The sequence below is a fragment of the Vibrio sp. J383 genome, from assembly GCF_023503985.1.
In the GTDB taxonomy this organism is placed as follows: domain Bacteria; phylum Pseudomonadota; class Gammaproteobacteria; order Enterobacterales; family Vibrionaceae; genus Vibrio; species Vibrio splendidus.
The window spans coordinates 284,955-400,297 of sequence record NZ_CP097294.1 but is presented as its reverse complement, the minus strand read 5'-3'; the positions used below and the strand labels follow the sequence as shown (position 1 = coordinate 400,297).

Below are 115,343 nucleotides of genomic sequence, written 5' to 3'. Positions count from 1 at the left end.
TTTAGATTCGCCAGTCTCTTGGTCTAAAACTAGGCTGCACTCTTTTACTGAGCCAAACTCAGAAAATAGAACACGGATGTCTTGCTCAGCAGTAGAGCGTGATAGGTTACGAACTAGAAGTTTCATAATAAACCTTGAATATGAATTTACGCCGAGCATTGTCGCACACTTTCGTGCTCACCCTCACAAATAATTAGCTGAATAGTTCTGTTTAAGCGGAATAGCTCTGTTTACTTGTTCGCAGCTCTCTTTGACCGTTAACCGCGGTTTATCGTGATATCTGATACATATCCATGCTCAGTGCTGGTTAACGCCTGTTGCAGCATTTGAGCAGCCTCTTGCGCGGTCATAAAGCTTGAGGTGTCCATCGTTTTTCCGCTGGTTCCCCAAAATTCAGTTGCCATCCCGCCGGGGTAAACCGCAACGATTTTCATTGGGTGACCTTTTAACTCCAACCTTACCGATTCGATAAAGCCTTTAACGGCCCATTTTGCTGCGCAGTAAGTCGACTCTTCCGCTTTAGCGCCTTGAGCCGCGGTCGACATCACGACAGCAATGGTGACAGGTTGATCTTTGTAACGCTGAACAAGCTCGCGAATCAGAAATATCGAGGACTCGATGTTGTTTTTCAGCATGTCGCTGATGGCGGCGGGATCTTGTTGTTCAATTTTGCCGAAGTACCCACTGCCTGCGCTGTGAATCACCAGCTTTGGTGTTTCTGGCAAGGCATCAAGCAGTTCGCTCACGGAGCGCGGGTCACACAAGTCACAGGCTTGGCTAACGGTATCCGCTGGTAGGCTTTTCGCTAATTCAGCCAAACGCTGTGAGCTGCGGCCAGTGATCATTAAGCGTTGGTTGCTGTTTGATGTGTTCGCATATTGCTTGGCTAAAGCTGCGCCTAAACCGCTGCTTGATCCGGTGATTAAAATCATGGTGACTCGGAATTGTTGAATTGAATTGAGATAGTAAGGCTTTGAATAGCTGTTTTCTGAGATCTAAGACCAAGATGCTGAGGCTCATGATTAAGATTGGTCGATAGAATTGAGGTGTGAGAAAGGTGATGTAAACAGGGAAGGAAAAAAGAAGGAGAGCTAAAAAGTAAAAACGCCGGCACAGGGCCAGCGTTTTCGAAATCAGATTACTCTTCGTCGAACTGTTTGGTCGTGAATGAGTCTTCGATTCTGTTGAGCTCTTCTTGATCTTTCACACGCTGTTCTTCTTGGCGAATGACTTTCGCTTCATTGAAGCGTTTCTTTTCCGACTTAGTCAGGAATTTTACAGCTTTCTTGTTGGTCAGTGCGTAAGCAACTACGTCTTCGCCTTTTTCTCTGCGGTCGTTTACACGTTGTGAGAAACGTTCATTGTCGCGAGCTTTACGCTCCGCTGAGGTCAACTTGCTCATGCTTTAAAGCCTTTTCAATTAATCATGGTAGGGAATCTACACTTAGCGAAACAAATAGGAACTGTTGTGTATGAGTCTAGCCCATTTGCATGCTGGTGGCGCATCTTAACACAGAGACCTAATCTTGCAGATATGCTATTCGAGCGAATAAAAAAAACAGCCCACAATTTTTTGTTGTGGACTGAAATTTTCTTGTGGGATGGAGACGCCCTGTAAAATGAATCGAAAGGTTAGTGAAACAAAGAATAATTAGCCTTGAAGCATCAGCATTGGCTTATTCAAATTTTCTCAATGTATAAAATCACTTCACCAACTTTAAAGCCGAACTTAGACATCTCGGTTTTGTTGAATAAACGTTTTTCGTCCATTAAGAACATCCAATCATCAAGCACGACTTCATAGGTGCTACCGTCTACTTCAATTTCTAAATCGTATTTCCAATACAAAGCCGAGCCTTGAGTCTCCCCATAAGCCGTACCAACCACATCATTGGCTGTGCCGGTGTAGGTGTTGTCACCGGTTTTTATTAGGTTCCAAACGCGAGTTGATCGCTCCCCATCAGCAAAGGAGAACCACTCTTTAATCTCTCCGTTGTTCCCCTCCCAAGTGGCGACAAGCTTAACGTCGAAGCGGCGCAGTAAATCACCTGAACGATCGAGCACCATTCCATAGGCCTTGAGTTCACCATTAAAAAAGGTTTCAAGCTTGAGCTCTGGCGTGGTGCCTGCGTGGTTCTCTAAATTTGCAGAGCCACAACCCGCTAGCCAAGTGAGTGAAAACAGTGCCAAAGCAAATTTTGTTATTGTTGTTTTTGGTTTCATTTGTTCAAACCTAATAGTTGTTTGCGTAGACCTGGCTCAGATGTGTTTTCAGATAACCAAATCGCGAGAAAGGCTTCACCAAATTGCTTGTCTTGGATGGTGCCGATGGGTTGCTCATCGAAATAGAAGCGACTTACGTTGTCTTCAGCAACTCGGATAGTCAGCGTGCTGCCTTCCTCAACGTTGGGCCACATTGCGTACAAAGGCTTCAACCAACGCTGGATATTGTTGTTGGAGTAACCAAGTTTGCTCCACTGGTCTTTGGTTGCGTCTACAAGGTCTTTGCTGTCAATTGCTCGGTAGTACTCAAGTTTCAAAGCACGCTCAGAGTTAGATGGAGTGGTGTAGAACTCTGCAGAATACAAAGTCCAAAATAAGTAACTCATCTCACCTTGGCCACGCTTGTTTAAATCATCGACAGCAGAAGCGTTGGCATTCCCGGTAAAAAGGAGTGCTGCGCAAATGAGGGTTAGGGTGACTAAGCTAAATAGTCGGTTTCTTGATTGCTCGCTTGTTTGAGTGCGAACGCGACTAACATCGCTCTCAGATTTGAACGCTTGCGTAGGGTTGCGTGGAAAAGCCATAAGTCACCTCGTTGTTGCCATTTTGGGTTGTACTAAGTTGGAGTAAGCGGCCACCAGTAAGGGCAACAAAATCCCCCAACTTATTGTAAGGGCAGCTAACACCGATGCGTCTGGCCAAGTAGTCAGAAGGGCGCCTGCTTTGATGCCTCCCCAATAACTACTAGTACCTGCTACGAACCCTATGACAAACAAGATCACTTTCGAGCATTTTAAAAGCCAATTTAGGCTGTGGTTAAAACTGATTAAGAACATGATCCACAGGCAGACTAGCCACACTGGGAACCAAGATTGATTTGCAATTTCAGAGTCGACGGCAAACACGCCGAAGTGAAGTAAGAGGCTATCAAGCAACAGCCCCAATGGTAATAAAATGAGTATTTTCAGATCGCTACTGCGAGTAGGAGAGAGAAGGAAGTGAACGGCCACAATCAGTGGCGCCACGAACGGGGCTTGCGCGGTAAAGAATGCGCTGCAAACCCAGGTCGCTTGAAACAGAACGAGATTAATAATCCAAAACCGTTTCATCTTTTACTCCAAAGTAACGAGGTTTTCTAGCAACTAAGTGATGAGTACTGATCACGCGCTCTTTGAATGCACCTTCACAGTAGCAGAAGTAGAAGATCCACAAGCGCTTAAACTCTTCTGAATAGCCGAGAGACTCTAACTCTTCCCAACTGTTTTCAAAGGCAACATTCCAATCATTAAGCGTTCGAGCGTAGTGCAGGCCAATGTCATCGATTTCTTGTACAACAAGGTCTGTACTGGTCGCGAGGTGTTGGGTCATCACTGAGACCGAAGGTAGGCAACCGCCCGGGAAAATGTACTTCTGAATAAAGTCGACGCCTTTGCGGTATTTGTCATAACGACTGTCGGCGATGGTGATTGCTTGAATCAGCATTTTGCCTGATGGTTTCAACAGTGAAGAACATTTCTCAAAGAAGGTCTGTAGATATTCATGGCCGACCGCCTCAATCATCTCGATAGAGACCAATTTGTCATACTCACCAGTGAGGTTACGATAATCCTCTTTAAGCAAGGTGATTTTGTCGGTTAAGCCAAGCGCTTTGACTCTCTGTTCTGCAAGCGCGTGTTGGGCATCTGAGATTGTGGTAGTGGTGACATGGCATCCGTAGTGTTGCGCCATGAATATCGCTAAGCCACCCCAGCCGGTGCCTATCTCGACCACGTTATCGTTCTCTGACAACTCTAATCGCTCACAGATGGTTTTCATTTTGTTTTGCTGAGCTTTGGATAGTGTTTTTGCTTCTTCGCTGTAGATAGCGGAAGAGTATTGCATCGAGCTGTCTAGGAAGCGCTCGTACAGTTCGTTGCCAATATCGTAGTGAGCAAGAATATTTCGCTTAGAGCCCTGTTCTGTGTTGGTATTCTTACGACGCAGTAATAGGTTTTTGATGCGAGAAATCCATTGTGTTTTATCGTCAAGCTCGTCGAGTTGAGATTGATTTCGAGCCATTATTTGAATCACTTTGGTGAGGTCTGGGCTTGTCCATTTGCCGTCAATGTAGGCTTCGGAAGCTCCAATACTGCCGTCAATCACGACATCTCTAAAAAAGGTTGCATCGTGAATCACGATTCTACCTTTCAAGTCTGCTTCTCGATCGCCGAACACCGAATGCTGGTCGCGCTCAATAATCTCGAGCGTCGCGAATTGCAGGCTTTCTAAAACCTTAAAGATTAAAGCTCGATATTTACAGTTGCTTGAAACAGCAACGGCTTTAGCTTGTTGTTCAATGTTGTTGTTTTGTTTGGCAAGCTGTTCCATGTAAACCTCGCTGATAACTCATTCTAATATTTTGTGCCAACTAAGCTGGGTTGTGCCCCTTGGTTGGAGCCAACCCGAGCTTGGGTCGAGTTCTATTATTTAGTTGCTGTGAAGACACTCAAGATGTTGAGTCTGGATGCCCCACAAACGGTACTTTTTTCAGGAATAATTTGAGAGCCTGATAATAAATTCCTATCACGACTTTAATCGTCATTGCCGGAATCTTGAATACCGTTCGTCTAATGTTTGTCTTGGTTACTGACTGTTTCGTCAAGGCCAGTGTCGCATCGAAAAGCTTGTCGTCTCGGCGGCTTTCAATGTGGACTAACGTGCGTTTCGCTGGTGGCTTAATCTTCCAAAAGTAAGTCATGTTCAAATCCATGAACGGCGAAACGTGAAACTCTTTCTTAACCTTTAATTCTTGGTGCATGTCGATCAGGTAGTAATGTCGTTGGCGCCAAGGCGTGTTACTCACTTCAGCCAACATGTACTTACAATCTCCTGTTTCGTCGTAACAGAAGAAACAGTTGATTGGGCTGAAGTAGATACCTAAACAGCGGCACTGAGCCAGCATCGTCACACGGTTTGAATCAGACCAAACCCCACCAAGTTTTTGCACTTTGGAAGCTATACGTTGTTTAAGTGATTTTGGTTCATCCGTGGTGGCATTTTCTTTTTTTTCAGCGAGATAATCCGATTCGACAAAGCGAATCGGGTTGTACCATCGAGTTCCGAACAGCGCACTACGCGCTGTGGTTTGGGGCAGTTCATCAAGATCCAACCCCATCATATACAGCTGATAGCTGAACTCATGTGTGATGTCGCCAAAGCGGCGGTGTCTGACGTTGCCCCAATAGATACCGCTGAGCTCTTCACTCTTTTCGGATGCGATCTCCATTTCGGATGTCAGGGTTTGACTGTTCATAGCGCTGAACTCGTACTCAAATCTAAACCGAAGCGTTTGGCCACATCGAGTGCACTGTGGACGCCATCTTCATGGAAGCCGTTGTACCAGTATGCGCCGGCGAAGTGAGTCTGGTTTTTGCCACAGATCTGTTCGCGCTTGTGTTGAGCCTCTACTGTGTTCGAGTTAAGTACCGGGTGATGATAAACAAAGCTGCGAATGATTTTTTCTGGGTCGATGGCTTCGCTCTGATTCAAGGTGACACAGAAGGTGTCCTGGCTTTCGATACCTTGCAGAATGTTCATGTTGTATGTCACACAGGCAGGCCGCTGACTGTCGCCATCCAACATGTAGTTCCAACTTGCCCATGCAAGCTTTCTGTCTGGTAACAATCGGGTATCGGTGTGCAGAACCACTTCATTGCGGCTATATGGGATCTCGCCCAGTACCTGTTGCTCTTGTTCTGTTGCATCACCAAGCAGACGTAAGGCTTGGTCTGAGTGACAAGCAAAGATTACTTCGTCGAAACCTTGTGTGCTGCCATCTTCAAATTCAATCGTGATGCCCGTTTCTTGGCGAGTCACTTGTTTAATCGATGTATTCAGTGCAACGGGTTTGTTTAAGCGTGAAAGGATGATTTCAACATAAGAACGCGATCCTTTTGGAATCACATACCACTGAGGACGGTTCGCGATATCGAGCAATCCGTGGTTGTAGAAAAACTGGATGAAAAACTTGAGCTCAAATTCTTCCATCTCTTCCAAGCTTGTCGACCAAATCGCCGCGCCCATCGGTAGGATATAGTGCTGACTGAAAAAGTCGGAAAACTGGTTTTCACGTAGGAAATTGCCAAGGGTTACGTCTGGTGTGAACTCATTACTTTCAAACTGAGCCTTACACAGTTTGTTGAACTTGAGAATGTCAGAGACTAAAGACCAAAATTGAGGTTTGAAAATATTACTTCGTTGAGCAAACAGAGAGTTGATGCTGTGGCCGTTGTACTCAAACTTAGTGGTGGTGTTGTGGACGCTGAAGCTCATCTCAGTCGGTTGCCTTTCGACACCGAGTTGTTCTAGAAGCTGATTGAAATTCGGGTAGGTTCGATCGTTGAATACGATGAAACCTGTATCTATCGAAAACGCCGAGCCTTGATGTTCAATATCAACGGTCGCGGTGTGCCCCCCAACGTAATCGTTCTTTTCGAATACGGTCACGTCGTGGTGCTTATCTAATATGTGCGCGCAAGTGAGTCCAGAGATACCTGACCCAATAATGGCGATTTTCTTCATTGTTATACCATCCTTGAAGCGAGTTTTTGCCAAACTGAAGTTGGAAGCATTCTGAGTAGCTTCATCAACATGATGAATCGTCTTGGAAAATCGATTTCACTCTTTCCTTGAGCAATACCCGTTACGATTCGCTGAGTTGCAGCTTCGCTACTAATAATCATAGGCATAGAGAAAGAGTTTCGCTCGGTAAGTGGCGTCTCAACAAAGCCTGGATGCACAATTGAGACATGAATATTGTGCTCGGCCAGATCAACCGAGAGTGTTCTTCCTAAATACGTGAGTGCCGCCTTTGAAGCGCCATAAGCTTCCGCTCTGGGTAGCGGTAAAAAACTGGCGCTAGAACTTACTAAAACCAAGCGGCCACCGGGCTTAATATTTTTTAACCACGATTTAAGCGCGTAGCCAATTGAAATTAGATTGATGTTGATGACGCGCTCGAAAAGCTCAGCATCAAAATTCACGGGGTCGTTGATGTATTCACAATCACCCGCATTTAAAATCAGCAGATCGAGCGGCTTGTCTTGGTCGAGTTCTGGGAAGTTGTGGTAATCGGTCAGATCGAAACAGAGCGGCGTAATGGATGAATGCGCGATGTCTGTCTCGTGAGAATCAACTAAGGTTTGCAGCTTGTCTGGGTTACGGCCACAAGCAATCACCTGATGCCCTTGTTGAGCGTAATCGATAGCGAGTGATTGGCCGATACCTGAGGTCGCGCCTGTGATCATAATACGCATTATTGGCTCGCTCTCTTTTTGATGGATTTGATGGCGCAGCCCAGAACTGGAATGTGTTCGTACAACATAGAGCCGACATCAAGGTAGTCTCTGTGATAGACCACTTGGCCATCGAGCATCTTGAGGTGGCTGTGCCCTTGCACTTCGATAGGTTTTTGACCGTTCAGCTGCTTATGAGAAAATTGCATCGTCCAATACACCGAAGCTTCGTCGTTCGCTTCGAAAGTGTGTTCGATATGAAAGTAACAGCTCGTTACCTGGGTGTAGAGGTTCTCGAAGTAGTGGGTAAGCGCCGAAATACCGCTGACATGATGCAGCGGATCTTGAAATTCAATATCAGGGTGATAAACCGTCTTAAGCACGTCGAAATTGTCAGTTCCGAGTTCTCGATACATGTTGAGAAAGTTATCAAGCCATAGAGAGTTATCCATAATATTCACTCTAATTATTTGAAGAAGGCTAAGGCTCTCAATCGTGCTTCTTTGTGCTCAACGATGGGTTGCCAGTATTCGCTGTCTATTCCGTTTTTAGCGATAAAGTCATGTGGGAAATGAACATGTTTATCTGGGATGTTTTGCAGCTCTGGTATGTACTTACGAATAAAAATTCCTTTTGGATCAAACTTTTCACTCTGAGTGATTGGATTGAAAATTCGGAAGTAAGGTTGAGCATCACAGCCAGTACTTGAAGCCCACTGCCAACCGCCATTGTTAGCACTGAAATCACCATCGATAAGGTGAGACATAAAGAAGCGTTCGCCCCAACGCCAATCAATGAGTAAGTGTTTGGTCAGGAAACTCGCCACGACCATTCTTAATCTGTTGTGCATCCAACCGGTTTCTACTAATTGACGCATTGCCGCATCAACCAATGGGTAGCCTGTCTTACCCTCACACCAAGTTTTGAAGCTAAGACGATCGTGATACCAATCTAAGCCATTGTATTTCTGTTGAAAGTTAGCACCTTTAACCAGTTTAGGATGGTGGAACATCAAATGCTTATAAAAATCTCGCCAAATCAATTCATTGAGCCAAGAAAAGGCTGGCAGTTGTGTATCAAACAACAAATCGGGCTGTTGTTGAATCAACTGAATTGCTAACCAGCGCGGACTTACCGCACCAATCGTTAAATATGGTGACAGACCAGAGGTTCCTTTAACCGAAGGAATATCTCTAAATCGAGCATAGTCGCCGACTTTATTCTCTAAGAAGTTGGGAATCACGCTCTCTAATACGTTTTGGCTCAGTGGCCAACGGCTTGAATCAACACGCGGAAAGTCAAAATCGTACTCGCCAGAAAAACCACTTAACGATTGTTTCAGTTGTGATGGATTCTGAAGCGAATCCGTTTCAGATGAACCTGCTTGCGCTGATCCTGTTGAATGCACTGGAGCGTGGCTGCAAATGATGCCTTTCGCTTGCACTTCTTTTAACCATGCGTTTTTGAAAGGTGTGAAAACTTTGAACATCTCACCTTGTTTATTCAGCACGCTACCTAATGGCAGAATCGTATCGCAGTCGGTTACCTTCAGTTTTATACCGCTAGCGATTAAGCGTTTGTCTCTTAACTGCTCATCCACTTCCGGCTCTGAATTGGCATACACACATGTCGCATCGACCTGTTTGCATAAGTTGATGAGTTGAGTGGCTTGATCGTTAAAGTCTGTGGCTTTGAGGTGCAGAAGATCGATCCCAAATTCAGCGAGTTGGGATTCAAGTTGCTGCAGGTGACGATAGATTAAATCGGCTTTGATTGGCGCAAGGTGGTGTTGCTGCCATTGCTGTGGCGTTGAAATAAAAACGGCGATAGAGACGCCGTTTTCAACTGCAGAGACGAGCGCTGGGTTATCGTGAATCCTCAGGTCTCGTCTTATCCATAGAATGTCGCTCAATATCCGTATCTCAGCTTAAGTTCTTGTGGGTGCGGGTTTAGGTAAACCTGTGATTCAAGGTACTCGTTTGGGTATTCCATCAAGTAGTGATTGATCAGTGTGAGTGGAACTAACAGAGGAACTAGCCCTTCTCTGAATGATGAAATCTGATTGGTAAGCTCTTGTTTGTGCGCGCTGCTCAATTGTTTCTTAAAGTAACCTTGCAAATGATGAAGAGTATTGGCGTGGCTACCACGGTTCGCGTGGTGAGATAATGCCGTCATCAAGCCTTCAATATATTGTTTTGCCAACTCATCGATTTCAAGATCGTTGCTTGCTAATAATTTCCCAAGTTTCTTATAGCCTTCAATGTGGTGACACATTACCAGGTACTTGTGAGCGCTGTGGAATTGAATCAGCTTGTGTTTGGTGACACCTTCGTCAACAAGGTTGAGCCACTTCTGATAAGTGAAGACACGTGTCATGAAGTTTTCGCGTAAAATAGGGTCATTGAGGCGACCATTCTCTTCAACTGGAAGTAGGGGATTGCCTTGCATAACCTGCTGAGTGAACAAGCCAACGCCTGTCGATTCAGAACCACGTCCATGGTGGTGGTAAATTTTTACTCGCTCCATGCCACAGGTTGGGCTTTTCTGACACACAATAAAGCCAGCGATGTGTTGGTTGTTCTTTGAATAATTTTGACCGAACTCGATCAGTTCATCGGTGACATCGCCAGAACCATCTGGGCGAGAAACATGGATGATGTCGTCTAACATTCTTGTCTGACGGATGGTTGGTCGAGGCGTTGGAAGACCAATGCCCATCTCTGGGCAAACAGGTTCCAACTCTACGTAATCTGCAAGATCGTCGGTGCAGAAGCGCGAACGTTTATGACCTGTATCGAACCGAACTTTATGACCGGCGACACATGCACTAATGCCTATTTTTATTTTTTTATCCATTGGTCAATTCCTTACGCTCATTGCTCGTTGTTATTCTTATATTGTGTGTTTTGTTGCTTATTAAACATTACTTTAGTTCGATTTTTACTTTGCTTACTAGCCAACTCTATGAGTCTTGTGACGTACCCGGTAAATCTTTTCAATCTAATAAATGTATTTACCCAGTGGGTTGAATAACTGGCTCACACCTTTTGTGAAGTAAAGCGCATCACTTGAAACAGTTAAACACACACAACCTTCTTTGGTGGCTGGTTGGTGGGTGTGGTCACCATCTAACCAGATGAAGTCGCCTTTGTTGTAGACGCCCATTTCGTCTTCGAAACTGCCTTCTAAAAGAAGCGTAATCTCAAAGCCTTTGTGGGTGTGGCAAGGCACTTGTCCATCTTTGTCGATGTGCAGCAAGCTGGTGTGGTGTGCTTCGTCATCAAAATCGAGTCTTGCGCGCGAAATTTTGCCTAAGTTCATCCAGTCTTTTCTCGCCACTGAGTTCAACGCGCGAGGAATAGTGAACGTGGTGTCTGCAACCGTAACTTGCTGAACTTCGGGTGTCACTTCGATAGCTTGAGATGAATCAGCAGTGATTTGAGCAATCGCATCAAAATCAAACTCCCCATCATCGGATAGGAACGCATCCATTTCGCTGTCAGACAGTTTTAGCCCTGAGGTATCACTTTCAAAGGCAGATGTATCGCTTTCAAAGACTGAGTCAGCAGCTTGCGCCGTCAACATGCTTACTTGTTGTTGGCAGTGTTCACACAGTTCTACATGGCTAGAGACAATCAAAGATACTGAGTCTGCGAGTGTGCCATCGACAAAATCTTTCAAAATTGCGGCATTTGGGTGATGTTTAATCATGATCTTGTTCCCCCATGTGAACCTTAAGTTTGGCTAAAGCGAGTCTTAGACGTGATTTCACGGTTCCAAGTGGGACGCCAAGTTGTTGAGCGAGTTGCTCTTGTGACAACTCCTGAAAGTACACGCCTTTGACAATCGTTTTCTGAGCCAAAGGCAACTTCTCTATTTGGGTCATTACATGGCGGCTCATCAAGTGATCACCAAACGGTAATTCATCGCTTTGAGATTCCGCGACCATTGCATCTATTGGCCAAATGTCGTCAGCGATGGTTTGTTCTGCTTTTGCTTTCACCTTTCGTAGCATGTCGAAGGCTGCATTTCGCATCACGGTATAGACCCAAGTAGTCCCAGCGCCTTTCTCTTCGTTATAGAGATGCGCTTTCTTCCAAACGTTAGTCATCGTGTCTTGAACTAGCTCGTTTGCAGCAGCTTCGCTGCCCAACTTGCTGATTCCAAAACGCTTGATCTTAGGTGCGAAGAACTTGAACAAACAGGTGAAGGCTTGTTTGTCTCGGTCTGAACCAACCAAAATCAACCAGCTTGAGAGCTCTGTAGGTACCTTAATTTCATTAGGTAGTTTGTTGTCGGGGATAATGACATGCTCCTTGCCGTTCCCTGAACTTCTGCTTTCGACTTGCATAGTACTTAACCATCATGCGAATTTGAGTGGCACTACGTGAAAGGAGAAGGTCGGGATCACTTTAATTTAAATTAATTTCCACTATACAAAATTATAGTGAAGAAAAGTGCTTATTGCCCCGTAATGATTTGATTCAAAAAAGGAACTAAAGAAGGAAAGCTAGCGGGTTCGGTAAATTCTGTTTTCTTTTCCAATGGGATAGGCATCATTTCGAGTAATCGCGCACAGATCCATCGTGGGCTTTCGAAGTCTGGAGTGGGGTAGAGCGTTCTGATTGAATCGTGGTCTCGAAACAGCTGTACTAAGAATGCAGTAAATACGTTCGGTACTTTGCATTCTAGATCTGGCCAATGAGGTAACAACCTGAACTGACTTTTTATCAGGTCATCGTCGTCTCGAAATGGTCCGTGAAGCTGAACCAGCTGTTGGCCTTCGACATCGATTTCCAAAATTTGGTCGTCAGACATGTTGAAATCAACGATGGACACTTTGGTTCCCCAAGAACTGAGATGTTCAGAGTTGTTGCTGTCTTGGGGGGCAATAATGAACCCATCTCCTTGGGCCGCATGTGCAACCATAGCTAGATATTTTGGTTCAAAGATGCGTAGCCTCTGGCGACCTCCGGGCAGAAGGAATATCGGAAGAGGAAATACGGCGAGCTCGAGAGAAGACTCTACGAGTGTCTCTGGTTCGGCGTCTGTCCGTGTGGTCTGGCTCGATGAATTCGGCACATAGCACTCCTTAGTTCAAATGTAATTTGAGAAGATATACGTGGACTCGGTGGTGTTCGATCAATTGATTGTGGTTGTTGTTATTGGGTGATGAGCTACAGACATGAGCCAAAGCAGATGATTTTTTGTTGCACATGCTCATAAATTCATTGTTTTTACCTTCTTTCATACGCGTCATTAGGTAATATATGTACGAATAGTAAGCGGATGGGTAGTCGCCAGACGATGCTTCTATCTAACCTTCTTCTTTACCTGACATCGCATCAAAGGAATGGTCATGATTGTTATATATGGTATCAAAGAGTGCTTGAATCCAATTAAGTTGCAGCTCTCTAATGTGTTGCAACAGTGCTTAAACAGTGAAATGGGTTTACCCGATGACAAGCGAGCGCATCGATTTGTACCATTGGAGCGAGATGATTTCTTTTATCCAGAAGGAAGAACAGAAGCCTATACCGTTATAGAGATCAATATGATGGAAGGTCGAGCGGTCAACACCAAGAAGCGCTTAATTAAGAAGATATTTTCTGAGATAGAGAAGCAGTTAGCTATCTCTCCTATTGATATCGAAATAACCATCAAGGAACAACCTGCACACTGTTGGGGATTTCGAGGCATGACCGGTGATGAAGCCCAAGACCTGAAGTATAAAGTGAAGGTCTAAGGTCTAAGGTCACAGGACTAAGATATATTCCACTTCAAATCTTGGATTTATAGATTACTGAGAGCGGCTTTAGAAAAACACTAAGCCGCTTGTTATTGAAGAAGACCAATAGAGAAGGTTAAACCATTAGCTCTCGTCGTTCTCTTTTAGGTAACGGTGCCAGTTGGCATTGATGACATCAAAGTGCTCCACACAGAACTCTTTCCTATCTTTCAAATAGTCGTTTTCTACTTCATCGAGCAAGTTCTTGTAGGCATCAGGATCGCTGCCATACACCAAGCATAACGTGGAGAAGTAGCGCTGTAGATCAAAACTGTGCTCATCAATGTATTCACCCAAGTCGTAATATTCAGGGCGGTCTTCTGACTCGAAAGCGAACATGTCAGCGGCGCTGATTGCGGCATCACCTCCATGTTCTACATAGTTAAGTAAAAGCACGGTCGCAAGGTTATCAACGGCATCTTCCTCTTTGCCCAGTATGGCAATATTCTGGTCTTCGATATAAGCGTGCCCAGCTTCGTGCAGTAGAGTATGAAGCAAGGTATCGATAGCCCCAGTTTGCGCGGTCTTTCCATACTCTTTTTCGTATTGATTCTTTTCAAAGTAATTAAGCGACTCAGAGTAGAAGCTATACGGGATAAGCACTTGATGGGTTTGTGGATCGTAGAGTGGACCTTCTTCCCCGCCGTATTGAATGGTTAATGGCTTTTCAAACATGAAGATTTGGTTTGACAGGTCAATCACAGTGTCATTGACGCCACTGTTTTGAATTTCACGTTTGAGCTGCTCTTCTTCAGTATTTTGTGGTGAAGAGAACTCAACGATTAGGTTATTTTGGGTTGTTTGTTCACTAGATGCATAAGTTGCGGCAAACACTGAGCTAAGGGCTAGGCTGTAGGCTAGTGTTCGTTTCAATAATGTCATCGGCTATCCTTGTGATTATGCTGCGATTCAGGCTCGGTGTTAAGGTGATCCCCCTAAGTCATGTAACTCAAGTTACGCGATCCAAGTTATGTACCTTACGCTGTTTAAGCCGTTTAAGTTATTTGAGTTAATTGAGTTAATTGAGTTAATTGAGTTAATTAAGTTAATTAAGTTATTTACGGTGGTTAGATTACAAGTTTAGACTGAATTTTGAAGCATCGAGGACCGCAATTTTTGAAGTCGACACTGGCTGATTAATGAGTGACCCGCTTTGAGGTTTGGGTACAAAGAATTGGCGAGCTGAATGACCAGCGTTGATGTGATTCGTTTCTGTTGGTAATTGATAGATAAATTTCGGTTCAAGTGAACCCTTGTGCTATACTCCGCGCCCCAATCCGAATTGGCTTGTTAAATCTTAGGAAATTATTATGAGTGTTAAAAACGAACTTCAACAAATTAACAACCGTCTAGACAAGTGTCGCAACAAGTTAGCGGCTGCTAAAACTCGTAATGATCGTCCTGTTGTTCGTCAATTTGAAGACGAGATTAAGAAGCTAACCAAGAAAATTGCTCAGTTGAAACACAAAGAAAGCTTCGATGTAAATCAAGAGCGTAAGTCTTTGGTTGATATGCCATTTAGCCGTGAGATTACAAAAGCTGAGCAAGCGGATATGGGTAAACTTAAGAAGTCTGTAAAAGGGCTCGTAATTGTTCACCCAATGACGAAGATCGGTAAAGAGCTTCGCATTGAGGTTATGACTGGTTACGCACCGAAAAAATTCTAATTACCAGTGATGGTGATGAAAGAGGAGCTAGTAATAGCTCCTTTTTGCTTTTTTAGGTATTAAAAAAGCAGAGTCAGCGGCAAGGATACTCACGCCGTTATCAACTTTTTGGAGGTGATTGTTGTCACAAATCCTTTTATCTCCTATAAAAGTTAACGTGTCACTAACATGGCACCAAGTGAACGCAGTAATGTGTTCGCTTTTCGAATCTACAATTTCTCTCCAGTTTGTATAAATATAGGTAGAGCAGCACAGATAAAACTAGACTCATTAAGGAAGATGAGAACGTAAAAAAATAGAGGTTATATGAATCAATTAATTTCAATTGGACCACTAGAATCCTTCCTAATCGCGATTAGTGTTTTGTTTCTAGGTCATTTCGTCAATGCAAAGCTTCCGGTTCTCAAAAAGTACAACATCCCAGAGCCCATTGTCGGCGGCTTGATTGTCGCTTTTGCTATTACAGCCCTGCACTTTAACGGCCTTGATCTTGAGTTTTCCTTGCCCTTGCAGAACACGTTTATGTTGATGTTCTTTGCAACGGTCGGCCTTGCGGCTAACTACACGCAGTTGATAAAAGGTGGTGCTAAGGTATTCCTATTCTTAGGGGTGGCTTCGGTTTACATCATTATCCAAAACGGTGTAGGGGTAACACTTGCGACGGCACTAGGCCTTGAACCCTTGATGGGGTTGATTGCTGGATCTATCACGCTTTCGGGTGGTCACGGCACGGGCGCAGCTTGGTCTCAAACTTTTTCAGACACGTTTGGCATTGCCAATACTCTAGAAATCGCGATGGCTTCAGCGACGTTTGGTTTGATCATCGGTGGTATTATCGGTAGTCCAGTAGCCCAAAAGCTGATTGATAAAAACCAGCTTGAATCCGAGTATGGTACTGGCACGCAAACCCACGAGCGCTTTCCTGAACTTGTTACTTACAACGAGTATGAAGAAGACAAAGTGACAGCGAAGAAGGTGATTGAAATTTTGTTCATCCTTCTTATCTGTATCACGGGTGCGAAATACCTAGAGCAGTGGGTAGCAACCTTTGAGATTTCTTGGTTGATGATTCCTGACTTCGTTTACGCGTTGTTTATCGGTGTGTTCATCACTAACGTTTTTGAAGTGACTAAGCTGCATAAAACCGACAGCGAAACGGTCGATATTCTTGGTACGGTGTCATTGTCACTGTTCTTAGCTATGGCGCTAATGAGCCTTAAGCTTTGGAACATCTTTGACCTTGCGATTCCGTTCTTGGTTATCCTTGCGGTTCAGGCTGTGGTGTTGGGTATCTTCTCTTACTTTGTAACCTTCAAAGTAATGGGTTCTAACTACGACGCAGCGGTTATGGCGGGTGGTCACTGTGGTTTCGGCCTAGGTGCAACACCAACAGCGGTAATGAACATGGGTTCTTTGGTGAACCGATTCGGTCCGTCGCCACAAGCCTTCATGGTTGTGCCAATCGTTGGTGCCTTTTTTATCGATATCGTTAACCTGATCATCCTTCAAGGTTACATCTCGTTTATCGGTTAAGGTTCGTTTTTGCTTAAATGCGATGAGCTAATCGCACTAAGATGAATACAAGAAAGCCAGTCTGTTGACTGGCTTTTTTTGTATTAGCGCATGCCGCTTATTTTATTCAACGTATATTATTGAGCCTATGCGGGTGAGCTTGCTTGTAGCTCTTTAAGAAGAGGAAACGCTGCTTTGGTGTGCTCTCCCGTCACAATGAATCCAACCAACTGGTTATCTTTATTGAAGCCTTTAGCGATAAGCCCGTTAGGTTCAAATCGTGTTTCCCAATTCTGGGCTGTGTGAATATCACGACCTGCCAGTTGAATAGGATAACTCGGTGTTTTCACCTTGGTGATCATATGAGGCAAGCTGAGCTTTGCTTCGCCCACTTTGCCCTCTCCTTTATCCATAGTCAGCTGCTTCGCCAACACGTTTGCCGACAAGATTGCTGGCTGTAAATAGGCCATCACACGACCTTCAATTTCAGCGCAATCACCAATCGCATACACATTGTTAGCACTGGTTTTCAGGGTGTCATCGACCACAATGCCTCTGTTTACTTCTATTCCCGCTTGCGTGGCTAACTGTGTGTTTGGTCTTAGCCCTGCTGCGGCAATCACGATATCTGTTCGTATCAATCGAGAAGAGGTGGTTTGCAGCCTCACTCCATCAGACAGGTAAGTCGCTCGACAAATCGCAGAGTCGGTTTCGACGGTAACCCCAGCTTTTATCAGTTCTCTTTCCAATTCAAGCGAAACGAAAGGTGGCACAAGGCTATTCAACAGATAACTTGCGGGTTCGATAATCGTGACATCTTTGCCCGCAGTTTGAAGGTCGAATGCGAGCTCAACTCCAATGAGCCCGCCACCAATAACGGTGATTCGCTTGGCTACATCGATCTGAGCTTTGTGTTTTCCGAACTCTTCTAAGCTATTTAGCGTAATGGTCGCTTCAGGGTTCAAGCCCTCGGCTGGCGGAATGAAAGGTGTAGCACCTGTCGCCAGCACAAGTTTTGAATACGGGATGACATCATCACCGGCGACAACGAATTGTTGCTCGGTATTAACCTCGCTCACCCAAACGTTGGTTTTAATGACAACGTTATATTGCTCAGCTAGTTGTTGAGCAGTATTGACCGCAAGCTGCTGAGGTGTTTGAGCCTGACTAAACACATGCGAAAGATTGGGTTTACTGTACTCTATGCCTGCATCAGCGGTGACCATAGTGATCGCGATATTTTGGTCAGCTTTGCGGAGCATCTTGATGGTTTGTAGGGCAGAAAAACCGCCACCCACAATAACAATATTTTCCATATTACTTCTCCACAAACACTTCTTTACCTAAGTGACACTCTGGACAAAGGAAATCATCAGGCACTTGTGCCCAAGGTGTTCCTGGTTCAACGCCTTGGTAGGGTTCACCCAATTGTGGGTCGTACACCCATTCACAAACAGTACAACGCCAGCAAGTGCAATCTGCACCGTGTACAGGCTTGTCTTGAGCTACTTCAGGCTTCTGCTCTGTCGTGTCTCTGAGTTCTGCCGTCGTGCTTGTTTGTGTTGGTCTTAGTGTTGGTGCTGGTGCGGCTTCAAGCGGTGTAACATTGCGTGATACTTGCTTTGGTGCGCTGACTTCGTCTGGATTTACACGCCAAACCTCAGCCAGTGTCATACCGTAATCAATACATTGGCGAAGTGCGTCTGTATCTGGTTTCCAGTGAATATGCTGAGGTGCGCTCACTTCGAAGTTGGCTTCACGTAAGCGAGCATCGATACGTTTTACTGCGCCACCTGTCCAACCTGAAGAACCAAATGCTGCAGCTCTTTTACCTGCAAAGCGCAGGCCGTGGATCTCTTCTAGTAGTGCAGCGATTTGCGGCATCATCACGTTGTTCATGGTCGATGATCCAACAAGCACGCCCTTTGAGCGGAAGATATTGGCAAGAATGTCGTTCTTATCGTGCTTAGAGATATTAAAGACTTTGATTGCTGTTTCTGGGCTGCCTTTACGGATACCTTTTGCGATTGCGTCAGCCATCATACGAGTGTTATTGGACATGGTGTCGTAGACAATGGTGATACGATCTTCTTTGTACGCTTTAGACCACTCGTAATATTGCTCAACGATTTGAGTCGCGTTGTCACGCCAAATACAGCCATGAGAAGTCGCAATCACATCGATTGGCACGCCTAAACTCAGGACCTCTTCTATCTTCGCTTTCACCAAAGGCGCGAAAGGCGTCAGGATGTTTGAGAAGTAACGCAGACATTGGTCATGCAGCTCTACTTGGTCTAGTTGGTCATTGAATAGGTTCTCGTCGCAGTAGTGTTGGCCGAAAGCATCGTTACTAAACAAGATTTCATCACCGGTTAGGTAAGTCGCCATTGAGTCTGGCCAGTGCAGCATTTTCATCTCTACGAAGATCAGTTGTTTTCCGTTACCGACGTCAAGAGTGTCACCGGTTTTGACGGTTCTGAAGTTCCAATCAGGCTGATGGTGATGGCCAACAATAGAGTTAACGCCAGCTTCTGTGCAGTAGACGGGCGTGTTCGGAATTTTAGCCAGTAGCGCAGAGAGGGCGCCTGAGTGATCTTCTTCTGCATGCTGACAAATGATGTAGTCGATCTCGTTGATGTCGATTTCCATCTCTAGGTTTGCAAGGAATTGTTCAGTAAAGCGATGATCGACAGTATCGACAAGCACTGTCTTCTCTTCACGGATCAGATACGAGTTATAGCTCGTACCTTTGTTCATGTGGTATTCCTTACCGTGGAAGTGCTCGATTTCCCAATCATGGACGCCGACCCAATGAACATTTGATTTAACGTGAATAGTCATAATGATAATACCTTATTTAAATATCTAAGGCTCTCATTGCACTAGTTGTGCCATGTTTTTAAGTAATTGTTTTAGTTGTCTTTGTTGTCTTTGTTTTCTTTTTGAGCTTAGTTCTGAGTCTAAATGACTCATCAATTTTTGTGATTAAAATGAATCATCAGTGTCAATTAGACATTGTGGTACTTACAGTCTCTTACAGTCTCTTACAGTCTGTATCTAAACAGCATGATAGTTTTAGCTTGTTTAAATAATGTCTGAACAGGAAAAGAAATGTTGAAGAAATTACTTACCTTCGCTGCTTTATTGCCAAGCATGGTTTTTGCTGAGTCAACGGTATATCTAGGTGGTGACTTTCTCACGAATGACTCAAAATACGCCTTTCAATATGGCTTCTATTTTCCCGCAAGTGCTGAGCTTGATTTTGGCTACGAGCTTGAATACGCAAAGTACAGTGATGACGTGCATTCGTTTGGTGTGAACATCAAACCACAGTTCCCATATGGCAATTTTTACTTCGCGCCAATTGGTGGTGTTCATTACTTCAATGACGATATTGATACGGCTTTTGTGTATGGAGCAGAGCTTGGTTACACACGAGGCGCGATGACATTTAAGACGGGTTATAAAGAAGCGTCTGAGGACTTTGAGTACAACGATAATGTGTACGTGGGTCTAGCGGTAAATTTTTAGTTGCTGATAGGTTAGGTTGGTCGACTTGAGATGCAAAAAAGGCCAGACGAGCGTCTGGCCAAATAAAGCAGTGCGATTTGTTTCTTTCTGCTATTAAAGCGTAGTAACCACTTCATCAAGCGCTAGACGCGCTTTTGGTTTACCGTGGTTGTAGTCTTCGCCGTCTTTGTGGAAGCCGATAGCCAGTGCTACATCAACAACGTGACCTTCCAGTTCATCAGCAAACTCTTCGCCGATCATAGCGGCATCTACGCCTTCCATCGGTGTTGATGCAATACCAAGACGAGCCAGTGTGTGCATTGTGTTACCTAGTGCGATGTACACTTGAGACTTAGTCCAGTTACCGTTGAAACCCGTTTCGTCTGTGTTCATTTCTGCGAATGCGTAAGCACCTAAGAATTGCTCGTACATTTCAGCAGGTAGGTGACCAGAACTTACTTCTGTATCAGCACGCTTCGCGAATTTCTCTTTAGTATATTTAGGATCGTGAGCAAACAGGATCGTGTGTGACGCTTCTTTCGCATGTGGTTGGTTAAACTGGAACATGTTCTCGAAAGTATTGTGGAAACGTTGTTTTGCTGCGTCGCTCTCAATGATGATGAATTTCCAAGGCTGAGAGTTGATAGAAGAAGCTGATAAACGAAGTGCTTCTTTGATTACTTCCATGTCTTCCGCAGAGATGCGTTTGTCGGCATCGTATTTTTTAGCTGTGTAACGAGTGTTTAGATCAGTAATGATTGGATGAGTCATGTTGAATCCTAATATCTATCAATAATAAATGTTGTAGGGTTTTATGTTCGGTAACGTCAACAATAAACGGACAACGCATTTAGGCAGTATCTCTATCAAAATCGTTGCTAGAACCGTCAATTTCTAAAAGACCTAACGCTTAAATGGCTATCGAACATGCCCCCATAAATCGAGTATCTGCGGTAGCTCAAGTCGATGGGTGTAAGATAATAGAAGAATGGCTTGGGAAAAATAGCGAACACATCAAATCACTATGGTTGGTAATGTCCATAATGATTTAATTAGTGTGATCTGGATGTGTGTTGGTTTTCGACAATCAGCCAGTTAGTACGCTTTTATTCCATATTGGCGTAATAAAGAGGGAAGTACGCTGTCGAGGTTTGGGATATCTTCAGGGTTAAGTTCAATCAAGCTAAAACCGTGCTCTTGGTAAATTTTCTTGGTCGCATTTCGTTTGTCTTCTTCTATAGGGCCTGAATCTGTTCCCCAGAACTGAATGTATACCTTGCCGCTTGGCAGGTAGAAATCGCTCATTACTTCTTTTGATATCGGCAGCGGACGCTCGTACGCATGAACCACTCCTGCCATATAAAGCCAGTTATCGATGATCAGCTCTCCCTTTGAACGAACATAATGCCCATCTAAGCTTCGGTGCTTCGCTTCAAATTTTTGACGAAAACTGGAAAATGACACATCAGTAGAGTGGCTTTCAGCATCATGCCCTAGGAATTCAACAACAGACTGCTTCAAACGTTTATTGCGAACCAGTGAGTCGTGCCATACCACGAATAAGTTTTGAGTCGCTTTATCTTCTCTTTGTTCACCACCGGCTTTTAAGCCTGTAGAGGTGACATGCCAGCCGTCGTCTTCTTTTGTTATCCAGCCAAGCTCATTGAGCAATAAGTTGATTTTCTTTGCGCTGAGTTGAAAGGCACCGCCGAGCTGAGTGGCGGTCAATGTGTTGCCTGAGAATGAATCCAAATCGATAAGCAGTTTCTCTGGCCAGACAATAAAGACACCGAACTTCTTATGTTCGACATATTCCCCACCAAAGCTTTCTCCTCGTTCTGTAAGAACCCAGCGCTCTTGTGAGCGCACGATATAACCCGCTGTTTTTAGATCGCTAAATAAAGTTTTAGCTTCTATGCCTTTTTGTTTAGCGAGTGCGGATGTGGAAATTTTGTCTGACATAGTCTTTTCTCAAATAGCAGAGTGATCCGCTGATGGGTTTTGGAGGGATACATGATGTGATAGCACTGGTAACTACCATATCACATCTACTAATGCTAACTGCAGCTCACTGGTCTATGTTTTTAGTAGAAAGTCATGTCTGGTTTTGATGTTGTGGGAAATGTGGTTCTTTTTGTAATTAAATTACATAATTAGCGATTTTTCTCATCTGGGTGCATATTTTCTATACGTGACACGATGTTCTTTTATACGGTTTATATAGATCTTAGATGCTACATTTTATTAAGTGTGATTTGTATCACTATTTATTTTTAAGTATTACAAAATAAAGTGTGATCTAGATCTTGTGTTAATGATATTTATTCTCATCAATTTGGCTTTGTAATTTAAATTCATGGTGTTTTTGTGATCTAAAGTGCTCTTGTTAACCCTAAAGTGTTTTTTGAGTGTGATGTTTGTCACGAAAGTTGGGCTAAGGTGCATTTTGGAAATGTTGTGATACATTTTAATCGACTTTTGAGTACACACTTTCGGTCATTTGACCAACCAATACATTACGGGGTTCTACCTATGTTATCACCAGAAGCAAAGATTAAGGTTCAAAACTTTGGTCGTTTCTTATCCAATATGGTAATGCCAAACATCGGCGCATTTATTGCGTGGGGTTTCATTACTGCACTATTCATCCCAACCGGTTGGTGGCCTAACGAAACGTTAGCATCAATGGTTGGCCCTATGATTACATACCTACTGCCACTATTGATTGGTTACACCGGTGGTAAAATGGTTGGTGGTGACCGCGGTGCGGTAGTGGGTGCCATCACGACAATGGGTGTTATCGTTGGTACTGATATCCCAATGTTCATGGGTGCAATGATTGTGGGTCCACTAGGTGGTATCGCAATTAAGAAATTCGATGAAGCTGTTCACGGTAAAGTGAAGAGTGGTTTCGAAATGCTAGTGAATAACTTCTCTGCGGGTATCATCGGCATGATCTGTGCGATCATCGCGTTCATCGTGATTGGTCCTGCGGTTAAGATTCTATCTGGCGGACTTGCTGCTGGCGTAAACGCAATGGTAGAAGCAGGTGCATTACCTCTAGCATCTATTTTTGTTGAACCTGCGAAAATTCTATTCCTAAATAACGCAATCAACCACGGTATCTTCTCTCCACTAGGTATCCAGCAATCTGAAGAAATTGGTCGTTCAATCTTCTTCTTAATCGAAGCAAACCCAGGTCCGGGTCTTGGTCTTCTACTTGCTTACATGGTGTTTGGTAAAGGTAGCGCGAAGCAATCTGCTGCTGGTGCATCTATCATTCACTTCCTAGGTGGTATCCACGAAATTTACTTCCCTTACGTTCTAATGAACCCACGTCTAATCCTTGCTGTAATTGCAGGTGGTATGGCGGGTGTATTCACTAACGTAGTGTTCGATTCTGGCCTTATCTCTCCAGCATCACCAGGTTCTATCTTCGCTATCTTGTTGATGACACCTAAAGGCTCTTACATCGGTGTTGTACTTTCTGTAATCGCTGCAACGGCTGTGTCTTTCATCGTAGCTTCAATCCTACTTAAGACTTCAGCTCAAGGTGATGACGAAGACTCACTAGAAAAAGCGTCTGCACAGATGAAAGACATGAAAGCGTCTTCTAAAGGTGCAGCATCAGGAGCTGATGTAAACCTAGCGGATGTTAAAGCTGTTTATGTAGCGTGTGATGCGGGTATGGGTTCAAGTGCAATGGGTGCAGGTCTACTACGTAAGAAAGTAGCAACAGCTGGCCTAGACATTGAAGTGACCAACTACGCAATCAACAACCTACCGGCTGATTCGCAAATCGTTATTACGCATAAAGACCTAACAGACCGTGCTCGTAGCACTGTGCCAGGTGCGATGCATATGTCGCTAAGCAACTTCCTAGACGGCTGCGTATACGACCAACTAGTTGCTGAGCTTGTCGATGCTCAAAGTGGTGAAGCGAAAGTAGAAGCTCCGGCGCCTGCTGCCGCTCCAGCACAAGAAGGCAACAAGCTTGCACTGACAGACGACAGCATCTTCCTTGGCCTAAAAGCGACTCAGAAAGAAGACGCAATCAAGTTTGCTGGCGAACAATTAGTAAAACTTGGCAACGTATCACCGGAATACGTAGACGGCATGTTTGCTCGTGAAGAGCTTGTGTCTACTTACCTAGGTGAGTCTATCGCTGTGCCACACGGCACAATCGAAGCAAAACAATATGTACAAAAAACCGGCATTGTTTTCTGTCAGTACCCTGAAGGTATTCAGTGGGGTGAAGATGAAGATGATATCGCGAAGATGGTTATCGGTATTGCCGCACAAGGCGATGAGCACAACATGGTGCTGATGGCTATTACCAATTCACTCGATGATGAAGAAGCTGTGGAATGCTTACAGAACACAACAAACCCTGCTGATGTTCTACGTATTCTCAACGGAAACTAAAAAGCTCTAGTCAAGCTCCTGAGTGAAGGAGGCCAGTATCCCCCTACTGGCCTCATTTCGGTCTTAATCTTTCTTACAAGATTCAGTCTGAATAGCTTACTGCTTAATGCCTAAGGCACATCGTCAAGGTATGTTGTTGAGCCGTTAGCTATCTAGATTCAAATATTTATAAGGTCAAAATTATGAAAGCGTTACATTTTGGTGCAGGTAATATCGGTCGTGGTTTCATTGGTAAGCTTCTTTCTGATGCAGGTATGAAGGTTACGTTTGCTGACGTAAATGAAACGGTTGTAAATGCGTTAATTGAACGCCAAGAATACCCAGTTAAGATTGTTGGCGAAGAGTGTGTTGTAGAAGTGGTTAAGAACGTGACAGCAGTAAACTCAGCGGCAAGCGCTGTAGTAGATTGCATCGCTGAGTCTGATCTTGTGACGACAGCCGTTGGCCCTACTGTTCTTAAAATTATCTCTAAATCTATCGCTCAAGGCATTGAAAAGCGTGCAGCAGCAAACAACACGGCACCAATGAACATTATCGCGGCAGAGAACATGGTTCGCGGTACTAGCCAATTAAAAGCAGCAGTGTTAGAGCACCTTTCTGAGGAAATGAAAGCGTTCACTGAAGAGCACATTGGCTTTGTTGATTCTGCGGTTGACCGTATTGTTCCACCGGCAGAAGCGGGCGAAACAGATCCTCTAGCCGTAACCGTTGAAACGTTCAGCGAGTGGATCGTAGATCAAACACAATTTAAGGGTGAGATTCCAAACATCCCAGGTATGGAATGCACTGACAACCTAATGGCTTTCGTTGAGCGTAAACTGTTCACGCTAAATACGGGTCACTTGGTAACGGCATACCTTGGTGTACTTACGGGTCATGAGACAATCAAAGACTCTATCGAAGATGACGTAATCCGAGCTGAAGTAACAGCAACGATGGAAGAGAGTGGCGCGGTTCTAATTAAGCGTTACGGTTTTGATCCAGAAGCTCACGCTGCCTACATCCAAAAGATTCTTGGTCGTTTTGCTAACCCGTTCCTACGTGATGAAGTAGACCGTGTTGGCCGTCAGCCAATTCGTAAACTGAGCCCACAAGACCGCCTAGTTAAGCCTCTGAATGGCACATTAGAGTACGGCCTACCGAATGTTCACTTAGTAAAAGCAATCGCAGCTGCGTTCCATTACAAGAATGAAGACGACCCACAAGCGGTTGAACTTCAAGCAATGTTCGCAGAAAAAGGGTTTGCTGAGACATTAGCGCATTATTCTGAGCTGAATAGTGACTCAGAAGTTGTTAAACTAGCGGAAGAAGCTTATCTAGCATTGAAATGATAAACCATCAAAGTGCCACACCAGTGGCACTTTCTTATTGTCGAGCCGTTATGCCAATACAAACTAGCCACGAAACTGAATTACTCGAAGCCCTATCTGAAGCTGAGAGCGCTAGCGCCTGTCTAATGGCGGCTTACGATGCATTGGACGACACGGTAGATGCCGTATTAAAAAACATTTTCAAGAAAGACGACACGGCAATCAAATTTGTTGTTGAACCACTTCTCAACAGTGGCGGGCCGTTAGGCGAGATTATGATCCGCGCTAAGCTGCTATTAGGGCTTGGTGTGATCAGTAAAGAGCTCTACGATGATTTAGAGATTTTCGTTACCTTGAAAGAGTGGGCGAAAATACAAGGTGAAGACACCAGCTTCACAGAAGTCGACGTGATATTTGAGCTCAACAAGGTGCAGGCGATTCAACGCATAATGCCTATCGAATATGACTCGGAGATGGTGGAAACCATGTCGGGCCCAATGCTTCAAATGTTCTTGGGTCGACACAATCAGAAAGTGAAGTCGACGATCGTTTTGGCTATCACTGACATTATCACGACCTTATGCCGAGATAACGCACTGAGTTCTTAGTTCTAGTTTGCAGTCCTGCTTATCTTGTTTCACATCCTACATATCTTGTAGCTGTTCGTTCGTTTCAATCCAAAGCTTAAAATGATGGCGGTTTCTCTCGTTGGAGAAATCGCTTTGTTGTTTTTGTGTCTATCAAAAACTCTCGACACTTTCCCCCGCTTATCAAATACAAAAGTAGCAGGTACAAAAAAAGCCACACTCAGTGGCTTTTTCTATTCAAGACAATCGATTATAGGTCTTGGATGTTCTCAGCTTCTAGCTCTTGGAAGTAGCGTAGAGTCTTAACTTTTAGCTCTTGTTGAGCTGGCTCATCAGCAACGATGATAGCTTTACGGTGCATCTGTAGAGCGGTAACAGTCCACATGTGGTTTACAGAACCTTCGATAGCCATTTGAAGCGCTTGCGCTTTGTTGTGGCCTAGAGAAAGGATCATTACTTCTTCAGAATCTAGAAGAGTAGCAACACCGATAGTTAGTGCGTATTTAGGAACTTGGTTGATGTCGCCATCGAAGAAACGAGAGTTCGCGATACGAGTGTCTTCAGTCAATGTTTTGATACGAGTGCGTGAAGATAGAGAAGAACCTGGCTCATTGAATGCGATGTGACCGTCGATGCCTACGCCGCCCATGAACAGGTTGATTTTGCCGTATGAACGGATTTTCTCTTCGTATGCTGCACAGTGAGCATCGATGTCTTCAGCTTTGCCGTCTAGCAGGTTGATGTTTTCTGCTTGGATATCAACGTGGTTGAAAAAGTTCTCGTGCATGAATGTGCGGTAAGACTCTGGGTGGTTAGGGTCGATACCAACGTACTCATCCATGTTGAATGTTACAACGTGCTTGAAGCTTACTTCGCCAGCTTTGTGTAGCTCAATTAGCGCAGCGTAAGTAGTTAGAGGTGTGCTACCAGTAGGAAGACCTAGTACAAATGGACGCTCAGCAGTAGGAGCGAATTTGTTGATAGAATCTGCGATGTGACGAGCAGCCCATTTACCTACTTTAGCTTTGTTGCTTAATGGAATAAGTCTCATTGATTTTGCCCCTAGAAATAAAATTTTATAGTGTTCTGAAACATTAATTCGCATTATAAAATAAGTTATTAAATTCCGCTATTGTTTTAGGTCAAGTTTTTGCTTTTTTCGTCGTATCTGTGACTAGAACTCTCAAATTTGCACAATTATTGTATGGATATTTGGTAGCGTTAAACAAGATTAATACGTTTGTCATATATCGTCAGGTGGGTTTGATTCAGGGTCTGAAAGATCAACAAGCTTTGTTTAGTGGATGAGTGGTTGGATGGTCAGGAGTGCAATGGAAGTATGATCAAAGAGTGATGCTTATGTGGCACTGCCGTGCAAAAAAGAGGAGAAAAAGTGAGGAAGTATCACCGACAGGCGTGAATGAGCATGGGTATATTTAAGAATAGTGATTATTCAAAGCTATCACTATGAATTTTCTATAAATATTGGTAAAACTGGACAGGTTGGCTAAACTTACGAATTACGAAGAAGATGCGTGTTTGTTTTAAGTCGCCGCTAATATGCTATGAAAAAAAGCCCAAAGTGATTGGGTATCACTTTGAGCAGTTTTACTAATCTTCTAACACTAACTCTCTGTCGTATTCTTCCCTAGGCACTTCACCGCGTTTGCAGCCGTTTAGGGTATGAAAGCGACGGCGTCCACGAGCCAGTTGAATGTACTTCAACCAAACACGGTCTAACTTGGACTTAGCCTTATGAGGGTGAGCCAATACTTTGATGAAATGTCTTTCTTCAGCATTGGTCGGTGTTAGTTCACCAGTCTCAAGTGCAAGCATAGTGTCACCAAACAAGGTTAGGATTTCTTCTTCTGAAAGAGTAAAATCACCTGACTTAGCGAACCCTCGTGGGAATTTAATGGTGTCATAAAAACGTTTTTTTCCGTGTCGGAATTCGGTCTCAGACATATCAGCCTCAGTAATGTGGTTAGATAGAAATTAGTGTTTATTGCTCACGCGAAAATATTGTTAAAAGGCTAAAATAGGAAACAAAACGTTTTTGCCTTTACGATAAACAATCCTAGATCGGCTAGTTAGCAGATTTATTACAGAGATGTATTTTTGATGGATGTGAAAGTATTTAGAACCTTTCTTGAGGTTGCAAGGGTGCGCCACTTTGGGCGCGCAGCTGAAAACTTGTATTTAACACAAGCCGCGGTGAGTGCGCGGATCAAACAGCTTGAAGGCTATTTTGATACTCAGCTCTTCATTCGTGACCGCAATAACATCAAGCTTACCTCTTCCGGTGAGCGTTTGATTGGTTATGCTGAAGTGATGGTATCCACCTTACAACAAGCCAAGTTTGAGCTGTCGTTAGAGAGTGGAAAAGCCTTGCAGTTAACACTAGGTGGCACTCCGAATATTTGGGATGCGTATCTGCAAAACTGTTTAAGCGTAGTGACCGATTCTTTTGGTGGTTATGGCTTTATGGCTGAGGTGATGGGGCGCGAGCAACTGAACCGTAATTTGCTAGAGCGAACCTTAGATATGGCTTTCGCCTTCGATCAAATTAAAGCGGAAGAGCTGAACTGTAAAAAAGTCGCTGATTTGGTTTTGGTGTTGGTATCAACGCGGCAAGATGATCTGGAATCTGTGTTCCAACATAAGTATGTGTATGTCGATTGGGGAACGCGTTTTGGTTCTGAACATGCCGAGCGTCACCCAAAAGTGCCAGCTCCGTATTTACGTACCTCTACGGCTCGTATTGCCCTCGATTTCATTTTAGAGAAAGGTGGCAGTGCGTATTTACCTGTTTCTATGGTTGAACCTTTTATCGACTCAGGTCAGCTGCATAAGGTGAAAGGGGTTGAAGATTGGTATCGCCCAATTTATCTCAGCTACCGCAAAAGCAGCACCTCGGTTGATGCGATCATGCAGGTCGAGAAGTTGGTTAACGAGATTGATCCATCGACCGCTTATACGTTGCAACAAGCCGCTGAACAAGCACCAGAGTAACGGCATTCGCGGTAAGCAACGGCTTTGTTGATTAGCTTCAATAAAAAATGGCTCCTAACTAGTTATATAGTTGGGAGCCATTTTCGTTTTAAACCAGAGATGATCTTCATTGCCAAATCAGAGATAACCCTAACTCGGATAAATCAGTTTAAGCCTGGTATGCGTAACCTTTTTTAAAAGCCCTATCACTTCAAAGCACTATTCTTCGAAAATTCTAGAGATTCATTAGATTCTCAATAGACTCTTCAAGAGAGTGTGACAGGTATGAATGGATTTGATTGCCATCCGTTGCGTCAATCTCAATTTTAGAAATCCCCTTACTCGCTTCGTCTTCAAGAAAGCTGAGAGACTGCTCGACTGATTGACTGGTGAGAACCTGTTGGTTTGATAAAACAATACGACACGTGTGAAGAACCATAGCCTTTTCCTTTTTATATTCGACAGGTCTCTGCATCTTAGTGTGCTAAGTACCTATCGTTGACGTTGTGAGAAGAGTTTCTTCTCAAGGTTAAATTTAGTCGAATTGCGTAAAAATAAAACCCTTTTTTGTGATTTATCTAACCTTCAGTTCCGAAAGTGGCTAGCGACAATGACAGTTCACGGTAAACTTTTAGGTATCGGAGTAAAAGTTATGGCAAATGGGAAGAGCACAGCATGTCGAGAAATATTCATCACAACAGTACGTTAACGAGTGAGCAGTGCCATTTGGCTCGATATGCGCGAGACGCTCGCTTTGATGGGATGTTTTTTACGGCAGTAAAAACCACCGGAATTTTTTGTCGTCCGATTTGCCCAGCAAGCCCGCCCAAAGAAGAAAATGTCGAGTATTTTTCTCATCAAGCTCAAGCCTTGAAGGCTGGGTATCGCCCATGCTTACGTTGCCGGCCAGACAGCGCACCTTTTTCTCCAGCTTGGAAAGGTGTTGAAACGACTTTCTTGCGTGCTTTACAGTTGATTGATCATGGTGCGCTGAACTCAGGGTCAATCGTCGACCTTGCCACTCGATTAGGTATTTCCGATCGTTATTTACGAACCTTATTCGACAATTACATCGGCGTGTCGCCGAAGCAATATAGCCTTTATAGCCAATTGATGTTTGCCAAGCAGTTGCTGCACACCAGTAGCATGAGCATTACCGATGTTGGCTTTGCGAGTGGTTTTAATAGCACGCGTCGTTTCAATGATGCCTTTCTAAAAGAGCTGCAGCTCTCGCCAAGCCAAATCCGACGAACACAGCTAAGTGAAAACCTGAGCAATCATATTCAGCTAGTCTTTCACGGCCCATTAGACTGGAAGCATTTGCTGGGTTTCTATCGACGAAGAATGATTGAAGGTGTAGAAGACGTTGGCGAAGATTATTACAAACGCACAGTGAAAGTTAATGGGTCAAAGGGTTGGTTCAAGGCCACCTTGGCCAAAGAGAACCGCTTAGATATTGAATTTGAGTTGGAAGATATAAGCCAGTTAAGAAGCTTGATTGCTAACATTCGACGCATGTTCGACCTTGATGTTGATATTGCCAAGGTTGAGGCCTTCTTTACAACCATTGACCCCAACTTAGTGGCTAAGAGTGGCATCCGCATTCCTGGCGTGTGGAGTGCTTGGGAAGCCGGAGTAAGAGCGATTCTCGGACAGCAAGTTTCGGTAACCGCGGCGATTGGGCAGCTTAACTTATTGGTGAAAGAGCTTTCTGATGAACATGAGAATGTTTGCTTCCCAACACCGAAACAGATAGCGGAGGCTGATGTCAGCTTCTTAAGAATGCCGGGAAGCCGTAAAGAGACCTTAAAGCGTTTTGCCGAATACATGGTCGACAATGAAGCTGAGCACCCTTCTAAGTGGATTGAGCTAAAGGGCATTGGGCCTTGGACGATTCAATACGCACTGCTTCGTGGGTTAAGCGAACCTAACCACCTGTTGGTTGGTGATTTGGTGGTGAAGAAGTTCATTGAGCATCGACCTGCCATTAATGCAGAGAGTGTTTCGCCTTGGGGAAGTTACGCCACGTTCCATTGTTGGAATCAGTCTTAATAGAAAGAGCACCCACAAACATCTGCAACCCACAAACATATGCAATAGCAGGCTAGGAGATATTATGGCTAACCGATTTACTTATTATGAGAGCCCATTGGGCACCGTGACTTTACAGGCGAACGATGAAGGGCTGCTCGGCCTTTGGTTTGAAACATACACCACCAAGCCAGAACAGTTAGGCGTTCAAGATGATGGCTTTCCGATCTTTGAATTGGTCGCCGACCAGCTCAATCGTTATTTTGCTGGTGAATCAATCCAGTTTTCTGTGCCGATCGCCGCAAAGGGCACGCCATTTCAGCAATCGGTTTGGCAAGCGCTCATGACTATTCCTTATGGAGAAACATGGAGCTATGCACAACTGGCTGATGCGATTGGTAACCCCAAAGCGGTGCGAGCCGTGGGTTTAGCGAATGGAAAAAATCCGGTGTCAGTGATTGTGCCGTGTCACCGTGTGATTGGTAAAAATGGCAAGCTGACCGGGTATGCCGGTGGTGTAGAACGTAAACAGCGCTTATTGGTTATTGAGGGAAGAGAAGAAGATTAAAGAGTCTTTTTCGGAATGTTTTTTGAAAATTGCGTATCAATTATTGGTGAACGTTAAGGGTTCTTAAAGTGTGACTTTGCAATAAAACTGCCGCTTTCTGGAAAATACTTATTTGGTTGCATATCCTTTAACCATGCTCTCTAGGCAAGGATGCCCAAATGAATAGCCATCATTTACTTATACTCTGCTGCAGTAGCGCACTATTGCTGACGGGTTGTTTAACTGATACCAGTCGACCTTTCGAGCTTCCACAGCTTGCTCTGTTCAAAGGTATGTATGAGAACGTAGATAATGACAGTTATCTACTTTTTGAATCCGGGCAAGTGACTTATCAAACAACGGATAAGTCCGTGACTCGAACCTATCGTGTTGATGATGACTTGATCACCATTGAGTTCAATTCTGGAAGCAGTCGAACTGACTCTAGACTAGTGATGCGCATTCAACACGAGGGTGCAGTGTTAACCTGCAACCAGTGTCCAGCGATGCAGTTAAGTAACGTCTGGACACGCGTTGAGAAGCCTCTAGCTGATATGCATTAGAGCGTTTTACTAGAAAAGATCGCCATTCAGCCATAGGTGAGCGGCGATACTGACGGCATAGCCAATCATGATCACTGGCATCCATTTCAGGTGTCCAAAGAAGGTGTATTTTCCATGCGCCGCCCCCATCAACGCCACACCTGCTGCACTGCCTATAGATAACAAGCTACCACCGACACCTGCGGTTAAGGTGATCAGTAGCCAGTTGCCCATCGACATTTGGGGTTCCATGGATAACACGGCAAACATCACCGGAATGTTATCGACAATAGCCGATAAGATCCCCACCATGACGTTGGCCCAAATTGGATCCCATTGGCTATACATCACGCCCGAGGCTAATTCCAAGTATCCAAGTAAACTCAAGCCACCGACACACATTACGACGCCGTAGAAGAACAGCAACGTGTCCCATTCGGCATGCGAAACTCTTCGAAATACATCGAATGGCACAACAGAACCGAGTCGTTTCAGGGCGCCTTCATCGTTATTGGCGATCGCCACCGCTTTTTTCTTCGCGAGTGAGTTGGGTAAAGTCTTACGTAAGTAATAACCAAAGAACTGCAGGTAGGCGAGCCCCATCATCATCCCCATCACAGGAGGGAAGTGGAGTACGGCATGGAAAGCAACCGCGGTCGCTATTGTCATGATGAACAAGAATACGATTCGTCTTGCACCACGTTTTAATTCAACGTGTTGATGAACCGTGTCGGGCTGAGTCGTGGGTACAAAATAAGACATGATCAACGCAGGGACGAGGTAATTCATCACCGAAGGGATAAATAAAGGAATGAACTCACTAAAACTCACATAACCAGCCTGCCATACCATTAGCGTTGTGATGTCACCGAATGGACTGAACGCGCCGCCAGCATTGGCGGCTATCACGATATTCACACAAGCGAGATTAACGAATTTAGGGTTAGAGCCTGCAACCTTGAGAACAACGGCACACATCAATAGAGCTGTCGTAAGGTTGTCGGCAATAGGCGAGATAAAGAAGGCCAGAATACCGGTTATCCAGAACAGAGAGCGGAAATTGAAGCCTTTGCCTACCATCCACGCTTGCAGCGCATCAAACAGTCTTCTCTCTTCCATAGCACTAATGTATGTCATGGCGACGAGCAGAAAGAGTAATAGCTCGGCATATTCCAGCAGGTTGTGTTCGAGCGCTTGTTTCGCTACCTCAGTGAGGTTGTGTTCTTGGTAGGTGAAGCCAATGATGATCCAGATCAGGCCCGCAGCAAGTAAAACCGGCTTGGATTTTCGGAGCTTTAGGTATTCTTCCATCATCACCACGATGTAGGCGACAACGAAAATAGTCAGCGATAGGTAGCCAACAAATGAACTGGTTAGCTTAAGTGGCTCTCCCAACTGAGAAGTGGCAGCGCCTGCTACCGTAGAAAAAAATAATAAAGAGAGAACAGCAGAAAGCTGGATACCTAACATGGATTACGCTCCGAAGTTAATAAGTTATTAACACGGGTAAAAGCGTAGACCTAAATAACCATGTGCAGTGTGATAGATATCTTAATAATTCAATAGATTATATAGAAAACAGTAGATCGGGTGAAAACGTGAGGTCACAGTGAAAGCCGTCGATTATAGGAACACATCGTTTATAGGAAAACGGTCGATCATCGGCAACTCGTCAATCATAGAGAAAATAGAGATTGTAGGGAAAATAGAGATTATAGGGAAAATAGAGATTATAGGGAAAAAGCCCTACCGGGTTTAGTACCGATAGAGCTTATTCGCCATTGCCAATATTATGCAGCATTGAGATCAAACGTCAGTGTTTGTTCTGCGGCACATACTTCAACAGGCCAGCCGTAGGATTGATATTCCAGCGCAAGTTTGTCCGCTACTGCGCGAGATACCGTTGCAGTGATCCACATGCCTTTGCCCATTACTTGATATTTAAGCGTTCTCATTTCCATCATCATCACCACCGTTCGCCTTCGATATTGGCAGCGCGAAGTCTATAGCACCTCTAAGGGCTGAAATTTCGAATTAAGCTCAAATTCTTTATAAAATGGCTCACGGTTTAGCCATGGTTCAAAACTCAACCAATAATAGGTAAACGATTGCATTTTAGAAGCGTAACCACGATTTAAGCCGCTGTATTATAATCGAATTAAAATTGAACAAAAAAAGCATGTAAGAGATCACTTACATCATTATCAGAGATCAGACTAGGTAAAAACCTGTCATTTGAAACCTTATTTGTGTGGTGATTATGTGCGTTTTTGGTTGCGCTGTTGAAGCGAATTTTGTTTAGTTTTGTATGTGAAATATTCTAATTATTTTAGCGTATACCTCTGCTCTTAAATCTAAATCACAGTTTTATATGTTGCTGTGGTTCTTTTGTTCAAACCGATACGCTATTTGATTTTGGTCATTAACCTATTGCTCATTAGTTTGCACTATCTATACGTGTTCTGTTCCACATAAACGAGATGTATAGAGGTCCTTATGACTAATCCAACTAAAACCGATCGTAAAGTCACGATCGGCAGCTATATCGCACTCGCATTCGCGATTGTGTTCTTTTCAGGCTTAATGCAGTCCAATGAATGGTATGGAGTGCTCGATTTTACAACGCTCAACGGTTCATTCGGTAAAGTCGCTTACGATGTCAGTGAGACGGCTGATGGTATCCAAGCGGCAACGACGTCACTGCGTGGTAAAGGCGGTAGTGGTGCTCGCGACGGTTTCATTTTTTCTTTGACACTTATTCCGACCGTGATGTTTGCACTGGGTATGATCAACGTACTTGAGCACTACGGTGCACTGGACGCGGCTCGTAAACTACTGACACCTCTGCTTCGCCCTCTAATGGGTATTCCGGGGAACTCAGGCTTGGCACTGATTGCTTCTTTGCAAAGTACCGATGCGGGAGCAGCAATGACGAGGCAGCTGAAAGATGAAGGGCATTTAACTAAGCGTGAAACCGATGTCTTCACCATGTTCCAGTTTACGGCGGGCGCTGCGATCGTTAACTTTTTCTCTTCAGGTGCGGTTCTGTTCACTCTAACCGCGATGGATGGTTCTTTGGCGGTGACATCATCAATTGGTTTGGCTGTGGCTGTGATGTTCATCTTCAAGTTCGTCGGTGCGAACCTGTTTCGTATTTACCTGAACATTACTGAAGGCAAAGAAGACAAACCAAAATCAGACAAAGAACAAAAACTGGCAGAGGAAGTAGCATAATGAGCGAAGTTAAAGCAAAGAAACCAATGGTTACTGATATTTTCGTTGAAGGTGCTAAGAAAGGCTGGGTTATTGCGACTACCTCTACGGTACCGAATGTTCTGATGGCATTTGTGATTATCAAGGCATTGCAGATCACCGGTGCGCTGGATTTGATGGGCAGTGTATTTGCTCCAATCATGGCGGTATTTGGTTTACCGGGCGAAGCGGCAGCAGTATTGATTGGTGCTTGGATGTCGATGGGTGGCGCAGTGGGTGTGGTTATAACGCTGTTTGACCAAGGCATCCTGAACGGCAACCATATCGCTATCTTGGCGCCAGCTATCTACTTGATGGGCTCTCAGGTGCAATACATGGGTCGTATTATGGGACCAATTGGTACTGAAGGTCGTTATATCCCGGTGATGATCGCGATTTCGGTATTGAATGCCTTTGGTGCAATGTTCTTGATGAACATTATTTTGTAACGTGACTTTTAACGGTTAGCTGCTATTAACGGTTAGCTGCTAACAGCTTTTAGACGTTACAAAAAAAGGAAACCCCGTTTGGCTTTCACCAAACGGGGTCTATTCTTTTCGTAGCCATCCTGCTACTGCGCGTTACTTATCTTTCAATAGGTAACTGGTGCTCCCTGCATCGTTCCTTGACGTGGCTAAATCCTTTAACCTATCCAATTCATCGCCTTCCTAGCGGTGTCCTTGCTAACTCATCATCCTGACAAGCGACTCTATCCTAGAGCAAAACTTCCTTGCTGATAACTCATCCTAAGCCATCAAATCTTCATCCTGAAGATACCTAATCCGTTAGGCTTTTTCCTGTTCCTGCCAACTCCCTGTCGACATGTGTATTAAACACTGCAGAGGCTTTACTCACAATCCACCTCAAGAAATAAATGTACTCACTAGCCGAAAGAAATATGCGTGGATTCATACAAAACAAGGGGTTGGGTTTGTATTTTAGGAATTTTCTGCGAAGCTTGATTGTGATCTCTTACGTTCGGTGTGAGAGATCTCTTACAAGTGCTCGGGCGTGATTATCATTTTATCTTGGCGGTTAATGTCGAAAAGATAGAAAAGAACACTGAGTTAAGACAAAACAATAGGGAAATATGATGGTTACAGCACTTTACGCAGCTCTGCTGACGGTAGTAATGATTTGGTTGGCGGTTGAAGTTATTAAACAAAGACGAATCAATCTTGTTGCTCATGCCGATGGCGGTGTTGAGTCGTTACAGATAGCACGTTCGGCACAAAGTAACGCGATGGATTACATCCCAATCACGGTGATTTTGATGGGGTTGCTAGAGATGAATGGGGCTGGTGTGTGGCTTATTCATGTCATTGGTGTGGCGTTTATTCTGGGGCGAGTGATTCACGCTAAAGGGATCTTAGCGAAGAATTTCAAAGGCAGAAAAGTGGGTATGGTGTTAACGCTTATCTGCATGATCTCCTTGATTGTCCTAAACTTAGCTTACCTACCTTTTGATAAAATGTTCTAGGGAGCATTATGGCATTGCGCCTTCCTCCTGCTTGGGCGATTGTCCTTGCAGGGCTAATACTCAACATCATGGCGATTGTCATGTCGAGCTTGGTGTTGGACAAAATTGAAGCGGAGAAATCGGAATACAACGATCGTAAATACGGCAATGTGTATTCTATACAACTGTCCTGGAATACGATCGAAACCTTAGAGCGTAAGCGTGAAGCGATTCTGATTCACCTTGATAAGCTATCCCCAGAAATCGCTCAACCTGCCACTGTTCTTGATGAAGCGCTTCGCGGACAACTTCGGAGTTGGGTGAGTGACGAGGTGCCGGCCATCTCGTTGGTTAACTTACCTAAGCTTATGATGCTGATAAACAGTGCCCAAGAATCGCAACGAACCCGAATTGATGACTACTATTTGGATAATCTGACCTTGGTTGAGTTAATCCAAAGGCTTGATGAGAAAATGGCTTTCTATAAGAACATCGCCCTGTTTCTTCAGGTGTTTGGTTTAGCGCTTATCTTAGCTCGCGACCTAGCAAGAAGACCTTAGATTATCTAGCACTGTCGCTGCCTGCCTCACTAAGCCTGTATAGTTAACGAGACTCACTTGGCAGGTTGGGGTGCTGCTGGCCTTGGTATTTTGGTAGCTGTTCTTTCAGCCCCTTAAACGTGCTCAGCGCACTGCCTATCGATAACTTATTCATCAACCAATTGGGCAAGATGCCACCTGCGTTCGCATATGCGGTGTAGGTGATGTAAGTATTGCCATTAGTGAGCGGTTGCAGCGTCCAAAGTGCGTCCACATCATAAATTCGAATGTACCCTGACTCTTTTGCCAAATAATTAGACGCATCCTTTATCGACAAGACAAACTGCCCATCCTCGATGCTGTACTTTGAGTAGGTCACCATATCGCGATCTCTAGCAGGCCAAGGCGCTTTGAATTGGGTATAGACGATATTTTCATCCTCAGATATCTGCATCAAGACGCGACTTTCCGATACGTTATCTATCCAGTTTGGCACGTTCTCGCTGTCTTCCAGCAACAGTAAAAAACCGGAGTAAGTGGTGGGCGTTTGCATTTGTGCTCGTATCTCTACCAAGCCTTCACTGTGAGGTCTCTTATCAATGATGATGCCGTCTTCACTTTTTACGAACTGCCATTGGGCAGCGTAAGTCAGTGTTGATAAGGCGCAGAGCCCAAGTGCAAAAATCCTAGGTAATATCATTATTCTTCCATAAAAAGAAAAGCTTATCTTCTAGGAGTATAGAATAGAAATGGGTTTGACTCGTGCTAAAGGCTGACGGGTTTTCCTGATTTGAGCAACGCATCGTCATTTATTGTGGTGATACCAATGGCTGGAGGCTTATTAAGATTTGGAACGTCGAAATGAAAACGGAAGCGTTCGGCCGCTTCCGTTTTTATTAATGGGCAATGGATAAAGGTTAAAGTTACTAGGCTAAAACTTGTAGGTTAAAGCTTATAGACTAAAGCTTATAGGCTTCTACGGTTTTGATGGTTGTCCAGTTGCTGTTGGCGTCTTGGATGAACTCTTGCGTATCTTCCAACCATCGTTTTTGTACTGATTTGTCTAAGTTCAGATACAGCTTTCCATCTTCGACTTTCCATGCGTTAGGGTCGGTCTCAAATTTCTTACCCATAGCCACACCAAAGGCACAATAGCCACCGTATTGAGGCGCATAAGCTTCAGGATTGGTGCGGAACTGATCTCGGTTGTCACTGTTTGCGAACTGATAAATAGCGTTCTTATAAGTAGCAGTGAATTCTGATGAACCTTGAACGGCACCAGCATCAGTAAAGTAAGCCACTGGGTCATAGCCTTTGATCGCGATGTCATTGCTATCAACGCTCATGTCGATGTCTGCTGCCATCAGTGAAAAGCTGGTTCCTAGTAACGCGGCCAATAGAGTGATTTTTTGACTGGTCGATTTCATGTGTGACATATCAAGTTCCTTGTCAGTGTTGGTTATCTTGTTTGAAATAATTTAGCCCACTTGTCCGGTCTATAGAGGGACAAAAGAACTTAAAAGTAAGCGAATCGTTCGGAGGATGCATGGATCTGCTTTCACAACTAATGGAACACTTCTCGATACGTACCGGTGTTTTCTATTCTGGCAATTTGTGCGGAGTGTCGTCATTTAAGCCGCAACAGGGTAAAGAAGGGCATCTTCATGTATTGAGCGCGGGTGAGTTGACCTTGTCTAGCGCGCACACGGAGTACAGGCAACTGTCACAGCCCTGCATTGTTTACCTTCCAAATAGCACACCACATGTGATTGAAGGCGTGGGAGACGGTGCTGAGGTCGTGTGTGCGAATGTCGAATATCGTTCAGGGCAGATGAATCCTTTATTGTCTGCTCTGCCTGACGTGATAGTAATTCCGTTTGCGGATGCACCTAACTTAATGCCAGTGATAGAGGTGCTGTTTCGAGAGTCGGGGCAAGCATCTTCAGGACAACAATCGTCAGGGCAACAATATCTAATGGATAAGTTAAGTGATGCCTTGATGGCTTTGATTTTTCGTCACCTCATTGAACAGCAGCAAATTGATCAAGGGGTATTCTCAGCCCTAGCTCATCCACGATTGGCTTCGGTGGTTACGGCCGTTCACCTACTGCCTGCTCGCCACTTTTCGATTGCGGAAATGGCGTCACTGGCCGCGATGTCTCGAACTCAGTTTATTGAAGCGTTCAAACGAGAAGTCGGTGAGACACCCGGAGATTATGTGCAAAAGTGGCGAGTCTCAGTGGCTCAATCCCTGTTATTGCAAAATAAGCCCATCAACTGGGTCGCTGATGAAGTGGGTTACAGCAGCTATTCGGGATTTTCACGCGCTTTTCAGCATGTTGCTGGGGTGTCACCGCGCCTTTGGCTAAAGCAAAATGTATCGTGAAACGCTCGGCAACCTTACCCAAGATATGGCTATTCGCATCGGGCTGGTCTATGTTTTAGCGGAAATTGTGCAGAGTTTGTTCTTTTCTCAAAAGAGGGTCTAAAAAGGTGGACTTTTTAAGCTTGTCGTAACATCCTGCTCGTCCTATTTTATCTAGACACCAATGAGACGAAGTGCCTGCTGGACATTATTCAGCCTCCCGTATCTCATTAAAGTATTAAGGAGTTCAACTTGAACCTATTTGTAAGAGACCTTACCGTTATCGATTCTTCATACATCTGTGAACACAGAGGGGTCGTAGGAGATAGTTGGATTTTAGATGTCACCATGTCTGGTGAACTTAATGAAATGAGCATGGTTCTGGATTTTAGCAAGGTCAAAAAGCAGATCAAACACCTCGTTGATGAGCACGTTGATCACCGTTTGCTACTGCCAATGCAAAGCGCTGCAATTGTTCTTCAAGCGAGCAAAGCGGGCTACTCTCAGGTTGATGTGTTGCGTGGTGACAAGAGCCTCCACCTACATTGCCCTGACGAAGCATACTGTCTGATTGATGCAGAGGCGATCACCATCGAGAGTGTGACCGCTCATGTTTATCATATTCTGCGTGATAACCTTCCAAGTAACGTCACCGGGTTAGAGATCAACCTACGTCATGAGAACATTAATGGCGCGTTTTACCACTACACCCATGGTTTGAAAAAGCATGATGGCAACTGTCAACGTATTGCGCATGGTCACCGTTCTCCAGTAGAAATCGTGGTTGATGGTCAGCGTGACGAGCAACGCGAACAAGCATTTGCTCAGCGCTGGGAAGACATCTATTTAGGGTCTAAAGAAGATCAAGTTTCAATTTCATCACTTAACCTGAGTGAACACGCGCAAAGCGTTAATGATGAAAGTCACTATGGCTTCCGCTACAGCGCGCCACAAGGCGAATTTGAGCTGGCGATTGCTAAGAGTGAGACGGAAATTTTGCCAACGGATACCACGGTAGAATTACTTGCGGGTTATATTGCCGATCAAGTTGAGCCTAGCCTAGCAGAGAGCCAATCACTACAAATCGTCGCTTATGAAGGTGTTGGCAAGGGCGCAATGGCGTTCCGATAACACTTCAACGAGTGATACAGTCTCGTTACTGACATGATGAAATAAAGGCAAGATAATCCGTTATCTTGCCTTTATTTTTTGTGGTTCTATAAAACTGATTTAGCGGATAGTTATAGATATAAACATTAACGAAGTAGCACGCGTCGCAGTGGTGTTTTCTCGATCCCAGCAATCAACCCGAAGCTCAACAATACGGTGCCAAAAAATACCGTAACGTCTTTTGCCAATTCCGTAATCCCTAAAGCTCCACAGACATTGAACAACACGATAATGATCAGTAAATGGCTTACGTAGATACCCAGCATGCGATTTGAAATGGCACGAACCCAAGCGTAGTTACCCATGTTTGGATTAGCCAAAAGCCACATAAACACGCCCATCCCCCATAGCGCCGTGCCAAACAAGAAATCATTCATGTTGAATCCGACGTCGAACGTGGTGAGCCATGCCGCCTCAGCAAAGTGAATCAACATGCCTAACGCTAATAACCCCAACGCTTTAGTTGATGACACCTTCCATTGATCCTGACGAATAAGGAAACCTAAGGTCACCATTAAAGTGCCAAAGAACGGACCATTACGCGTGAAGAAGGGTGCTTCCAACCCGGTTAGCGTTGCGTAGCTTCCTGCCAAAACACCATAGCCATAGAGTGCAATAGCGATCGGTAATAGCAGTTTGTTGAGTTTCAATTCAATCAATAAAGCGATGCTCAACACTGCGCAAACAAGGGCTGGAATGAACCACAAATGCACCAGACCGCCCTCTAAGAATGAGTTAAGAGGAGTGCTCATTAAGAAACCCCAATAGCCTTCACGTTCACCTAGATAGCCAAACTCTTCTACCTTCGCGAGATTGAATGGCATCACTAAGCAAATGATGCTCCATGCCAACCAAACCTTAAGCAGTGGTTTAGAGTAGTTCAGGACTGTTTCCCATGGCGATGCAGCCAACTTGGGCTGAATAAGGTAACCAGAAATCAGGAAGAACAGAGGTACCGCAAAACGAGCGGCTTGGTTGAGCACATAACCGATCCAAGGCACTTCATCTATTTGCCAATAAGTGAGTGCCATTTGGCCGTGTAAACCAATGATCGCCAAGATAGCAATCACTCGGCCTAACTCGATACTGGCGATGTGTTGTGAAGGCGTATGTTGAACGGAAGACATATCAGATCTCTTAGTAAAATTTTTACGAAATCTAGCAGCCTTTATGCCCAACCAGTTAGTCCTAAATCAAGGCTTATGACCTTTATTTCAGGGCTTGTGTCGGTTTTTTGAAGCCTGTCGCAGCTATATCAAACCCATTGCGGTGAGTGCAAAAATACCTAGTGTGCAAGTGATAAGAGAAACAACGGTCGTGAGCGCGATGATGTTAGCCGCCAGGGTTGAATTCCCTCCCATTGCACGAGCCATAACATAGCTTGCCGCTGCCGTTGGTGCAGCGCTCATCAAGAAGATAAGCCCGAGGTCGAGCCCTTCAAACCCTAAGTACCCAGCAGCCAATGTAATCAGTAAAGGTGAGGCAATTAACTTGTAGCTAGAGGCGAACCACGTCGACAACTTTTCTTGTTTGAGCGAGCTAACATCCAGCGACCCGCCAGTACAGAGTAGGGCCAAAGGCAACGTCATGTTGGCAAAGTATTGCCCAGCGTCAGCCACCATTTTTGGAATAGGGATTGAAAGCGCATAGAAGACGACCGCTAAGAAAATAGCAATGATCAACGGGTTTTTGGTGATGGATTTGACGATTACTTTAATGGCTTTAGCGCCGGTGTCTTTGCCTTTGGGTGTTAGTGCAATCACAGCTTGAATGTTATACAGCACAGTTAGGGATGCGACATAGATAGCCGCCAATGCCACGCCTTGGTTGCCATAGATATTAGCCACATAGGCGAGGCCGATGATCGCGGTATTAGCGCGGAATCCACCTTGGACAATCACACCTTGATCTTTCGAACCTTTGAATACCAACTTGGTTGAGAAAATCGTGAACAAGAAAAAGATAAAATTTGCGATGACGCCAAAGGCAACTAACGCGCTACTGGCTGAAAAGTTGTGATTCGATTGAACAATGCTTAGAAATAGCATCGCGGGTAGAGTGACTTGAAATACGACCTTAGATGCGACATCAATGAAATTATCATTGATCAAGCCGATTCGCTTGAGCATCACACCAAGAAACAGCATTAAACAGATAGGGCCTGTTACTGACGCCGAAAACGCAAACTGTTCCCAAAGTGTGTTCATTGTTTTTCCTTTGTTAGTCGATTTCAATTTCCTTTGAATACTGTCGCATTTTTCCACAATTCTTTGATAATACAAAATGAATACCAAGGGTTAAGTAAAAAACTTGAAAAAAAGTACGAACGTGCTAAAAATAAAGCATCAGATTTATTATTGGTGAATAATGAGCAAAGGAAAGATAACCAAAGAGTATATTTTGAGCCATGCATTTGCACTTGCGAGTGAGAATGGTCTTGAGAGTTTGACGATTGGCGAATTAGCCAAGCAGTGTGGTATGTCTAAGAGTGGATTGTTTGCGCATTTCAACTCTAAAGAGAACCTGCAACTCTCTGTACTCGAATATTCCAACGCCATATTCACTGAAAGAGTCATCATTCCGGCGAGAGAGTTGGGCGACGGTGATATTGAAGCCAAGCTGAAACAACTGCTCGATAACTGGCTTGGCTGGAACCATTCGTTCCAAGGCAGCTGTATGTTTATTGACGCTTGGAAAGATGCAGGCAGCGAAACCTCTGTGATTCAGAAGGCACTGCAGAAAACCATTTCAGTGTGGATTGATTACTTGACGATTCAAGTAGCAAAAGCGGTTGAGAGCAAACAATTCAGAGCCGATTTAGACCCGAAACAGGCAACCTTCGAGTTATACGGTCTCTATTTAAGTGCGAACTTGTTCTACTCATTACGAGGACAACAAGCGAGCCACACTCATTTTTGGAGTGGTGTAGAGCGCTTGGTAGCCAGTTGGAAAGCGGTTTAATACATACAGCAGGTTAACTCGCAAATCATGTGAGTCTTGCTGAAGTAAGGTTTACAACAAAATTTTAGAGAAGTGGTGGTAAGCGATGATAAATCGCAGTAGCGCCATTTTTTATATCAACAAATAGCACGGTCGTTCGATTTTTAGGGCCGAGCTCGATCCGCCAATAATGATGGCGATACAAGGAACGGTCATGAGTGACAAAATCTATTTTAATACATCGAACAAGTTCAGCTTCAAGCGCAGCCTAATTGGCGCTACGACGAATCTGCATTACATCCTAGCACCGAGCCACGCAAAGAAAACGGCACGTAAACTGCTGCTCACTCCGATGCGCACCGAGCAAAAGAATGCCGATCCAAAAGGTTTGATTAAAAGTGAAATCAAAGGCCGTGATGGTGTTTTGAAAACTTACTCTTTGGGTACGGGGCCCGTTTGGGTACTGACCCACGGTTGGTCAGGCACCGCGAGTCAGTTCTTTCCTTTAATGGAACACATCGCTGCTAAAGGCTTTACTGCAATGGCTTACGACCATCCTGCTCATGGTGGCAGTGATGGCGTGCATGGTCATATCCCTGCGTTTGTGAATGGTTTAGAAGCTGTTCTAGATTCGGTGGGTGAAGTGGCAGGTTTGGTTGGTCACAGCATGGGTACCGCTTCTGCGTTGGAATGTAAGCACGTTAAACTAGAAAACAAACCGTTGTTGCTCATTGCACCTGTGTTGGATTATCTAGAAAATCTATTTGGCAGCGTTGCGCGTTCTGGTTACTCAATGAAGTTGTTTGAGGCGGTCGTGGGTGAAGTGGAAGAGCAGTTTAACTACCCAATTCAGTCTGTTGATCCCTATGGAAAGTTGGCGCTTCGTGAGTCTCAGACGATCATTGTTCATGATGAGCAAGACAAGTTTACTAAGTTTGATGTGTCTCAGCGTGCAGCTAATGAAATGGGTCGCGTTACCTTGATTGCGACTCAAGGCCAAGGTCACGGGCGAGTGATGAAGTGCCCACAAGTGTTCGAGAGCTTTGATAACTTGATTGGCTAAGTCTAATACCAATCGTAGTAAATAACTGTTCACCCTAGCTTGTTAAAAATCTCGATAACGTCGTTAGATTTTTTGATTGTAGAATAACTACCCATCGAAAAAATCTGCCTTGTTCTCAAGCTTTTTCCTGCGCTATTTTTGAACACTTGCTTACTGTGATTGGTATAACGAGCGCAAGTCAGTAGGACGCCAGTAAAAAGATCGTAAGATCAAAGCTCAGAAAACATAAATAAAAAGGCCAACCAGACATTATCTGGTTGGCCTTGCTTGTAGGTGTTTAGTCGACGCTTAGTTAGCGTTTAGCTAAGCACTATTTTTAGTTAGCAGCTTGCAGGACCGATCTCTTTCCACACGCCCCACTGGCCTGTCGTTGTTGGATCTTCACCTGTTGTCCACCATTTCGCTTCCCAAACCTTACCGCCTTGAGTGACTTGGTCGCCGCCAGTGTAGACCGCACTTGAATCCCAAGCGTTAGTACACGTACCGCCGCCTGTGGTTTTCTTAAGAACGTTCACTGAAGTAGCCGCTACCGATGTATCAGTGCCATCGCTGACCGTTACAGAGAAGTTCAGCGTTGTATCTTGCGTGTATTCCGCCGCGACAAAGCTCACTGAAGAACCTTGAACCGTTGCATCAATACCAGCAGGTACATCCCATGTGAAGGTTAATGTGTCTTGGTCAGCATCGCTCGAAGCCGAAGCATCAACCACGACTACGTCACCCGCATTAACTTCAGCTGGAGCTGAAACAATCGCAACTGGTGCTGTATTGACTGGACCTGTGTCCTTAGGGGTTACTGTTACAACCACTGTGTCAGTTGCAGTAGCACCTTCGTTATCAGTTACCGTTAGACTGAACGTTAGTACTTCTTGTTGAGCGACTTCAACCACATCGAAGCTTGCAACAGCCGCATTAGCGTTCGCCAGCGTTACTGCCGTGCCGCTTACTTGTGACCAAGCGTAGCTCGCAATTGAGCCGTCGCTGTCTTTTGAAGCGCTACCGTCTAAAGAAACAGAAGCTGGGCCTTCAACCGATTGGTCTGCGCCCGCTGCTGCGGTTGGTTTACGGTTTACAGGATCTGTTGTTCCGCCCGCTAGGCCTTCATGCATTGCGTTGAGGATGTCGCCGTTATCTGCATCAATTTCCCAAGAGAATAGACCCGCAAGGCCAAGGCTACGAACGTACGCGCCTTTTGCTTTTACTGAGCGGTCATCATCAAATGTGATTAGCTTGCCCGAAGTACGGTTCCAAACGTAAGGCGCTTCTGCCATTTCGTCGTAGCCATATTCAAAGCCGTTGATGCCTTGGTTGTTTGCACCAAGCATTTTCGCTTTAATGCCTTTGTAATCGATAACGCCATCTTCCCATACACCCTGAGCAGAGCTGCCGGTTAGCTTGCCATTACCCACTCCCGTCATTGGGTCAGTAGGGTCTGTGAGTGATGAAGGTAATACGCCCTCCCAACCACGACCATACATTGCTGTACCAACCACAAGTTTGTTGGCTGGAACACCTTGCTCAAGTAACAACTGGATGCCGTTGTCTGTGGTGTAAGCTGGGCCGGTGTATTGTTCGCCATTTTCATCAAGTCCTGTGCCATCACATTGGCCAGGGCGCATGAAGTTACCGCAGTTGAGTGCTGTTTGGTGACCTAACACGTTGTTCCAACCGCCGTAGAAGTCGTAAGTCATTGCGAAGATGTAATCCATGTATTGGATAGCATCGCCGTAGTTCACGTCTTCAATCTTGTCGTGACCAACGCCGATCGCTGATGTTAGCTCGTAAGTACGGCCGTTCTCAGCTTCTAGCTCATCCAACATAACGCGCAGCTCTGCCATCAATGCAATGTAAGCAGGGCCGTCATTCACAGGGTCACCAAGATCGGGAGCAGCACCGCCTCCACCTGGGAATTCCCAGTCAATATCGACACCGTCATAGAATTTCCATGTGTTGAGGAATTTCTTAACCGATGCAACGAACGTGTCGCGGTTCGCTTTTGTAGTGAAATCGAAGAACGGGTCAGACAGTGTCCAACCACCAATTGATGGGATGATTTTCAAGTCTGGATTGCGCTGTTTTAGCGCCATCATCATTGCGTAGTTACCCTTGATAGGTGAGCTGTATTCGTGACCAGCTTGCGGGAAACTCTTTTGGAAAGCTGCCCAAGGATCATGAATCACCACTTCGTAATCGTTTACACCCTGACAGGCTGTCATGAGTGCGTTGTAGCTGTTGCCGCCGACCGATTTTACTGATTCATTAGGACCACAAATTGGGATGAAGCCATAAAGGATATGGGTCAAGTTGTCAGCGGGTAGGTTATCAACCGTGTAATCACGACCATAAATACCCCACTCAACAAAGTAAGTGCCTACTACCGTGTTTGGGTCCGTATTGTATGACTTGTTGTTCGGATCAACATTCATTGCAAGTGGCGCTAAGTGTGAACCATCGGTATCTGCAATCGTGATCTGAGCGGGAGCACTCTTGGCGCAGCCTGTTTCGTCACAAGCCTCGATTTCCATCTGAAATAAGCCGCCTTGGCCGTATTCGAATGAAGCTGTAGTTTGGCTACCAGTAATAGGGCCAGTGGCAACTTTAACGCCATCGAAGTAGATGTTGTACGTGTTTCCTGACGTTCCGCTCCATTGGTTGAACTTGACGTCGACCTTTGCTTTGTCGTGATATTTAACCATCTGGTTGTAGCCAGAAGTGGTTTCCATCGCGAGTTCAATTTTAGAAAACTGCAGGTTGTTGGAACCGTACATGTCGATGCTAGGTGCTGTTGGAGCAGCTAATGCTGTACCAGATAGCGCTAGAGCAATGCTTGCCGCACAGGTATTAATACGAATCATACTTTTTCTCTCATTCCTTGAAGGTTACGAGAACCAAATGGCCCCATAAACGGCTCCAGTCAGTTTTGAAGGAGCTTCCCAGTCAGTATTCGAGAGAGTTTTAATTTTATAACTGAAAATAAATCCGTTTTCGATGGACAACTAAAAAATAGTATTTCGTTACAATTCTGTTGCTTAATGAGTGAGAGGCTGAGTCCATGTTTTATAAAATAAAACACCCTTCAGAAGTAAAATCTCATAAGTGAAAATCCACGACATGAAGTTATGCAAAGATGCGACAAACGATAAGAAAGTATCGCAAGTTGAAGTAGTATCACAAAGCGAAATATGTTGGGTGAGCGGCGCAGATCGGTAGGTAAATATGAAAGTAGTGATGCGGAGAATACTTTTTACGGAGAAGACTATTATTTAGATGACTGTTATTTAGATGACTGTTATTTAGACGACTGAAGAAGACTGAGAAGGGGATTATCTTTTGAATTGCTCGGCTAAGGAAGCGCGTCTTTGTTGCATCACACTGTGGGTATCACCAGCTGCAGTATCCTCGTAGCCTTCTTTAATAAATTGCTGAGATGGTACGCTTGGCTCTAGTCGTTTCAAGCGAGGAGAATCGTAAGTACCACTGATGGTGTAGACGGTGGTTCCAGAACCTGTGCTAATCGTGACAATCTTGCCATCAAAATCAAACGAGGTAGCAATGAGGCGATGATTCATCATTACACCATTATCTGAAAGTGTCAGGGTATCAGTATTGTAAGGTGGTGCCGCAATCTCTATCCATGTGCCATAGACATTGCTTGGGCTGACAGATTGTTGGTGGGCTTGGTAAGCAAAATAGCCCGCGGTGAGGGCAATCATAAAGCCAGCTAATAGGAAGCTGTAGAGTAACGAGTTGGCAAATAAATCTCTGCTTTTGACCGACTTTTTTGCCATTATTTCTTCATTTTCCCACTGATATTATTTTAGATTCTATTAACTAAAACCTTAGTTTGCAAAAATTGTTATAAGAGTTAGAAGCAGGATCGAATGTTCCAATAAATTTGGTTGCGTTGGCGATTTTTTGCCTGATTCCTTGGTATTTACGTTATCAATGAAAGCGAATTCAAGAAATTCCTAAGCTATGCGTATTTATTTCTTGTAGGACAGTCTCGAATTGGTTAAAACAATTATCACCTAGATTTACGCATAGGCTCATTCGTTGAGTCCAATAATTGCAATTTTGAGATAACAAGGAAGTACAATGATTAAAGAAAACACATACTTTGAAGGTGGCGTTAAGTCGTTAGCGTTTAACCAAGCAGGCGCTGATGTGAGTGTTGGTGTGATGGCAGCTGGCGAATACACATTCGGTACTGCGGCTCCAGAAAAGATGACCGTTGTTAAAGGTGCTTTAATTGTAAAGCGTGTTGGCGATGATGACTGGACGACATACCAATCTGGTGAGTCCTTTGACGTTGCGGGTGACTCTTCATTCGACTTACAGGTAAAAGAAGCGACAGCTTACCTGTGTGAATATCTGTAACTCGCTCTAAATTCGTTTAATCAGGGCATCGTTTATCTCTGATTAAATAGAAAAAAACCACGCTCTAAGAGCGTGGTTAAATAAGTGATAGTAACCGGCAGTGGATAGTGTCACTTGTTTTTGCAGTCATCAAATGGATGACCAAATCGTTGTTCGTTGCAAAATCTCTTCAATCTTCAATTCAAAGCTCAATTCAAATCTCAAAGACAGAAATTGGTAAATCAGTAAGTCTCAAATACGCCGTTGTTGTAATCCTGAATCGTCTGTTCAATCTCTTCCATTGAATTCATGACGAACGGACCATAGTGCACAACAGGTTCATTAATCGGTTCACCAGAAAAAACCAGTACACCTGAATCTTCTAAGCTGTCTAAAGAAAGCCAGTCAGCTTTGGTGAGAAGGGCAAGCTGACCTTGCTTGATCACTTTGTCGCCGATCTTAATGCTGCCTCGGTACACATAAGTCATGGCATTGTGATTAACATTAGTCCCTAACGTCACTTTTTGCCCAGAATGAGAGCGCCAATCCGCAACGCTTAATGGCACACCTGTTTTCTGCAATGGACCTTGCGCTCGTAAAGCCTCTGAATCATCGTCAGTTTGGTTCTGCAGTTCAAACCCACTGGCTATCACTCTCAATAAACCACGTTGTTCACTTTGGTGTTCTGTAATGCTTTCACTTTGGAAGTCGTGATATTGCGCGGGCAGCATTTTGTGTGACGCAGGCTGATTTATCCAAATCTGAAAGCCATGCAGTGCGCCTTCTTCCATCATTGGCATTTCGCTGTGAATAACACCACGACCTGCGGCCATCCACTGTGCGCCACCGCTGCGTAGCTCTCCAACATTCCCCATGTGGTCTTTGTGTTGAAAGTGACCTTGGAGCATGTAAGTGAGCGTTTCTATCCCACGGTGAGGGTGCGGAGGAAAGCCACCAACATAGTCTTTGCTTTCATCCGACTTAAGTTCATCAATCATCAAAAATGGAGAGAAACGCGTGTTATTGAAACCAGCGAGTCTCTGGATTTTGACGCCATCACCATCGGAGGTGGCATGTGCTGCAATCACATGATCTACTGTTCTTACACTCGTCATTTTGAAATCCTCATAAACTGGAATAGCTGTAGTTTATGTAATTCGATTTAAAAAGAAGATGGCATAGCGTTGAGTGACTTATTCGAAAATTTTGAACAGGTAACAATAATTTTGAACAGGTAACAATATGAAATTATGTCTATACTCAATATAGAGTAGACCGCCAAGGAGGCCGCTATGGCAGTACAGCAAAAACATGGCGAAAGGCAAGGTCGGATGGGCTTTGATAACGACTTTACAACGGAGCAAGGGCAGCGTTTTACCGAGGTTGCGAACAGCGCGGTTAAACGTCGCGTAAAAAAACGTGCGATTGAAGCACCGTTTATTCAGTCGGCTAAGCAAGCTGCTTTTAAAACGGTAGTGAGACCTAGAGGCAATAACCCAAACCGAACACGACAAGTCATATGGATGATTGTGATCGGGTTAGTGAGCCTATGGCTTATGTATATGGCAGGTTAGTGCGTTTAGCAGTCAGCGATATTAATGGTTAACGTTGACGCGTTTTTAACAGCGTAACATTGTTCCCTTCGACTTTTGCTTCAAGACAATCTTCAAGCTCAGATGAATCCGATTCTGAGAAGGTTAGATTCGTCGGTAGTTCTTCTATCAATGTCGATACTGGATTGTCGTGATAATAAGTGTATCGGTTTTTTCCTGAATGCTTGGCAACATACATCGCTTTATCAGCACATCTCGTCAGTTCATGTAGCTCTTGAGCATCTTGCGGATACAAAGACACCCCAACACTGAGCGTCAATTCCTTGATTCTCTCGTTTGTCTGGCAACCACTTTCGAATAACCCACAAATCCTATCTAAAATACCGTCTAGATCTTTACGAGTTGGTACATCGTAGAGCATCAAAACAAACTCGTCGCCAGCAAAGCGCGCAATCGAATAGTCGTATTCATGGCTTTTTCTGTCTCTGGTTCGAATGTTGTTACTCAAGCGATTGGCAAAGTGCTGTAAGACACTGTCTCCTACGTCGTGCCCGTAGCTGTCGTTAATGCCTTTAAAGTCATCAATATCTAAAAAGACCAATGCCGTAAGTGATCGCTCACTATCCACTGTCGCAAGCTTTTCCACCGCCCAGCGCTCAAAGCTCCAACGGTTGGCCAATCCGGTAAGTTGGTCTCTGTAGGCGAGATCTTCAATGCCTTCTTTATAAAGGCGTTGGATATAACTGACGGCTTTTGTGTAGTAATAAGCGGACGTGTGACACACCAAGCTCATGGTAAACAGGCTAAGAATAAACCGATGTGTGCTGTTAAATGGTAGAGAAAAGTTATTGGGCATTGCCGTAATCAAGGTGCTGATAAACAGACAAAATGAGGTGCTAAAGATGATTCCAATTCTGAAGTCATTGATAAAAATCACCGCCGCCAGAATAGGGTAGAGCCAAAGAATTCGGTCAGGAATGGCGTGACTGTACAAAAATAGGATGACCCCTTGAACCAGTAAAACACCGCTCAGGATCAATTCTGAATACTCAGGGTTAATGACTTTTCTTACGTAAAATGCATTGGAGATAGCGATCAGTGCAAAACACAATTCGAAAACCGACAGTGTGTAATGTTGGCCTTGGAAGTAAGCCCAAGTGTAGAAAATGAATAACGCAGCGGCAGTCAGTGAAAAGGAGTGGACAATTTTTTGCTTGCGGGTGGACCGTATGTCCGCCATTTCTTCTAGGTGTCTGCCGACCAGCCTTTTCATGTGATTTGTGCCAAAGATTTTGATAATGAAGTTAATAGTAGATTAGATAATAAGCTACGCGGAGATTTAGAGGGTTATTTAGTGTGATTGTTATCAAGGTTTTATATTAAAACTAATCAACCGATAATAAATAGTGATGTGTATCACTGATGGCGCAAGCTTGTCCGAGAGTGAGATAATCAAGGTTCGAATTGGCAAAAGCGATTTAGTTATTATCTACTTGCTTTCCAATGATTTACTCAACATAGTTTATAGATACCTAAATTTGATAGAGGCTCATTATGTTAATTACTTTTAGTTGCAAGGCTCATGCTAGCGTCACTATGTTTGGTGAAGTCGGTCTTCAGTTCATTAAGATGCTTGGACATAGTGGCGCGATCCCAGGAGCCATTGATGCTCCAGACGTTCCTCAAGCACTAAATAACTTACGTGCTGCGATCGCCGCTGAGCAGAGCAAACCAGTCGAGCAAGAAAGTGCAGATGACGACAATGAAGAAGAGGTTGTTGAAGCGCCTGTTAATATCGGTAGCCGAGCTTTTCCGCTAGTCGAACTATTGAAAGCAGCTATCAAAGATGAATGCGAAGTGATGTGGCAAGACGGCAGCGGTAAACGACTGTAGTACGATTCGCGCAAAACACGTAACAAGCCTATTGAATCTATTTTAATAGGAATGAATGTTGAGCCAGTATTGATCATGTCATGGAGTTTGATGGTGATGAATCGACACTGGCGCTTTTTTTTGGCGAAGTGTTTCACTTGTGTCTGTTCGTTTACAAAGTTCATCAGCCTTGAAATGAGTGACTTTTGTTATCGTAATATCAATACATAACAGACCGTAAACAAAGTGATGCTGTTCACGCTTTCTTGACTCCCAATTCTGAACTAGGAGTTTTTCCTAGTTATTCTAAGACCCTCTCTCATGCGGTCGATTTTTAGACTCCTTATTATTTCACGGTCAACTAACAAAGAATGCATGGTCGCAACTATGCCGTGCAGACCTCATAAATAATAAGAGAGTTCACAATGTTAAAGTTCCTAGATCAGGTTCGAAAACCGACACTGGATCTTCCGGTCGAAACTAGAAGAAAAATGTGGTTTAAACCCTTCCTACAATCTTACCTAGTCGTGTTCATTGGTTATCTAACCATGTATTTGATCCGTAAGAACTTCAATGTCGCGCAAAACGACATGATTTCTACTTATGGGTTATCAATGACGGATCTAGGTCTTATCGGTCTTGGTTTCTCAATTACTTATGGTATTGGTAAAACCGTCGTTTCCTATTACGCCGATGGTAAAAATACCAAACAGTTCCTGCCATTCATGCTTGTCCTTTCTGGTATTGCCATGTTGGGCTTCAGCTTCAGTATGGGTGGCGGCAGCGCTAGCTTATTCATGATGGTTGCCTTCTACGCATTGAGTGGTTTTTTCCAAAGTACGGGTGGCCCTTCAAGTTACTCAACGATCACTAAATGGACGCCTCGTAACAAGCGTGGTTCATATTTAGGTCTTTGGAATATGTCACATAACGTGGGTGGTGCGGGTGCAGCTGGTGTTGCTCTGTTTGGCGCAAACTACCTATTTGATGGCAACGTAATTGGCATGTTTGTTTTCCCATCTATCATCGCGATTGTGGTTGGTTTCATTGGTATGCGCTTTGGTAACGACTCTCCAGAAGCATACGGTCTAGGTACGGTTGAAGAGTTGTTTGATGAAGAAATTAGCGAAGAAGATACTATCGCTGAAGAAAATCAAATGACCAAGAAAGAGATCTTTGTTGAATACATTCTAAAAAACAAAGTGATCTGGTTGCTCTGCTTCGCGAATATCTTTTTATACATTGTTCGTATCGGTATCGATCAATGGTCTACCGTTTACGCGTATCAAGAGCTAGGTCTATCAAAGGAAACTGCGATTTCAGGTTTCACTCTGTTTGAAGTCGGTGCTCTGGTTGGCACATTGATGTGGGGTTATTTATCAGACCTTGCGAACGGACGTCGTGCTTTAGTTGCTTGTGTATCGCTTGGATTGATTATTGTCTCTCTAGAGTTCTACCAAAATGCAACGAGCGAGTTCATGTACCTAGCGTCACTGTTCGTACTTGGCTTCCTAGTGTTCGGTCCTCAACTGTTGATTGGTGTTGCTGCGGTAGGTTTTGTACCTAAGAAAGCAATCAGTGTTGCTGACGGCGTGAAAGGCACATTTGCTTACCTAATTGGTGACAGCTTTGCCAAACTTGGTCTAGGTATGATTGCGGACGGAACGCCAATTTTCGGCTTAACGGGTTGGAAGGGGACATTCGCAGCACTCGATACGTCAGCTGCCATTTGTATCGTGTTATTGCTATTTGTTGCGGTTGCGGAAGAGAAGAAGATTCGTCACGCGAAGAAGATGCACCTAGCGGCTCAAAACGCGTAATTATTATCACGTGCTTTATTTGATTAAAGCACGTGAGATCATACCAATCGCTAGTTCGATTCAGTATCATCTCTATCAATAAACTTAATATTAAATAGCTCCTGTCGGGGCTATTTTTCTTTCTTACTCTTAATTCTGGTTAATATCATGATTAATGTTGCGCTTGTTGATGACCACGTCATTGTTCGTTCGGGCTTTGCTCAATTACTCAGTCTTGAAACTGATATTACGGTCGTGGGTGAATTTAACTCTGCGGCAGAAGCGCGCCTCGGATTGCCAAGTTGTCACCCTGATGTCGTTATCTTGGATATTTCAATGCAGGATGAAAGTGGCTTGAGCTTATTGGAAGAAATTCCATCAGGCATTGCCAGTATCATGCTGAGCGTACATGACTCTCCGGCAATGGTTGAGAAGTCATTAGAGTTAGGAGCTAAAGGCTACCTCAGTAAGCGCTGTAGCCCAGATGAGTTAATCCAAGCCGTACATACGAGCGCAAATGGTGGCTGTTATCTCACGCCCGATATCGCTATAAAGCTTGCGACACCAATGAAGAATAAAGCCTCTTTAAATCAACTCACCCGCAGAGAAAGCGAAGTGTGTCAGTTATTGGCAACGGGGCTCGATGTGAAATCTATCGCCGTTGAGCTAGGAGTTAGTCATAAAACGGTGCATGTACACCGTGCCAATGCGATGGACAAACTCAATGTTAAGAACAACGTTGAGTTAGCTAAATTGTTCACTCAAGATCAGTACTAATGCGCTCCTATCTAGCCACTTCACTATGTGGGGTTTTTATGGCTGGCTGTGCATGGTTTTGTTTATGGGTTATTGCCTTCTATTTTATTAATGACCCTGAGTTAGCCATTCTGCTTTTCCCATTCTCACTTCGATTGGGAATGACGCTGCACACTCGCACTCACTATTGGCCTGCTATCTATATTGCAGAGTGGGGACTTGCGATCGCGTTAGCGTTATTGCTTGATGAACCCCAATGGCTGACCGTACTAGTCGCCAGTGGATTAAGTATTCCTGCCACTCTATTTGCCAAGCGTTATTACTATGGTGATCAAAATCGTCACTTGTTAGTGATGGCGAGCTTAATCATGGTTACCGCATTAATTAACGTTGCCGTGGTGGGTTCTCATGTTCCAGCCGTTTACATGGTGTGGTTAGCGAGTATCACGGGTGGATTGATGCTGGTACCTATGTGTTATCTGGTCTGGAACTATCTATTCCAAAATAAGTGGGCGCCACTGAGCTCTTACTTAATCCATAATGTTGTAGAGTTCAAAATCCGTCACATCGCTTTATACAGTGTGTTGCTGGTGGCCAGTATTTTGATACAAACCAGCTTGCCTGATGAACTAAGGCGCTTCGCCCCATTTTGTATGGCGATCCCTATTATCTTGCTGGCCGTACGTTACGGATGGCAAGGCGCTTTACTGGCGACCCTGTTAAACAGTGTTGCGCTGATTGCTGCTCATAGCGGAACGTCCAAACTCGAAATTACCGACTTACTCTTGTCTCTATCGGCTCAAACTATTACCGGTATATTGCTGGGCCTTGCGGTTCAAAAGCAGAAAGATCTCAACTCCAAATTGCGAAGCGAGCTTTCCAGAAACCAAAACCTTTCACGACAGTTAATAACAGCTGAAGAGTCGGTTCGTCGTGATATTGCGCGTGAGCTGCATGATGAAATTGGCCAAAACATCACGGCAATTCGTACGCAGGCAAGCATTATTAAACGTGTCGATGCGGCTGAGATGAGCGTTCGCTGTGCGGGGACGATTGAGTCATTGTCTTTGAATGTTTATGACACCACCAAACGCCTACTTACAAAACTAAGACCTAAAATGTTGGACGATCTTGACCTAAAAGATTCCGTGGAACAGCTTATTCGAGAGATGGAGTTTTCGGATCACGGCGTTGATATCCAGTTAAATTGGCAAGGTGATTACTCGTGTTTGAGTGACACGCTCAAGGTCACTATCTTCAGGCTGTGCCAAGAATCCTTAAACAACGCCTCTAAATACGCCAACGCGAGCGAAATCAGCATTGAACTGATTTTAGATGATCAGGCTTATCTTCGGATCTCAGACAATGGCGTTGGTTTTACAGCGCAAGACCTTCTCAAAGGAATGGGGGTTCGTGGTATGCAAGAGCGTGTACAGGCGCTCGGTGGCAAGATGACAATCAACGCTAATGGCTCATCTTCGGGTACCAATATCAGCGTTACATTACCTAAAGTGTGAGAACGAATATGTTTGGATTTCTGCGCTCGACAACGTCAAAGAGTGATGCTCTAACTGATGATGAGATCAATCAGAGTTATCGCTACTGGCGCCTCCACATCATGATAGGAATGTATGTCGGCTATGCGGGTTTTTACTTCACTCGTAAAACCTTTAATTATGCCGCGCCAGCCATGATCACCGACCTTGGTTTGGACAAAGGCGATATCGGCTTAATTGGCACGCTCTTTTATCTTTCTTATGGCTTATCGAAATTTATATCAGGCACGATATCGGATCGGTCGAACCCGCGTTACTTTATGGGGCTTGGCCTAATCGCAACAGGCTTGATCAATATCGCGTTTGGCTTTTCTAGTTCGTTAGCGGCTTTCATCTCGCTTTGGGTACTGAATGCATGGTTCCAAGGTTGGGGCTGGCCATCGTGTTCTAAGTTATTGACGACTTGGTATTCTCGCTCCGAAAGAGGCTTTCGCTGGGCTATATGGAATACAGCACACAACGTTGGTGGGGCGCTAATTCCTATTCTCGTGGGTTATCTAACGCTGCAATTCAGTTGGCGAGCAGGGTTTATCTGGCCGGGTGTGATTGGTGTATTTATCGGTCTTATCGTTTGCTGGCGCTTACGTGACAAGCCCACCACCATGGGACTCCCGACGGTAGGGAAGTGGCGCAGTGACCATCTAGAGTTGGCGCAAGAGAACCATGGACAAGGGCTAAGCTATCGAGAAATATTGAAAACCTATGTGTTTAGCAATAAGTACATTTGGTTGCTCGCCTTTAGCTATGTGCTGGTTTACATCGTAAGAACGGCGGTCAACGACTGGGGTAACTTATACCTAACCGAAGAACACAATTACAGTTTGATAAACGCCAACGCTGCCTTGTCTCTGTTTGAGATTGGCGGTTTCGTTGGTTCACTTGTTGCTGGGTGGGGCTCGGATAGACTGTTTGGTGGCAACCGTGGGCCCATGAATATCCTGTTCGCGATTGGTATTTTCCTCTCGGTATCCGCTTTATGGCTTATGCCTTTAACCAACTTTGTGTTTCAAGCGGCTGGGTTGTTTTGCGTAGGCTTTTTTGTTTTTGGCCCTCAAATGCTTATTGGTATGGCGGCGGCCGAATGCTCGCACAAAGACTCTGCCGGGGCGGCGACAGGCTTTGTTGGCTTGTTTGCTTACATGGGTGCAGCACTCTCTGGTTACCCATTAGCGCTCGTTCTAGAAACTTACGGCTGGAGTGGGTTCTTCATTACCATCTCGACTTGTGCGGCTGTTATTGGCTTGCTGCTACTGCCTTTCCTACAAGCTCAATCGCCTCAGAAAAGTGCAGAGGTTCGCTCTGGCTTTTAAGGACTCTTCCTGATAACAAGATAGTCGCTGGTGTTTGTATTGTTGCTTGCTCCGCTATTGTAACCAGTGCGATACAAGCGGCTATCTTATTCTCAGCGCTTTCTACTAGTGATATTCAAATGTGACTCTTTTCACGCTTTTCATCGTTCTCACCCGTTTCTAAGAATTTTTCCTATTGCGTCTAAGACCCCATCTCATGTGGGTTCTAGCTGCTCTCTGTAGTCTTTCTAATTATTTACGTTATTAGAAATCAGCTCTCTGAATTGTGTTCAAAGGGCTCACTACGGAAAACGCCATGTCACTCAGCCACTTCTCAGAACACTCATTTTTCCCAATGGAAAACACCATCCAAAATTATGCATGGGGGAGCATTTCTTCGATACGTGAACTGTTTGGCTTTAAGAATGAGTCACAAGAGCCGCAAGCGGAAGTTTGGATGGGAGCGCATCCGAAAGGTTGTTCAATGGTCAAGCTAGACCAACATTTGGTGCCTCTCTCTGAGCTGATTAACAAGAATAAACCCGCTTATTTATCTACTGATATTGCGCAGGAGTTCGGTGAACTGCCGTTTTTGTTTAAGATCTTGGCAGCAGAAAAAGCGCTATCTGTTCAGGTTCACCCAAACAAGCAGCAAGCAGAGGTTGGCTTTGCAAGAGAAGAGCAAGCAAGAATCCCTCTAACAGCAGGGCATCGTAATTACAAAGACTCAAACCACAAGCCTGAATTGGTTTACGCGATCACTGAATATCAAGCAATGAATGGCTTTCGAGAATTCGATGAAATATTAGGTCTGTTCAAAAAGTTGGATTCGAGCGAACTGGCTGATTTGGTTGAAGAGTTTGGCAACCACCTTGATTCTCTAGGCTTAGAAGCGTTTTTTCGTGATCTGTTAACTCTAGATGACCAACGTAAACACCGAGCATTAGAGCAACTTCTGACTCACGCAGCCGCTCACCAAGATCAAGCTGAGTTTGCCTTGGTTACTGAGCTTAGCCATCAGTACCCGAACGATATCGGTCTGTTTTGTGTTCTGCTACTTAACTTGATTACACTAAAGCCAGGTGAAGCGATGTATTTGAATGCGAACACTCCGCATGCTTACATTAAGGGAACCGGGCTTGAAATTATGGCAAATTCAGACAACGTGTTACGTGCTGGTTTAACGCCAAAACACATTGATGTCGCTGAGTTAGTCGCCTGCACAAAATTTACGCCAATTCCCTTCGAACGCTTGTTGTTAGCACCCTCAAAACTGGGTCAATGTGATAGCTATGATATCCCGGTCAGTGATTTTGATTTCAATATCTTTCATCGCCCTCATCAAGAAGAAGTCATCACAAGCGGCGCTGAAATTTTAATGGCGATAGACGATGATTTAACGTTAATGAGTCAGAAAGGTGAGCATTTAACCCTTACTAAAGGGCAATCGGTATTTATCCCAGCCTATATTGGCCATTACGAATTGAGCAGTAACGGCCGAGTGGCTAGGGCGTTTAATTAAGGGAATAGCTGTCGTCTAACATTAGAAAGCTTTCGGGCTTGGGTATGCGGTAAAGTCGTAGAGATATTAGTAAGAATGAACATTTCATAACAATAAGAGCTCTTCGAATCAGAAAACAAACGTTTTCATAGGTTGACTAATAAATGCAAACTGAAACAATAAGTCGCATTTATAGAAGTGTGTTGATCTAAAGGAAATTTGATGAGCTCTTATTCTCACGTTCGCAGTTACGCCAGTTTATTCAGTGTCTTATCGTTGGCGGTTGCGTCAGCTCCGAGTGCCGCTGATATATCAACAACGCCCGTCATTGGTGGCGTGTTTAGCTCCAGTGAAGTGTTGAAAAATCAGGTGCTTTCAAGCCTAAGTTATTCTGCCAAACTCACTCGTGATGCAGCTCTTTTCACGATTGGTGGCGTTACATTAGATGCGTATATTCTCGCTCTCCCTTTAGATGTCAAAACAAAAGCCAGAGTCGTTGCTCAGTTATCTAACCCGACGTACTCAATTCCTCTGGGTTATTTTCTCTATAGTTATTACGACCGCTATTCAGGCTTGGGCAGTGAAGATGTGTTCAAATCTTACTTGTCGACGGTTTATGATAAGCAGGCGCTAAAGGGCTTTGAACATAGCCTCTATCATGTTGGAGATAAGCCAACCTCAGAGTATCACGAGCCAGATACCTCGACTGAAGCAACGGGACATCATGAAGGTATTCGTATCGATGAACAGTTCATTGCCAACATGGTGGTTATCTACGATGCGTTATTCGAAATTGGTGTTTGGCAGGATATGGACACGCTCCCTGCGAATTACACATACTTAACTAATAGCCCTGAAGATCTAGCGATCATCGCTCAGATTCAACCGATCATCGTTGATTTGATCGGTAAAGCGGCATTGGGAATGGATGACGGCGACATGAAGTCTGCAATGTTGGCGATTGCAGAAGATGGTAAACCAGAAAACGCTGATAAGCCGAATAACAAAGCACAAGCTCTTACCATCACGCTTATTGATTTTGTGCGCTTAAACTTGCTGAAAGCCTACCGACAATTTGTGTTTAAAGAAGAACGTGCAGAAGCGCTCGATGATTGGATGCAGCAAGCGTTCAGTGACCAGCCTGATGCGCTCATTCAGTTCTTAGAATCGCAACAGAACAAACGTTTTGCGGTCCAAGTGACTGTCGATGGTTTACAGCAGGGGTTGATCGAAGGCTTGGTTGATGAAGATTCACCTTTCATTTCGGTTGCTTATCAGAACCATAAAAACCGAGCGCAATACAAACCTAAGCTAGAAACGGTGATTGAGCCTGAGCATCAACAGCAGGTGAGGTTCATGGAGGTTCTGTCTGAACAAACCTACCGTGATCCGAATTATCTTCCGTTCTTCAAAAAACTCTATCAAGAGAATCGAAATAATATAAGCCGAGTGGGTATCTCTTCTACTCCGACGATCAGCGTACGTAATCTACCGATCATTAAAACGGGCGCGAAAGTATCGGGGCAAGGTGGCACGGGTATCCCTAATTTCCACTTTGTTGACCGAGAGATCGACCGAGCGTATTACTTCTTCGGTAATGATGCCCTACAGCTGGATGTGTTGATGGCAAACAACAAGGTTCAGACCATGTTTGATCGCCTTGATTACCTCAAAACGCTGAACTGCAACGCTCAATATGATTGGAATGCTCACACCACTTACGACGGCTTAGTAAACCTAGGTTTGGGTGAGTCACTGCGTGATTATGGTGAGAAACGCTGCGTGAAAGAGCTTCAAGAACGTTCAGAAGTCGAAGTGGTTTTGCAAGAAAAGCGTCAAGCCTTGATTGAAGATATTGAAGCGTATCAGTCTATATCTGGCTTTGATTTTTTCACTAAGTTTTCAAAGAGAGCTCAGGTTAAACAGTCGATCACTCAGTTTGCCGAGTTAGATGGAAAAGGGATGCCAGACTACACCTTGGTGTATAACCCATGGCCAGATCACTTCGCGCACTTTACCGGTCCTTTTAGTGACGAAATTCTGATGCCGACTGGAGAGCTTAACCGACTGGACTATTGGATTCGCCAGATTGAAGCTACTTACCGCAGTGCAGGCGTTTACGATAAAACGCTATGGGGCATGGCAGGGGATCATGGTTTAACGCCAGTGTTCTACGCGCTCAATCCCGAAAAGCAGGTATTTGAAGGCTTACAAGCAGAGCTAGAGTATCCAATTGTGGTTAAGAAGATATCTTCGGACGAGGGGGAAGGGCCTAAGATTACCAATGCTCTAAGCTACCCAAGCTCGAAGGAATTGGATGTGGTGGTCGCCTCGACAGCTGGTGGTAACTTCATGATGGACTTCTTTAATTCGGCTCAAGGGTGGCAGGTTCAGCCTGTTTACCAAGAACTCACGCAGTGGTCTCCGATTGCAGCGCCAGCTGGTCAGAACATAGACATCATCAATCAGATAGCGCAACGCTTGCCTGAGAGTCTTGATTATATGGTCGTAAGAGAAAGCACATGTGATCAACAACGTTGCGCTGTTCGTGTAATTGGTAACCGAGATTTAAAACGAGTCGACGAATTAATTACCCGCGAAGGTGACAAGCTTCTCTATGAGTCATTGGAAGACAACCGAGCGCCGATTTTGCTCAATACGCAAAGGTTAAATCCATACCTAGCATCACCAAGCGAAGCTGATTTTTCACAATATTCTCAATTGGTAGAAAAGTGTATTAACCGAGCGGTTAAAGCGGATGTGACAACGTGGTGTAGCAGTGCTGAGTGGACTTCATTAACGCAACCAACACCTCGACCAGATTCAGTGAATCAACTGGCTAATATCTACCTTGAAGATAGGGCTGGCACGGTTAACTTGTTCCCTAAAGCGGGAATTGGCTACAACACCAAGGTACCGGGGCGTCATGCTGGTGAGGATTACTTAGAGAAAGATGCTTTCATCGGATTCTGGGGAGCGCCAATTGGCGATAACTCTCAGCAACTGAAAATCGAAGCTAACGGATCTTTAGCGCCAACGCTGTTTGAGTATTTGACCGGAGAACCTGTGGTGGCAGGTGAGAACGGTTGGGGTTTCCCGTCGTTAATCGATAAGTTGGGTATCTCTGCAGACCGCTAGTAATTAAGCTCTCTATCTACTCACCGTTTACTTGGTTAGTTAGGTAGAGAGTTAATCCCACAAAATCATCATCATCTTCTTCATCAACAACTCCGTAGCCAAGTGACTGATAAAAGCTAATGGCGCGAGTGTTACTTCTAAAGCTCGACAGAGTGATTTGATTACGTTGTTCTTGAAGCGTTTTTTCATGCATGAGCGACATGACTTTTTTACCGAGAGACTGACCTTGGTATTGTGGGGAGATGATCAACAGGTGAACATGATATGCGTTGTCATAAGGCTTAAAACACACAAGTCCAATCCTCTCTTTTCCTCGGTATACCCAATGAAACCAAGAGGGATGGTAATCGTTTAAAAGTCGTTGGCGTTGGAAGTCGTCATCCCAACCGAAAACACTATCGACGTGTATGAAAAGACTTTGTTTAACACACGTAAACCGTTCTTCGAATTCAGAATTTGAAACGAGCTGGAATTGTATATTCTCTTCTTGTCTTGCCACAGTGTCCGCTTCCTTATCAAACGCCTTTGAATAAGCAAACAGTAACATAATTGAAGGCGCCGAATTAGCTTAGATTTGCGATGTGATGAAACCAAAAAGCCATGCGTAGTGCATGGCTTAAAATAGAGTTTTGGCCTGATTTTTCTATACGATCTTAAGTGCGTGGTGGCGCGTGAGCTGTTTGTGTAGCGAGTCTTTTAGCGCCATGCGTTCAACTTTGAGGTTGTGCATGCTGTCGTCATCGATAGGGCTGCCAGAGATTTCTAGCTGACGGATGTCGTAGTCGAGTTGGTGGTATTTCTGCATGTCTGCTTTGAATTTTTCGTCGTCGTGGTTGAGCTGAACAATGTCTAATTTAAGATCTGGGAAATCTAAGATAAAGGCATGGTTTTCATTGAGCATTGGCACTTCCTCTCTAGTCGGATTATTAACAGTATAGAAGCAATTTATCGAAAGAAATGTGGCTCAAAACACAAAGCGAGAACAGGATCAAAAAAGGGCATTAACGTTCCATTGTGGATTCGCTGATGCCCTTTGTTATTTTCGTAATACTAAAAACTACTTCGCTTTCTTACCAGAGCGTTGCTGCTCTTTGTGTGCTAGCTTCTCTTTCTTACGTTGATCGATAAGGTGAGCGGCTTCGCCACCTACGTGGGTTTCGCCACGAGCATTCGACAGTTGAACTTGCTTTTCACGTTCGCGGAAACGGGCTTTCTGCTCGTCGCTGTGCTTATCAATACACTTAGGGCAGCTTACGCCTTTCTCAAAGTGCTCAGAGGCTTTGTCTTCGTCAGTGATTGGCAAACGACACGCGTTACACACGTCGTAGCCGCTCTTCTCTAGCTGGTGGTTTACTGCAACACGACCATCAAATACGTAGCAGTCGCCTTCCCACATGCTCTCTTCTTCTGGTACTTCTTCTAGGTACTTAAGAATGCCGCCTTCAAGGTGGTAAACCTCATCAAAGCCTTGCTCTTTCATGTAGGCTGTTGATTTTTCACAACGAATACCACCAGTACAGAACATCGCGACTTTTTTGTGTTTCTTAGGATCGAGATTTTCTTCAACGTATTGAGGGAATTCACGGAAGGTTTCTGTGTTTGGGTTTACAGCATTTTTGAATGTACCGATATCGACTTCGTAGTCGTTGCGAGTATCAACCAGAATCACATCAGGATCAGAAATCAGAGCGTTCCATTCGTTTGGTTTCACGTAAGTGCCGACAACGTGGCGTGGGTCGATACCCTCAACGCCCATGGTTACGATCTCTTTCTTAAGCTTAACCTTGGTGCGGTTGAATGGTTGTTCTTCGTTGAACGACTCTTTGTAAACAACATCAGCCAAACGAGAATCTTGTTTGAACCATTTAAGAAGAGCGTCGATAGATTCGCGCTTACCTGCAACGGTGCCGTTGATGCCTTCGCTCGCAAGTAGCAAAGTACCACGGATTTGGTTAGCTTCTAACACGTCAGTGAGTGGCTGGCGAATTTCTTGGTAATCATCAAGTGCTACGAATTTATACAGAGCACATACAACATATTGAGACATGGTTTTTCCTTTCTGCGAGCTGGAACGTAAATCCAGAGCGGTTGCCTTTTATGATACATACTGAATTTGATTTACTCAGGTTTGCCCATATTGGCTTATTAAAATCCGCCGCAGTATAACCAAGCCAAGGAAGGACAAAAACCAACCAAAAGTAGGGCTATTTAGCATTGTTATTAGTGTGGCTTTAGGTGTGTGGAGGTGGTAGCTATTTGATAAACAGTTTTAGCTCAGATAATTAGTGATATCTTGTTGCTTATTGAATATTTGGCTACGAACTTATGTTGTATCTCATTTCAATGAGCTGGTGTTCCCCGACGATTTCTACTTCACGAATGAACTCAAAGCCAAACTTTTCATAGTAATTCTTTAGGTACTGATGGGCGTGGATTTCAATGACTTTAGCACCATGTTCAGAGGCATGTTTTAGAAGTGCCATGACAATTTCAGATGCGATACCTGATCCTCGATAAGGCTGTAGAACAGCAACACGCGCCATAGTTGAGTGTCCTGATTCATCAATGTGCAAGCGTGCAGTCGCGACTAAATTATCTTCATCGGTGATGAGTGCATGATGTGAGACAGGATCGAGCCCATCAAGATCCAATATGTGCGGTATGCCTTGTTCAACAACGAAGACTTGATGACGAATGGATTGTGCTTTCATTATCAATTCAGGGTTGTTACCAATCACCACTTCCATTTATTGCTCCATGCTGTCTAACTAATGCTTTGAAAACACTCTATTTGAGAGGCTGTTCGTTTGTGACTTGCCTTTAAACTAAGGCTTTTGAATAGCTACTTGTCTCTATATCAATGATCTCTACGGTCAGCGAAGCATTGGATAGTGGAAGAGTCAGTAATTGATCCAAAATGGACTTGGAGAGCATCGTTTTAATGCCTTCGTTACGCCCAGACAAAATACGCACAGAGACATGCACGAAGTCTTCTTTTACTTCACCAGTTTGGTAATGCTGGTAGGCAAGGCTGCGTACTTTGATGTCTTCTCCTGTTGGTGAGAACAACTGAGATTCCATCGCGCCGAGAAACACTTTCTGATTGAGTTGCTGACCATCAATAGTGGATGAGTGTTCGATAATACAATGAGGCAAAGTGATGTCCTTTCTGTGTTTTATAGCGACCTAAAATTAAGGCCAATGTGACTCTCTTGTTGAGAATGACATTGGCCCTTAATGCTGATTCGTTGCGGCTTTTTCGGCAACAAGCCGATCAGGTAATCACCAAAGCGGTCAGTATCGTCAGCGATTACGCTTGGTTCAGTACTTCCGCTAAGCGTTTCACCGCTTCTGTTAATTCTTCTGGGTTAGCGTTAGTGAAGTTTAAGCGCAGTGCAGCTTTAGCTTCATCAGCCTTTGGATAGAATACTGGGCTTGGTACTACCGCGACGCCATTCGATAGCAAAGTCTTAGCTAATTCGAAGGTATCGCACTCTGGGATCTCAACCCAAATGAACATCCCGCCATCTACGGCTTTTAACACACAATCTGCAGGCAGTTGTTTTTCTAGTTCTGAGAACAGCACCTCATAACGAGACTTGTACAGTGTGCGAATGTTTTCCATATGTACGTTGAAGTCTTCATGTTTTAGAAGGCCGACAAGCAGCGCTTGCATGGGTACACTTGAGTGCAAGTCAGCGCCTTGCTTCACTTTGATCAGTGGCTCAAGGTAGCTGCGTTTGCCTGTTACCGCGCCAATACGTAGGCCTGGCGATGCAATCTTAGAGAATGAACGAAGAACGATAGAGTTATCAGGGCAGAAAGACGATACCAACGGCAGTTCAGTACCAGTGAAACGTAGCTCACGGTATGGAGCATCTTCAATGAAGGCTACATTGTATTTGATACACAGCTCAGCCACTTTTTGACGAGTTTCTGTTGCCCAGCACACGCCGGTTGGGTTGTGGAAATCAGGCACGGCATAGAACATTTTTGGCGCTTGCTCGGCAAAGCATGTTTCCAGTTCATCTAGGTTCGGGCCAAATTCAGTTTGAGACACGGTAGCGATGTTTGCTTGAACTAGGCCAAACACCTGCATCGCACCTAGGTAGCTTGGCGCTTCCATCACAACTACATCACCCGGGTCAACATACGCACGCGCAATCAAATCCAAACCTTGCTGAGAACCGGTACAGATCATTGCTGTGTGAGTCTCTGGCAATTGGTAGCTTTGCGTAAGGTGATCAAGCAACGGGCCATAACCTGCGGTCGAACCGTATTGGAAAACTTCAGGCATGTTCGCTAGGTTTTCTAGCGTAGGCTTCATTAAATCGATAGGGAATGTTTTCGCATCGGGTAAACCACCGGCCAACGAAATAACATTTGGATCGCTTGCGGCAGCGAGGATCTCTCGAATGTATGAAGATTGAATCTGTTGTAATGACTGTGCGATTTCCATGTGTTGTGTCTCGTCGTTTATCGTTTTTATTCTATCGCTTGATATTACACGGCAATTGTAAAAACTGGCGTGTCCGTTTATGCTCTTAAACATGTCCATTTATGCTATTTGAACGATGTCACGACAACACATATCCCGAATCAATGATGTTTTGTTCCATATTCACCAAGACATCAGTCAGCCTTTGTCGGCAAAAGCGCTCTCTGAGATTGCTGCGTATTCAGAGCAACATTTTCATCGCACGTTCAAAAGTGTGGTTGGGGAGTCGTTGCATCAATACATTCGACGCACTCGAATGGAGTACGCGGCCAATCAATTAATGTTCGATACCAGCTCGTCTGTGGTTGAGATCGCCCATAAATGTGGCTTTAGCTCTGTGTCTTCGTTTAGCCGAGCATTTAAAGCGACTTTTAATATGTCGCCCGGAGAATGGCGTAAGCATGATTTACAGATTGCAGAAAAACCTTACCTGAAAGATCCCGAAGTGGCGGCAGGCTATTTGAATGTGTCGCAGCGGGAGTTGCCGGAACCTAAAATTGTTGAAGTATCAGACCGAATGGCAGCTTATGTTCGACATACTGGCTATAACCGATCCATTCGTAATGCGTGGTTGATATTGAAAGCATGGGCGAACTCTGAACAGCGTGATTTTTCGAGTCAGTTCGGCTTGCATCACTCTAACCCCGCTTGGGTTGAAATGGATCAGTGTCGTTATGTAGCGTGCATCGCGATAGATGAGCCGATCAAGTATCGAAGTGTCGTGAACCAGATGGTGATTCCAGGCGGTTTGCATGCCGTGTTTCGACTTAATGGTCGTTATGGTGAGCTGCTACCACAGATCAGTATGGTATTGGAAAAATGGTTGCCGGCTTCTGGTTTCAAACAGCGTTCGACTCCTGCGTATGTGCATTATCATCGGAACCATTTTCTCAATAGTGATGAAGTGTTTGAGCTTGATTTCTACCTCCCTGTGAGTTTTTACTGAGCCTTTATCAGGCTAACTAATGAATTGGCTCGGTAATTGGTTTTGTTGCTTTTTTTCGAGCGTGGCTTTACTCATTTGTTGTGGCTAATTTGCTCACTCAATGGCTGAAAGGCATCTTATGTTGATGATGTAATGAAGAGAAAGCTTGTTGATAATTTACCTCAGTAATTGATGACAACGTACGGATTAAGCGATAGCATTCCGTTCTAATTGCAAATAGTTCTTAATATCACTCACTGGCCAATATGACCATTACCCACAAAGATTATCTAAAAATAGCTTTCCCCTTCATCATAGCAACGGTGACGCAGCCTCTGCTTGGCGCCGTCGACACGGCTGTTATCGGACAACTTGGTATTGCTGAACTGATTGGTGGCGTAGCTATCGGCACCATCATCATGAATACCATCTATTGGTTGTTTGGCTTTTTCCGTGTGAGTACGACAGGGCAAAGTGCGATGGCACTGGGCAAAGGGAATAGTTCTGATTTAGCGGGCAGTTTGATGCGTCCGTTTGTGCTGTCTGGTTTGGTTGGTTTGATCTTTATCTTGATACAACCGCTAATCTGGCAAGGCGCGATGTGGGTAATAGCACCTGAAGCGAAAGTGGCTGAGCACGCGCATATCTACTTCAGTATTTTGATTTATGGTGCACCTTTTGTACTGCTCAACTACACCATTATTGGTTGGCTAATGGGGCAGGCGAAAGCCAAAGATGTTCTTTACACACAAGTGTTTGGTAACGTGTTGAACATTGTATTGGATGCGGTGTTTGTACTTTATTTCGACTTGGGTGTTGCGGGTGTGGCCTACGCAAGTTTGATTGCACAAGTCACTACTTTCGCTATTGGTATGACACTGGTGATTAAGACCAGCAATATCTCGATCTCTGAGTTCCTACAAGGTTCGAAGATGACCAAGAAAGACCTATCGACAATCATCTCTTCGAACACCGATCTCTTACTTCGTACCATCTGTATTTTAGTTTTCTTCAATATGATGGCGCGTACTGGTTCTAAACTGGGTGCCGATGTTCTGGCTGCTAACGCGATCTTGATGCAGGTGACCTTCATTGTCAGTTACATGTTTGACGGCATTGCCAACGCATCAAGTGTGTTTGCAGGCAAAGCGGTGGGCCAGAAAAATCCTTCAATGCTTGACCGTGTGTTAAGGCTCAATTTCCAATGGACAGCCGGCTTTATTGCTGCACTAACGCTGTTGACCTTGGTATTTAAAGACAATATCGTTTTCTTGTTTACCGATATCCCAACGCTTGTCGCTCTATATCAAGAGATGGCTCCGTGGTTGATTGTGTTCCCGCTGGTGTCTGGCTTTGGCTTAACGGTTTACGGCATCTTTACCGGAACAGGAACCACACGTCCGGTTCGAGACTCTAGCATCGCTACCTTGGCGGTATTCTTGGCTGTACAGGCATTTTCGGTCGATTTATGGGGCAATCATGGTTTGTGGTTGGCGTTTACCTTGTTTTATCTTGGACGTATTGCATTCTTGTATCCGTTCATCGCACAAGTTAAGCAGAAGTGCCTTCCAACAGAAGGCGCATCCGTGGCGTGTCATTAGGTTAGAAACACAATCGTTATTGCCAGTACTTTTGAAAGCGCCTGACAGCATTATGCTAAGGGCGCTTTTTCTATCTAATGACCCAGTAAAAATGGTCAATCAAACAACAAATAAAATGCGATACGGTTAAATGTTCGCTTTTCATCATGTAGGCTTAATGATAGAGTTGTTATGTTATAACATCCATTTATGAGTATCTGCGTGAACGCCCCACTTCTGTCTGTTGACCAATTAACGATCAAAACCTCTTCGAGAACACTTTTTCAAGATATTCATTTCGATGTATATCGAGGTGAGCTGTTGGCGATCATGGGTCCATCAGGCATTGGTAAGTCGATGCTTTCACGCGCGATTGCGGGTTTTCTGCCAGATACGGTTGAGGTTGAAGGCCATATTTCTCTTTCTGGCGATGCCGTGTGTGGCTTGCCTATGTTGCAAAGAACCGCAGTACAGCGCCCCGCAGTTATCTTTCAAGATGCGCTTCAAGCATTAAACCCTCTGGTTTCCATTGAAGGTCAACTCAGTTTGGCATTGACGGGGACGCGCACTAAGCTTAAATCACAAGATAAGATCAAACTCACTGAATTGTTAGTGCAGCTTGGATTTCCTAACCCTGAAACCATATTGCCGTTATATCCGAGCCAAATTTCGGGAGGGCAACGTCAACGGATTTGTATTGCGATTGGCTTGCTGAGTAACGCCGATCTCATCATCGCCGATGAACCAACCAGCGCGTTAGATCCGGTGACAGAGCAAGAGATACTTAAGCTGATTCGAGACAATGTTAAACAGCGACAAATCGGTGGCTTGTTGATTACTCATGACCTGCACAGCGCATTAGCGTGTGACAAGTTGTTGGTCATCGACGATGGTGGAGTGGTGGCTTACGGCGCACCAAAACATGCGCTTGAATCAAGTTCTCACGCTTTCTGTTGTTCATTGAGAGACTTAATTGAATGAGCCTGACCTTACCACTAAATTCAGAAGTCTCGCCGTTAATGCCAGTGATAGATTCAGAAACACAAACACCGATCGAGATTAAGTTCGAGAATGTCGGTGTGCACTATTACTCAGTGCCAAGTTGGCTGGGTGGTAAGGCGTTCAAAGCGCTGCAGAACATCGACCTTAATGTTGAAGACAAAAGCTTAGCCATTGTTGGCCGTTCTGGTGCCGGAAAATCGACACTGATTGAGCTGTTATTTGGCCTAAAATCACCGACTGTTGGCCGAATCAGCCTATTTGGCCATTCGCTGCCGATTCGCAATCGCAAAACGCAGGCAACGGTGTGTCGCTTGATCCAGTTAGTGCCACAAGAACCGCACACAAGCCTCAACCCTTACTATACCGTTCGACAGATCTTAGCCGAACCGCTAAGCAACTTAGACGTTTCTGGTAATCATGAAAGCATTATTGAAGAGACGCTATTGGACGTGGGCTTACCTGCCACTTTGTTATCACTGAAACCGAATCAACTTTCTACAGGCCAAGCTCAACGTGTGGCTATCGCTCGGGCTCTTGTCGTTAGACCCGAAGTGTTGGTGGCCGATGAGCCGACTGCCAGCCTTGATCCTGTGAACCGTCAAAGGTTGCTGGATTTACTTAACTCACTGAAAAATAAGCGCGACATGCGAATCGTTTTGGTGACGCATGATCTCGGTGCGGCAAAGGCGCTTTGTGAAGAAATTCTGGTTCTTGACCATGGCGAGATGGTGGAGCATGGACCGACACCTCAAGTGATGAGCACACCTGCTCACCCTGCGACTCAGTTGCTGATCGAATCTCAGCCACTTTCGAAATCTACTTGTTAACACAACCTTATTTATTACGAAATACTGCTTATTAACACAACACAGCTTACAGAGAAAAATAACTATGCGTTTTAATTCAATCAAACTGGCTTGCGCGCTTGCGTTGGCTCTGCCTTTGACGGGCTGTTTTGACTCTCAACCAGAGTTGAGCGATGCCGCAGTCAAATCTGAAATCCGTGTTGCGATGATGCAACCACCAAGAACGGGTTTGTCGCCACTTTCTGATGATGCTTTTAAGCTATCTCGTTGGAGCACAGCTGAAACGTTAGTGAACTTGAGCCCAACCTCAGAAGCAGAACCAATGCTAGCGACTGATTGGAAACATCTTGATCCACTGACTTGGCAGTTCACTATTCGCCAAGGCGTTAAATTCCACGATGGCTCTACATTAACCGCAGAATCCGTAGTGAACTCTTTGCAGAAAGCGCTAGAGGCGGCACCTAAGCCACGCATTCTAGATGGTGTCGATCTAGAAGTGAAAGCGATGGACAACTACCGCGTAGAGATCAAGACCAGCTTTGATGACCCTCTTTTACCAAGCCGTTTATCAAGCCCTCAATTAGCGATTCTTGCAGCAAGTGCTTACCAAGATGATGGCCGTGTTAGCCCAATGGGTGCAGGTACGGGCCCGTTTGAGTTGACTGAAATTAACGGTACAACCAGCGCGAAGCTAAAACGTTTCGATGGCTACTGGGGTGAAAAAGCGCAAGTTGAATCTGTGATTGCAGAATACGTTCCTAACGGTTTTGCTCGCGCTGCAGCTCTAAGAACAGGCACAGCAGACATCGTTGAAGCAGTGCCCGTTTCACAAATCGCGACCATTGATCCGAACCTACTTTATGAAGTGGCGATGCCTCGTACCAATACGCTTTACCTAAACAACAAGTCAGGCGTATTCAGCGATATTAACTTGCGTAAGGTAGCGGCTGCTGCGGTAGACCGTGAGCAAATCGTGAATACTGTTTATGAAAACCACGCGGATATCGCACAAGGTCTATTAGGCCCTGCTCTTGCTTGGGCTGAACCAATTCGACCTGAAGGTCAGGCAATCGACAAGACTCTAAAAGCAAACGGTGAAAGCATTGTTATCGGTACCTTTACCGACCGTGCTGAGCTTCCAGAAGTGGCAGCGCTACTGAAACAACAACTTGAAGCGGCTGGTTTCAAGGTTGAGCTGGATATTCGTGAATACGCTCAGATCGAGAACGATGCGCTATCTGGTAAGTTCGACGCGTTTATCCTTTCTCGTGCAACGGTTCTAGATTCGGGTGACCCAGTGGCTTACATGATGAGCGACTTTGGTTGTAAGGGTTCATTCAACCTTGGCCAATTCTGTTCTCAAGAGGTAGACCAAGCACTGACTCACGCTGATCTGCAACCACTAGGTGCACTGCGTCAGCAAGCGATCATCGAAGCTGAGCAAAAAATCCTTAACGACTTCGCTGCTATTCCACTGCTTCACGAACGTGTGATTCAAGGTGAAAGCGAGCGCGTGAGCAATGTGGTTCGTGACCCAAGTGAACGTCGCTTGGTTGATCAAACGACACAAGTTAACCCGGCAACACAGGCTAACTAAGCAAATGTTATCTGCTGAGACTCTGCGTCGAACTCTATTTATCTTGACGCCTTGGCTATCAAGAATCGCCTCACTGATTGTGGTGGTGATTCTTGTTGGCTTGATGCCTGACATTGCAGGCATCGACCCAAGTCAATCCATTCTGCGCGCGAGAGCGGGGCAACAACATTTGCTTACGCCAGAAGCTCTAGCAGCGGTACGCGCTGATCTTCAGCTTGACCGTTCGGCAAGCGAGCGCCTGATTGACTGGGTAGGAAGTGCTTTTTCAGGCGACCTAGGTAAGTCATGGATTGATGGCTCTTCGGTTGCACTAGGCATTCAAAAGACAGCGTCGACGTCTCTGTTTTTGATGTCTAGCGCACTTGTGATGACTCTCGTACTGTGTGGTGCAGGCTTGCTTGCCACCTTACGCAGCTGGAAGAAGGGCAAACTGGGGCAGAGCTACAGCAGTTTAAGTACGGTATTAATATCGTTGCCAGAGTACGTAGTGGCTTCGGTATTAATACTGGTGTTCTCTATCTGGTTAGGTTGGCTGCCGCCGTATGGTTGGCAAGGCTGGCAAGATATCTGGTTACCGAGTTTAGCGCTCGCATTGCCCGCCAGTGGCCTATTTAGTCGCCTACTCAGAGACAGTTTACAACGCGTTCTCAATGAACCTTGGGTGATTACTTGGCTCAGTGCCAACGTTCACTCTAACCAAATTATTCGCTTTGCGCTGAAAAGAGCGCTGAGCAGCTTGATCCCACAAATCGCGATGATCGTGATTGGCTTAACAGGTGGCGCGGTCGCGGTTGAGCTTATCTTCTCGATTCCGGGTATCGGGCGCATGATTCTAGGCGCAGCTAAGGCGCAAGATTTACCAATGCTGCAGGGCGGCTTATTGGTATTGCTGCTATTTTCAATTGCTGTGAGCAGCATGAGCTTGTTTGTTCAACAGCTGATTCTGGGTCATAGTCTGAAAAGCGGTAAGCTCATTAGTAGCCACTCTTCGTTTCGTTTTACACAAAGCCGCACCAAGCGTGCTGTTGCTTTTTCAATATTCTCATTCCTGATTGCAATTGTAATTTGGGCTGCATTTCGTGACCCATACACCAGTCAGTTTGCTCGCTTAGCGGATCCTAGTTGGCAAGCGCCATTGGGTGCGGACGGCATTGGCCGAGACTTGTTGGCGAGAATCGGTTCGGGTATGGTTGCGACCTTCCAAGCGGGCATCTTAGCAACGTTTTTGAGTTTGGTGACGGGCATCATAATGGGCTTCAATACTCGCTTTAGCCAAGGCCTTATCGAGATAACTAAGGGTATCCCTTACATCATTGCAGGTCTGCTGGTTGCTGGCTTAACGGGCATGAACCCGAACAGCGCATTAATCGCGATTGTATTGGTGTCTTGGGCACCGCTAGCCGCTCACTGTTCAAGCTTGATCGTGGAAGCCAAGGCTCAACCTTATACGCATCTCGCGCCATTGTGGGGCACCAGTAAGCTCAGAATCTTCCGCTTCTATCTGCTTCCTTACGTGTTGCCACCGTTACTAAGACACGCGATGTTGAGGCTGCCAGTAATCACATTGAGCCTGACCTCGCTAAGCTTCATCGGTTTAGGTGCGAAACCGCCTGCACCGGAATGGGGTTTGATGATTGCTGAGAACTTGCCCTACATTGAACGCGCGCCAATCGCTGTCATGGGACCAATTGTTGGTCTGATCCTGTTAGGTGCTGCAATTAATATGATGTTTGATGATTAACGAAAAAGAACAGGCTGCTTAAGTTTTCGACGTGCTATTCGATTGAGTGTTCGATTTGGCATTTATGTTGTAACCTTGAGCCTGTTTTTTTGAATTGGCTTTCGGATCGGTTGTCGATCGGTTTTTAGCTTAGTTAAGTGTTCAGCGTTAAGGATTCAACATGTATCTCGTTTTGTATTGCCACAATATTGGTATGACCGACTTTTCCTTTTTTGAAACGGAAGACTTTGACAAAGAAGAGGGCTATATCGTGCGAGGTAAATGGCCGAATGAGAAAGCGTTTCGTGATTATTTAACTAAAGAGTTTGGTGACATGAATGAGTTCCAAGTGATCGACTTAATCGCCAAAGGTGCAGAAGCAGAATACTACTCGCCAGAAGAGTTGATACGCCTAGCTCAGTAGCCGTTAGCTCAGCAATATCTAGCTCGGTAATACGTTTTAAATCGAATAAAGAAATGGCAGCCTGATTGGGCTGCCATTTTTCGTTTTAGGTTTAAGCTAATACCTTTTGCATCGTGAATGATGCTACTGCGCCACTTCGTCCACCAAGTACAAGATTGATTGATACGGAATACCACTGTGATGTGACAAACCGATCTCACAGGTTCGGCTGTTGCTGAAGCCACGAGTACAGTTGCTCGGCACTTGCTCTTTGAGTGGGTGTACCGCCGCTTCATTCAGCTCTGGAGTGGTAAAACCTTTATCACCCGCCCAACCACAGCATTGAATATGCTCAGGAACGATGACCTCTTCGGTACACGCTTTAGCAAGGTTCAACATCGCACCTTCCAAACCCATTCGACGAGAACTACAAGTCACATGCAGCATCACGGTTTCTTGCAGCGGGTCAAGTGTCAGGTGCTCAAGCAAGTATTTGTTCACAAACCCTGTTGGCTCTAGCACCTCTAATGGCTTGGTGAATTGTTCAATACTGCGTTTAGCACATGGGCTGGTATCCATTAATACTGGATATTCACCTTGACGACTTGCTTGCCACAACACTTCTTCGAGTTGTTGCGCTTTCGATTGAGCCAAGTCGGTCATTCCTTTGCTGTCGTAAGGCATGCCACAACATTGGTCGTCTAGCTTCTTCGGAAGAATCACCTCAAATCCTGCTTTGTTAAGCAAAGACATGGTCACTTCAGTCAGAGGACGTTGGTCGCCCGCATCACTCTGTTGTCCCATGGTGCGACTGGCACACGAAGGCAGGTAAACCACCTTCTTATGATTGTTTGAGGATTCTGCCGTCACTGGTGAAGAGGTCAGTGTATGACTGTTGGATTGTGGCATCTCAGGCATCCAAACGGGTATCGCACCTTTGGTGATAGAGCGCAAGCCGTTGGTTAGTTTACCGACAGTATTTGTGCCTAATACTTTGCTCGCCACTTGGTTGGTTTTGAGGCCAGCCTTGGTAAGTTTTGTGGTGGTCGAGAAATGATCCGCTGTCCACTTAGCGATTGGCGTAAATTTCTCGTATTTGGCAATACGAAGCTTCTTGATCAAATCGCCGGTGTTGATTCCTACTGGGCAACGCTCGGCACACAGGCCAGTTGCGGCGCAGGTATCAATGCCTTGGTATTCGAAGGTTTTCTCTAGCTCGCTTGCTTCTATTTCTTCACCCGCAGCTCGGCGGCGTTGTAGCTCGCGATATAAAACAATACGTTGGCGTGGTGATAGAGTGAGCGTACGAGACGGACAAACAGGCTCACAGAAGCCACATTCAATACAGCGGTCGACAAGGTCATCGGCAGCAGGCATTGGCTTCAAATTGGTGATGTGTGAATTCGGGTTGTCGTTGATGATAACGCCGGGGTTGAGCAGTCTTTCTGGATCAAACAGCGCTTTGATCTGTTGCATCAAGGCATAGCCGTCTTTGCCCCATTCCAATTCCACATAAGGCGCCATGTTACGACCAGTACCATGCTCTGCTTTTAGAGAACCTTGGTATTTCACCGCAACCAGCTCGGCAACATCGTCCATGAAACCGCCGTAGCGATCGATTTCTGTTTGACTGTCGAAGCCTTGAGTAAATACAAAGTGCAGGTTGCCTTCGAGGGCGTGACCGAAAATGATCGCTTCGCTGTAGTCGTATTTGTCGAACAGCTCTTGCAGCTCTCGAATACCATTAGCGAGGTTTTCGACAGGGAAAGCCACGTCTTCGATGATAACGGTTGTGCCGACTTCACGAACGGCTCCAACCGCAGGGAACATGCCTTTTCGAATGCCCCATAGGGTTGCGACTGTCTTTGGATCGGAGGTGAAAGGGACCGATTCAACAATCGTGTAATCAGCTAATGCGTCCAAAATTGATTTACATTGTAAATCTAAGTCCGGCTGGGAGCTGGCGTGTGATTCCACCAAAATAGCAGCGGCTTCTAAGTCCAAGCTTGGCATAAATGCAGGCATACCCGGTTTATCAGCCACTGAACGCAGCGCTCTGCCATCCATCAATTCCACCGCAGCAACCGGCGTTTTTGATAGCGTAGTAACGGCCTTACTGGCTTGTTCGATGTCGGCAAACACCAACAGAGCTGAGGCTTTGTTTGGGTGTTCGATAACCGTGTTGTACGTGATCTCTGCGATGAAGCCTAGCGTGCCTTCAGAGCCAATCATCAGGTGTTTGATGATCTCAATTGGGTCGTGGTAATCGACCAAGGCATTGAGCGCGTAGCCGGTGGTGTTTTTAAGGCGATACTTATGGCGAATTCTGTCAGCGAGCTCTTGGTTTGAAGCTGTCTGTCTGTGTAAATCAACAATGCCTTCAAACAGCGCTTTGTGTGACTGCTTGAACGCCTCAACGCTGGCGTTATCTGCGGTATCAAGTAGGGAACCATCACTCAATACGATTTTCATGCTCTCGACGGTGCGATAAGAGTTTTGCGCAGTACCACAACACATGCCACTGGCGTTATTCGCCGCGATACCACCGATTTTACAAGTATTGATTGAAGCTGGATCAGGGCCGATTTTCCGTTGGAAAGGGGCGAGGTATTTGTTGGCATCGGCGCCAATCACACCGGGTTGCAGGATGATTTGATTACCGTTATCGACGATCTCGTGGCCACGCCAGTCGTCGGTCAGTGTGATGAGTACCGAGTCTGAAACGGCTTGCCCTGAAAGGCTAGTGCCTGCGGCGCGAAAGGTAAAATGAATACCCAGTTCGCGACAACTTTGAATGGTGAATATGACTTCGTCTAAGTTCTTGAGCCTTAGAACCATTTTCGGCACCAAGCGATAAAAACTCGCATCGGTGCCGTAAGCCAAGCGCTTTGCCTCTTGAGTGACAATGCGTTCTGTTTCAATTTTTTGAGCCAATATCGATTCAAGCTGCTGATAAGCTTGTGCGTCTACTACTCGCTCGTGTGATGTGGTTGTCTCCATCTTTGCTTCCTTGTGCTTCTTATTTGGCACTGATCAGGGCGTGTTGACCTTTCGTGGTTAAATTTTGTTCGAGATAAAAGCGTTTTAATCGCGGCGAGGGGGAAGTAGCCTAGTCACTCTAAGCAAATCCCCCTCAACAAAGAGTAAAACGCTTTTAGCCGAACCCTTCGGGCAGCGTTTGCTGGCCATTTCTACTACGTTATCGGCTTCTCATGTAGGCTAGCTACACATCGACGCCTCTGCCTTGTATAAATACCCAGCAACTCGCTGCAAAAATCAGCTCGAAAGATCAACACGCCCTAGTTTTTATTTTATTTTCCAGTGCTTAAACGGTGTCACAACGGCAGTGGAATTGCTGTGACACCGATTGAACTTCAGTCTAAGTAGACCAAAGCATTAGTCTGAACCTGAATCTGAACCTAAATCAGAATCGTGGCCGCTTAATCTAGCCCTACCAAAGATTCGCGAGTTAAGTCTTTGATTGTCTTAGCGCCTGTTAATGTCATTGCAACGCGCATTTCTTTGTCATATAGGTCGAGTAGGTTCTCAACGCCTGCTTGTCCTTGCGCTGCTAACGCGTAAACGAAAGAGCGACCAAGCAAGGTACAGTCTGCGCCCATCGCCATCATACGAACCACATCTAAGCCAGTACGAATGCCAGAGTCGACCAGAATCTTAGTGTCGCCTTTTACTGCGTCTGCAATTGCAGGCAGTGCCTTAGCACTCGATAGAACACCATCCAGCTGACGACCGCCGTGGTTTGAAACTACGATACCGTCTGCACCAAATCTTACGGCGTCTTTTGCATCTTCTTCATCAAGAATGCCTTTGATGACCATCGGGCCGTCCCAGAAATCACGGATCCACTCTAGGTCTTTCCATGAGATCGATGGGTCGAAGTTGTCACCCAACCAACCGATGTAGTCTTCCAGTTTGGTTGGAGAACCTCGGTAAGTAGAGATATTGCCAAGGTCGTGCGGTTTACCAAGTAGGCCAACATCAACCGCCCAGCTAGGATGACGCATAGATTGGAATACACGACGTATTGCTGCATTTGGGCCACTCATTCCTGAGTGCATATCACGGTAGCGAGCACCGGGTACAGGCATATCCACCGTGAAGACCAGTGTTGTTACGCCTGCCGCTTTGGCACGTTCCAATACGTTTTTCATGAAGCCGCGATCTTTTAGTACGTAAAGTTGGAACCACATTGGGCGCTCAATCTTAGGTGCGACTTCTTCGATCGGGCATACCGATACGGTCGACATCGTAAAAGGGATGCCTTTGTTGTCAGCCGCTTTAGCCGCTTGTACTTCGCCACGTCGTGCGTACATGCCTGTTAGTCCAACTGGCGCTAATGCAATCGGCATCGCCAGCTTTTCGCCGAACAACTCGGTTTCCAAATTCAGATCTGACATGTCATTGAGGACACGCTGCTTAAGCGCGATCTCTGCAAGATCGGCCGTGTTGCGGCGTAGGGTATGTTCTCCGTAAGAACCGCCGTCAATGTAGTGAAAAAGAAACGGTGGTAATTTCGCTTTTGCTGCGGCGCGGTAATCAGTCGATGCGGATATGATCATAATTTCAGTCCTAAATTCTTGGGATGTTGCCCTTCTATGAGAGCTTGGCTTGGGCTGCTTTAATTCTTGAAAAAGTAAGTGTTTGTTGTTTCTTAATCGGTGAAGCAACTCATCGATAAATAAAATAACCAGTGAAGCAATTAATCTATGAAGCAAATAAACAGTGAAACAGTGAAACAGAGAAGCATAAAATGGCGTTAATACTCGGGGGTGTTGATGTGTTTTAGTATCCATTCCGAAACTCATCAACTGTCTTATTAGACGGTGTTGCAGTCGGGGAATTGAGTATTAACGCCAAGTGCTTTTGTAACGACTTATGGTTTACATAAGTGCGTCTGTCATTTTGAAGCCGTAGATAACCACTAGGCCGATGATTCCTGTCATCACCAAGTAGTAGAACGTTGGGATAATCGTTTTACGTAACGTTGCACCTTCACGTCCTAACAAGCCTACGGTTGCCGATGCGGCGACCACGTTGTGAATTGCAATCATGTTACCAGCTGCAGCGCCAACCGCTTGCAGAGCGACCATGACGGCACTTGAAATCGATAGCGTTTGTGCCACTTCGAACTGAAATTGGCTGAACATCATGTTTGATACGGTGTTCGAGCCCGCAATGAAGGCACCTAACGCACCAATGGTTGCGCTCAATGCTGGGAACGCGCCGCCAACTAGGTCAGCGGCAAAGTTTGCTGTCGTTACTGGCATACTGGCTAAATCAGCGCCGTTAACACCAGAGTTAATGAATATACGAACCATTGGGATGGTGAACACCAACACAAAACCAGCACCAATCAGTGTCTTGCTCGACTCACCAAAAGCTTTAGCCAGTGGTGTTGCGCTGCGTGATTGCATTAGAACAGCAACCAGTGCGACGAAGACCAAGATACCGCCAGGTAGATACAGAGGCTGAATCGCTGTGCTTACGCCTGTCTCGCCAAGGATGTTGCTGAAAGAAAGGCTAACGCTCTTAAGTAGGCCTTTGAACTCAGGGCTCACACGGCTAGCAACGAGAGTGACAGCGAGCAGCACGTAAGGTGCCCACGCCATCGCCATGCTCATTTTCTTATGACCTTGCTTACTGTTTGAATGAGTGTCATCTAGATCGATTTTCAAAGAGCCTAGCCATTCTGCTGGCCACTTATCTTCGCTTTCAAAATCCCATTTTGATTTAGGTACTAGGAAGCCGCGTTTTGCTGCTGTTACAACAATCGCAAGGCCAACCAAACCACCAATCAGTGATGGGAACTCAGCACCGAGGAAAACACCCGTTAGTGCGTAAGGAATGGTGAAAGCGGCACCTGCGAACAGTGCGAATGGCAGGATATCAAGACCTTCAGTCCAGCTTTTGTTCTTACCGAAGAAGCGAGTCAGCATCATCGCCATCAATACAGGAATCATCACACCAACGCAGGCGTGGATGATTGCAACACTTGATGTGATCTGTTGTAGGTAAGCATCCCATGTTGAACCATTGGCAACCAGGCTTTCACCGATGTTGTGCGTATCCAAACCTTTGTTTACGCCAACAATGATAGGTGTACCAACCGCGCCGAATGATACTGGCGTAGATTGAATCATCATGCCCATCAATACCGCAGCCAGCGCTGGGAAGCCGATAGCAACCAATAGTGGTGCAGCGATGGCTGCGGGTGTGCCGAAGCCGGATGCACCTTCAATGAATGAACCAAAGCACCAAGCGATGATGATCGCTTGTACACGACGGTCTGCTGAAATGTCAGTAAATCCGTTGCGGATGGTGGTGATAGCTCCGGTGTGTTTCAAAGTGTTTAATAAGAAGATGGCGCCAAACACAATCCAGAGAACCGACACGGTAATGCCGAAGCCTTGGAATACTGAAGCCAGCACGCGAGTGCTAGACATATCCCATGCGAATAGGGCGATAGCAACGGTTAATGCAAATGCCACTGGCATCGCTTTTTTTGCAGGCCAGTTAAGGCCAACCAGCAGAATCGCTGCAACAACTATTGGCGAAAAGGCCAATAATGCTAGTAGAGTTTCACTCATGGGTACTTCCTCGTACTTGTTTTCAAACGTTCATGTTTGAAGTGAATAACACGTCATTAGTTTTGTAGGTGTAATCTGAATCTCGAGGATTCAATTGTTGTAATTAGAGTCGCTTTATTTGTAACCGATGTGATTGCAAAAGCTGTTTTTGTAATTGTTTTGTTAATTTGGCGTGAATTTACCCCTTTATTTTTTATTGATATAGGGAAATAATGAAAATAATTAATTCCAAAATTGGCATAATCAAATGCGAGCAGACGATTTGATCCTGTTTTCACAGGTAGTAGAGCTGGGCAGTTTTAGTAAGGTGGCAGAGCAAAATAACCTTACAAATTCGGTAGTTAGTAAGAGAATTGCGCGTTTGGAAGAAGAGATTGGTGTGCAGCTATTATATCGAACCACGCGTAAATTGACGCTTACCGAGGCGGGTAAGGCAATGTTACACGGAGCCAAAAATGTGAAGCAGGCGGCTCAAGAGGCTATGGACGCAGTTTCAGGCTTTGGTGAAAATGTTAGTGGTCATATCAAAATGTCAGTGCCTACTATCTCCGGAGATTTGATTCTGGCAGACGCTGTGGCCGAGTTTTGTAATATGCACCCAGGTTTAACGGTCGATATGTCTCTTAACAATCGCTTTGTGGATCTGGTTGATGATGGCCTCGACTTAGTGATTCGAACTGGCTACTTGGAAGACTCCAGCTTAATTGCCCGTCATATCTTGGACTCTCAATGGGTGGTATGTGCTTCTCCGTCTTATATCGCCAAGAATGGTAAGCCGATGCAGCCCAAGGATTTGGTTGAGCATAATTGTCTGCAATACGCTTATCAAACAACGGGTGCCAGTGAGTGGCAATTTCTGCATAGCAAAGATGGCTTTACCGATAACGATAAATACATAGTGCGCGTCTCGGGCTCTTTTTCTACCGATAATGCGACCGCATTAAGAAAGGCGGCGTTGGGCGGTCATGGTGTTGCGTACGTGCCACGTTGTCTGGTGTATCACGACATTCGCAATGGTCAGCTGGTGGATATCTTCCCTGATTTAGTCGGCAAGAAGCTGGGTATTTATGCGGTGTACCCCTTTACGCGCCAGCCACCGAACAAGATTAAGTTATTGATTGAACACATCAGAACACGTTACCTGACGATTTCACATTATTTTTAATAAGGATCACGATGAGCTATTTAAAAGAGTATCAATATCCAGTCACCAACAAACAGATCGTCAGCGATGACTATTTTGATCACATAGTTGAAGACCCTTATCGCTGGTTAGAAGACGACAGAAGCGACGAAACCGCGCAGTGGGTGGCGAGCCAAAATGAGGTCACGTTCGATTACCTTGCTCAAATTCCGTATCGCGCTGAACTGCGAGAGCGATTAGCGAAAGCGCAAGACTACAAAAAGAGCTCGCAGCCGTTTGTTCGAGGTGAGTACACCTATTTCTATAAGAACGATGGCCTGCAGAATCACAGTATTCTCTATCGTCAGAAAGAAGGGCAACAAGAAGAAGTTTTCCTAGATCCGAACACTTTCTCGGAAGATGGTACTACATCACTGGGTTCGGTGTCGTTTTCTAAAGATTACAGCCTAGTGGCGTACAGTATTTCAGAGGGTGGTAGCGACTGGCGCAAGATTTTTGTTATCGATACCGAGACCAAACAGCAGCTCGAAGTCGAAATCACTGACGCGAAATTTACTGGCATCTCTTGGTTGGGTAATCGTGGCTTTTATTACTCTAGCTACGATAAGCCAGACGGTAGCCAGCTTTCTGCACGTACCGAACAGCACAAACTTTACTTCCATGAGTTGGGTACAGAGCAAGCTAGCGACAAAGTGGTTTTTGGTGAGAATAACGCCGAGCAGCACCGCTATGTGTCGGGTTACACCACCGAAGATGACCGTTACTTGATCATTCTAGGGCGAGAGTCGACATCGGGTAACAGACTGTTCTATATCGATTTAGGTTCAGAGAATCAATCGCTGAACACGCTGATTGATCATGTGGATAGCGATACTTACCTCATCGATAACCAAGATGAAGTCTTCATTTTATACACCAATCTCGATGCGCCTAATGGCAAGGTGGTGAGCTTTGATACTCGCAGTCAACAGTGGCTCGATATCATTCCTGAAAAGCCACAGCCGTTAGATATCAGCACGGGTGGTGGTTACTTGTTTGCCCACTACATGGTCGATGTGGTGTCTAAGATTGAGCAGTTGGATTACCAAGGCAATGTGGTTCGTGAAATCCACTTACCTGGTCTCGGAACGGCCAGCGGCTTAGGTGGCAAAAACGAGCAAACTCAGCTTCATTACACCTTTACCAACTATGTAACGCCGCCAACGATTTTCTCTTTTGATGTTGAATCTGGAAGCTCTGAAATCTACCAACGCTCTGAGTCTCCGTTTGAGTCGGATCAATTTGAGTCTAAACAAGTCTTCTATACCTCGAAGGATGGCACCAAGGTTCCGATGCTTATCTCTTATAAGAAGGGATTGGTGTTAGATGGCAATAATCCAACCATGTTGTACGCCTATGGTGGCTTTAACGTTAGCCTAACGCCTTCTTTCTCGGGCACGGTTGGCAGTTGGCTAGAACTGGGTGGCGTATATGCGGTGCCAAACCTGCGTGGCGGTGGTGAGTATGGTAAGGCGTGGCACAAAGCCGGAACTCAGCAGAAAAAGCAGAATGTCTTTGACGACTTCATTGCTGCTGCCGAGTTCTTAATTGAAGAAAACTATACCAGTAGCGATAAGTTGGCGATTCGCGGCGGTTCTAACGGAGGCTTGTTGGTAGGCGCTTGCATGACACAAAAGCCTGAGCTATTCCAAGTGGCTTTACCTGCTGTTGGTGTGCTGGACATGTTGCGTTACCACACATTCACGTCTGGCGAAGGTTGGGCGTACGACTATGGCACATCCACGCAAAACAAAGAGATGTTCGAATACCTGCTTGGTTATTCTCCGGTTCATAATGTGGTGCGCGGCACGGACTATCCTGCGACATTGGTGACGACTGCCGATCACGATGACCGCGTGGTACCGGCTCACTCTTATAAGTACATCTCAGAGCTGCAAGATAAGCATGAAGGCGGTGCGCCCGTGATGATTCGTATCGATGTTAATGCGGGCCATGGTGCTGGAATGCCGCTGAGTAAAGCGATCGATCTCACGGCTGATATCTACGCATTTACCCTGTTCAATATGGGAATAGAGTCCCTAGATTCAATCTAGAAAATACTTAATTTTAGATAACTGGGTATTTGACTCAGTCCAAAAAGCCTCAAAATCTGCCTTAGATTTTGAGGCTTTTCATATATATGAAAATCAATCAAATTCACATCCAATTCTCTTTGTTTTTCTACACCCTTTTCCGTGATAGCCGCCACCATTACTGATGAAATGAAAGCGATTTCAAGCTGATATTTTACGCATTTTTCACTATAACCTGTTGATCTAAAATCAGTAGTTTTAGTCATGGGTTTTCTAAAAGTTTCATGGCATTTAAGCTAATTTATCAGTGTGAACAGCGACCAACTTTTCAACTCTTTCATTGCTTAATATTTCCCTGTTCGATGAAAACTCAAAAAAATAATAGGGAAATACAATGCAAAAATTTAAGCTTTTGCCAATAACGGTCGCAGTGGCGGCATCGCTTGCTTCACTCTCTTCTTTTGCTGCTGATACTAATATCGAAGCATTAGAAAAACGAATCCAAGAGTTAGAATCTAAGGTTGTGGATATTGATTATGTCAACGATCAACAACCCGCGGTTTTAACGGCTGAAACTAAGGTGCCAGATGGCATCGTCTTCTCTGGTTATGCTCGTTACGGCGCTCACTACAAGAGCGGTGATGAGCGTTACGTAGACATCGGTACAACAGGTCGTTCTGTCGGTCGTTTGGGTAACGAAGCCAATGGTGGTGAGGTTCAGTTAGCTAAGCTTTTCCAAGCTGACAACGGTGCGATTTGGGACGTCGTATTCATGGCTGACCACTGGGAAGCAGACGCTTGGGCTGACGACGGCGGCCTGAGTATGAAAAAAATGTACGCAGGTGTAACTAACGTATTTGAAAGCCAACCAGAACTTTATATGTGGGCTGGTCGCGACTTCCATCAACGTCCGCAACAAGGTTTGAATGATTACTTCTGGATGACACACGATGGTCAAGGCGCTGGTTTTAACAACCTAGATTTCGGCGGCGCGAAGCTAGATATGGGCTTTGTAGGCCAAGTAAAAGGCGGCCTCGTAAATGACAACGGTCGATACGCAATTACTTCTAAACTTCACTCAATTAACGCGGGTATCGGTCAACTAGACCTATATGCAAACTATGGTTTTGCTTCAGATGAAGCAGACTCAGACGTAGCGGGTGATCCAAAAGTCAGTGATGAAACGGCATACCTAGTAGGTGCAACATTAGGCTTGGGTGAGTCTAACAAGTTGGTTGTTAAGTACGGTGACGGTGCCGATTCATCGGTATATGACCTTAAAGGTGATTACCAGACTTTGTATGCAAGTGTTGAGGGTAGCTACGCTGCATCTGAACAGTTCATCATTGATTACTTAGTGTCTTACAAAGACAATTCTGGCTCAGACTTAGATCGCGAGAATACTGAATACGCGGGTATCGTTCGTCCACAGTACCAATGGGATGATGTTCATTCTACTTGGTTAGAAGCAGGCTACGGCATGGTTGATTACGATGACGACGGTGAAGAGAATGCGTGGAAAGTAACTCTGTCTCAAAACGTTTCTCTAGGTGGCTTACCTTGGAGCCGTCCAATGCTTCGCTTCTACACAACCGTGGGTGATGTAGAAACGAAAGGCAACACAGTGAAGACAACCAATGTTGATACATTGTCGTTCGGCGCAATGTTTGAAGCTTGGTGGTAATCACAGGTATAGAAAGCGCTGCTCTTTGAATTCGGCATATTTTCAAGGAGCCATGCTTTCAAATATCTATGCTTGTTAAGAGCACGTAATACTGTCCATTTTAGCCCTAAAGGCAGATTGATTAGGGCACGTTTCAATTAACTCCATTCTTGGGCACATTTTATGTGCCCTTTTTTTCGCCACTAGATCAAGGAATAACGATGAGACTTTCTTCCATTGTGTCTCGAGTTTATTTAGGTTTCTTCACGCTGATCGTGATCATGCTGGGTAGCGCATGGTTGAGTATTAGCAGCAATAAGAACATAACCTCACACATCGAAACCATCACTCAACAAGCCACCCCTTTAATGCTCCAATCTTCCACGCTTACTATTCGTTTTTTGGATATTAATCGAAGCTCCATTCCTTATTTATCAGCGGATTATGTTGATGAGCTAGAGCCACTAAAGCAAGTCGTTGTGAATAACATCGAGCATTATCAGGAGCAATTGAATTGGTTTGAAGGCAAGAGCACGGCAGGGTCGTCTCTTGAATCCATACTCCAGAATATTGATGAAACGGGCGTTGCCACCATCAATAAGATAGAGCAGTCCTTGAACTTATACGTCTCTTATTTGGATAGTAAAGACCTCGGTTCGATGGAGCAGGCGCAATTTCAATCGGTAGTGGGCCAACTCAACAATACCTTGGTGAATCAACTGGCGAGCGCGAGCTCAGATGCAACGCAAAAAGCAGTAGAAGCATTACTGGTTCAATTGAGCTTGATTGCCGCAGAAGCGAATGAAGCTTTCTCTCTGCAAACGTCATCGGAGGTTCGTGGTGTTGAGCGTCGTCTACAAAGTCGTAAAGAGCGATTCGAACAAGCTGTATCAGACTTGGATAATCTGGACTCATCTTTGTTACGCCGCAGTAAACAGTCTTTATCACTGCTCGCTTCACATGTATTTTCAGCGCAAGGATCTGTGTCAACGCATATGGAAACCGTGAAGCTACATGAGAGCATTGCTCAGCAAAGAGTGGAGATCGAACAGCTCATTGATGTGCAGTTAAGCCATTTTGATGAGCTTTCTATGTACGCGGAAGATACGGCTAAACGTTTATATCACGAGTCGATGGACTTTTCTCATCAAGCACTGTTGATGCAGGCCATCATTGCTATTGGGTCGGTTTTTATTGCGCTGCTAATCGGGCTGAGCATCGCTAAAGGGATTCGCAAGCCAAGTAAATTACTGCAAAGTGCACTAGACCAAGTCGCCAAAAAAGACTTGAGCGTGATAGTTCAGTATCAAGCCAATAATGAATTTGGTTTGGTGAGCGATAAAGTCAATTTGGTGATCAGTCACCTGACCCAAATGATTGACAACATGCGCTACTCCTCAACACGTTTAAAGGAAGCTTCCCTTGAGAACCAAAGCACCAGTCGTTCTCTGAGTGAAGCGATGCAAGAACAAACCAATCAAACGGTGATGGTAGCGACAGCGATAGAACAAATTGAGTGCTCAGTGACGGAAATCACTCAAGCCGCGAATCAAACGCTAACGCTTGTGACCGAAGCGGTATCGAGTTCCAGTGACGGCCAGAAGACGATGGATAAAAGCGTCGAGTTGATGGGCAGCTTAGAAAATAAGCTGGCGGAATCAACGGCGACCATTGGTCAGCTTGAAAGTGAAAGCGCCAGTATTGGGTCCATTCTGGATGTGATATCTGGGATCTCTGAGCAAACCAATCTACTGGCGTTGAATGCGGCAATAGAAGCGGCGCGAGCTGGAGAACAAGGGCGTGGTTTCTCTGTGGTTGCGGATGAAGTTCGCGTGTTAGCAGCCAAAACCAATGCCTCGACGCAAGAGATACACAATAAGATTGAACAGCTGCAAACTAGCTCTAAACTGGCGGTTGAACAGATCAATCAGTGCATGGTGGGTATGGTTCAATGCGTAGAACAAACCGGCGAAGTGAATCAATCGATATCGACGGTGTCTGATCTTCTCAACGAAGTAGAGCAAAGAAGCCATCAAATTGCGACCGCGACGACAGAGCATCAAGTCGTTGCCTCTCAAGTCACTCAAAATATCAGCCAGATACACACCTTGGCTGAAGAAAACTCGCAGCGTTCTCAGGTACTCTTTTCCCATGGTCAGCAATTAGAAATCATGTCGCAACAGCAATTCTCACTGACTCAAGAGTTTAAGTTACCGAAGCCACCTGAAAATAAGGATTAGACATCTATTTGAGTTCTTAATGATTCCATGCCCAGCTTTTGCTGGGCATTTTTGTATCTAGTTTTTCTGATGGAAAGGCTTTGAGCTAAAAATCACCGTGAAATGTTCTCATACAATTTCGAAAGGCCATTGAAATAACAAGGTCACTTCCCCCGTGTATATTGCCGTCAGCTGCGGATTCATCATCAAATGACGTTTTCAAAAATGGATTTAGGCGAACTTGTTTGATCTGACGAACAAGTAATCGAGCGTCATCTTGATAATATGAACAATAATCTCATGAAACAGTTTCATGGCGTGAAGTTAATCTGTAAGCGCTTTCATGATTTCCACAACTGGCCTTTTTACCTCCAACTTTAGTGTGATGGCTCTCACTTCAACCAAGACGCCTTTCTTTAATAATCGTTTTGTAAGCGGTTACAAGCTAATGAAGTATCGAGGTTCGAGTGGCAACAATTAAACACGTATCAGAACATGCAGGTGTGTCTCAGGCGACAGTGTCTAGAGTCATTAATGGCACCAGTAGAGTCAGTCATGACAAGAAATTAAAGGTTGAAAAAGCGATCAAAGAATTGGGTTATCGCCCGAACTCTATCGCTCAAGCTTTGGCGTCAAGTCGTACCGGAAGTGTTGGTGTTGTTGTTCCAGAACTTGGTGGCTCGTTCTACTCAGGCATTTTGCATAGCATTGAAGAGAACCTACGCCGCTTTGGTTACCACGCTGTTGTTGCTGCGGGTTCAAACACTGAACAAGGGCAGCGCGAATCGGTGGAGTTTTTGTTGGGGCGTCGTGTAGATGCTTTGATTCTTCATACTCAACTGCTGAGTGATGACTATTTAATTGAATTGGAAGAACAGGGGACCCCTGTGGTTTTAATTAACCGCTTCATCCCAGAAATGGCGATGAGTTGCATTGATATTGATAACGAAGTCGGGGGGCTACTCGCTACCCAATATCTTTTGCAAAAGGGACATACAGATATCGCGTGTATTACCGGGCCTTTAGATAAAGCAGATGCTAGGGGGCGTTTGCAAGGTTATCGAAAGGCTTTGGAAGAAGCCGGTGTGCCATACGATGAAGCCTTAGTCTCTGAAGCGGGGTTTACCGAGGAGACGGGTATCAGTGCAATGAAAAAACTGATTAATCGTAAGTGTCATTTCACAGCAGTTTTTGCTTCGAATGATCATATGGCATTTGGCGCATTCGAAGTTCTACATCAAGAGGGATTGTCTGTTCCGAAGGACGTCTCACTGGTGGGCTTTGATAACACCATCTTCGCGCGCTATCTGACCCCTAGTTTGACCACCATTAATTTCCCCATTGAAGAGATGAGCATTGAAGCAGTACAGCTCACTCTACAAAAGCTAAAAAAAATAAAACATGACGTGAACTTTAAATTGCTGCCGACGTTGGTCACTAGAAACTCGGTATCGGATTTACCAGTTACCCTATAAAAATATTAAGGATAGAACATGAAATTTAAGACCTTAGCGCTTTCATGCGCGGTTGCTTTAGGATTAGGTACAACAGCTGCAAATGCAGCAGACAAAGAAATTCGTTTCGACGGTTTCCCTGATTTCGATAGCAGCCTGAAGGTATTACTGCCTGATTTCGAAAAGGAAACGGGGATTAAAGTTGATTACCTTATGAACAACCACGGTGACCACCACACGAAACTCACAACGAACCTTGCAACGGGTTCTGGTGCCGGTGATGTGATTGTTGTCGACGTTGAGAAAATTGGTCCATTTGTTGGATCTGGCGGCCTAGTTAACCTGTCTGAAAACTACGGTGCAGATAAATACGAAGAACGATTCGCACCATACGCATGGGCACAAGGTAAAGGCGCTGACGGCGACATGTACGGCATTCCTGTCGACCTAGGTCCAGGTGTTATGTACTACCGTACCGACGTATTCGAAAAAGCGGGCATTGATGTAGAAGAAGCAATCAAAGATTGGGATTCATACATCGCTGCTGGTGAAAAACTGAAAGAGCAAAACGTACAACTTATCGCTTCGGCAGCCGACGTGGCACAAGCGATTATCTTCACGACCGTTCCTGAAGGTGAAGGTCTGTACTTCGATAAAGATGGCAATCCAGTGGTGACATCAGAGCGTTTTGTTCACGCTTTTGAAGTAGCAAAAGAGATTCGCGACAAAGGCTTAGACGGCCGCATTTTGGCTTGGTCTAACGAATGGTACGAAGGCTTCCGCAACGGCACATTTGCAACTCAACTTTCTGGCGCTTGGCTTCTTGGTCACCTAAACAACTGGATTGCACCTGAAACTAAAGGCAAGTGGGCAGTAGAAAACCTACCTGATGGTATCTACGGCAGCTGGGGTGGTTCATTCCTTTCAATTCCAACTCAATCAGACAACCCAGATGAAGCTTGGGCGCTTATTGAATACATGACGACGGATCGTGAAGTACAGCTTAAACACTTCGAAACGATTGCTGCTTTCCCAGCGAACATCACCACGTATGACGATGAGCTTTTCCAAGAAGAGATGGAATTCCTAGGCGGACAAAAAGCCCGTCTTATTTTTGCTGAAGTGGCGCAAAACATCAAACCGGTCTCTCCAGCACAAGGCGACCACGTTGCACGTTCTATTATCTTAGAGAACGCATTGATGGAAGTACTTGATGAAGGTAAGGACATCAAGACTGCGCTTAAAGAGGCAGAGCGTCTAATCAAGCGTCGCACGCGTAATCTTTAATTTGTTTTTACTTTAAGTAAGTGAGGAAGCGTGGATAACGCGCTTCCTTTTTAAGAGGTCGTTACTATGAATCATACAGCGAGCACAACGATAGAACCTGCGGACAAAAGCCTTTTTTCTCGTCTAAATTTGAAAGCGCTTACACCGTATGGATTTCTTCTGCCGTTTCTGATCATTTTTTCTGTATTTGGGATCTTCCCGCTGTTGTTCTCTGTTTACCTGTCGTTCCACGAGTGGAACCCGGTAAGAGGCATGGATGCGATGGAGTTCGTTGGTTTTGAGAACTATCACATTGCTTTAACGGACCCATGGCTATGGCGTTCATTGAAGAACACGCTTTGGCTAGCGATCACTTCGGGCGTGGCTCAGCACTTAGTCGCTATTCCAGTGGCTTACATGTTGGTTTCAATGGGTGACCGTATGCGTCACTGGCTAACATCGGCGTACTTTCTACCGTTCATTACATCAACGGTCGCAGCGTCACTGATTTTCTTCAATATGTACTCTCCTAACTCAGGAATTATTAACCAAACGCTAATGGCACTAGCCGATAGCACGCTGTTTGGTTGGGCATTCGCTTGGGTTAACGATTTCCAACCCATCCGTTGGTTAGACGATGCCACTATGGTGAAGCCGTCTATCGCAATCATGGTTTTCTGGAAATACACCGGTTTTAACATCGTCCTTTACACCACAGGTTTAATGACGATTCCTAAAGACATCTTAGAAGCTGCTCGTATGGATGGTGCCAATGCCTTCCGCCGCTTCTGGAACATTTCACTACCAATGATTCGTCCATTCATCTTCTTTGCTATCACGATGACCATCATCGGTAACCTGCAAATGTTTGAAGAACCGTTCGTACTAACACGTGGTACAGGTGGTACTGGCCAATCTGGTTTAACTATCTCGATGTACCTCTACAAAGTGGGTTGGGAATGGCTAGAAATGGGCACAGCATCTGCTATCTCGTGGTTACTGTTTGCACTCATCGCGACTTGTACATTGGTTCAATTTTTACTCTTCGGTAAGAAAGGCTTAGGGGAACATTAAGATGTCGACATCAATTAAGACAAATACCTCACCACTAAGTGGACTGATGCCAAGCGAACGCAGCATGTACATTCTGACTAAGATCTTGATGGTCATGTTAGGCATCTTACTGGTTGTTTCAGCGCTGATTACCGTCTTTCCATTTGTATGGTCGGCACTGCTATCAACTCGTGACCGTTCTGAAATTTTCGGCACGGGCATTAGCTTTGCGATTGGCGATAGCCTGGCGATTAATTACGCCAAATTGCTTGAAATCATGCCGTTTTGGAAAGCGATGTTTAACTCGATTTACGTGGCTTTCTTAGGCACCACCATCTCGCTGCTGTTTTGTAGCATGGGTGGCTACGCGTTTGCTGTGTTTAAGTTCCGCGGTAAGAACGTGTTGTTCGGCATGCTGGTTGGCTCAATGGCGATTCCGCCTGTGCTTAGCTTGATCCCTTACTTCATGATCGTGAAATTCTTAGGCTTGCTGGATAACCACATGGCGGTATGGCTACCGTTCACCACCACACCATTTGGTATCTTTTTGATGCGTCAGCACGTGATTGCATCGATTCCAAAAGAGCTACTTGAAGCAGCGAAATTGGATGGTGCAGGTGAGTTCAGAACGTACTGGAGTGTGGTATTGCCACTGATGAAGCCTGCCTTAGCAACACTGGCTATCGTTCAGTTCGTTTTCTTCTGGAACATGTTTATGCAGCCTCTCGTGGTGCTAAATAACCCAGATAACTATGTTATTACGCAAGCACTTCGAAGTGTTCAAGGTATTCCGAATACGCCATGGGGCGCGGTAATGCTAGGTACAACAATTTCTATTTTACCGCTCGTGATTACTTACTTGTTCGCATCGAAACAGATGATCAGTGGTTTAACGTCCGGCGCAGTCAAAGGTTAGGTTTAAGGGTTATAACAATGAATAAATATCAACTTCCAAGTGATTCAAAGTTACGCAGTAAGGAATTTGTATTCGGTGTCGCGACATCTTCATACCAAATTGAAGGCGGCGTTGAAGAGGGCGGTCGTACACCGTCTATCTGGGACACTTTCTGCAAGACGCCGGGCAAGGTCGATAACGGCGACAATGGTGATGTGGCGTGTGACCACTACCACTTATGGAAACAAGATATCGAGATGATTCAAGGCTTAGGTGTTGATGCTTACCGCCTATCAATTGCATGGCCGCGTATCTTGCCGCAAGACGGTGTAGTGAACCAACAAGGCCTAGAGTTTTACGGTCAGATCATCGACGAGTGTCATGCTCGCGGTATGAAAGTGTATGTGACGCTTTATCACTGGGATCTTCCGCAATACCTTGAAGATAAGGGCGGGTGGCTAAACCGAGAAACGTCTTACAAATTCGCAGAATACGCAGAAGTGGTGAGTAAATACTTTGGTGACAATATCGATGTGTACACCACGCTGAATGAACCGTTTGTGTCTGCATTCCTAGGCTACCGCTGGGGCGAACACGCGCCAGGTATCAAGGGTGAAAAAGAGGGCTACCTAGCGTCTCACCATCTAATGTTGGCTCACGGTTTGGCAATGCCGATCCTTCGCAAGAATGCACCTCACGCGAAGCATGGTGTGGTATTCAACGCGACCCCGGCTTACCCGCTGACGCCACAAGATCAAGGGGCAGCAGATTACTGCGAAGCGGAGAACTACCACTGGTTCATCGACCCAGTATTGAAGGGCGAATACCCACAACTGGTCGTTGAGCGCCAAGCGATGAACATGCCGATGATCCTTGAAGGTGATTTAGACATCATCAGCGCACCTGTTGATTACATCGGTATTAACTACTACACACGCAATGTCGCTCGCTTCAACGAGAACGGCGATATTGAATCGGTAAAGCAAACTGAAGCTGAACACACTTACATTGGCTGGGAAATCAACCCACAAGGTCTAACCGACTTATTGGTAAGACTGGATGCTCGTTACGAAAACATGCCGCCTATCTACATCACAGAGAACGGTGCTGCAGGCAACGACGAGCGTGTCAACGGACAAGTGATGGATGACCAACGTGTTCGCTATTTCCAAGGTCATATCGAAGCGGTTCACAACGCGGTTGAAGCGGGTGTGAAAGTCGACGGTTACTTCGCTTGGAGCCTGATGGATAACTTTGAGTGGGCATTCGGCTACTGCCAGCGTTTTGGCATTGTCCATGTTGACTACACCACCCAAGAAAGAACATTGAAACAGAGCGCAATTGCGTACCGAAATATGCTGCTAGAGCGCGCTGAGGAGAACAGATAATGGCTAAAGTAGAATTTAAGAACATCAAAAAATCATTCGGTGATGTTGAAGTCGTCAAAGAGTTTGATTTTACGGTGGAAGACGGTGAGTTCGTGGTTTTCCTTGGCCCATCAGGCTGTGGTAAATCGACAACGCTACGCATGCTTGCGGGCCTTGAAAGCATCAGCTCTGGAGACATCGTCGTTGGCGGTAAGCTGATGAATAAAGTCGACGCTAAAGACCGTGATTTAGCGATGGTATTCCAAAGTTACGCACTGTACCCGCACATGACGGTGTACGAGAACATCGCATTTGCTCTTAAACTGAAGGGCATGCCAAAAGCAGAAATCGACGTAGAAGTGCTAAAAGCAGCGAAAATGCTAGAGCTTGACCCACTACTGAATCGTAAGCCTAAAGAACTTTCTGGTGGTCAGCGTCAACGTGTGGCAATGGGTCGTGCAATGGTTCGTACACCGAAGGTTTTCTTGTTCGATGAGCCGTTATCTAACCTAGATGCAAAACTTCGTGGCGTGATGCGTGAAGAGATCAAACACCTACACCGTGAACTAAAAACCACAACTATCTACGTAACCCACGATCAGATCGAAGCGATGACTCTGGCGGATCGCATCGTGATCCTGAAAGACGGTTATGTTGCTCAAGTCGGTACACCAACCGAGGTGTTCCAGCGTCCGGCAAACAAGTTTGTCGCGCAATTCATTGGTAACCCGTCAATGAACATGTTGGAAGCAAAACTGATTGAAAAAGAAGGCGAGTACTTCGTTGAAATCGGCGATGTTCATATCCCACTGCCTGAGCGCTTTAAGTCTCTGGCGTCGAAGAACCTAGCGCTGCATTTTGGTGTTCGTCCAACAGACATTCACCTACGTGCCGAGCAAGTTGACCACGACCGCGTGCTGCCATTCCCTGTGAAAATCAAAGACAAGGAATTACTGGGCGCAAGCATTCTTCTGAAAACAGAAATTGGCGGTCAGCCGTTGATGGTTGAAACCCAAGCGGCTGAAGTGGATGTAAAAGATCTGACGCTTTACTTGGATTTGGATGCTTTCCACTTGTTCGATGCTCTGAGTGAGAACTCGCTAGCGAGCTAGTTAATTTGCAAGAGTCAGTTGATTCGCAAGGGCGAGTGAGAGAAGCCTGACTCAAACGGCCAAGTCAGTCATTGAACTGACACCAACCAACTTACGACAAATTGTTTTGGCTCCTCCTGATTTGGGAGGGGCTAGGGATAGTGATGATGAAATTCGGATATTTTGACGATAAAAACAAAGAATACGTAGCAACCACACCGTGTACACCGATCAAATGGTGTAACTATGTCGGCACATTAGATTTCGGTGGCATTGTTGATAGCAACGGTGGCGTTCTGTTGTGTAAGGGCGATCCTGCACTTAACCGTATCACTAAGTACATTGCTCAACTGCCAAACTCAGATTTCAAAGGTTCGACAATGTACCTCAAGGTGCGTGATGAAGCGGGCAATGTAGAAGTATTCTCACCGTTCTACACACCCACTCTGAAGCCGCTCGATAAGTTTGAAAATCACACCGGTTTGTCATACACCACCATCATTGCAGAAGCCTTTGGTGTGCGTTGTGAAGCGACCTTCTTTGTACCAAAAGCTGACCAAGTACTGCTACAAGACATCAAAGTCACCAACATTTCAGACAAAGCACTGCACGTTGATGTGGTGCCTGTTTACGAATTCACGCACTTCGATGCGCTTAAGCAGCTACTCAATGCGGACTGGGTTCCACAAACCATGACGCTGAAAGCACACCAGCAAGAATCGGGTCATACCGTGCTTGAGCAGTATGCTTTCATGAAGCGCGATTACGCGGTGAACCTGATGACAGCGGATCGCCCTGCGACGTCTTTTGATGGTGATCGCCAATCGTTCCTAGGGAATTTGGGCTACGGCACATGGGCAGCACCAGAAGCACTAAACAATGATGAATTAGGCAATACTGAGTGTTTGCGTGGCGACAACATTGGTGCACTTAACCTGCGCCTAGGTTGGTTATCTCCAGAGCAGACAGAACGTACGATTGTACAAATCGCGCAAGAACAGAGCCTAGAAGCTGCACTTCCTTTGCTGGCTAAATATCGTGACCATCAAGTGGTCGATTCTGCTTTCGCTGAACTGGCTGAACATTGGGATGGTTACCTACAAGCGGTTCAGGTTGAAACGCCAGATCCGGCAATGAACTCAATGCTTAACGTACATAACCCACGTCAGTGTCACACAACCAAAAACTGGTCTCGTTACCTGTCTCTGTACCAGCTTGGTTATGGGGCTCGTGGCATCGGTTTCCGTGATTCTTCGCAAGATACTTTAGGCGTAATTACTCACATGCCGGAAGAGGCGCGTGAGTTTATCGAGCGTCTGTTGTCTGTGCAAAACACCAACGGTTCTGCGATGCACCAGTTCTTCCCATCAACCATGGAAGCGAACGCGGGTGACTCGCGAGAAGAAGAAGATCGCCCTGATTATTACGGAGATGATCACCTGTGGATCATATACGCGGTGACGCAATATGTGAAAGAAACGGGCAATGCAGACTTCTTGAATAAAGATATTCCGTTCTATCAAAAAGACAAAGCGGGCAACCCAGTCGAAACGGGAACGGTTTGGAACCACCTGTGCCGCGCGATTGAGTTTACCTACACCAATACTGGTGAGCACGGCCTACCGCTGTTAGGTTTCGCTGACTGGAATGACACGGTGAACCTACCAACAGGTGCTGAGTCAATGATGGTTGCCAATATGTACGGCAAAGCACTGCTCGATATGTTGGACCTATGTGAGTTGCGCGGCGAAGCGAAACTGACGGCTAAATTCAAAGACCAATATCAGCAGATGCAGAGTACGGTCAATGAATGTGGTTGGGATGGCGAATGGTTTGTTCGTTATTTCGATGAGCAAGGTTTGCCAATTGGTTCGCATAAAAACGAGCAAGGTCAGATCTACACTAATGGTCAAAGCTGGCCTGTGATCTCTGGTTTCGCGACTCAAGAACGTGCGACTCAGGCGCTAGACTCGGTTTACAACAAACTAAACACTACCAATGGCATCAAGCTTTCAACACCGGGTTACAACGGCTTTGATCCTCAGCTAGGCGGTGTTTCAACTTACCCACCAGGTGCGAAAGAGAACGGCGGTATCTTTTTGCATTCAAACCCATGGGTGATGATCGCAGAAGCGAAAATGGGCAACGGTGAGCGTGCTTACGAGTACTACCGTCAAATCAACCCGGCTTCTAAGAACGATGACATCGATACCTTTGAATCTGAACCTTACTGCTACCCACAAAATATTCTGGGTGACGAGCACAAACAGTTCGGTTTAGGACGTAATGCATGGCTTTCAGGTACTTCATCCTGGACTTACGTGGCGGGTACGCAGTGGATTCTGGGTGTTCGCCCTGAAGTGGATGGCTTGCTGGTGGACCCATGTATTCCTGCTGAGTGGCCTGAATTCAAAGTCCGTCGTCAGTTCCGTGGTGCGACGTATCATATTCATGTCACGAACCCGAATAACGTGTGTAAGGGTGTGGTGGAGATGAAGGTGAATGGTGACCTGATTTCAGGTAACAAAGCGCCAGTGTTTAACTCTGGTGAGCACACCATCGAGGTGATTTTAGGTTAACAAAGAGAAGGGCGCTTTATGCGCCCTTTATTGCTTCTTTCGTTTGGTTTTCTAGTTTGGCTCTTTCGTTAGCAATGCGTTCTCTGGGGGCTGATTTCGCATTCAGCGGCTGTTTTACTTTGCTTGCCTTAGTTGGGTTGATAGTTGGCTTGGCATTGCCAAGTAAAGGTTTGAGATTGGTTCGGGCTAAGTGTCAATAAGCCCATCTGGTTATTGAAGGCATCAGCGGGGCAAGTCATTGGTTCTATTGCAATACTTTGCTCGCTAGTTGGCGTGTACAGCTGAACGAATGGGTAGCTTTCATCTTGTTGGTAGCGAATAGCGGCAGAGGAATCTGAGCGCGTAAACGCAAGTTGATTGGTTGTCTTGGAATCAAATTCAAAGCAATGATTTAAGCTTTGATTGGTGAGTGAATCGTCCAAAGACAAACGGTCAAAAGCGTGCTTTTCACCATTGGGTAGGTCGTTTTCGTGTATGACCTCAGAGCAAGGCGACATAGCGAGTCCACATTGTGCTAGCTCAGTGCCGAGTGAAAAGTAAGGGTGCCAAGCATCACCGAATGGGAAGGCTGAATCACCAAGATTAGAAACGGTCGTTGAGGAAGTGAGTTTACCCATGATATCGATAGTGAAGGTGACTTCAAGGTTGAAAGCAAACGGGAAAGCAGGATGCAAAGACGACGTTTGATATTGCAACGTCACACTGGCGGATTCTTCAGTGGCTACGCTGTTTGTGATTGAAAAAGGTTGGTTGTAGAGCAGGCCGTGTACGGCGTGATCAGACCAAGGAAAGTTAGCTGGGAGTTGATGGTTTTGGTTATCGAAACTGTAACGACCTAAGTTTAAACGGTTTGGAAAAGGGAATAATTTAGCACTGCGGGAAAAGAACGGATGTTGGTTGATCAGTTCATCATAATTCTGATAACCAAAAATAAAAGAGAATGGACTGTTATTTACGATATACTTATTAATAACAGCGCCAAATCCATTGATTATTTGAAGTTCTATACCATGTTGGTGGTTTATTAATGTGACAGAGTCAATATTTCCAAATTTTTCATTTATAATTTTAAACATGTTGATGTCTCCATTTTTAAAAGATATTAACAAGAAGAAAAAAATATTCAATGGCGGTTTTAAAATGAATAATAAAATTCCATATACGAGCTACTCAGGAAATTCAGAACACTTGTGTAAAAAAGGTGATGCAGTTGAATTTGTTCAACCTTGGTACACGCCAATTTCGACTACACCAGAAAATACCGGTATGGCAGTCGGCGGAATTGGTAACACATTTACACTCACACCAAACGGCAACACGCCTAACTTCAGCTTTATTCCGGGAATCTTTGTCGATTGTTCAGAGCAAGTTATTAATTTTAATGATTTTTATGCGTCAGTGATGAATGTGCCAACCATCGACACGCTGCAAGTTTTTAATGAACAAGAGCTAAGCGTTCACCTGAATTTCTATCCTGCTTTGTTTGATGGCAAAAAGATTGAAAGTAGAGAAATGTCGAATGCGATTAGTCTCATTCAAGCAGCATTAAAAAATGGGCGATTCTACCAAGAAAATAAAGCTAACTTTACAAAATGGAACGTTGAATTTTCAAATAAGACTCAATTGTTGATTGAAGAAGATTCAGGTTCAACTATTTGTCAATTATATGTAGCCTTAGATTTCTTTAATGGTTTATTAATAAATGATACAACGAGATTATTATCACTCACTGCGGGTGATAATAATGATATGGATAGTCTCAATGGCTGTGATATAGATAGTGTTAATGGCAGGGATATAGAATATCAAGCTTTATATCCACTGGCTGAATATAAATACAGTAGCTTCGACGATATTAATATAAAGCGTAAAGTAGTCTCTCCGATCGTTAAAGAGAACAAACGCCTGTGTTCTTTACCGATGCACTGGAATCACTTCGAATTAACCAATAATTCATCGCAACCACGCGTGATTACGCTTGCTCAGCCGCTTCAAAACTTGATTGGCTCAACCTACCAAAAAGGCCGTGATGGTATTCAGGATTCGGCATGTACCTTGTCTCAAAATCCGATTGCTCAGCAGCATGAAGTGGTTAACTTAAAGGGTGAAAGACACAGCTTTACGGGTGTTCAATTGTCTAGCCAATCGCCTTATCAAAGCGATATTGAAGGCGAAGTGGTGTTTGGTGTTCAAGCGGATAACCATTTGACTGAATCTGGTAAGGTTTCGATTTCTGTCAAACCAACGCTTTATACCTCTAAGACAGCTCAGCAAACAGAGTTCGCACTGAAAACAGGCCGTACCAACGCGGAATTCCAAACAGGAATTTACACGGGGCGTGAAGCATTGAGCGCATTGGTGGTGGTTCAGGTTGAATTGGAACCTGGCGAGTCTGTTGACCTGCGTTTTGCACAGGTGATGGCTCACAGCAAAGTCATGCTTAATGGTTGGCACTCAGATAAGGCTTACACGCAATTCTACCCGCAAGTAAAGCCTGCATTACCTATGTTAGAAGACATGTTGCCTAAGCTCGAAACCATTGAGCAGCAGATCGTCGAACAACAAACAACTTTCCTAGAGCAAGCTCAAAACAAGATCTCGCAGCCTGAATCGGCACTTCGCTATGCAACGATGGCGATGAACTCATTGTCCTTCCTCGCGGAATCAACGGTATGGGATAAAGAAGATAAATTCTTGGTTAAAGAGTGTGTCGACTACCCATTCTTTAACTCTCTGGATGTGTATTTCTACGGCTCGTTCTCGTTGCTTTATTTATTGCCTGAGCTTGATGGCTGTGTGATGAAAGCGTTCTCGAAAGCTATTTTGGCGGAAGACTTTACCGAGCGCCGATACTGGGAATACGAAGCGACGCCCAATGCCGAATTGATTGATGACAAGTACCAAGGTGTGCGCGCTATTCGAGGTGCGGTAATCCACGATTTGGGCAGCCCATTTGACATTCAGCCAGATGCTTACAGTTGGCACAATGTGAAAGAGTGGAAGGACTTAGCGCCGAAATACATTCTGATGGTGTACCGCCATTACCAAAACACCCAAGATCTCTCTGTGGTTAATGAGTGCTGGCAAGCGGTAACTGAAAGCATCGATTTCTTATCGAATTTGATCGCTGAGGGTGATGATTTGCCGTTAACCCGTGGAACAGACGATACCTTTGATAACCTAGCTTCTCACGGCATCTCTATTTATTGTGCGAGCCTGTGGGTTGCTGGCTTGCAAGCGGCGAGTGAACTTGCACAATTGATGGGTGAAAGCGAGCTAGCTAGCGGTTACTTAACGCGTTCTAGAAAGGCGTTAGCCACGGTTGAGCAAAGCTTGTGGGATGACAAAGAGGGTTACTACCATTTCTTCGTGACGCCAGTTCAAGCCAAGCATTTAACAGGTGAAGGCTATCAAGCTCTGGAAACCTTAGGGCTTTCATTGACTGGCGATGCGATTGCTGACAAGAACACGCTCAATACCTATCTCAATGAAACGGATACCTCCATTAGCATCAGTAAGGTATCTCAAAGAGTCTCTAAGAAACGCTTGCTGAGTGAGACGGCGCCACAAGCCTTTACTCAAGAATACTTAGATTTAGTGCCAGATTCTGACAACAGTTTTGGTGATGCCTTGTTGGCCGACAGCTACCTAAAGCTCATCGGCTTAGACGGTATTTTCCCGCAAGAGAACATCCAACGCGCATTGGACTATGTTTATAAGCACAACTTCGAAATTAATAGTCCTAAGTTGGGTGTTGCGAATATGACGTTAGCCGACGGTTCACCGCATGAGGCATTTCAGGCTCAAGATGTGTGGATTGGTGTGCAGTTTAGTGTCGCAACGGCGTTGAGTCTGGCAGGTAAAAACCAGCAAGCAGAAACATTGATGGATACCGTGTATACCGCACTCTATGACTATTCAAAAATTCCATTTGCAGCGCCAGAAGGGTTCAATTGCTCTGTGTCTGTCAATGAGAAAGATCTTATGGAAGCCTTTAAGTTGACACAAAATGATGCGAAAAACTGGCTAAGTGTACTTAAATGTCAAAACTGTGTGCTGTCTGACGGTCGTATCAATCCAACATTGACGAAAGATACTGATAATTTTGTTAAAATGGTGGGTGGTGAAATTCCGTTAGAAAAGCTGGCAGGCTTACACAAATGGTTACTGAGTACTGGCTTGAAATATACGGCTGGTCGCTACTTTAGACCGGGGATGATCTTCGCCTACATGTATTAACTTAATGACACGAGTTTTAACGAAAGCAGTGGTATGCAGGTAGAAACTGATGGGGAGCTTTTGGGCTCCTCAAATGTCACTTGATTAGGGATTCGAGATGCGCACTAAAACAAAAAAAACAACAGTATACGATGTAGCAAGACTGGCTGGCGTTTCTCCCAGCACCGTGTCTCGCTTCCTTAATCGAACCACTTATGTGTCTGACGATAAAAGCCAAAATATTGAGCAAGCGATTAAAGACACGGGCTACAAACCTAATTTTCAAATGCAAGAAAACACCAACCGACGTTCACTCACCATTGGTGTGTTGGTGCAACACCCTGACAGCCCTTATACCAGTCGTATTCTCAATGACATGGAGAAAACACTGATCGCTCAAGGCTATTCGTTAGTGATCGCGACAGGGCATTGGCAGAAAAAGTTAGAAATGCACGCGTTGGAGTATCTCGCAAAAAGCAACGTGGATGGCATGATCATCGTGACAGGAAGCATTACTCAGGAAGAGATTGCCAAGTATGCACAAGACATTCCTATCGTGATGGTTGGCTACGATTTTGTTGAGAATAACGTCCGCTCCATCAACATTGATAACGTGTTGGGCGGCTACATGGCAACCTTACATTTACTGCAACAAGGGCATGTGAATATTGCTCATATTAAGGGGCTTTCAAGTCAACCTGATTCGGGGAATCGCTTTGAAGGCTATAAGAAAGCACTTCAAGAGGCGGGCATAAAAGTGATGCCAAAACTCGTTAAACAAGGTGATTTCAGTAGTGAATCTGGCTACGAGAAAACGGTGGAGTTGATTGAATCTAAGGTTCACTTCTCCGCCTTGTTTGCTGCTAATGACCAAACGGCTTACGGGGCGATTAAGGCGCTGTCTGACCACGGTTATAAAGTGCCAGAAGATGTGTCTGTGATTGGGTTTGATGACTTGCCGACGTCTAAGTATTTCACGCCAGCCCTGACGACGCTGAGACAGCCGATTGAAGAGATTGGTGAAGTGTGTGCTCAGTCGATCTTGAACTTGTTATCTGGCGAGCGGCATGAAGCTCGACTGCCACCGATTGATCTAATCGTCAGAGAGTCGACCAAGTCATTGTATCGTTAATTTCAAGACAAGCATCAGGTGGTGTGCCTGTGATGATTCGTATTGATGTCAATGCGAACCATGGTGCAGGAATGCCGCTGAGTAAAGCTATCGATCTCACTACTTATATTTGCGCGTTCACATTGTTCAATATGGAGCAGGTGAGCTAAAACACTTCTGCCCCATTCCGTGCTTCGAGAGTCAAGGAAGTGAACTATTTAACTCAATTAAATCATTTACGTCGTCCACTCATATTTTTCTTGAACGATCAGTTGATTCGCTTTTAGTGCATTATACCTGTTCTTTATTTTATGGATTCTTGCTATGTCACGAAGTCAACGCCTCCTAGATTTACTCCAACTTCTTCGACGCTATAAATATCCAGTCTCAGCTGAGGATCTAGCAAATAAGCTAGATGTTAGTGTAAGAACAATCTATCGAGATATAGCAACTTTGCAATCGCAAGGCGCAGAGATCGAGGGGGAAGCTGGGCTTGGTTACATTTTAAAACCGAGCTTCGATTTGCCACCGATGATGTTTAGCTTAGAAGAGCTTGAAGCCCTTAAGTTAGGAGTTGAATGGGTGGCAAAGCAAGCAAACGGAGAATTTAACGAAGCTGCCATTGATGCACTTGCTAAGATTTCAGCTGTGTTGCCTTCTGATCATGAAGCTAAGCATACTGAGAGCGTCATCAGAGTTGCTTCAATTCTCAAAGCACCAAAGGTGATGGTTAAGCTGGCTGAGTTAAAAGTAACGATAAAAAAAGAGCATAAAGCAGAAATTCTTTACGAAGACGCTAAAGGTGCTATCAGCAAGAGGGTTGTGTGGCCAATACTTATAGGTATGTTTGAGCAACACAATATCTTGGTTGCATGGTGCGAAACACGGAACGATTACCGTAATTTTAGACTTGATAGAATTCAATCATTTTTACAACTTGAGCCTAAATACGAGCGTTCTCGTCATACTTTACTAACTGAATGGGAAGCTTTAGAGGGCATCGGACACAAGCGCTTTCGTTACTGACAAAAACTGTCAGTACTTGTGGTTACACTTAGTTCATCCATTTCGAAAATGAAGATTTACAACTATGTTAACTATTGATTCTATTGTTCTTTATGTTGAAAACATCCAACTCAGCATGACCTTTTATAAGAAAGTCTTTGAATGTGAACCTAAGCTTTTATCGCCAACCTTTGCGGTAGTCGAGTTTGCTGAAAACGTAAAAATTACCCTAAAACAAACTGATACACTTACGCCAAGTAGTTCAGTTCGAGGTGGCGGGACTGAACTCTCTGTCCCTGCAATTAACAGCACCGAGTTAGATACCTTATTTGAAAAGTGGAAAGAGCAAGGAGTGAGTTTTGCTCAAGAGCGCGAAGAGTCTGTATATGGTATTAATTTTGTTGCGTTAGACCCTGATGGGCATCGATTGCGAGTGTTTGCTTAACGTTACCTTGTTTTTCTTAAAAGCCAGCATCATTGCTGGTTCATCTAAGTCCAGAACCTTCATAGGTCGAATTTTTACCCGTGGCACTTTCTAGCTCAAAAGTGCCCCAAAACGTTTCAGGGAACATCATACAGGTCATAGAACTCGCTAATGTGCAAAACATGCACATTAGCTATCAATCGATTATCGAGTATTCCTCGGCAGTTGAACTGTGGCATAAAACGGTCAGAATCAAAAAATGCCCCCTTTAAGTGTGCCAGTGCGAGATTAAACTTGATTTCGACCTCTTCAATTAGACTTACTTGCCTGATTATTATTCTCTAAGTTTTTGAGTGCCTATATTGGCACTTGAAATGAATTTTTCCCATTTATCTCAAGGTAGAGCAACTCACGCTCTAAAAACACCGTTTGTCGCAATGATAAGAACTATAGATAAAACCGCCTTATCATAGAGCTTAAAATAACAGCACAAGGAAAGCGTCATGAATGGTAAAAACATAAGAATAGTTTTGAGATGGGTGCACATAATTTTAGCGCTATTTGTTGGTGCGGCGTTCTATTCACCCTTAGGAAGTCATGAAGCATATCTTACAGCTACGCTATGGGGCTTTATTCCAGCTCTTGCTTTAACAGGTATTGGTATGTGGAAACAGTCGTCAGTTATGAAAGTGTTAAAGCCGATAAGCAAGAAAGCGCACCAGTAAGGTAAAAGATTACAGATATACTATGTGCACATGACGCAGTTCTCTTTTCTTCCTAATTTTTTGAGAGTACTTTCAAAACTGTAACTCGAAAATGTCCAAAAATGAGTTGAGCGAAGCCGCTTTGCTACTGTGACCCGACTACCAGCTAACCCTGTTTAAAGTCCGTCAATTTTAGCAAACTTTCATAATCACTGAGTCGATTTTTCATATACGCCAGAAACGAAAAATGTCGCATCCATGCGACATTTTTCTTTTGGCGGCCAAACCAGTTTTGCTATATCCATTCTAGATTTCAATCCATTAGGAGATTATTCAGAATGTACTTATAAGACGCTGTTAATGTTGATTAGTTCCCGTTACGCCGCATTTTTTTTCGATTTATTTTCTAAGTCGAATGACGCTGCGATTAACTTCTTGGTGTAGTCATTTTTCGGTGCATTGAAAATCTCTTCTGCAGACCCTTCTTCCATCACTTCACCCTTTTGCATCACCAATACACGATCCGACAGTGCTTTCACTACCGAGAGGTCGTGGCTGATGAACAGAAAGCCGATATTGTGCTTGGCTTGAATGTCTTTTAGCAGGTCAATCACGGTCAGTTGTACTGAGCGATCGAGTGCCGAAGTTGGTTCATCCAGCAAAATGAAAGAAGGTTCAAGAATCAGTGCGCGAGCAATCGCGATACGTTGTCTTTGCCCGCCAGAGAACTCATGCGGATAACGGTTTATTGAATTCGGCTCTAAGCGAACTTCAATCAATGCTTTGCGCGCTCTTTCTAAACGTTCTTGCTTGGATAGATGAGGTTGATGCACCGTTAAGCCTTCGGTGATGATTTCCCCAACTGTCATACGTGGTGACAAAGAGCCATAAGGGTCTTGGAATACCATTTGTACATCTTTCTTGAGTTTATGGCGTTCTTTGTCGGTTAATAAACTGACATCTTGGCCTTTATAAACAATACGTCCGGTACTTGGCAGCAAGCCGATTAACGCTCGTCCCAGTGTTGATTTTCCTGACCCGGATTCACCAACAATACCCAAGGTTTCGCCCTGTTTAAGATTCAACGAAATGCCTTTTACGGCTTCGAAGTACTGACTTTTACTCTTGATGAAATGTGATTTAACCAAGAACTGAACTCGGATATCGTCAGCAGACAATAGCTCTGGGGCTGACGCCTCAACAGGAACCTTAGCGCCTTTAGGAATCGAGTTAATCAGCATGCGTGTGTAATCGTGTCTTGGATTCTCGAATAAGGCTTGAGTCATCCCTTCTTCAACTAGCTCACCTTTGCACATCACCAGAACACGGTCGGCAAAATGTTTTACTACGCCAAGGTCATGGGTGATGAACAAAATTGCCATGCCCATTTTGTTTTGGATTTCTTTGATAAGAGAAAGCACTTCCGCTTGTACGGTCACATCCAATGCGGTGGTGGGTTCGTCGGCAATCAAAATATCGGGCTCGTTGATTAAAGCCATCGCAATCATGATGCGCTGCAACTGACCGCCTGAAAACTCATGCGGATACTTGTTGTAAGCCTGTTCTGGCATTGGTAAATGCACAAGATTGAAGAGCTCTAGCACACGCTGTTTTGCTTTTGATTTCGATACATTGCGGTGGCACATAATGGCTTCAGCCACTTGTGTGCCCACGCGCAGGTATGGGTTGAGAGAGGTCATCGGTTCCTGAAAGATCATGCCAATCCTGTCGCCGCGAATTGACTGCATTTCTCGTTCAGTCTTGCCAAGTATTGATTGCCCCTCAAATTCTATTTCAGATTGAGCATCAATGATGGCGTTATCAGGGAGCAAACGCATGAGTGCGTTAGAAGAGACTGATTTACCTGAACCTGATTCACCAACAATGGCCAAGGTTTCGCTAGAATTAAGGGTAAAGTTAACCTTTTTTACCGCATCAATGATTCCATCATTGGTTGTGAAGCTAACGGAGAGGTTATTGACTTTAAGAATGGCCCGGTCCGACATGATATATCCTTATCAATTTAAGACATTAGGTGAAGATTTCACTTCTGACGTGGTTTTAAGTTGCCCAAAATGGTGATGAGCACGTTGAATTTGTTCTAGTTCGAGCATCCAATACGAACTGCGTTGAGCACTGCAAAAAGCGATCAAGTGATTGAGTAGATCTTCACTCTGTTTTTCCAGCAGTGAATAGGTGCGTTGGATCAGTTCTGTGCTTTCGAGAGAGATAAATTGCATCAGTGCGTAAGACTGATTCAAGGTGTCGAAGGCTTGTTGATGATGGCCTAAACGGTTGAAAATCTCCGATTGAGCGACACTTGCGTCTCGAAGCCCTGCAAGTAGACAGGCAAATTGGCAGGGCTTGATGTCGCTTTGGTATGCAGCGTCCTGGATGTGGTGAGGAAGAGACGTTAGAACATCACCATACAGGCGCTGTGCTTCTGGCCAGTGACCTTGTTCCATTAACTGTTCAGCTTTTAGGTAGTGCATCCAGCATCGTTCAATTTCCATATCCACATCCTCAATTTATAATATCTAAAAATGTTAATGATATTTATTATCAAATGCAAATTAAAATCATTCACATGTTAAGTTGGTAAATAAAGTGGCCGGTTATTCTTAAAAATGGCTCAAATTGTGCGTTATTTGCTCAGTTGAACAGCGATGTTGCGTAAGTCACTAAATTTATAGGAAATTACATCTACACTGATTTTATCTACACCCAAGTAATGAAGGACTAAGGAGGCGGCGATGGCGATGCAAAGACTCAATACAGAACAGCTGTATAAGGTAGCGGAACTCGATAAGCTACCATGTAAGTCGACCAAAGAACTGGCTCCAATTGACGAAATCGTCGGGCAAGAACGTGCACAAAAGGCCGTTGAGTTCGCGATGTCAATCAAGGAAAAGGGTTACAACATTTATGCGATAGGGCGAAATGGTTTGGGTAAGCGCACCATGATTTTGCGCTATTTAAACCGACACACTCAAGAGGTCCAAGAGCTTTTTGATTGGTGTTATATCGCGAACTTTGAAGATATTCGCACACCGAAGGTACTCAAGTTACCACGTGGCGTGGGCAGCAGCTTAAAGCAAGACATTGAAAAGCTGATGCGTAAATTGCTTAAAGCCATGCCGCTCGCATTCGACAATGAGATGTACTTTAGCCGTGCAGATAGGCTTAAAAACCAATTGGCCACGAAGCAACAAGCTGCGCTCGAAACAATTAGCCAAGAAGCGAAAGATAAGGGTATCAACCTGACGATTACTACTCAGGGTGATTACCAGTTTGTCGCAATGAATGGGGATGATCTTCATACCGAAGAGAGCTTCGATCTACTTTCGTCGGAAGAGCAAGACCAGTTCGATAAAACCATTGATGGATTGGAAGTGGGCCTACGAACCATTTCTCGCGAACTGACCGAGCTTGAAGAGACGTATACAGAGAAAATTCAAAAGCTCAATGATGATACGGCGCGAGATGTGATCACGCACTTCATCAAGCAGTTGAAGCAAGATTACAGCCAATATCCAGATATCAAAAAGTACCTGACGGCACTGCGTAAAGACATTGTCGACAACGCAGATATTTTCTTGGAAGAGAGCACAGAGCAAGCAGAAGTTGCGACCGCCTCTTTGGATAAGAAAATGCCGCGTCGCTACAAGGTTAACGTGATTGTGAGCCAGAAGGAGGAGACACTGCCGATCGTGGTTGAAGAGAATCCGAATTATCACTCTCTGTTTGGCTATGTCGAGACGGCAACTTTTAAAGGCACTGTATTTACGGACTTCTCATTGATTCGCGCTGGTAGTTTACATAGAGCCAATGGCGGTGTGTTGTTGATGGATGCGGTTAAAGTCCTCGAACAGCCTTATGTTTGGGAAGGCCTGAAGCGCGCGCTACGTTCGCGTCAATTGAGCTTCACTTCATTAGAAAAAGAGGTCACGTTAACGGGAGCGGTATCGCTTGATCCTGAACCCATTCCATTAGACGTTAAGATCATTTTGTTTGGTGATTACCGTACTTACCAACTATTGCAACATTACGATGCGGAGTTCGGTGAACTGTTCCGTGTCACAGCCGATTTTGAAGATGAGATGAAGCGTACTGCGGATTCTGAAATGCATTATGCACGCTTCATTTCGAGCATCGTGCACGACAACAACATGCTGCATTGTGATCGTAAAGCGATTGCTCGCATCATTGAGCACAGTTCTCGTCAGGCGGGTGACCAAGGTAAGTTGTCGCTGCATTCAGCACACATTGCTAATCTGCTTCGTGAGTCAAACTACGTAGCGAGAGGCTCAAAATCGAACCTGATTCGTGCAACGCACGTCGACCAAGCGTTATCTAACCAACAGATGCGTGTCGGACGATTGCAAGACAGCGTAATGGAAACCTTCACTAACGGTACAACGCTAATCCATGTTGATGGTCAGGCGGTTGGGCAAGTGAATGCTCTGTCAGTACTCAGCACAACAGATCATATGTTTGGAGCGCCGAACCGAATTACGGCTACCACAGCTTACGGTGACGGTGAAGTGATTGATATTGAAAGAAATGTAGACCTAGGTGGCAGTATTCACTCGAAAGGGGTGATGATCTTATCGGCTTATCTTTCTTCGGTATTTGGTAAGACAGCTAAAGTCCCGCTCACTACTAACATCACCTTCGAACAATCGTATGGTGGCGTCGATGGTGACAGTGCGAGTATGGCCGAGTTCTGTGCGGTGGTGTCTGCGTTTTCTAAGCAGCCAAACCGCCAAGACATCGCAATTACCGGCTCAATGAACCAGTTCGGTGAGTCTCAGCCTATTGGTGGTGTGAACGAGAAAATTGAAGGTTTCTTTGATGTGTGTGAAATCAAAGGACGTTCAAACGAACAAGGGGTGATAATCCCACGTTCGAATGTTCATAACTTAATGCTGCGCGGTGACATCGTGAAAGCAGTTGAAAAAGGCGAGTTCAATATCTGGGCGATTGACCATGTCACAGAGGCGATTGAACTGTTCACAGGCAAAGCCGCAGGTGAGGCAAGTGATGAGGGTAGCTATCCAATTGATACTATTTTTGGAATCGCTCAAGCTAAACTGAACGCACTGCGTAAATAGTTGTATAGCTAGTTAGCTAGTTTATGCCTAAATAAACAGATAAACAGATAAACAGATAAACAGATAAACAGATAAACAGATAAAAACAGCCACAACGCAAAAGCCATCGATTCTAGAGTCGATGGCTTTTTTATTGGTTGCGACTTTGCTCGCGAGTGAGTGGTTTGTATTTGGTCAATTCACGAATTTGATGAGCGCAGTGTGTTAAATGATCTTAGCCGTTTCGTAAGCAGAGCTTGATGCCATCGAACTTCAATTTTGCCAACAAGTGTTTAGCGTTAGCGCGGCCAATATCATCAAATTCCACACCGTATCGAGCGTAGTGCGTCGATTTTTGCAGATTACAGATGATGCCTCTCAATGGAGGGATAAGAGGGCCATTGTAGTTTTCAGGTGTAATCTCGATAGACACTCGATCGGCAATCTGAATTGCACGAGAGGTCGGTGAGGTCACAAAACGACAACCACTTTTCGATAAGTCTCTTATCTCACAGTTTGCTCGTTGGTCGTTGAAGATAATTCTTGAAGCCAAGTTCACTTCATAGCGTGTTTCTTTACGCAGCTGAGTGACTTGCATCGTGCTTGGTGTCGAAAGCACAAGAATAGGGAAAGGTTCACCAATCTTATGGTGAATTTGGCTTCTAAAGTGAATAAGTGCGCCTTCACCTCGTAGAGAATAGGCACGAGCGGTCATCCAAAAACCTTCTTGAAAGAAAAAGTTCAGGTCTTCGTTAGATACCTCTGGTAACTCAACCACAATACAGTTATCACTGTGCGTACCAATAAACTTAGTAGTCGCGAGAAACTTAGTGCCAACCGGAGTCGAGACATTCAACGTCAGTTCACTGCCGTGTTCAATCATGGCCAGAGCATCAGTGCTGTTAATCGTAGAAACGGTGCGGTTACGAGGGTCTTGAAGTGCCTGATTATGCTCCAAAGGCTTCTTCAGTGGTGCGTTCATTTTGTGTTCTCCATGCGCCAACATGCGTCTGTTAGATATTGATAACTTGCTAACAAGGGGTTGTTACGTGCTAGATTTAATGTAAGTACTTTGAATTATTTATAGAGTGTTATTATTTGCTTTTGATTTTATGTAAATCAGCGTTCTCTAAAAATATCCGTTGTTTGAAGTACTTAGTTTTGTTTATATGCACTTGCGTTAGTTTATTACATGGAACTCATACTTCAAACTTTAATTGTTTGTCGTATCAATTATTTTTAGGAGTTGAGAATGCAGGCAATAAAGTGGATTCAAGACGAGAACTTGATCACGGTTGAGTTAGAACCTAACCAGTTCGCGGTCGTTAAGTATCAAAAGGACGGAGATGTATTACATATCACCTCGACACGAATCCCTGATGAACTACAAGGCAAGGGCTTTGGCAAGGTGATGATGGAGTCGGTCTTGCCTGAAATTGAACAAGCAGGCTTCAAAATTGTGCCAGTTTGTAGCTATGTCGTTCACTACATGAATAGGCAGCCACAGTGGTCACATCTTCTATCTGATAAAGCATAGCAACGAGTAATATGTCTCAATCAATACCGCCAAACAATCGGGTTCAACCTGAAGCGAGTTCAAGTCAAAATCAGCCAGAGCTTTATCAACAAGAGTTTTATCAAAATGAGCTTTATCAAAAAATAGCGACCTCGTTGGGTTGTCACCAAGGGTTTGATGTCCAAGTGATTCAACGCCTGTGGGGTGGATATGGCGAGTTAGTTCGCTTGGTCTTTTCTCAAGAAGGCCATGCTGAACTGAAAAGTGTGATTGTTAAACATGTCGCGTTACCAGATAAAGCAGAACACCCAAAGGGTTGGAATACCAAACTCTCTCACCAACGAAAGGTGCACTCTTACCAAGTGGAAACGGCTTGGTATCAATCGTTCACTCAACCGTGGGATGAGCGTTGCCCTGTACCTGTAGGGCTGCATTGTGAGTTACAAGAGAATGAATGGCTGATTGTGATGCAAGACTTGGCCGAAATCGGCTTTCCGTTGATCTCTCAGTTTGATGTGCTTGCTGTTTCTGACGATCTGGCAACCAAAGATACTCCGTACGAATGCGCGTCTACCTACACCTCAATCGAGCAAAAACAACGCGATGCTTGTCTTAAATGGCTCGCTAACTTTCACGCAAAGCACATTAATATCAATCAACAACAGTCGTCATCATTGTGGCAAGTCGGCACATACTGGCATCTAGACACACGCCCTGATGAGTTTAATGCCTTGGCTGATTTACCATTGAAGAACCAAGCCAAGCACATCGACCGTTTACTAAAAGAATGTCCGTATCAAACTTTGGTACATGGCGACGCCAAGCTTGCCAATTTCTGTTTTGATTCAGAAAGCCAAAATGCAGCTGCCGTCGATTTCCAATATGTGGGTCATGGTTGTGCGATGAAAGACGTGGCTCTGTTTATGAGCAGTGCGGTGAGGCCGCAAGATTGTGCAGAGCTTGAATCACAGATGTTAGAGACTTACTTCCGATACTTGGAAGAGGCATTGACGTACTATCAGCCACAGCTTTCGTTCGATGAAGTCGAAGCTTCATGGAGACCAATGTTTTATGTAGCGTGGGCTGATTTTCAACGTTTCGTAAAAGGTTGGAGCCCAGAGCACTGGAAGATCAACCCGTATACTGAGCAATTGACTCAAACGGTTATTGAGCAGCTAGAAAACCCAGAATACATTGCCTCATATCTGCAAACCAAATAAGAAAAAATCGCCCAGTTTATGATTGGGCGATTTTGATTTTATCTCGCGTAGGCCTTAGTTCGTTTGGCTATCAGCTTCTGTTGTTCGTGTGTAAGCGAGCTTATTGGCAAGTTTGAGTTTTTTATTGAAACCCTCTTTATCAATATCCCCCATTACTCGCGCAGGCTCTATTTCACCACTGGCGGGTGAGTAAAAGAAAATAGCTGGTGGACCGAACACATTTTTGTCGTTGAGCCACGCCATTTGCTCGGGGGAGCTTTCTGTCACATCAAGTTTTATGGTCTTCCACTCTTTAAGCTGTTGGCTCACTTGTTGGTCGTTGAACACGTTGGTTTCAATCACCTTACAAGACACACACCAGTCTGCGTAAAGGTCGACTAGCACCTTTTGGCCGCCGCTCGCTGCGGTCTTCAACTGTTGTTCTAGCTGAATAATAGAGTCTGTTTTTTCAAAGGGAGTGATCGCAATGGATTGGACTGACTCCTTGTTTTCAAGTGGGTTCAGAGGATCGGTATTACCCAAGAAGAATCCGACAAATAGAATGAGACCGTAACTCAGTGGCAGCAAAGCAGAGAACTTACGAGAACGCGCCCAACCCGGTTGTGCAGCTTCTAAAGCCCCGAAATGTACACCGGAACCGATAGCAAGCAGCGCCCATAAGATCATAATAATCGATGGAGCAACAAAGCGGCTCAACAAGACAATGGCAACAGCCAATAGCAGTACGCCAAACACTTGCTTAACTGAAACCATCCATGCGCCACTTCTTAATAACAAACGCCCGCCACTCGCTCCGATAGCGATAAGTGGTACGCCCATACCAAGCGCCATTACGAACAGAGTTGCTCCGCCAAACATCCAATCTTGAGTGGTTGAAACGTACAGTAACGCACCAGCCAATGGCGCACTGACACAAGGTGACACCACCAAGGCTGAGATTGCGCCCATAGCAAAGACACTGGCGATTTTGCCGCCGCCAAGTTTGTCTGAACCACTGTTGAGTTTTTGCTGAAGGGCAGCAGGCAGTTGGAGTTCATAGAATCCGAACATCGCCAACGCAAGCAGAACAAAAACCGCTGCAAAGCTACTTAACAAC

At 44.9% G+C, this 115,343-nt stretch carries 103 protein-coding genes (2 of these 103 cut by a window edge); 54 read left to right on the top strand and 49 right to left on the bottom strand.

The window, feature by feature from the left end; genetic code table 11:
* The 16 genes from M4S28_RS18385 to M4S28_RS18310 form a co-directional block, all read right to left on the bottom strand.
* Positions 1-126: the 5' portion of an RNA recognition motif domain-containing protein gene (locus tag M4S28_RS18385; protein ID WP_004732698.1), read on the bottom strand. The gene continues 114 nt to the left of window position 1, outside the view; the window shows 126 of its 240 coding nt (coding positions 1-126); its start codon is at positions 124-126; its stop codon lies off the left edge, out of view.
* Positions 127-257: 131 nt separating this feature from the next.
* On the bottom strand, positions 258-932 hold the full coding sequence (locus tag M4S28_RS18380) for an SDR family NAD(P)-dependent oxidoreductase (RefSeq protein ID WP_102576751.1): 675 nt from the start codon (positions 930-932) through the stop codon (positions 258-260).
* A gap of 206 nt (positions 933-1,138) precedes the next feature.
* A complete protein-coding gene (locus M4S28_RS18375; RefSeq protein WP_004732701.1) occupies positions 1,139-1,402 on the bottom strand; it encodes a hypothetical protein in 264 nt (87 codons plus the stop codon).
* Between the two features lie 278 nt (positions 1,403-1,680).
* The gene (locus M4S28_RS18370; RefSeq protein WP_249633447.1) at positions 1,681-2,223 is read right to left on the bottom strand and encodes a DUF3833 domain-containing protein; all 543 of its coding nucleotides are present in this window, start codon (positions 2,221-2,223) and stop codon (positions 1,681-1,683) included.
* Complete coding sequence (locus M4S28_RS18365; protein WP_061021166.1) at positions 2,220-2,807, bottom strand: chalcone isomerase family protein; 588 nt, start codon at positions 2,805-2,807, stop codon at positions 2,220-2,222. The genes M4S28_RS18370 and M4S28_RS18365 overlap by 4 nt, the downstream gene beginning before the upstream one ends.
* Positions 2,808-2,810: 3 nt before the next feature.
* Entirely contained in the window at positions 2,811-3,332 is a 522-nt protein-coding gene (locus M4S28_RS18360) for a DUF2878 domain-containing protein (protein WP_249633446.1), read from the bottom strand.
* Entirely contained in the window at positions 3,310-4,590 is a 1,281-nt protein-coding gene (locus M4S28_RS18355; RefSeq protein ID WP_249633445.1) for an SAM-dependent methyltransferase, read from the bottom strand. Before M4S28_RS18355 ends, M4S28_RS18360 begins: the two co-directional genes overlap by 23 nt.
* A 118-nt stretch (positions 4,591-4,708) precedes the next feature.
* Positions 4,709-5,515: a DUF1365 domain-containing protein gene (locus M4S28_RS18350; RefSeq protein ID WP_009846083.1), complete on the bottom strand. Its 807-nt coding sequence runs from the start codon at positions 5,513-5,515 to the stop codon at positions 4,709-4,711.
* The gene (locus M4S28_RS18345; RefSeq protein WP_249633444.1) at positions 5,512-6,783 is read right to left on the bottom strand and encodes an NAD(P)/FAD-dependent oxidoreductase; all 1,272 of its coding nucleotides are present in this window, start codon (positions 6,781-6,783) and stop codon (positions 5,512-5,514) included. Before M4S28_RS18345 ends, M4S28_RS18350 begins: the two co-directional genes overlap by 4 nt.
* A 2-nt stretch (positions 6,784-6,785) precedes the next feature.
* Positions 6,786-7,517, bottom strand: a complete 732-nt coding sequence (locus M4S28_RS18340) for an SDR family NAD(P)-dependent oxidoreductase (protein ID WP_249633443.1) — start codon at positions 7,515-7,517, stop codon at positions 6,786-6,788.
* Complete coding sequence (locus M4S28_RS18335) at positions 7,517-7,948, bottom strand: nuclear transport factor 2 family protein (protein WP_017077066.1); 432 nt, start codon at positions 7,946-7,948, stop codon at positions 7,517-7,519. The genes M4S28_RS18340 and M4S28_RS18335 overlap by 1 nt, the downstream gene beginning before the upstream one ends.
* Before the next feature lie 14 nt (positions 7,949-7,962).
* On the bottom strand, positions 7,963-9,408 hold the full coding sequence (gene phrB / locus M4S28_RS18330; protein WP_249633442.1) for a deoxyribodipyrimidine photo-lyase: 1,446 nt from the start codon (positions 9,406-9,408) through the stop codon (positions 7,963-7,965).
* Positions 9,405-10,352, bottom strand: a complete 948-nt coding sequence (locus tag M4S28_RS18325) for a YbgA family protein (protein WP_249633441.1) — start codon at positions 10,350-10,352, stop codon at positions 9,405-9,407. The genes phrB and M4S28_RS18325 overlap by 4 nt, the downstream gene beginning before the upstream one ends.
* 144 nt (positions 10,353-10,496) lie before the next feature.
* Positions 10,497-11,207, bottom strand: coding sequence for a ChrR family anti-sigma-E factor (locus tag M4S28_RS18320; RefSeq protein WP_249633440.1), 711 nt, complete (start codon positions 11,205-11,207; stop codon positions 10,497-10,499).
* Positions 11,200-11,847, bottom strand: a complete 648-nt coding sequence (locus tag M4S28_RS18315) for a sigma-70 family RNA polymerase sigma factor (protein ID WP_061021181.1) — start codon at positions 11,845-11,847, stop codon at positions 11,200-11,202. The genes M4S28_RS18320 and M4S28_RS18315 overlap by 8 nt, the downstream gene beginning before the upstream one ends.
* Before the next feature lie 110 nt (positions 11,848-11,957).
* Entirely contained in the window at positions 11,958-12,578 is a 621-nt protein-coding gene (locus M4S28_RS18310) for an LON peptidase substrate-binding domain-containing protein (protein ID WP_249633439.1), read from the bottom strand.
* A 277-nt stretch (positions 12,579-12,855) separates the two neighbouring features.
* Between M4S28_RS18310 and M4S28_RS18305 the strand changes: the two genes are divergently transcribed.
* Positions 12,856-13,242: a tautomerase family protein gene (locus M4S28_RS18305; protein ID WP_004732720.1), complete on the top strand. Its 387-nt coding sequence runs from the start codon at positions 12,856-12,858 to the stop codon at positions 13,240-13,242.
* A gap of 126 nt (positions 13,243-13,368) precedes the next feature.
* On the opposite strand, the gene M4S28_RS18300 is transcribed toward M4S28_RS18305, so the two are convergent.
* The gene (locus tag M4S28_RS18300; protein ID WP_249633438.1) at positions 13,369-14,166 is read right to left on the bottom strand and encodes a DUF4344 domain-containing metallopeptidase; all 798 of its coding nucleotides are present in this window, start codon (positions 14,164-14,166) and stop codon (positions 13,369-13,371) included.
* Between the two features lie 428 nt (positions 14,167-14,594).
* On the opposite strand from M4S28_RS18300, the gene M4S28_RS18295 reads away from it, so the two are divergent.
* Positions 14,595-14,951: a YibL family ribosome-associated protein gene (locus M4S28_RS18295; protein WP_004732722.1), complete on the top strand. Its 357-nt coding sequence runs from the start codon at positions 14,595-14,597 to the stop codon at positions 14,949-14,951.
* Positions 14,952-15,257: 306 nt separating this feature from the next.
* The gene (gene gltS, locus M4S28_RS18290; protein WP_249633437.1) at positions 15,258-16,484 is read left to right on the top strand and encodes a sodium/glutamate symporter; all 1,227 of its coding nucleotides are present in this window, start codon (positions 15,258-15,260) and stop codon (positions 16,482-16,484) included.
* 125 nt (positions 16,485-16,609) lie between these two features.
* Here gltS and norW read toward each other — a convergent pair whose 3' ends face one another.
* Positions 16,610-17,779 (bottom strand): NADH:flavorubredoxin reductase NorW, encoded by a 1,170-nt coding sequence (norW, locus tag M4S28_RS18285; protein WP_249633436.1) that lies wholly within the window; start codon positions 17,777-17,779, stop codon positions 16,610-16,612.
* 1 nt (position 17,780) lies between these two features.
* The gene (gene norV / locus M4S28_RS18280) at positions 17,781-19,304 is read right to left on the bottom strand and encodes an anaerobic nitric oxide reductase flavorubredoxin (protein ID WP_249633435.1); all 1,524 of its coding nucleotides are present in this window, start codon (positions 19,302-19,304) and stop codon (positions 17,781-17,783) included.
* 270 nt (positions 19,305-19,574) lie between these two features.
* Between norV and M4S28_RS18275 the strand changes: the two genes are divergently transcribed.
* Positions 19,575-19,994: a hypothetical protein gene (locus M4S28_RS18275; RefSeq protein WP_249633434.1), complete on the top strand. Its 420-nt coding sequence runs from the start codon at positions 19,575-19,577 to the stop codon at positions 19,992-19,994.
* A 93-nt stretch (positions 19,995-20,087) separates the two neighbouring features.
* Here the strand turns inward: M4S28_RS18275 and M4S28_RS18270 are convergent, their stop codons facing one another.
* The gene (locus tag M4S28_RS18270) at positions 20,088-20,744 is read right to left on the bottom strand and encodes an NAD(P)H-dependent oxidoreductase (RefSeq protein ID WP_017077057.1); all 657 of its coding nucleotides are present in this window, start codon (positions 20,742-20,744) and stop codon (positions 20,088-20,090) included.
* A gap of 324 nt (positions 20,745-21,068) precedes the next feature.
* On the bottom strand, positions 21,069-21,935 hold the full coding sequence (locus M4S28_RS18265; protein ID WP_017077056.1) for a hypothetical protein: 867 nt from the start codon (positions 21,933-21,935) through the stop codon (positions 21,069-21,071).
* Between the two features lie 570 nt (positions 21,936-22,505).
* Between M4S28_RS18265 and M4S28_RS18260 the strand changes: the two genes are divergently transcribed.
* From M4S28_RS18260 to M4S28_RS18250, 3 genes are all read left to right on the top strand, one after another.
* On the top strand, positions 22,506-24,398 hold the full coding sequence (locus tag M4S28_RS18260; protein WP_249633433.1) for a PTS mannitol transporter subunit IICBA: 1,893 nt from the start codon (positions 22,506-22,508) through the stop codon (positions 24,396-24,398).
* 182 nt (positions 24,399-24,580) lie between these two features.
* Positions 24,581-25,729, top strand: coding sequence for a mannitol-1-phosphate 5-dehydrogenase (locus M4S28_RS18255; protein ID WP_249633432.1), 1,149 nt, complete (start codon positions 24,581-24,583; stop codon positions 25,727-25,729).
* A 50-nt stretch (positions 25,730-25,779) separates the two neighbouring features.
* Complete coding sequence (locus M4S28_RS18250; RefSeq protein ID WP_193835446.1) at positions 25,780-26,316, top strand: MltR family transcriptional regulator; 537 nt, start codon at positions 25,780-25,782, stop codon at positions 26,314-26,316.
* 229 nt (positions 26,317-26,545) lie between these two features.
* Here the strand turns inward: M4S28_RS18250 and nagB are convergent, their stop codons facing one another.
* Both nagB and M4S28_RS18240 read right to left on the bottom strand, forming a co-directional pair.
* Positions 26,546-27,346, bottom strand: coding sequence for a glucosamine-6-phosphate deaminase (nagB, locus tag M4S28_RS18245; RefSeq protein ID WP_004732731.1), 801 nt, complete (start codon positions 27,344-27,346; stop codon positions 26,546-26,548).
* 560 nt (positions 27,347-27,906) lie between these two features.
* Positions 27,907-28,260 (bottom strand): MaoP family protein, encoded by a 354-nt coding sequence (locus M4S28_RS18240; RefSeq protein WP_017092459.1) that lies wholly within the window; start codon positions 28,258-28,260, stop codon positions 27,907-27,909.
* Positions 28,261-28,416: 156 nt separating this feature from the next.
* Between M4S28_RS18240 and M4S28_RS18235 the strand changes: the two genes are divergently transcribed.
* Positions 28,417-29,307, top strand: coding sequence for a LysR family transcriptional regulator (locus M4S28_RS18235; protein WP_249633431.1), 891 nt, complete (start codon positions 28,417-28,419; stop codon positions 29,305-29,307).
* 214 nt (positions 29,308-29,521) lie between these two features.
* On the opposite strand, the gene M4S28_RS18230 is transcribed toward M4S28_RS18235, so the two are convergent.
* Entirely contained in the window at positions 29,522-29,725 is a 204-nt protein-coding gene (locus M4S28_RS18230; protein WP_004732734.1) for a hypothetical protein, read from the bottom strand.
* Positions 29,726-29,961: 236 nt separating this feature from the next.
* Between M4S28_RS18230 and M4S28_RS18225 the strand changes: the two genes are divergently transcribed.
* The 3 genes from M4S28_RS18225 (at position 29,962) to M4S28_RS18215 (ending at position 32,427) form a co-directional block, all read left to right on the top strand.
* Positions 29,962-31,338 carry an AlkA N-terminal domain-containing protein gene (locus M4S28_RS18225; RefSeq protein ID WP_249633430.1) on the top strand — a complete coding sequence of 459 codons (1,377 nt, stop codon included), beginning with the start codon at positions 29,962-29,964 and terminating at the stop codon, positions 31,336-31,338.
* Between the two features lie 64 nt (positions 31,339-31,402).
* Positions 31,403-31,885: a methylated-DNA--[protein]-cysteine S-methyltransferase gene (locus M4S28_RS18220; protein WP_076645085.1), complete on the top strand. Its 483-nt coding sequence runs from the start codon at positions 31,403-31,405 to the stop codon at positions 31,883-31,885.
* 158 nt (positions 31,886-32,043) lie between these two features.
* On the top strand, positions 32,044-32,427 hold the full coding sequence (locus M4S28_RS18215; protein WP_249633429.1) for a hypothetical protein: 384 nt from the start codon (positions 32,044-32,046) through the stop codon (positions 32,425-32,427).
* 9 nt (positions 32,428-32,436) lie between these two features.
* Here M4S28_RS18215 and nhaD read toward each other — a convergent pair whose 3' ends face one another.
* Both nhaD and M4S28_RS18205 read right to left on the bottom strand, forming a co-directional pair.
* Complete coding sequence (nhaD, locus tag M4S28_RS18210; protein ID WP_004732738.1) at positions 32,437-33,876, bottom strand: sodium:proton antiporter NhaD; 1,440 nt, start codon at positions 33,874-33,876, stop codon at positions 32,437-32,439.
* A 320-nt stretch (positions 33,877-34,196) separates the two neighbouring features.
* On the bottom strand, positions 34,197-34,373 hold the full coding sequence (locus tag M4S28_RS18205) for a hypothetical protein (protein ID WP_004732739.1): 177 nt from the start codon (positions 34,371-34,373) through the stop codon (positions 34,197-34,199).
* 529 nt (positions 34,374-34,902) lie between these two features.
* On the opposite strand from M4S28_RS18205, the gene M4S28_RS18200 reads away from it, so the two are divergent.
* The 4 genes from M4S28_RS18200 (at position 34,903) to M4S28_RS18185 (ending at position 37,677) form a co-directional block, all read left to right on the top strand.
* Positions 34,903-35,640 carry a nucleoside recognition domain-containing protein gene (locus M4S28_RS18200; protein WP_249633428.1) on the top strand — a complete coding sequence of 246 codons (738 nt, stop codon included), beginning with the start codon at positions 34,903-34,905 and terminating at the stop codon, positions 35,638-35,640.
* On the top strand, positions 35,640-36,107 hold the full coding sequence (locus M4S28_RS18195; protein WP_004737023.1) for a YjiG family protein: 468 nt from the start codon (positions 35,640-35,642) through the stop codon (positions 36,105-36,107). Before M4S28_RS18200 ends, M4S28_RS18195 begins: the two co-directional genes overlap by 1 nt.
* Positions 36,108-36,751: 644 nt before the next feature.
* Positions 36,752-37,138 (top strand): MAPEG family protein, encoded by a 387-nt coding sequence (locus M4S28_RS18190; protein WP_017081300.1) that lies wholly within the window; start codon positions 36,752-36,754, stop codon positions 37,136-37,138.
* A gap of 8 nt (positions 37,139-37,146) precedes the next feature.
* Positions 37,147-37,677: a hypothetical protein gene (locus M4S28_RS18185; RefSeq protein WP_017077047.1), complete on the top strand. Its 531-nt coding sequence runs from the start codon at positions 37,147-37,149 to the stop codon at positions 37,675-37,677.
* Positions 37,678-37,720: 43 nt separating this feature from the next.
* Here the strand turns inward: M4S28_RS18185 and M4S28_RS18180 are convergent, their stop codons facing one another.
* Together M4S28_RS18180 and M4S28_RS18175 are read right to left on the bottom strand one after the other, a co-directional pair.
* The gene (locus M4S28_RS18180; protein WP_108122312.1) at positions 37,721-38,356 is read right to left on the bottom strand and encodes an START domain-containing protein; all 636 of its coding nucleotides are present in this window, start codon (positions 38,354-38,356) and stop codon (positions 37,721-37,723) included.
* 259 nt (positions 38,357-38,615) lie between these two features.
* Complete coding sequence (locus M4S28_RS18175; protein ID WP_017077045.1) at positions 38,616-39,092, bottom strand: YHS domain-containing (seleno)protein; 477 nt, start codon at positions 39,090-39,092, stop codon at positions 38,616-38,618.
* 110 nt (positions 39,093-39,202) lie between these two features.
* On the opposite strand from M4S28_RS18175, the gene M4S28_RS18170 reads away from it, so the two are divergent.
* Together M4S28_RS18170 and M4S28_RS18165 are read left to right on the top strand one after the other, a co-directional pair.
* Positions 39,203-40,042, top strand: a complete 840-nt coding sequence (locus tag M4S28_RS18170) for a helix-turn-helix domain-containing protein (RefSeq protein WP_004732746.1) — start codon at positions 39,203-39,205, stop codon at positions 40,040-40,042.
* Positions 40,043-40,273: 231 nt separating this feature from the next.
* Positions 40,274-41,152 (top strand): 6-carboxytetrahydropterin synthase, encoded by an 879-nt coding sequence (locus M4S28_RS18165; protein WP_249633427.1) that lies wholly within the window; start codon positions 40,274-40,276, stop codon positions 41,150-41,152.
* A 125-nt stretch (positions 41,153-41,277) separates the two neighbouring features.
* Here M4S28_RS18165 and M4S28_RS18160 read toward each other — a convergent pair whose 3' ends face one another.
* Positions 41,278-42,318: an acyltransferase gene (locus tag M4S28_RS18160; protein ID WP_249633426.1), complete on the bottom strand. Its 1,041-nt coding sequence runs from the start codon at positions 42,316-42,318 to the stop codon at positions 41,278-41,280.
* Between the two features lie 123 nt (positions 42,319-42,441).
* Positions 42,442-43,398 carry an AEC family transporter gene (locus tag M4S28_RS18155; RefSeq protein ID WP_249633425.1) on the bottom strand — a complete coding sequence of 319 codons (957 nt, stop codon included), beginning with the start codon at positions 43,396-43,398 and terminating at the stop codon, positions 42,442-42,444.
* Between the two features lie 160 nt (positions 43,399-43,558).
* Here M4S28_RS18155 and M4S28_RS18150 point away from each other — a divergent pair, with 160 nt between their 5' ends.
* Both M4S28_RS18150 and M4S28_RS18145 read left to right on the top strand, forming a co-directional pair.
* Entirely contained in the window at positions 43,559-44,152 is a 594-nt protein-coding gene (locus tag M4S28_RS18150) for a TetR/AcrR family transcriptional regulator (protein ID WP_004732750.1), read from the top strand.
* A gap of 193 nt (positions 44,153-44,345) precedes the next feature.
* Positions 44,346-45,194: an alpha/beta hydrolase gene (locus M4S28_RS18145; RefSeq protein WP_004732751.1), complete on the top strand. Its 849-nt coding sequence runs from the start codon at positions 44,346-44,348 to the stop codon at positions 45,192-45,194.
* 320 nt (positions 45,195-45,514) lie between these two features.
* On the opposite strand, the gene M4S28_RS18140 is transcribed toward M4S28_RS18145, so the two are convergent.
* A complete protein-coding gene (locus tag M4S28_RS18140; protein ID WP_249633424.1) occupies positions 45,515-48,049 on the bottom strand; it encodes a glycosyl hydrolase family 18 protein in 2,535 nt (844 codons plus the stop codon).
* Positions 48,050-48,517: 468 nt separating this feature from the next.
* Positions 48,518-48,982, bottom strand: coding sequence for a DUF2850 domain-containing protein (locus tag M4S28_RS18135; RefSeq protein WP_017092427.1), 465 nt, complete (start codon positions 48,980-48,982; stop codon positions 48,518-48,520).
* Positions 48,983-49,289: 307 nt separating this feature from the next.
* Between M4S28_RS18135 and ppnP the strand changes: the two genes are divergently transcribed.
* Positions 49,290-49,571, top strand: a complete 282-nt coding sequence (ppnP, locus tag M4S28_RS18130; protein WP_017089998.1) for a pyrimidine/purine nucleoside phosphorylase — start codon at positions 49,290-49,292, stop codon at positions 49,569-49,571.
* 221 nt (positions 49,572-49,792) lie between these two features.
* Here ppnP and M4S28_RS18125 read toward each other — a convergent pair whose 3' ends face one another.
* Entirely contained in the window at positions 49,793-50,665 is an 873-nt protein-coding gene (locus tag M4S28_RS18125; RefSeq protein WP_249633423.1) for a pirin family protein, read from the bottom strand.
* Between the two features lie 177 nt (positions 50,666-50,842).
* Between M4S28_RS18125 and M4S28_RS18120 the strand changes: the two genes are divergently transcribed.
* Positions 50,843-51,124 (top strand): hypothetical protein, encoded by a 282-nt coding sequence (locus M4S28_RS18120; protein ID WP_004732756.1) that lies wholly within the window; start codon positions 50,843-50,845, stop codon positions 51,122-51,124.
* Positions 51,125-51,152: 28 nt separating this feature from the next.
* Here M4S28_RS18120 and M4S28_RS18115 read toward each other — a convergent pair whose 3' ends face one another.
* Positions 51,153-52,343, bottom strand: coding sequence for a GGDEF domain-containing protein (locus M4S28_RS18115; RefSeq protein WP_249633740.1), 1,191 nt, complete (start codon positions 52,341-52,343; stop codon positions 51,153-51,155).
* 314 nt (positions 52,344-52,657) lie between these two features.
* Here M4S28_RS18115 and M4S28_RS18110 point away from each other — a divergent pair, with 314 nt between their 5' ends.
* The 7 genes from M4S28_RS18110 to M4S28_RS18080 all read left to right on the top strand — a co-directional run bounded on the left by M4S28_RS18110 (position 52,658) and on the right by M4S28_RS18080 (position 63,014).
* Positions 52,658-52,996: a DUF1840 domain-containing protein gene (locus tag M4S28_RS18110; protein ID WP_102492146.1), complete on the top strand. Its 339-nt coding sequence runs from the start codon at positions 52,658-52,660 to the stop codon at positions 52,994-52,996.
* Between the two features lie 404 nt (positions 52,997-53,400).
* The gene (gene uhpT, locus M4S28_RS18105; RefSeq protein ID WP_004732760.1) at positions 53,401-54,795 is read left to right on the top strand and encodes a hexose-6-phosphate:phosphate antiporter UhpT; all 1,395 of its coding nucleotides are present in this window, start codon (positions 53,401-53,403) and stop codon (positions 54,793-54,795) included.
* A 147-nt stretch (positions 54,796-54,942) separates the two neighbouring features.
* Positions 54,943-55,551, top strand: coding sequence for a response regulator transcription factor UhpA (gene uhpA / locus M4S28_RS18100; protein WP_004732761.1), 609 nt, complete (start codon positions 54,943-54,945; stop codon positions 55,549-55,551).
* Positions 55,552-55,589: 38 nt separating this feature from the next.
* On the top strand, positions 55,590-57,047 hold the full coding sequence (gene uhpB, locus M4S28_RS18095; protein WP_249633422.1) for a signal transduction histidine-protein kinase/phosphatase UhpB: 1,458 nt from the start codon (positions 55,590-55,592) through the stop codon (positions 57,045-57,047).
* A gap of 8 nt (positions 57,048-57,055) precedes the next feature.
* Positions 57,056-58,396, top strand: coding sequence for an MFS transporter (locus M4S28_RS18090; RefSeq protein ID WP_017089993.1), 1,341 nt, complete (start codon positions 57,056-57,058; stop codon positions 58,394-58,396).
* A 295-nt stretch (positions 58,397-58,691) separates the two neighbouring features.
* On the top strand, positions 58,692-59,897 hold the full coding sequence (manA, locus tag M4S28_RS18085; RefSeq protein WP_249633421.1) for a mannose-6-phosphate isomerase, class I: 1,206 nt from the start codon (positions 58,692-58,694) through the stop codon (positions 59,895-59,897).
* A 201-nt stretch (positions 59,898-60,098) separates the two neighbouring features.
* Positions 60,099-63,014 (top strand): alkaline phosphatase family protein, encoded by a 2,916-nt coding sequence (locus tag M4S28_RS18080; RefSeq protein WP_249633420.1) that lies wholly within the window; start codon positions 60,099-60,101, stop codon positions 63,012-63,014.
* Between the two features lie 16 nt (positions 63,015-63,030).
* Here the strand turns inward: M4S28_RS18080 and M4S28_RS18075 are convergent, their stop codons facing one another.
* The 6 genes from M4S28_RS18075 to M4S28_RS18050 form a co-directional block, all read right to left on the bottom strand.
* A complete protein-coding gene (locus M4S28_RS18075) occupies positions 63,031-63,561 on the bottom strand; it encodes a GNAT family N-acetyltransferase (protein ID WP_249633419.1) in 531 nt (176 codons plus the stop codon).
* 96 nt (positions 63,562-63,657) lie between these two features.
* The gene (locus M4S28_RS18070) at positions 63,658-63,915 is read right to left on the bottom strand and encodes an HP1242/YdcH family protein (protein ID WP_010432560.1); all 258 of its coding nucleotides are present in this window, start codon (positions 63,913-63,915) and stop codon (positions 63,658-63,660) included.
* Positions 63,916-64,071: 156 nt separating this feature from the next.
* Positions 64,072-65,061 carry an oxygen-dependent tRNA uridine(34) hydroxylase TrhO gene (gene trhO, locus M4S28_RS18065; RefSeq protein WP_017082996.1) on the bottom strand — a complete coding sequence of 330 codons (990 nt, stop codon included), beginning with the start codon at positions 65,059-65,061 and terminating at the stop codon, positions 64,072-64,074.
* 268 nt (positions 65,062-65,329) lie between these two features.
* Positions 65,330-65,761 (bottom strand): GNAT family N-acetyltransferase, encoded by a 432-nt coding sequence (locus tag M4S28_RS18060; RefSeq protein WP_065607892.1) that lies wholly within the window; start codon positions 65,759-65,761, stop codon positions 65,330-65,332.
* Positions 65,762-65,834: 73 nt separating this feature from the next.
* The gene (locus M4S28_RS18055; protein ID WP_017085033.1) at positions 65,835-66,170 is read right to left on the bottom strand and encodes a 5-carboxymethyl-2-hydroxymuconate Delta-isomerase; all 336 of its coding nucleotides are present in this window, start codon (positions 66,168-66,170) and stop codon (positions 65,835-65,837) included.
* A gap of 154 nt (positions 66,171-66,324) precedes the next feature.
* Positions 66,325-67,473, bottom strand: a complete 1,149-nt coding sequence (locus M4S28_RS18050; protein ID WP_249633418.1) for an aminotransferase-like domain-containing protein — start codon at positions 67,471-67,473, stop codon at positions 66,325-66,327.
* Between the two features lie 115 nt (positions 67,474-67,588).
* Between M4S28_RS18050 and M4S28_RS18045 the strand changes: the two genes are divergently transcribed.
* The 7 genes from M4S28_RS18045 to M4S28_RS18015 all read left to right on the top strand — a co-directional run bounded on the left by M4S28_RS18045 (position 67,589) and on the right by M4S28_RS18015 (position 75,566).
* Positions 67,589-68,458 (top strand): AraC family transcriptional regulator, encoded by an 870-nt coding sequence (locus M4S28_RS18045; protein ID WP_017085035.1) that lies wholly within the window; start codon positions 67,589-67,591, stop codon positions 68,456-68,458.
* A 245-nt stretch (positions 68,459-68,703) separates the two neighbouring features.
* Complete coding sequence (locus M4S28_RS18040; RefSeq protein WP_249633417.1) at positions 68,704-70,038, top strand: MATE family efflux transporter; 1,335 nt, start codon at positions 68,704-68,706, stop codon at positions 70,036-70,038.
* A gap of 201 nt (positions 70,039-70,239) precedes the next feature.
* Positions 70,240-70,998, top strand: coding sequence for an ATP-binding cassette domain-containing protein (locus M4S28_RS18035; RefSeq protein WP_076648591.1), 759 nt, complete (start codon positions 70,240-70,242; stop codon positions 70,996-70,998).
* Positions 70,995-71,846 carry an ABC transporter ATP-binding protein gene (locus tag M4S28_RS18030; protein ID WP_249633416.1) on the top strand — a complete coding sequence of 284 codons (852 nt, stop codon included), beginning with the start codon at positions 70,995-70,997 and terminating at the stop codon, positions 71,844-71,846. Before M4S28_RS18035 ends, M4S28_RS18030 begins: the two co-directional genes overlap by 4 nt.
* A gap of 64 nt (positions 71,847-71,910) precedes the next feature.
* Positions 71,911-73,422, top strand: a complete 1,512-nt coding sequence (locus tag M4S28_RS18025; protein WP_249633415.1) for an ABC transporter substrate-binding protein — start codon at positions 71,911-71,913, stop codon at positions 73,420-73,422.
* Between the two features lie 4 nt (positions 73,423-73,426).
* Entirely contained in the window at positions 73,427-75,163 is a 1,737-nt protein-coding gene (locus M4S28_RS18020; RefSeq protein WP_249633739.1) for an ABC transporter permease subunit, read from the top strand.
* A 160-nt stretch (positions 75,164-75,323) separates the two neighbouring features.
* Complete coding sequence (locus M4S28_RS18015; protein WP_249633414.1) at positions 75,324-75,566, top strand: hypothetical protein; 243 nt, start codon at positions 75,324-75,326, stop codon at positions 75,564-75,566.
* Between the two features lie 123 nt (positions 75,567-75,689).
* On the opposite strand, the gene M4S28_RS18010 is transcribed toward M4S28_RS18015, so the two are convergent.
* From M4S28_RS18010 to M4S28_RS18000, 3 genes are all read right to left on the bottom strand, one after another.
* Positions 75,690-78,545 carry an FAD-binding and (Fe-S)-binding domain-containing protein gene (locus M4S28_RS18010; RefSeq protein ID WP_249633413.1) on the bottom strand — a complete coding sequence of 952 codons (2,856 nt, stop codon included), beginning with the start codon at positions 78,543-78,545 and terminating at the stop codon, positions 75,690-75,692.
* 440 nt (positions 78,546-78,985) lie between these two features.
* Positions 78,986-80,125, bottom strand: coding sequence for an FMN-dependent L-lactate dehydrogenase LldD (lldD, locus tag M4S28_RS18005; protein WP_010432610.1), 1,140 nt, complete (start codon positions 80,123-80,125; stop codon positions 78,986-78,988).
* 321 nt (positions 80,126-80,446) lie between these two features.
* The gene (locus tag M4S28_RS18000) at positions 80,447-82,153 is read right to left on the bottom strand and encodes an L-lactate permease (RefSeq protein WP_249633412.1); all 1,707 of its coding nucleotides are present in this window, start codon (positions 82,151-82,153) and stop codon (positions 80,447-80,449) included.
* 247 nt (positions 82,154-82,400) lie between these two features.
* On the opposite strand from M4S28_RS18000, the gene M4S28_RS17995 reads away from it, so the two are divergent.
* Together M4S28_RS17995 and M4S28_RS17990 are read left to right on the top strand one after the other, a co-directional pair.
* Complete coding sequence (locus M4S28_RS17995) at positions 82,401-83,318, top strand: LysR family transcriptional regulator (RefSeq protein WP_017081288.1); 918 nt, start codon at positions 82,401-82,403, stop codon at positions 83,316-83,318.
* 11 nt (positions 83,319-83,329) lie between these two features.
* Entirely contained in the window at positions 83,330-85,390 is a 2,061-nt protein-coding gene (locus M4S28_RS17990) for a prolyl oligopeptidase family serine peptidase (RefSeq protein ID WP_249633411.1), read from the top strand.
* Here the strand turns inward: M4S28_RS17990 and M4S28_RS17985 are convergent.
* Positions 85,387-85,635: a hypothetical protein gene (locus M4S28_RS17985; RefSeq protein WP_249633410.1), complete on the bottom strand. Its 249-nt coding sequence runs from the start codon at positions 85,633-85,635 to the stop codon at positions 85,387-85,389. The two genes, M4S28_RS17990 and M4S28_RS17985, sit on opposite strands and share 4 nt — an antisense overlap.
* Before the next feature lie 128 nt (positions 85,636-85,763).
* Here M4S28_RS17985 and M4S28_RS17980 point away from each other — a divergent pair, with 128 nt between their 5' ends.
* From M4S28_RS17980 to M4S28_RS17940, 9 genes are all read left to right on the top strand, one after another.
* The gene (locus M4S28_RS17980) at positions 85,764-87,053 is read left to right on the top strand and encodes a carbohydrate porin (RefSeq protein WP_065607914.1); all 1,290 of its coding nucleotides are present in this window, start codon (positions 85,764-85,766) and stop codon (positions 87,051-87,053) included.
* 200 nt (positions 87,054-87,253) lie between these two features.
* Positions 87,254-89,272, top strand: coding sequence for a methyl-accepting chemotaxis protein (locus tag M4S28_RS17975; RefSeq protein WP_249633409.1), 2,019 nt, complete (start codon positions 87,254-87,256; stop codon positions 89,270-89,272).
* Between the two features lie 446 nt (positions 89,273-89,718).
* Entirely contained in the window at positions 89,719-90,726 is a 1,008-nt protein-coding gene (locus tag M4S28_RS17970) for a LacI family DNA-binding transcriptional regulator (RefSeq protein WP_017075313.1), read from the top strand.
* Positions 90,727-90,744: 18 nt separating this feature from the next.
* Complete coding sequence (locus M4S28_RS17965; protein WP_004732786.1) at positions 90,745-91,992, top strand: ABC transporter substrate-binding protein; 1,248 nt, start codon at positions 90,745-90,747, stop codon at positions 91,990-91,992.
* A gap of 66 nt (positions 91,993-92,058) precedes the next feature.
* Positions 92,059-93,045: a carbohydrate ABC transporter permease gene (locus M4S28_RS17960; RefSeq protein WP_009846152.1), complete on the top strand. Its 987-nt coding sequence runs from the start codon at positions 92,059-92,061 to the stop codon at positions 93,043-93,045.
* Between the two features lie 46 nt (positions 93,046-93,091).
* Entirely contained in the window at positions 93,092-93,940 is an 849-nt protein-coding gene (locus M4S28_RS17955) for a carbohydrate ABC transporter permease (protein ID WP_017077012.1), read from the top strand.
* Positions 93,941-93,957: 17 nt separating this feature from the next.
* On the top strand, positions 93,958-95,307 hold the full coding sequence (locus tag M4S28_RS17950) for a GH1 family beta-glucosidase (RefSeq protein WP_102512420.1): 1,350 nt from the start codon (positions 93,958-93,960) through the stop codon (positions 95,305-95,307).
* A complete protein-coding gene (locus M4S28_RS17945) occupies positions 95,307-96,398 on the top strand; it encodes an ABC transporter ATP-binding protein (RefSeq protein ID WP_009846155.1) in 1,092 nt (363 codons plus the stop codon). Before M4S28_RS17950 ends, M4S28_RS17945 begins: the two co-directional genes overlap by 1 nt.
* Before the next feature lie 143 nt (positions 96,399-96,541).
* Positions 96,542-98,956, top strand: coding sequence for a glycoside hydrolase family 94 protein (locus M4S28_RS17940; RefSeq protein ID WP_249633408.1), 2,415 nt, complete (start codon positions 96,542-96,544; stop codon positions 98,954-98,956).
* Positions 98,957-99,084: 128 nt separating this feature from the next.
* On the opposite strand, the gene M4S28_RS17935 is transcribed toward M4S28_RS17940, so the two are convergent.
* Positions 99,085-100,032 (bottom strand): aldose 1-epimerase, encoded by a 948-nt coding sequence (locus tag M4S28_RS17935; RefSeq protein ID WP_249633407.1) that lies wholly within the window; start codon positions 100,030-100,032, stop codon positions 99,085-99,087.
* A 64-nt stretch (positions 100,033-100,096) separates the two neighbouring features.
* On the opposite strand from M4S28_RS17935, the gene M4S28_RS17930 reads away from it, so the two are divergent.
* The 5 genes from M4S28_RS17930 (at position 100,097) to M4S28_RS17910 (ending at position 106,439) form a co-directional block, all read left to right on the top strand.
* The gene (locus tag M4S28_RS17930) at positions 100,097-103,195 is read left to right on the top strand and encodes a GH116 family glycosyl hydrolase (RefSeq protein WP_249633406.1); all 3,099 of its coding nucleotides are present in this window, start codon (positions 100,097-100,099) and stop codon (positions 103,193-103,195) included.
* 97 nt (positions 103,196-103,292) lie between these two features.
* Positions 103,293-104,306, top strand: coding sequence for a LacI family DNA-binding transcriptional regulator (locus tag M4S28_RS17925; RefSeq protein ID WP_004732795.1), 1,014 nt, complete (start codon positions 103,293-103,295; stop codon positions 104,304-104,306).
* 303 nt (positions 104,307-104,609) lie between these two features.
* Positions 104,610-105,311 (top strand): helix-turn-helix transcriptional regulator, encoded by a 702-nt coding sequence (locus M4S28_RS17920; RefSeq protein WP_249633405.1) that lies wholly within the window; start codon positions 104,610-104,612, stop codon positions 105,309-105,311.
* A gap of 64 nt (positions 105,312-105,375) precedes the next feature.
* Positions 105,376-105,735: a VOC family protein gene (locus M4S28_RS17915; RefSeq protein WP_249633404.1), complete on the top strand. Its 360-nt coding sequence runs from the start codon at positions 105,376-105,378 to the stop codon at positions 105,733-105,735.
* A gap of 482 nt (positions 105,736-106,217) precedes the next feature.
* Positions 106,218-106,439, top strand: a complete 222-nt coding sequence (locus tag M4S28_RS17910; RefSeq protein ID WP_249633403.1) for a hypothetical protein — start codon at positions 106,218-106,220, stop codon at positions 106,437-106,439.
* A gap of 356 nt (positions 106,440-106,795) precedes the next feature.
* On the opposite strand, the gene M4S28_RS17905 is transcribed toward M4S28_RS17910, so the two are convergent.
* Together M4S28_RS17905 and M4S28_RS17900 are read right to left on the bottom strand one after the other, a co-directional pair.
* Positions 106,796-108,424, bottom strand: a complete 1,629-nt coding sequence (locus M4S28_RS17905) for an ABC transporter ATP-binding protein (RefSeq protein WP_249633402.1) — start codon at positions 108,422-108,424, stop codon at positions 106,796-106,798.
* 12 nt (positions 108,425-108,436) lie between these two features.
* Complete coding sequence (locus tag M4S28_RS17900) at positions 108,437-108,931, bottom strand: hypothetical protein (RefSeq protein WP_004732800.1); 495 nt, start codon at positions 108,929-108,931, stop codon at positions 108,437-108,439.
* Positions 108,932-109,171: 240 nt separating this feature from the next.
* Here M4S28_RS17900 and M4S28_RS17895 point away from each other — a divergent pair, with 240 nt between their 5' ends.
* A complete protein-coding gene (locus M4S28_RS17895; RefSeq protein WP_249633401.1) occupies positions 109,172-111,532 on the top strand; it encodes a Lon protease family protein in 2,361 nt (786 codons plus the stop codon).
* Between the two features lie 214 nt (positions 111,533-111,746).
* Here M4S28_RS17895 and M4S28_RS17890 read toward each other — a convergent pair whose 3' ends face one another.
* The gene (locus M4S28_RS17890) at positions 111,747-112,493 is read right to left on the bottom strand and encodes a flagellar brake protein (RefSeq protein ID WP_249633400.1); all 747 of its coding nucleotides are present in this window, start codon (positions 112,491-112,493) and stop codon (positions 111,747-111,749) included.
* 270 nt (positions 112,494-112,763) lie between these two features.
* Here M4S28_RS17890 and M4S28_RS17885 point away from each other — a divergent pair, with 270 nt between their 5' ends.
* Positions 112,764-113,048 carry a GNAT family N-acetyltransferase gene (locus tag M4S28_RS17885; protein ID WP_249633399.1) on the top strand — a complete coding sequence of 95 codons (285 nt, stop codon included), beginning with the start codon at positions 112,764-112,766 and terminating at the stop codon, positions 113,046-113,048.
* 11 nt (positions 113,049-113,059) lie between these two features.
* The gene (locus M4S28_RS17880) at positions 113,060-114,247 is read left to right on the top strand and encodes a phosphotransferase (RefSeq protein WP_249633398.1); all 1,188 of its coding nucleotides are present in this window, start codon (positions 113,060-113,062) and stop codon (positions 114,245-114,247) included.
* A 54-nt stretch (positions 114,248-114,301) separates the two neighbouring features.
* Here M4S28_RS17880 and dsbD read toward each other — a convergent pair whose 3' ends face one another.
* Positions 114,302-115,343: the 3' portion of a protein-disulfide reductase DsbD gene (dsbD, locus tag M4S28_RS17875; RefSeq protein WP_249633397.1), read on the bottom strand. It continues 755 nt past the right edge of the window; 1,042 of the gene's 1,797 nt are visible here — the last part of the coding sequence; its start codon lies off the right edge, out of view; it ends in the stop codon at positions 114,302-114,304.

Excerpts from the sequence above, each read along its gene's own strand:
- M4S28_RS18000 (WP_249633412.1), bottom strand. The coding sequence starts at position 82,153 with ATGAGTGAAACTCTACTAGCATTATTGGCCTTTTCGCCAATAGTTGTT.
- trhO (WP_017082996.1), bottom strand. The coding sequence starts at position 65,061 with ATGTCTCAATATGTTGTATGTGCTCTGTATAAATTCGTAGCACTTGAT.
- M4S28_RS18045 (WP_017085035.1), top strand. The coding sequence starts at position 67,589 with ATGTCACGACAACACATATCCCGAATCAATGATGTTTTGTTCCATATT.
- M4S28_RS18040 (WP_249633417.1), top strand. The coding sequence starts at position 68,704 with ATGACCATTACCCACAAAGATTATCTAAAAATAGCTTTCCCCTTCATC.
- M4S28_RS18015 (WP_249633414.1), top strand. The coding sequence starts at position 75,324 with ATGTATCTCGTTTTGTATTGCCACAATATTGGTATGACCGACTTTTCC.
- M4S28_RS18235 (WP_249633431.1), top strand. The coding sequence starts at position 28,417 with ATGGATGTGAAAGTATTTAGAACCTTTCTTGAGGTTGCAAGGGTGCGC.
- M4S28_RS18220 (WP_076645085.1), top strand. The coding sequence starts at position 31,403 with ATGGCTAACCGATTTACTTATTATGAGAGCCCATTGGGCACCGTGACT.
- uhpT (WP_004732760.1), top strand. The coding sequence starts at position 53,401 with ATGTTAAAGTTCCTAGATCAGGTTCGAAAACCGACACTGGATCTTCCG.
- uhpA (WP_004732761.1), top strand. The coding sequence starts at position 54,943 with ATGATTAATGTTGCGCTTGTTGATGACCACGTCATTGTTCGTTCGGGC.
- M4S28_RS18110 (WP_102492146.1), top strand. The coding sequence starts at position 52,658 with ATGTTAATTACTTTTAGTTGCAAGGCTCATGCTAGCGTCACTATGTTT.
- gltS (WP_249633437.1), top strand. The coding sequence starts at position 15,258 with ATGAATCAATTAATTTCAATTGGACCACTAGAATCCTTCCTAATCGCG.
- M4S28_RS18030 (WP_249633416.1), top strand. The coding sequence starts at position 70,995 with ATGAGCCTGACCTTACCACTAAATTCAGAAGTCTCGCCGTTAATGCCA.
- M4S28_RS17890 (WP_249633400.1), bottom strand. The coding sequence starts at position 112,493 with ATGAACGCACCACTGAAGAAGCCTTTGGAGCATAATCAGGCACTTCAA.
- M4S28_RS18070 (WP_010432560.1), bottom strand. The coding sequence starts at position 63,915 with ATGCTCAATGAAAACCATGCCTTTATCTTAGATTTCCCAGATCTTAAA.
- M4S28_RS18340 (WP_249633443.1), bottom strand. The coding sequence starts at position 7,517 with ATGCGTATTATGATCACAGGCGCGACCTCAGGTATCGGCCAATCACTC.
- M4S28_RS18075 (WP_249633419.1), bottom strand. The coding sequence starts at position 63,561 with ATGTTACTGTTTGCTTATTCAAAGGCGTTTGATAAGGAAGCGGACACT.
- M4S28_RS18320 (WP_249633440.1), bottom strand. The coding sequence starts at position 11,207 with ATGATTAAACATCACCCAAATGCCGCAATTTTGAAAGATTTTGTCGAT.
- M4S28_RS18050 (WP_249633418.1), bottom strand. The coding sequence starts at position 67,473 with ATGGAAATCGCACAGTCATTACAACAGATTCAATCTTCATACATTCGA.
- M4S28_RS17950 (WP_102512420.1), top strand. The coding sequence starts at position 93,958 with ATGAATAAATATCAACTTCCAAGTGATTCAAAGTTACGCAGTAAGGAA.
- M4S28_RS17900 (WP_004732800.1), bottom strand. The coding sequence starts at position 108,931 with ATGGAAATTGAACGATGCTGGATGCACTACCTAAAAGCTGAACAGTTA.
- M4S28_RS18305 (WP_004732720.1), top strand. The coding sequence starts at position 12,856 with ATGATTGTTATATATGGTATCAAAGAGTGCTTGAATCCAATTAAGTTG.
- manA (WP_249633421.1), top strand. The coding sequence starts at position 58,692 with ATGTCACTCAGCCACTTCTCAGAACACTCATTTTTCCCAATGGAAAAC.
- M4S28_RS18190 (WP_017081300.1), top strand. The coding sequence starts at position 36,752 with ATGGTTACAGCACTTTACGCAGCTCTGCTGACGGTAGTAATGATTTGG.
- M4S28_RS17930 (WP_249633406.1), top strand. The coding sequence starts at position 100,097 with ATGAATAATAAAATTCCATATACGAGCTACTCAGGAAATTCAGAACAC.
- M4S28_RS18155 (WP_249633425.1), bottom strand. The coding sequence starts at position 43,398 with ATGAACACACTTTGGGAACAGTTTGCGTTTTCGGCGTCAGTAACAGGC.
- M4S28_RS18060 (WP_065607892.1), bottom strand. The coding sequence starts at position 65,761 with ATGGAAGTGGTGATTGGTAACAACCCTGAATTGATAATGAAAGCACAA.
- M4S28_RS17895 (WP_249633401.1), top strand. The coding sequence starts at position 109,172 with ATGGCGATGCAAAGACTCAATACAGAACAGCTGTATAAGGTAGCGGAA.
- M4S28_RS18300 (WP_249633438.1), bottom strand. The coding sequence starts at position 14,166 with ATGACATTATTGAAACGAACACTAGCCTACAGCCTAGCCCTTAGCTCA.
- M4S28_RS18160 (WP_249633426.1), bottom strand. The coding sequence starts at position 42,318 with ATGTCTTCCGTTCAACATACGCCTTCACAACACATCGCCAGTATCGAG.
- M4S28_RS18375 (WP_004732701.1), bottom strand. The coding sequence starts at position 1,402 with ATGAGCAAGTTGACCTCAGCGGAGCGTAAAGCTCGCGACAATGAACGT.
- M4S28_RS18365 (WP_061021166.1), bottom strand. The coding sequence starts at position 2,807 with ATGGCTTTTCCACGCAACCCTACGCAAGCGTTCAAATCTGAGAGCGAT.
- M4S28_RS18265 (WP_017077056.1), bottom strand. The coding sequence starts at position 21,935 with ATGTCAGACAAAATTTCCACATCCGCACTCGCTAAACAAAAAGGCATA.
- M4S28_RS18090 (WP_017089993.1), top strand. The coding sequence starts at position 57,056 with ATGTTTGGATTTCTGCGCTCGACAACGTCAAAGAGTGATGCTCTAACT.
- M4S28_RS18335 (WP_017077066.1), bottom strand. The coding sequence starts at position 7,948 with ATGGATAACTCTCTATGGCTTGATAACTTTCTCAACATGTATCGAGAA.
- M4S28_RS18140 (WP_249633424.1), bottom strand. The coding sequence starts at position 48,049 with ATGATTCGTATTAATACCTGTGCGGCAAGCATTGCTCTAGCGCTATCT.
- M4S28_RS18185 (WP_017077047.1), top strand. The coding sequence starts at position 37,147 with ATGGCATTGCGCCTTCCTCCTGCTTGGGCGATTGTCCTTGCAGGGCTA.
- uhpB (WP_249633422.1), top strand. The coding sequence starts at position 55,590 with ATGGCTGGCTGTGCATGGTTTTGTTTATGGGTTATTGCCTTCTATTTT.
- M4S28_RS17885 (WP_249633399.1), top strand. The coding sequence starts at position 112,764 with ATGCAGGCAATAAAGTGGATTCAAGACGAGAACTTGATCACGGTTGAG.
- M4S28_RS18225 (WP_249633430.1), top strand. The coding sequence starts at position 29,962 with ATGTCGAGAAATATTCATCACAACAGTACGTTAACGAGTGAGCAGTGC.
- norW (WP_249633436.1), bottom strand. The coding sequence starts at position 17,779 with ATGGAAAATATTGTTATTGTGGGTGGCGGTTTTTCTGCCCTACAAACC.
- nhaD (WP_004732738.1), bottom strand. The coding sequence starts at position 33,876 with ATGTTAGGTATCCAGCTTTCTGCTGTTCTCTCTTTATTATTTTTTTCT.
- M4S28_RS18020 (WP_249633739.1), top strand. The coding sequence starts at position 73,427 with ATGTTATCTGCTGAGACTCTGCGTCGAACTCTATTTATCTTGACGCCT.
- M4S28_RS17945 (WP_009846155.1), top strand. The coding sequence starts at position 95,307 with ATGGCTAAAGTAGAATTTAAGAACATCAAAAAATCATTCGGTGATGTT.
- M4S28_RS17940 (WP_249633408.1), top strand. The coding sequence starts at position 96,542 with ATGATGAAATTCGGATATTTTGACGATAAAAACAAAGAATACGTAGCA.
- M4S28_RS18195 (WP_004737023.1), top strand. The coding sequence starts at position 35,640 with ATGAGCGAAGTTAAAGCAAAGAAACCAATGGTTACTGATATTTTCGTT.
- lldD (WP_010432610.1), bottom strand. The coding sequence starts at position 80,125 with ATGATCATATCCGCATCGACTGATTACCGCGCCGCAGCAAAAGCGAAA.
- M4S28_RS18355 (WP_249633445.1), bottom strand. The coding sequence starts at position 4,590 with ATGGAACAGCTTGCCAAACAAAACAACAACATTGAACAACAAGCTAAA.
- M4S28_RS18345 (WP_249633444.1), bottom strand. The coding sequence starts at position 6,783 with ATGAAGAAAATCGCCATTATTGGGTCAGGTATCTCTGGACTCACTTGC.
- M4S28_RS18275 (WP_249633434.1), top strand. The coding sequence starts at position 19,575 with ATGTTGAAGAAATTACTTACCTTCGCTGCTTTATTGCCAAGCATGGTT.
- M4S28_RS18260 (WP_249633433.1), top strand. The coding sequence starts at position 22,506 with ATGTTATCACCAGAAGCAAAGATTAAGGTTCAAAACTTTGGTCGTTTC.
- M4S28_RS18120 (WP_004732756.1), top strand. The coding sequence starts at position 50,843 with ATGGCAGTACAGCAAAAACATGGCGAAAGGCAAGGTCGGATGGGCTTT.
- M4S28_RS18175 (WP_017077045.1), bottom strand. The coding sequence starts at position 39,092 with ATGTCACACATGAAATCGACCAGTCAAAAAATCACTCTATTGGCCGCG.
- M4S28_RS18170 (WP_004732746.1), top strand. The coding sequence starts at position 39,203 with ATGGATCTGCTTTCACAACTAATGGAACACTTCTCGATACGTACCGGT.
- nagB (WP_004732731.1), bottom strand. The coding sequence starts at position 27,346 with ATGAGACTTATTCCATTAAGCAACAAAGCTAAAGTAGGTAAATGGGCT.
- M4S28_RS17955 (WP_017077012.1), top strand. The coding sequence starts at position 93,092 with ATGCCAAGCGAACGCAGCATGTACATTCTGACTAAGATCTTGATGGTC.
- M4S28_RS17975 (WP_249633409.1), top strand. The coding sequence starts at position 87,254 with ATGAGACTTTCTTCCATTGTGTCTCGAGTTTATTTAGGTTTCTTCACG.
- M4S28_RS17965 (WP_004732786.1), top strand. The coding sequence starts at position 90,745 with ATGAAATTTAAGACCTTAGCGCTTTCATGCGCGGTTGCTTTAGGATTA.
- M4S28_RS17905 (WP_249633402.1), bottom strand. The coding sequence starts at position 108,424 with ATGTCGGACCGGGCCATTCTTAAAGTCAATAACCTCTCCGTTAGCTTC.
- M4S28_RS18360 (WP_249633446.1), bottom strand. The coding sequence starts at position 3,332 with ATGAAACGGTTTTGGATTATTAATCTCGTTCTGTTTCAAGCGACCTGG.
- M4S28_RS18200 (WP_249633428.1), top strand. The coding sequence starts at position 34,903 with ATGACTAATCCAACTAAAACCGATCGTAAAGTCACGATCGGCAGCTAT.
- M4S28_RS17960 (WP_009846152.1), top strand. The coding sequence starts at position 92,059 with ATGAATCATACAGCGAGCACAACGATAGAACCTGCGGACAAAAGCCTT.
- M4S28_RS17935 (WP_249633407.1), bottom strand. The coding sequence starts at position 100,032 with ATGTTTAAAATTATAAATGAAAAATTTGGAAATATTGACTCTGTCACA.
- M4S28_RS18380 (WP_102576751.1), bottom strand. The coding sequence starts at position 932 with ATGATTTTAATCACCGGATCAAGCAGCGGTTTAGGCGCAGCTTTAGCC.
- M4S28_RS18115 (WP_249633740.1), bottom strand. The coding sequence starts at position 52,343 with ATGGCGGACATACGGTCCACCCGCAAGCAAAAAATTGTCCACTCCTTT.
- M4S28_RS18150 (WP_004732750.1), top strand. The coding sequence starts at position 43,559 with ATGAGCAAAGGAAAGATAACCAAAGAGTATATTTTGAGCCATGCATTT.
- M4S28_RS18205 (WP_004732739.1), bottom strand. The coding sequence starts at position 34,373 with ATGATGATGGAAATGAGAACGCTTAAATATCAAGTAATGGGCAAAGGC.
- M4S28_RS18295 (WP_004732722.1), top strand. The coding sequence starts at position 14,595 with ATGAGTGTTAAAAACGAACTTCAACAAATTAACAACCGTCTAGACAAG.
- M4S28_RS17880 (WP_249633398.1), top strand. The coding sequence starts at position 113,060 with ATGTCTCAATCAATACCGCCAAACAATCGGGTTCAACCTGAAGCGAGT.
- M4S28_RS18270 (WP_017077057.1), bottom strand. The coding sequence starts at position 20,744 with ATGACTCATCCAATCATTACTGATCTAAACACTCGTTACACAGCTAAA.
- M4S28_RS17985 (WP_249633410.1), bottom strand. The coding sequence starts at position 85,635 with ATGACTAAAACTACTGATTTTAGATCAACAGGTTATAGTGAAAAATGC.
- M4S28_RS18010 (WP_249633413.1), bottom strand. The coding sequence starts at position 78,545 with ATGGAGACAACCACATCACACGAGCGAGTAGTAGACGCACAAGCTTAT.
- M4S28_RS17910 (WP_249633403.1), top strand. The coding sequence starts at position 106,218 with ATGAATGGTAAAAACATAAGAATAGTTTTGAGATGGGTGCACATAATT.
- M4S28_RS18135 (WP_017092427.1), bottom strand. The coding sequence starts at position 48,982 with ATGGCAAAAAAGTCGGTCAAAAGCAGAGATTTATTTGCCAACTCGTTA.
- ppnP (WP_017089998.1), top strand. The coding sequence starts at position 49,290 with ATGATTAAAGAAAACACATACTTTGAAGGTGGCGTTAAGTCGTTAGCG.
- M4S28_RS18250 (WP_193835446.1), top strand. The coding sequence starts at position 25,780 with ATGCCAATACAAACTAGCCACGAAACTGAATTACTCGAAGCCCTATCT.
- M4S28_RS18240 (WP_017092459.1), bottom strand. The coding sequence starts at position 28,260 with ATGTCTGAGACCGAATTCCGACACGGAAAAAAACGTTTTTATGACACC.
- M4S28_RS18025 (WP_249633415.1), top strand. The coding sequence starts at position 71,911 with ATGCGTTTTAATTCAATCAAACTGGCTTGCGCGCTTGCGTTGGCTCTG.
- M4S28_RS17915 (WP_249633404.1), top strand. The coding sequence starts at position 105,376 with ATGTTAACTATTGATTCTATTGTTCTTTATGTTGAAAACATCCAACTC.
- M4S28_RS18315 (WP_061021181.1), bottom strand. The coding sequence starts at position 11,847 with ATGCAAGTCGAAAGCAGAAGTTCAGGGAACGGCAAGGAGCATGTCATT.
- M4S28_RS18255 (WP_249633432.1), top strand. The coding sequence starts at position 24,581 with ATGAAAGCGTTACATTTTGGTGCAGGTAATATCGGTCGTGGTTTCATT.
- M4S28_RS18215 (WP_249633429.1), top strand. The coding sequence starts at position 32,044 with ATGAATAGCCATCATTTACTTATACTCTGCTGCAGTAGCGCACTATTG.
- M4S28_RS18230 (WP_004732734.1), bottom strand. The coding sequence starts at position 29,725 with ATGGTTCTTCACACGTGTCGTATTGTTTTATCAAACCAACAGGTTCTC.
- M4S28_RS17980 (WP_065607914.1), top strand. The coding sequence starts at position 85,764 with ATGCAAAAATTTAAGCTTTTGCCAATAACGGTCGCAGTGGCGGCATCG.
- M4S28_RS18180 (WP_108122312.1), bottom strand. The coding sequence starts at position 38,356 with ATGATATTACCTAGGATTTTTGCACTTGGGCTCTGCGCCTTATCAACA.
- norV (WP_249633435.1), bottom strand. The coding sequence starts at position 19,304 with ATGACTATTCACGTTAAATCAAATGTTCATTGGGTCGGCGTCCATGAT.
- M4S28_RS18350 (WP_009846083.1), bottom strand. The coding sequence starts at position 5,515 with ATGAACAGTCAAACCCTGACATCCGAAATGGAGATCGCATCCGAAAAG.
- M4S28_RS18370 (WP_249633447.1), bottom strand. The coding sequence starts at position 2,223 with ATGAAACCAAAAACAACAATAACAAAATTTGCTTTGGCACTGTTTTCA.
- M4S28_RS17925 (WP_004732795.1), top strand. The coding sequence starts at position 103,293 with ATGCGCACTAAAACAAAAAAAACAACAGTATACGATGTAGCAAGACTG.
- M4S28_RS17995 (WP_017081288.1), top strand. The coding sequence starts at position 82,401 with ATGCGAGCAGACGATTTGATCCTGTTTTCACAGGTAGTAGAGCTGGGC.
- M4S28_RS17920 (WP_249633405.1), top strand. The coding sequence starts at position 104,610 with ATGTCACGAAGTCAACGCCTCCTAGATTTACTCCAACTTCTTCGACGC.
- M4S28_RS18125 (WP_249633423.1), bottom strand. The coding sequence starts at position 50,665 with ATGACGAGTGTAAGAACAGTAGATCATGTGATTGCAGCACATGCCACC.
- M4S28_RS18325 (WP_249633441.1), bottom strand. The coding sequence starts at position 10,352 with ATGGATAAAAAAATAAAAATAGGCATTAGTGCATGTGTCGCCGGTCAT.
- M4S28_RS18145 (WP_004732751.1), top strand. The coding sequence starts at position 44,346 with ATGAGTGACAAAATCTATTTTAATACATCGAACAAGTTCAGCTTCAAG.
- M4S28_RS17990 (WP_249633411.1), top strand. The coding sequence starts at position 83,330 with ATGAGCTATTTAAAAGAGTATCAATATCCAGTCACCAACAAACAGATC.
- M4S28_RS18080 (WP_249633420.1), top strand. The coding sequence starts at position 60,099 with ATGAGCTCTTATTCTCACGTTCGCAGTTACGCCAGTTTATTCAGTGTC.